A 115,343-nucleotide genomic window follows, 5' to 3' on the forward strand; every position below is an offset into this window, starting at 1 on the left:
GCTTGATGTCGCCGACCGCCTCCTCGTTCCGGTACGGCACGTCGAAGGCGTAACCCCAGGGGGCCCTGCGCCCGGTCTTCGGGTCGTACCACCAGTCCGGGTCGGCCAGGTCGTCGCGGCGGACCCCGAAGAACTCGGCGTGCCCGGCCATCAGCCGGTCCGCCTCGGCCACCAGGCGCTTCACCGCGTCCGGCGGCACCGAGGCGAGCGCCCCTCCGGGCAGGACCGCGGTGAACCGGGCGCCGGTCACCCGCGGGCAGACCGGCCGCGCCGACCGCCAGCGGCGCCTGCGCACCGTGTCGCCCACCCGGCCGCCGACCTCCCGCGGCCCCATCCGGGCGAGCCGCCGCAGGTACCAGCCCGCGCTCATGCTCATCGCGGCCCCGCCAAGGTCACCGGCGCCCCGCCGGCCAGGGCGGTCCGCACGGCGAGGGTGGCCGCCGTGGTCGCGACGAGGGACTCCAGCGGCACCGGCATCGGCCCGCCGGTCCGCACGGCCTTGACGAACGACGCCAGTTCGGCGGACTGCCCCTTGTCCCGGGCCTTCGGCAGCCGTGAGCTGACCCACCGCCTGCGCCCGCCGTCGTACACCGAGGCGCGGACGAAGTCGTCGAGCCGCAGGGCGTGGCCGTCCGCGACCATGTCCAGCGTCTCCTTGGGGAACCCGGCGGGGCCGGTGGTGACGTAGCTGAGGGCGGCCGTGGACCCGTCCGGGTAGCGCAGCAGGATCTGCAGGTCCTCGTTGCCGGGCGTGGCGGTCGCGTACACCGACACCGGGTCGGCGGCGAGCAGCCAGCTCACCGTGTCGATGAAGTGCCCGCCCTCACCGGCGAACCGCGAGCCCTCGGTGCCCTGCCTGAGGTACCAGCTGCCGTGTGCCAGCCGTCCCGCGTTGACCAGGTAGCGGACGCTCGCTGGACCGGTCCGGGCGCCGAACCGCGTCCTCGCCTCCCGAAGCAGCGGCGCGAACCTGCGGTTGAAGCCCACCTGCAACCGGTCGTTGCCGGACTCCTCGACCGCCGCGAGCACACCGGACAGCTCGTCCTCGGTGAGCGCCAGCGGCTTCTCCACGAACACGGCCTTGCCGGCGAGCAGCGCCTTGCGGGTCAGCTCGGCGTGCGAGCTGTGCCGGGTGACCACGAACACCGCGTCGACGGACTTGTCGCCGAGCACGGCGTCGAGATCGGTGGTCGCCCGGGCGAAGCCGAACTTCCGCCGGGCGTTGGCGGCGGACAGCGCCGTCGTGGTGACGACCGTGGACAGCTCGACGCCGTCGCGCTCCGCCAGGTGCGGCAGCAGCATCGACGTCGCGTAGTTCCCCGCGCCGACGAACGCGACCCGGACCGGCCCCCTCGCGGCCCGCGCCGGGGCGGCGGTCCCGCCCTCGCGGCGCACCGCGGGCACGGCCACCGCCGGGGCCTGCGCCCGCTCCTCCGCCGCGTGCTCGGGGTAGCGGAACAGCACGGCCACGGCCTTCAGCTCGCCGTCCTGAAGGCGCCGGTAGGTGTCGACGGCGTCGTCGAAGCCGGCGATGTGCGAGATCAGGGGCTCCACGTCGACGCTGCCGCGGGCGACGAGGTCGAGGAAGCACGCCAGATTGCGGCGCTCGGTCCAGCGCACGTACCCGATCGGGTAGTCCCGCCCCTGAAGCTCGTACTCCGGGTCGTAGCGCCCGGGGCCGTAACTGCGGGAGAACCGTACGTCCAGCTCCTTCTCGTAGTACGCGTTCCAGGGCAGGTCCAGGCTGCACTTGCCGATGTCGACGACCCGGCCGCGGTCCCTGCTCAGCCGGGCGGCCAGCTCGACGGGCTGGTTGCTGCCGCCGCCGGCGGCCAGGTACACCTGGTCGACGCCGTGGCCGCCGGTGAGTTCGGCGACGGCGCTCTCCACGGCCGCGGACCCGGGGTCGCCGCAGGCCGCGGCGCCGAGCCGCCCGGCAAGATCGCAGCGCGCAGGGTCGGGGTCGGCGCCGACGACGCGGACGCCCGCGGCCGCGAGGAGCTGCACCACCAGCTGCCCGATGAGCCCGAGTCCGATGACCAGCGCCACGTCGCCGAGCTGCGGCTCACCGCGGCGGACGCCCTGCATCGCGATCGACCCGACGGTGCCGAAGGCCGCGTGCCGGGGCGCGAGGCCGTCGGGCACCGGGGCGTACAGGTTCTTCGGCACCCAGTTCAGCTCGGCGTGCAGCGCGTGCTCGTTGCCGGCGCACGCCACGAGGTCGCCGACCGCCACGTCGTCGATGCCGGGGCCCACCTCCTCGACCACCCCGCAGAGCGAGTAGCCGAGCGGCGTGTAGGAGTCGAGCTTGCCCATCACCTTGCGGTAGGTGGCGGGCACCCCGTTGGTGGCCACGCTCTGCATGACCTTGGCGACCTGGTCGGGCCGGGAGCGGGCCTTGCCCACCATCGACATGCCGGCCTCGGACACCTTCATGAGCTCGGTCCCGGTGGAGATCAGCGAGTAGGCGCTGCGGACCAGCACACCGCCCTGCTTGCACCCCGGCACGGGCACGTCGAGCAGCGCGAGTTCGCCGCTCTTGTAGTTCTGCACAACCTGTTTCACCCGAGCTCCTCTTGTTTCTACGCTGTCAGGCCGCTTCGCCCCGGCCGGAGCCGGAGGTCGCGCCGCGGTACCAGTACTCAAGGGTCAGCACGTGCCAGAGGTGCTTGGAGAAGTCCCGCTGCCCGGCGGCGTCCTCGGCGACGAGCCGGGCCAGCGCCTCGCGGCGCAGCAGCCCGGAGCGCACCAGCTCGCCGTCGTTCACCACCTCGCGCACCAGCGGCGCGAGGTCCCGGCTCATCCAGGCCCGCAGCGGGGCGCTGAACAGGCCCTTGGGCCGGTACACGATCTCCCGCGGCAGGACCGAACCGGCCGCCTCCTTCAGGACGGCCTTGCCCTGCCGTCCGACGATCTTCCGGTCGCCGGGCACGGTGAACGCCGCCTTGACCACCTCGACGTCCACGTACGGCACCCGTACCTCGGTCGACGCGGCCATGCTGGAGCGGTCGGTGTAGGCGAGGTTGAGGCCCGGCAGGAACATCCGGGAGTCGCCCAGGCACATGCGGTTCACGAAGTCGTCGAGGTCGTTGTCCCGGTAGGTGTCCGCGTGCTCGGTCAGCACGTCGTCGACCGTCCCCGCCAGGTCGGGGTCGACCAGGTCCAGCAGCTCCCCCCGGTCGTACATGGTGTAGCTGCGCCGGAAGGCGGTCTCCTCCGGCAGGTCGGCGAAGGAGAGGAACCGCTTGGCGAAGCGCACCGACCGGTAGCCCCGGCGGGACGAGGCGACCGGCAGCCGGTCCACGGCCCGTGACAGGCCGTGCCGCAGGGGCCGCGGGACGCGCTGGTAGCGCAGCGCCAGCAGGTTGGCCAGGTGCTTGCGGTACCCGGCGAACAGCTCGTCGGCCCCCATCCCCGAGAGCATCACCTTGACCCCGGCCTCCCGGGCGGCCGAGCAGATCAGGAACGTGTTGATCGCGGCGGGGTCGCCGATCGGCTCGTCCAGGTGGTACGTCATCTTGGGCAGCAGGTCGAGCACGTTCGGCGCGATCTCGATCTCGTGCAGGTCGACGCCGAACCGCTCGGCCACCTGCCGGGCGTAGCGCAGGTCGTCCGGCATCGCCTCGAACCAGGCGTCCTCGGCACGGAACCCGATCGTGTACGCGGAGATCCCCGGCCGGTGGCGGGCCGCGAGCGCGGTCAGGTAGCTGGAGTCGAGACCGCCGGAGAGGAAGGTCGCCACGGGCACGTCGGAGAGCAGGTGCCGCCGGTTCGACTCCTCCACGACGGCCGCCAGGTCCGGCAGTTCACCGGCGCGGGCCCGCTCCCGGCCCTCGGCGGCGACGTCCCTGAGGTTCCAGTACCGGCCGCGCTCCACCCGGCCGTCCGGCCGGCACCGCAGCCAGCTCCCCGGCGGCAGCTTCTCCGCCTCGCGGAACGCGCAGCGCGAGTCCGGCACCCAGTAGTACAGCAGCGAGGCCACCATCGCCCCCTCGTCCACCGCGAGGGAACCCCCGTTCACGGCGGCGAGCGCCTTGAGCTCGGAGGCGAACATCAGGCCCGCGCCGCGCCGGAGCAGGAACAGCGGCTTGATGCCGAGCTGGTCGCGGGCGAGCACGAGGTCACCGGTCCGCTCGTCGAAGACGGCGAAGGCGAACATGCCGCGCAGCCGGGGCAGGCAGTCCGTGCCCCAGCGCCGCCACGCCTCAAGGACCACCTCGGTGTCGGAGGTGCCGCGGAAGCGCACCCCGCCCGCCGCCAGTTCGGCGCGCAGGTCGGGCGCGTTGTACAGCTCGCCGTTGTACGTGAGGGCGAGGCCGCCGGAGACCATCGGCTGGGCGCCGGTCTCCGACAGGTCGATGATGGCGAGGCGCCGGTGCCCGAGGTGCACCTCGCCGTCACCGGTGGAGTGGCTGTACCGCCCGGACCCGTCCGGGCCGCGGTGGGCCAGGACCTCGGTGAGCCGGTCGGTCACCGCCTTCCCGTCCGGCCATCGATACGTGCCCGCGATGCCACACATGTCTACCGCACCTCCTGGTCGCTGTCCGGGACCCGTGCGGCCGGCAGCAACGGCCGTTCCGTCCGGTGCCTGCCCTCTCCCACGGCCCCGACGGCGTGGGAGGTGCCTTCGTCGTTCTGCCGGGCCGGCCGTTCGTGGTGGCCGCGCAGCGCGGTGTGCAGCCCGTCCCACAGCGTGCCGTCGGTCCTGTCGCGCGGGTCGGGGTCGATCAGCACCACCCCGATCACCGGGACGCGCAGGTCGGCGAGTTGCCGTGCCACGGTGTGCAGCCACGCCGCGCTGCCGTGCCCGGCCCGTACGACGAGCACGGTCCGCGCACCGAGGTGGCGGAGATCGGTCCACGCCGTGCCGGGCGCGACCGAGCCCACGCCGATCCTGCGCACCTGACGCGCCAGGGCCGCGGCGCGCTCAACGCTGACCACGGACGGGTCCTCGGGCCGGCGCCGGCTGTCGGCGAGGCCCCCGCCCGGCAGGCCGTCGACGACGGCCACGGGGCCCTCCGCGGCCAGTGCCCCGGCGACGTCCAGGGCGAGCGCGCCCGTGTCGCGCGCGCAGCCCAGTTCGAGGAAGGACACCGGCTCCGCGGAGCCGCGCACGGCGCGGTACAGGGTGGTGGTGAGCCGTGCCCGTGCCGCCCGCGTCCGGCGGCCGCGCCACCGCCGGACCGACAGCCGGGGCGTGCGGCGCAGCTCCGCGACGACCGACGCGCCCAGGTTCGCCGCGATCTCCCGGCGCAGCACCGGGCGGTCCGCGACGACCGCGCCGACGGCGGCCAGCGCGAGCCCGGCGACGAGCCCGAGGACGAGCCCGATCGCCCCGTTGACCGCGGCGGTCCTCGGCAGTGAGTGCGGCACCACGCGCGGGGCGTCCACGATCTGGGTACCGGCGATGAGCTTGGGCGTGCCCGTACGCGCCTCGGCGGCCCGCTGGTCGAAGTCGGCGATCCGCGAGTTGAGCTCGGCACGGCGGGCGAACAGCGACTCGATGGCCGCCGACGCCTCCGGGTCGCTCTCCGGCGTGCGGTCGCCGATCGCCTCGTTGACCTCGGTGAGTTCGTCCCGCATCCGGTCACGCTGTTCGAGCAGCGCCTTGGCCTCGGCCTTCGCGGTCTCCCGCATCCGCCGCACGTGGTCGGCGACGAACGCGTCCGCCAGGGCCTCGGCGCGGGCCACCGCCTGCGCTTCGGTGTCACCCGTCACGTCGATCCGCAGCACGTTGTTGGTCAGCCCGGTGCCCCGGTAGTCCTGGATGAAGTCCTCCGGCTTCTCCGCGGAGTCCAGGGCGTCCAGGGCCTTGGCGGCGATGCGCGTGGTCCCCAGCAGCTCGATGTCGGTGCGGATCAGCGTGCCGGTGTCGTTGGGCTGGTCCTCCTGGTGGGTGACGAGGAGCTTCGTCATCGCGGTCGGCGGCGGCGGCAGCGCGACGGCCACCGCGGCGCCGAGCAGCATGCCGAGCAGCGCCAGGCAGCACCACAGGCGGCGGCGCCTGCGCACCGCCACCACCAGCGCCTGGAGGTTCAGCAGCGGAGCGGCTTCCGGCGACTCCGCGGTCGTACTCGTCGTCACCCCGAACCCCCCGTTCCGTGGCCGCGCGCCGCGAGCGCCGGAGCGGCGTTCTCCGGAGGGCGGGCGGCGTCCCGCGCGGGACGGACCCGGACCGCGTCGGCGATGACGACGCCGACGACCTCGTGCCTGCCGTCCGCGCACGCCTCGGCGATACCGGTCAGCTCGTCGGCGGTCCGGCTGCCCGCGCTGAGCACGACCAGGGCACCGGACTCGGTGCCGCGGTCCGGCACCACCGGCTGGGACACCGGAACCTCCACCACCCGCAGCACGGGACCCCCTCGGCCCGGGGTGCTCGCCGGCTGGTCGTTCTCGGCCTCGGTGACGAGCCGCCCGGCGGCCCTGCGGGCGATCTCGTCGTCCTCCGGTACGACGACCAGCAGCCGCCGGGAAGCGGGCAGCCGCTCCCGGAGGCGGGCGTGCACCCGCCGGTAGCGGATGCGCCTTCCGGCCTCGTCGCCGGACGCCCGCGGCGCGGGCATGTCCCACCGGGTGCCGAGCCCCAGGAACCGGCGGACGCGGGCGAGGACGCCGTTGCCCGCGGGGCGGTCCGTACGCGGTTCGGCGGGCACGTCGACGGTGCCGACGAGCGTCGAGCCGAGCGCCGCGGCGATCTCCGGTTCGCTGCGCAGCCTGCGGTTCATCCGCGCGGCGGTGAGGTGGCCGATGACGGCGAGCAGGAAGAACAGCAGCGCCCCGCCGGCGATGAGCTGCGTCCTCGTCGGCGGTGCCTCGCCGGTGGGCCGGGCCGCCGGGCCCATGACGACCATGCCGGCCTTGTCGGACGCCGGGTCGGCCTCCTCCAGCTTCTTCATGGCCTCCTCCAGCGAGGTACGGAGCTTCTCCAGCGAGGTGCGGGCCTGCACGCTCTCCACGGTCCGCCCCGGGTCCGCGGCGTCGGCCAGGTCGGTGATGCGGCGATCGGTCTCCCTGACCCGCTCCCGCAGCGTCTCGGGCCCCGTGGCGGCTTCGGGGTCGGTCTCGTCGCCGCCCGTGATCCGCGCGGCGAACGTGACGAACTCCCTGGCCATACGGTCGGAGAGGCGCTGTGCGCCCTCCGGGGTGCCGGCCGTGCCGGAGATCTTGATGATGTTGCCGTCGGCGGCCGCGGCGCTCACCCGGTCCCGCAGCCCGCCGCCGGCGTCCCGCTCGCCGAGCTTCGCGGCCGCGCGGTCGACCACCGCCGAACTGGTCGCGATGTCCACCTGGGTCAGCAGCTCGCGCTCCTCCCACTGCCCGGGCAGCAGGACGGACGCCGACGCCGTGTAGCGCGGCGGGAAGAGCACCGAGGCGCCGTAGCCGACGAGCGCGCCCAGCACGGCGACGGCGGCGAGCAGTCGCCACCGCCGGCGGAGGATTCGCCCGATCGTGACCAGGCGTATCGGGTCCTCGCTCAACGACGCGGCCTCTTCCTCGGGCGGAACGGGCCGCGCGCCGGGGCGCGACCGCGGCAGGCGGCGTCGTAGGCGGCGAGCAGCGACGCCTGCGAGTGCTGCCAGGAGAGCCGCCCGGTGATCCGCTCCTGGCCGATCTTGCCCATCCGGGCCCGCTGCTCCGGATCGTCCATGAGCCCGGCGATGAGCCCGGCGAACGCGGACTCGTCGTCGTCGGGCGCGTAGACGGCGGCGTCACCCGCGGAGACCCGCGCCTCCTTCAGGTCGAAGGAGACGATCGGCCGGCCCATCGCCATGTATTCCAGGACCTTGTTCATGGTCGACACGTCGTTGAGCGGATTGCGCGGGTCGGGGGAGAGGCACACGTCCGCGGTGGACAGGTGGCGCACCAGGTCGGCGTCCGGAACGCGCCCGGTGAACTCCACCTGCCCGTCGAGCCCGAGCCGCCGGGAGAGCTCCACCATCGCGTCGAAGGCGTCGCCGCCGCCGACGAACACCGCGTGCCAGTCGGTACGCCCGAACTCGTCGCGCAGCTTCGCCAGGGCCCGCAAGGCGTAGTCGACGCCGTCCTGGGGGCCCATGACGCCGAGGTAGCACAGCAGATGGGGCTTGCCCCTCTTCAGCCCGGGGTCGGGCGGCACCGGTCGGAACCGGTCGGTGGCGGGCGCGCTGCGCACCACGAACACGTCCTCCGGCCGCTTGCCGCCACGGCGCACCGCGACGTCCCGGTAGCTCTCGTTCGTGGCGAGGACGATGTCCGCGGCCCGGTAGGTCAGCCGTTCGAGGGCGCACACGCCGCGGTAGAGCAGGTCCTCGCCGCGGTCGAACCGGGAGAGGTACAGCTCCGGCACCAGGTCGTGCTGGTCGAAGACGAACCGCGCGCCGCGCCGCGTCAGCCACCGCGCCGGCAGGAACAGCAGGTCGGGCGGGTTGCAGGCGTGGACCACATGGACCGGGCCGACCTTGCGGGCCAGCCGGGCCGTGTGCCACAGCGCGGAGCCGTACTCCCGCAGGTAGCCGGCGGGGCCGCCGGTGGCCGCGCGCAACGGGTAGCGGTGTATTCGCACCCCGTCGATCACGGCCTCCGGCTCCGTGTCCCGCTTGGCGCCCCGCGGGCAGATGACGTGCACCTCCCAGCCCGCGTCGCGCAGGGTGGTGCACTCCTGCCACACCCGCCGGTCGAACGGCACCGACAGGTTCTCCACCAGGATCAGCGCGCGTCGGCCCCGCCGGGCGCCGCCGGTCCCGTCACTCGACGACATGTCACCAAGCAAGGCCCACGTACCCCGGTTCGGTCCGGCGCGCATCGGCGTCGGGAAGGTGGATGAGGTCGACGATGACCGGGCCCTCGCCATGGGGCAGCGCCGAAAGGACGGCCGGGTCCCTGGTCCCGACCAGGCACACCTCGGCGTGTTCCAGCACCTCCTCCACGGAGTCCGCGAGGAGGTGCGCGAGGTGCGGCAGCCGGGTCTCGATGTACTCCCGGTTGGCGCCGAGCAGCCGCGAGAGGCTGACGTTGGCATCGTAGATCCGCAGGTCGTAACCCTTGCCGTGGAGCCGCTCCGCCAGCTCGACGAGCGGGCTCTCGCGGAGGTCGTCGGTGCCGGGCTTGAACGAGAGGCCGAACAGGCCCGCCCGGCGCTTGCCGGTGCGCTCCACCAGCTCCACCGCGCGCTGCAGATGCGCGGAGTTGGAGGGCAGCACGTGCGAGAGGATCGGCACCGAGACGTCGGCCCGCTGCGCCGCGTGGACCAGGCTGCGCAGGTCCTTGGGCAGGCAGGAGCCGCCGAAGGCGAAGCCGGGACGCAGGTAGGCGGGGCTGATGTTGAGCTTGCGGTCGGCCAGGAACACGTCCATCACCTGGTGCGAGTCCACCCCGAGCGCCTGGCACACCGCGCCCAGCTCGTTCGCGAAGCCGATCTTGAGGCCGTGGAACGCGTTGTCCGCGTACTTGATCGCCTCGGCCGTCGGCACCGGCACCCGGAACACCTCGCCCGGCAGGTCGCCGTAGAGCGCGGCCACCACGTCGCCGCTGGCCGCGTCGAGTTCGCCGATGACGGTCTTGGGCGGGTCGAAGAAGTCCCGCACGCTCGTGCCCTCGCGCAGGAACTCCGGGTTGACCGCGACCCCGAAGTCCACCCCGGCCGTGCCGCCGACGGACTTCTCCAGGATCGGCACCAGCAGGTCCAGACAGGTGCCGGGGAGCATGGTGCTGCGGAACACGACGGTGTGCCGCCCGCCCCGCTCCGCGAGCGCGGCGCCGATCTCCTCGGTGACCCGCTCCAGATACGTGGTGCACAGGCTGCCGTTGGGCTCCGACGGCGTGCCCACGCAGACCAGCGACACCTCACTGTCCATGATCGCTTCGCGGACGTCGCCGGTGGCGCGCAACGCCCCGGTCCGCACGACGTCGGCGATCAGCTCACCGATCCGTTCCTCGACCACCGGGGCCTTGCCGTCGTTGACCAGGTCGACCTTCACCTGGTTCACGTCGACCCCGACGACCTCGTGCCCCATGCCGGCCAGGCACGCGGCCGACACGCAGCCCACGTAGCCGAGCCCGAAAACACTGACTCTCATGACCCGTCCCCCCAAGGCGGGCCCTGCGGGCCCGCGGTCCATGCGCCGGCCGGATGCCGGCCGCCGCACATCAGTAGGCCCCCTGCCCATGGATCACCGCACGCAGCGTCTTCCACAAGATCACTGTGTCCAGGGCGAGCGACCAGTCCTCCACGTACCGCAGGTCGAGCCGGACCGCCTCCTCCCACGGCAGGTCGCTGCGTCCGCTGATCTGCCACAGGCCGGTGAGGCCCGGCTTGACCAGGAGACGGCGCCGGATGTCCGGCCCGTACGCCGCCGACTCCTCCGGCAGCGGGGGCCGCGGGCCGACGAGTGACATCGACCCGGTGAGCACGTTGAACAGCTGCGGCAGCTCGTCGAGCGAGTAGCGGCGCAGCACCGCTCCCACCCGGGTCACCCGCGGGTCCCTGCGCAGCTTGAACAGCAGGCCCGCGCCCTCGTTGCGGTGGGCCAGTTCGGCCCGTGCCCCGTGGGCACCGGTGACCATGGTGCGGAACTTGTAGATGGTGAACTCGCGGCCGTCCTTGCCGACCCTGCGCTGGCGGTACAGCGCCCCGCCCCGGCTGTCCGCCAGCACGAGGAGCGCGACGAGCACCATCAGCGGTGCGAACAGGAGCAGCAGGACCGCCGCGCCGAGGCGGTCGACGACTCCCTTGACCGCGCGACGGCCGCCGGTGAAGGTCGGCATGCTGACCCGCAGCAGCGGAATCCCGAGCACCGCGTCGACGTGCAGCCGCGGTCCCGCGACCTCCATCAGGACGGGCGCCACGACCATCTCCGCGTCGCTGCCCTCCAGGTTCCAGGCGAGACGCTGCAACCGGTCCGGTGACCAGTGCGGGTCAGGGGTGATCGCGACGACGCGGTAGCCGTCGCGGCGGACGTGGTTGGCGACGTCCGACAGGCGGCCGACGACCGGCACCCCGTCCAGCTGGTCGCCCTCGGTGCCGAGACCGTCCGTGGTGCACACCGCGTCCACGCGCCAGCCGAGGTGCGGGAACTTGCGGGCCCTGGTGATCAGGTCCTGCACGGTGGCCAGGCTCCCCGCGGCGAGCACCGGTCTCAGGCACTGCCCCTCCTTGCGCTGCTTGTGCAGCCAGAGGCGGAGCAGATACCGCGCCGTCATGGTGACGAGCGCGATCGCGGGCACCGCGACGAAGATCCAGAGCTTGATGTTGCGCGAGGTGAGGGCGATCCCGCCGAGCGCCAGCACGACGACCGCCGTGAACAGTGAGCGCCCGAGCCGCCGGAACTCCTCGGCGCCCTGGCCGAGTACGGCCGGGGCCCACGCACGGCTCACCGCGAGCGCCCCCAGGACGAGCACCTCGGTCCCGAAGGCGAGGATGCCCCACTTCTCGTGCCAGTTGGCCGCGTCCCTCGCACCGAAGAAGATGCCGATCGACGCCACCACGAAGGCGGTGGTCACGGCATCGCTGGTGATCACGGTACGGCGGTACCGCTGCTCCCAGTCGATCGCGGGCCGGCTGCTGATGGTCCCGTCCGCCAGACGCCCGCGCGCCGACGATAACGGGCTGACTAATCCCCCCTGCCGCACAGAACCCCCCAGGTTCCCAGTGATTCGACGGGTACGCCTAACACTGCCCCTCCCCCCGGGAGGCCCCCGCCCCCCGTGTGCTGTTCCTCCCCCCGGGAAGGCTCCGCCTCCCGTGCCGCACCGTTCACTCGCGCGGCAGGCCCCCGCCTTCCGCGCATGACGTTCTGGTCGTGTGAGCGCTATGTGGACAACTCGCCCCGGCGGCAGCGGAATCGCATGCCCTGCCAGGCCCGCGAGGTACGCGGAGACCCGTCGGAACCCTGGGCGCCCCCGCACCCAAGACCCCCCTCGGGCTCCAAAACCGATCACCCCCACGTCTGGCGCGGGGACATGACTGCTGGCTGTCCGCAGCGCCGGACCTATAGATCAATGTTGGTCGCCTCGTGCTCGAACAGCTGAAGCACGGTCAATCTAGACCATCGGCGCCGGTATGGAGAGGGGATGTGTTGAATTTGTGCTCAACCTTTGGGGCCGGGTGGAAAGACCGGTGACCGTTGCCGTGCCAGGCACCGCCACGGGGGCCGCGCCCCCACCCAAAGACGAGGTGCGCCCCCGTGAACGGGGACGCACCTCGGTCTACGCGTCGAGGGGGCCGTATGCCCCCGGAAAGGGGGCCGGACCGCCCTGGAGAGGGGCCAAAGGCCCCTAGAAGTAGTGCTTGCGGCCACCCACCGCGCGCCCGGTCGCGCCGAGGATCCACAGCGCCGCGCCGACCACGACGAGCACTCCGCCGATGGTCGTCAGCAGGGAGATGCCGGCCAGCAGGCCGATGATGAGCAGGATGGCGCCAAGAACAATCATTACGGCTCCGATCGTCAAGTTCTTCCGGTCCGTTGCCCGGGGAGGGGCGGAGGTGTCAGGCCGGTCGCTCGAGCGGCGGCGCTGCATCGTGTCGTGCTCCCACCGTGTGCCCCGGGTCCAGACATCCATGCGGGCGCAATCCGGGCGCGACCAGGCGGCCGCGTACGTCCACCGGGGCACGGCCCGAACGCGGCGGTACCGGTGATCACCGGCCGGGGCCCCGGCCGGCCACGCCCTAGTCCAGACACTGGTCGTCGATGACGTCCTGGGCCGTGCGCAGCAGGGTCTGGTCGTGGCCGAAGGCGTGGGCCCGCAGCCGGGCCAGGGCGTCGTCAGGGGTGAGGTCGTACTTCGCGGCGATGACGCCCGCCGCTGTGTGGACCACCGGCGGGTAACCCTGCGGGCCGCGCGCGGTGGGCCGCGACCAGGCGGTCAGCAGATGCGGGTGCTCGTCCACCGCGAGGAGGGCGAGGATGCGCGCGTAGGCCTCGTTCCGGCTCTTCTGCTCCGGGGTGAACGGGCGGAGCTCGCAACGGTAGAGGTCCATCGCGCCGATCTGGGTGCCCCCGATGGCCAGCGGCCGGGCCAGCACGCAGCGGCCGCCCTGCTCAAGGACGATGGGCACGAAGACGGGCCACCGGGTGACCACGTCGTCCAGGTCGGGCACTTCCACGGAGCGGCGTTTCGTGTACGCGTCGGTGCACGGCCCCTCTCCGGCCACCAGCTGGGCGTCCTCCGCGAGGCGGGCGCGCTCGTCGGTGGCGCACGCCATCAGGCGCAGCTCTCCGGCGATCACCAGGGTGACGCCCGCGAAGTCGGCGTCCAGGTCGTCGGCGCAGGCCCGGAGGGCGGTCTCCAGCGTCGGGCCCCCGGCAGCGGCGGAGTCACTGACCCGCTGCCATGCCGCCGCGTACTGGTCGTCGTTCATCGCTCGTCCCTGTCGCGCGCGATCAGGGGTGCTCGATGACGGAGGTATCGAGGGAGCCGTCGATGACCTCCCGGCACAGGACGGTCAGCGGCAGCTGGTGGGCGCGCGCATGGCGGCGCAGGGCTTCGAACGCCGCGTCGGGTGTGGTCCGCCAGCGTTCGGCCAGGATGCCCTTGGCCTGCTCGATGACGACCCGGCTGGACAGCGCGGCCCGCAGCTGGGCCCGCTCGACGTTGCTGTGCGCGAGGGAGCGCTGCTGCAGGATGGCGATGGTCGCCACGTCGGCGAGCGCCTGCGCCACCTTCGCGTCGGAGTCGCCGAGTCGCTGCGCCTGGGTGTCGAAGAGGTTCAGGGCGCCCACGTTCTGCTGGCGCAGGCGCATGGGCAGGGCGTGTGTCGTGCGGAAGCCCGCCTCCCTGGCGTGTGCGGCGAAGCGCGGGAACCCGGCGGTCTCCTCGGGGGAGTCGAGGGCGATGTTCAGCTGGGCGGTGCCGGTGCGCCGGGTCTCCACACAGGGCCCCTCATCGACCTGCAGCGCGAAGAGTTCGAGAAGCCGGGCGTGTTCGTTCGACGCCGCGATCAGCTGGAGGCCGCCGTGCGGGTCGGTGAGCATGATGCCGACGGCGGACACGTCGAGGAGTTCGTCGCACCGGTCGCAGAGGTGGTGCAGGAAATCGATCAGGTCGAAGTCGTCGACCAGCGTGTCCACGGCATCGAGCATGGCCGCCAACAGTTTCTCCTCGCGCGTCATGGCCCGTCAGTCCCTTCACCGGCAACCGTTCCCGGTCCGGCCTCATCTTCTCGGAAGCGCAGTCGTCTGGCCACCACGTCGTCGGCGACCTCCACCACGGAACGTTCGTGACGGAAGGCATGGGCTCTCAGCAGCAGAAGCGCCTGCGCGAGGGACACGTCCGCCTGCACGCTGATCATGCCGGTGGCCTGGTGCACGGCTGCGCGGTAGAAGTCCGATCCCTCGTCCGCCTCGGCGAAGGCGTCCTGCGTCCGACCGCCTCCGAGGAGGGCCGCGGTCAGCGCGCCCGCCACGAGCCAGGCGTCGGTCACCGCGGCGTCCGCCAGTGGGCCGGGGACCGAGCACTGCAGGGTCAGGGAGCCCAGGCAGGCGGAGCCGACGTGCAGCGGGAAGCCGAAGACCGCGCCGACGCCGAGTGCCGTCATCTCCGGCAGCAGGGCGGGCCACCGGTCGTCGGGGACGCGGGCCACGTACGGTTCGAAGACCGGCGCGCAGGACACGGTCACCTCCGGTCCCGGTCCCTGACCCAGGGTGAACTGGAGGTCCTCCAGCCGGGCGCTGACCTCGCCGGAACACCACACCAGTTCGCTCATGCCGCTGCCCGTGGCCACCGATACGGCGACGCCGTCCACTCCCAGGACCTGGGCGCACAGACGCGGATCGGCACCGAGCAACGTCGCACTGCCCGGGGCGGGACGCAGACTCGCCAGGACGACGGCCAGGTCACTGTTGGCCGGCAACGTCGCACCTCCAACCCAGCCGCTTCGGAGAAGGCGCCCTGCGGCGCAGGTGCCGGTTCCGGATAGTGGCCAGTCTAGTCGGCCCGAGGGGTATGCGGCCGGTCGAGCGGCCGCGATTGCTCGCTCCCGTCCGCCTGTTGGCGGACGGGAGAGCGGCGTAAAATAGGAGCGCGCCGCGCGAGGCGACGCAGGCCGCCGGTCCCCGCGTCAGCGGGTCCGCTCGGGGCGGTACCGGCGGTGAGAGCCCACGAACGGACAGCAGCCATGGCCGCACACACACGGGCCGTCCCTCTGCCCGTCCCACGATCGGCGGGGCCATGACCGGGCACGGGCCCCGGGCCGCGGACCTCGCCGCCCGTTATGCGGGCAGGTCGCATCCGGCGCGCCTCATCGGCGAGGCGTGCCGTTCGGCGGTGCGCGGCGAGTACTCGGTGGGGCTCACGCTGGGAGCCGACGGCGGCCACGGGCAGCGGGTGTCGCTGTCCGCGGCGGGTGAGCTCGCGGGGCCGGGTGAATCGCTCCAGATCAGCCTGGGGGAGGGGCCGTGCGTCCAGGCCCTGTACCGGGGCGGGCCGGTCGCGGTCGACGACGTCGAGGTGGCGGACGAAGCGCGCCAGTGGCCGGTCTTCGCCCGTCGGGCCAGGGAGCACGGCATCCGGGCGCTCTACGCCCTGCTCGCGCGGACCGGCTTCACGTCCGACCGGTCGGCCGCCGTCGTCCTCACGCTCTACCGCGACAGGGCGGGCCCGGCGTCCACCGCGGACCTCGACGTCGCCCAGACCCATGCGGCCGCCGCCGACATCCTGCTGTTCTCCCCGCCCGCCGGGCCGTCCTCCGGCCAGGGTGGCGAGAACCCCGACGACGCCTGGCTCGTACCGAGCCACGCGGTGATCCACCAGGCCGTCGGCATGCTCAGCTACCGGAACTCCATCTCCCCGGGAAGGGCCCTGTCGCTCCTGCGCGCCCACGCCCTCGCGCGCGACACCGATCCCGTCCTGCTCGCCCATGCCGTCGTCCACGAGAACCTGGACCTCCCCGGTCCGCCGGGCCCGTCTGCCGATGGGCCCCCGCGGGGCTGACGGCGGTGCGCGCCGTTCCCCGGCCCGGTCCCGCGGTCTCAGGCCGCGACAAGGCCGTCGCCGGTGCGGGACGGCCGGGGGCGGGGCGCGGGGCGCCTCGCCGCGGCGAGGATGTCGTCGGCCGCCGCTATCGCCTCGGTGACCGTGCGGGTGCCCGTGGCCTCGCAGAGGGCCCGTACGACCTCCGCCAGCCGCCGGCGGCGCACGGGGTCGGGCTTCTCGGCGAGCGCGATGCGCGCGTCGGCGTAGCGGGCGAGCAGGGTTCTCACACAGCGGGCTTCCGGCTGCGACACGACAGGTCCCTCCCAGGTGTTCTTCCGTGTCGTACGTGTGCCCCGCGAACGCGGTTTCATGCGGGGCACACGGTCCGCGCGGAGCGGGATGTTTGCGGTGATACGTGACCGGATACCTGGGGCGGCGACGCGCCCCCGCAGGGAGCCCCAAGTGAGGGAGGACACCGCCATGGCGACGCACCCCCGCGGCCACGCACGGAGTGCCCGTACGCCCGGACGGCCGGTGGCGCCGCCCGCCCCCGGCAGGTGACCGCAGGTGCCCGAGGACCCCCCGGGGAGACCTGGCCCCGAGCAGCAGGCGCTCTTCGGCTGGGAGGACACCGCCCCGGCGGCGGCACCGCGCCGGACGTTCCGGGACAGCCCCGAGGCGCGGCGCATGCTCGACGTGCGCGAGGTCTACGCCGAGCCCGCCGCCCTCGACTCCCCGCGCGGCCGGCAGATCATGGCCCGGCTGCCCGACGTGCGCGTGATCGAGGTCCCCGGGCACTGGCGCATCCCGTCCCTGCACGGCAACGACGGGAACGTCGGCCGGTGGGTCCGCATCAAGACCGAGACGCTCGTCCTCGGGGTCAAGCACAAGCTCACCACCCGCGTGAACGGCAGATCCGCCGACTGGATCGCCCCCGGCACCTCCAACGGCTGCGCGATGTCCTGCGCCTACTGCTACGTCCCGCGCCGCAAGGGCTTCGCCAACCCCATCACGCTGTTCACCAACATCGAGGCGATCCTGGCCCACGTCCGGCGGCACGTGCGGGCGCAGGGGCCCAAGACCACGCCCAACCAGTGCGACCCGCACGCCTGGGTCTACGACTTCGGTGAGAACGGCGACTGCTCCGTCGACGACCTGGTCTGCGACAACACGGCGGACTTCATCGCCGCGTTCCGTTCCATGCCCACGGCCAAGGCGTCCTTCGCGACCAAGTTCGTCAACCCCGACCTGCTCGCGCTCGACCCGCGGGGGCGGACGCGCATCCGCTTCTCCGTGATGCCGCCCGACGACGCCAGGCTCCTGGACATCCGCACCAGCCCGGTCCCCGAGCGGATCGCCGCCGCCGCGGACTTCCTCGACGCCGGGTACGAGGTCCACTTCAACCTCTCGCCGGTCGTGCTGCGGCCCGGGTGGGAGCGGGACTGGGCCGGCCTCCTCGGCCGACTGGACGACGTCCTGCCCGCCCGCGTGAAGGACCAGGCGGCGGCCGAGATCATCATGCTGACCCACAACCAGGGTCTGCACGACGTCAATCTGGGCTGGCACCCCCGCGCCGAGGACCTGCTGTGGCAGCCGGACCTCCAGGAGACCAAGCGCTCGCAGAACGGCGCCCTCAACGTCCGGTACGCCCTCGACGTCAAGCAGCGCTCCCTGGCCCGCCTCCAGGACCTGATCGCCGAGCGCACGCCGTGGCTGCGGGTCAGGTACGCGTTCTGAGCGGGCCGGAGGAGACGTGGCGAGCGCCCGGCCGGAATCCGGCCGGGCGCTCGCCTCGCGTCAGCGCATCGTGATCGTGGTCAACCCTGAAGCCTCACCTCCCCCTGGTTGAGGACGCGCGGGAGGAAGTAGGCCGTCTGGATCTCCGCGTCGGTGTTGTTGCCGCGCAGCTGCTCCGACCAGATCATGAAGTACGACCAGTTCGGCTGGCTGTCCAGCAGCGACGCCGTGGGGACCTTGCCCATCTCCGCCAGCGCCATGGGCTTGCTGCCCGCGATGGCGCGGAGTCGGGCGTAGTCGGCGGAACTCGGGTGGTTCTTGTACCAGACGTCGAGCGAGGCCACGTCGACGTAGTGGTCACCCGGGTAGTAGTCCGCCCAGCCGCCGGCGGGGTTGTCCTGGACGTTCCAGACCCAGATGAGGTTGTCCAGGCCCTTGCTCACGAGGTGGTCGCGCGTGATCTGGTACAGCTTCCGGCTGCCGTTGGCGCCCGGACGGCTGCCCCACCAGTTCCACGACTCGTTCATCTCGTGCAGCGGACGGAACAGGACGGGCACCCCCGCGGACCTGAGCTGCTGGAGGTAGGGGACCGCCTCGTCGAGGCGGCGCTTCCAGGCGCTGTTGAGCGCCGTGCCCTCGGTGACGGTCTGCGTGAACTGCGCGTCGGTGATCCTGGACTTGACGCCGCCCTCGAACGGACACGAACTGCCCGTCGTGGGCGGACAGACGTGCCAGGTCAGCGTCACGAGCGAGCCGTTCCTCCACTCCGTCTTCGCCTGGTCGATCACCCGCTGCCGGTTGGCGACGTCCGCCGCGTCGAACATCAGGTCGCCGCCCCACAGCCCCGGGTACTGCCCGGTGACGTCCTTGACCTGCTGGGTGTACTGGCCGGGGGCGGACGCGGGCTCCTTGTTGTGCTGCCCGGACACGGTGTGCGAGCCCGTGAGGGAACGGAGGTAGTTCAGCACCTGCTGCTTGTCGCTCGCGGGGAAGGCCTGGGCCTCCGGCATGGCGGAGGGCACCGTCAGCAGCGCGGCCACCGCGGCCAGTGAGGTCAGGCCGAGCGCGGCGAGGCGTGTTCCGCGCCGGGGGCGTATGAGGCGCATGGGGCGCATGGGAGTCTCCTTGTCGGTGGAGAGTGGGGGATCGGGGGACCGGGAGCGCTCGTCCGTCTCCTTCCTGCCGGAGGTTCAGGGGGCGGAGGTCAGCGCGTGCCGCTCGAAGAAGGACCACATCGCGGTGTTGGCGCCGATCTCCCGGTTGGTGTGGCCGTTGCCCGCCGATTCCCGGGGCGAGCCGGGCCAGGTGTGACCGCCGTCGGTGAGGGCGTGCAGCACGACGTCCGCGCCGTCCCGGCAGCCGCCGTAGGTGATACGGCGTACGTGCGGGGTGAGCCGGCGAGTCCTCGGCATGGCCGCGCAGCCGTTCAGCTCCGCCCAGCGGCGCTGTGCGGTCGGCACCGAGTAGCGCCAGGCCGGGCCGCCGCCGCCCAGGTAGGGGTTGGTGTGGTCCAGCTCCCCGTGGAAGGCGGCCACCGGCACGGCGCGCGCCGGGCGGCAGGAGCCGGGGTCCGGCCGGGTGCCGTCCGCCGGGTCGGGGGAGCCGGCCCGCAGGCCCGCGACGGGGGCGACGGCGGCGATCCGGTGGGGGAGCGCGCAGGCCAGGGCGGAGGCCATCCGGCCGCCGCCGGAGTACCCGGTGACGTACACCCGTGCCGGGTCGGCGCACAGGCGCGTGCCGAGCGTGTCGATGACCCGGCCGAGGAAGCCCACGTCGTCCCGCGGTCCTGTGGTCACCCCCGGCACATTCCAGGAGGAGCCGTCGCCCGCCGGGACGACGCCGTCCGGCGCGGCCACGAGGAAGCCCTCGCGGCCGGCGGTGGCCCGCATGGCGGAGTAGTCGAGCTGCCGGCCGCCCCCGGACTGGCTGCCGTGCAGGTTCAGTACCAGGGGCAGCCGGCCGGGCCGGGTCCGCGGCACGTGCACGAGCACGTCGTACGAGCGTCCGCCGTGGGCCACCGGCACCGTCATGTCACCCACCGCGCCGGCGGAGCGCACGCAGTCGCGCCCCTTCGCCCGCTCGGAGACCGCCGGCCGTGGAGGAGCCGCCCACGACGGGCTCCCCGCGCCGCACAGCACCGCGAACGCCATCGCGGCGGCGAGGAGCGGCCGACGGGGGGCAGGGCATGGCACGGGACACGACATGAGACCTCCGAGGGCTCCGAAGCCGGATGGCCGCATACTCTGCACACTCCGGACAACGTTGTCTAGACGCCCGGCGAATTAAGCAATGGTTCAGTAAAGAGCGCTGGTCAGCTTGGTATATGCACACAGAAAGAACTGAACCGGTCTATGGACAGGGCGGGAAATCGGCCTCTACCTTGTCCGTCATGCACAGCGGGCCGCGTCAGGGCCGCCCGCAACTCCCATGGAGGCCACGGCAGATGAAGCGCAAGACCGCTACCGCCACAGCCCTAGCCGGCGCCCTCTCCCTGCTCGCGGTGGGGACGGGCTGCGGCAAGAGCGGCGACGCGGCGGCCGGCGACCCGAAGCACCTGACCGTCCTGTCGCAGTACGTGAAGGCGACGCCCGGCGGAAAGCTCTTCCACGACGAGGTCCAGGCGTTCTCGAAGAAGTCCGGCATCGAGGTGAAGGTCGTCGAGGCGGGCGAGGACCTGGACGAGACGTACGAGACGTCCCTGGCCGCACAGAAGGAAGCCGACGTCGTCTTCGTCAACCTCTACGACAAGACGCTCGCCTGGACGAAGAACAACGCCACGGTCGCGGTGAACGACCACATCGAGGAGTGGGGCCTCAAGGACAAGGCCGAGCCGCAGGCCCTGAAGGAGTGGACCAACCCCGAGGGGAAGGTGATGGGCTTCCCGTTCGCCGGGTTCTCCTGGCCGGTCTGGTACAACACCGCCCTGCTGGAGAAGGCCGGTGTCGACGGCGTGCCCACCACCACCGACGAGCTGCTCGCCGCCGCGGAGAAGCTGCGCGAGGCGGGCGTCCAGCCCATGGCGGTGGGCGGCAACGACTGGAGCGGGCAGAAGCTGTTCCTGCAGATAGCGCAGTCGTACGTGACGAAGGAGGAGGCGCGGAAGCTCGACGCCGAGGGCGGCTACTGCGACTCCGCGGGCGCCATGAAGGGCGTCGAGCTCTTCACGGAGCTGCGGGACGGCGGCGTCTTCGCCGACAAGGCGCAGGGGTTCACCTTCGACGCGATGCAGAACCAGTACTTCACCGGCAAGGCCGCGATGATGTCGCAAGGCTCCTGGGCGTTCAGCGAGGTCCCGGAGAAGCTGCGCGAGAGCACGGAGCTGGCCGGACTTCCGCTGCCCGACGGGGCCGCCTTCGACAAGCCGACCGTCTTCACCGGCTACACCAGCACCGGCTTCTGGATCAGCCCCAACGGCGAGAAGAAGAAGGACGCCGTGAAGCAGTTCGTCAGCCACTTCTACCAGCCGGAGGTCGCGGGGCGCTTCGTCGCCGACGCCAGCATCTACCCGGCCGTGAAGCTGGACGCCGAACACCGCAGGAGCGACGACCCGCTGCTCAACAGCGCCGTCAACGACATCGCGGGCACCACCACCGACGCCCAGCTCCCCGACCTGCACATCCCGGCCGCCGCCAACACGCCCCTGGTCCAGGCCACCTCCCTCGCCTTCGATCCTGACAACGATGCCAAGAAGATCTGCGGGGCCCTCGACCAGGCCTACGACGGGATCGAGTGATGGCCGCGGCCCTGACCGAGTCGGACACGGCGGCCGAGGCGCCGGCCACCTCCGCGCCCCGGTCCGCCCCGCCCCCCGTCCGCGCCGCCGACCGACGACGGCGGCGCGGCCGGGGCCCCGCGCTCTTCGCCCTGCCCGCCCTGGTCTGGTACGGCGTGTTCATGCTCGGCCCGATCGTGGCGATGTTCGTCATCAGCCTCAACAAGTGGGCCAGCCTCATCTCGCCGCACGAGTTCACCGGCACGGACAACTACCGCCGGATGTTCGACGACCCGGTCTTCTGGGACGCCCTGCGCAACACCGGCGTCCAGCTGGTCGTCGCGCTGCCGCTGATGATCCCGTGCGCGTTCATGCTGGGCTACTACCTCCAGCTCAAGCCGCCGGGCCACCGCACCCTGCGCGTGCTCTGCTTCACGCCGGGACTGCTCTCCGTATCCGCCAAGGCCATGATCTTCGTGGGGATGTTCGCGCCGGACGGCGGGGTCAACGGGCTCCTGGGGTCCATCGGCCTGGACTCCGCGACCACCCCCTGGCTCGCCGACCCCGCGACGGCCCTCGCCACCGTGATCGCCGTCGACGTGTGGGGCGGCATCGGCTACACCGCCGTCCTCTTCGCCGCCCGCCTCGCGAGCGTGCCCCAGGCGATGTACGAGGCCGCCGCCCTCGACGGGGCCGGGCACTGGCGCCGCATGTGGCAGGTGGCGTATCCGATCTGCAAGGGGTTCGTCGGCGTCGCCGCGATGCTCCAGTTCCTGTGGACGCTCTTCAGCTCCGCGGCGACCGTCCTCATGCTCACCAAGGGCGGCCCCGGATCGTCGTCGACGACGCTGTCCTACCTCATGTACCAGCGGGCCTTCCTCCAGCAGGACGTCGGCTACAGCCAGGCCGTCGGCGTCTTCCTCTTCGTCGCCGGGCTCATCGGCATGGTCGTCATCCGCCGCCTCATCCGCCAGAACCACTAGGGAGAGCTGACCATGGCACCCCGCCGCCCCAGCGGCCTGCTGGCCGGCCACTTCCTGGCCTGGCTCTACGCCGCGCTCCTCGTCCTGCCGCTCTACTACCTCCTCGCCACCTCCCTCAAGGACAACACCGAGGTCTTCGAGCACCCCTTCGCCCTGCCCGACCGCTGGCTCTTCGAGAACTTCTCCAGGGCCTGGGACCTGGCCCAGCTCGGCCCCGCCCTCGGCAACTCGGTGCTCATCACGGTCGGCGCCGAGGCGATCACCCTCGCCCTGGCCTTCCCCGCCGCCTACGGCCTGGCCCGCAGCGGCGGGCGCACCGCCGCCGTCGTGGAGAAGATCTTCGGGCTCGGCTTCCTCGTCCCCGCGTTCGCCGCGCTGGTGCCGACCGTGCTGCTCGCCATCGAGCTGGGCATGTTCCAGACGCAGGCGTTCCTCATCCTCTTCCTGCCCGCCACCGCGCTGCCGCTCTCGGTCATCCTGCTCACCCAGTTCATGCGGACGATCCCGCCGGAGCTGGAGGAGAGCGCCATGATGGACGGCGCGGGACGCTGGACGGTCCTGTGGCGGATCTACGTCCCGATGTCCGCGCCCGGTGTCATCACCGTGGTGATCCTCAACTTCCTCGGCTTCTGGAACGAGTACCTGTTCAGCCTCGTCATCCTCGGCTTCGACCCCGAGCTGCGCACCGTCCAGGTCGCGCTGCCCGCCCTCACCTCCGCGACGATGATCCAGTACGGCACGCTCGCCGCCGCCTGCCTGATCACGCTGGCCCCGGTGTACGCCGTGTACATCGCCCTCCAGCGCCGCATGGAGAACGCCCTCGTCGACGGGGCCGTCAAGTCGTGAGCCACCCCCCGGCAACGCCCGTACCGCACCTCCCCCCATCCGCACCGAATGGAGCACGGTTCATGAAGGACGTCACCGCCCTGACCGAAGGCTGGACCCTGCGGCACGAAGAGGCCGCGCTGCCCGCCCAGGTACCGGGCTGCGTCCACACCGACCTGCTGGCCGCGGGCCGCATCCCCGACCCCTTCATCGGCAGGAACGAGGAGGAGGTCGCCTGGATCGGCCGCGCCGACTGGACCTACGACACGGCCCTCGGCCCGCGCGGGAGCGCGCACGAGCGCACCGACCTGGTCTTCGAAGGGCTCGACACGGCCGCCGAGATCACCCTCGGCGGCGAGACGGTCGGCCGCACCCGCAACATGCACCGCACCTACCGCTTCGACGTCACCCGGCGGCTCGCGGCCGTGGCCGAGGGCGCCGAGATCCCGCTCTCGGTCCGCCTCACCTCCGCCTACACCGAGGCGGAGGCCGTCCGCGCAGCCCTCGGTGACCGGCCCAACTCCTATCCGGAGCCCTTCCAGTTCATCCGCAAGATGGCCTGCTCCTTCGGCTGGGACTGGGGCCCGACCCTCGTCACCGCCGGCATCTGGCGCCCCGTACGCCTGGAGCACTGGTCCACGGCACGCCTCGCCGAGGTGCGCCCCCTGGTCACCGTGGACGGCACGACGGGCCGCGCCGAGTTCCGCATCGACGTGGAGCGCACCGGTGGCGGCCCGCTCACCGCCCGCGCCCGCGTCGGCTCCCGCACCGCGACCGTCACCTTCCACGGCGACGGCACCGCCCTGGCCGTCGAGGTCCCGGACGCCGGCCTGTGGTGGCCGCGCGGCTACGGCGAACAGCCGCTGTACGACGCCGAGGTGGAGCTGATCGGGGAGTCGGGGGCCGTCCTCGACCGCTGGGAGCGCAGGCTCGGTTTCCGTACCGTCACCCTGGACACCACCCCCGACGAGCACGGCAGCGGCTTCACCCTGGTCGTCAACGGCGAGCGGATCTTCGCCCGCGGCGTCAACTGGATTCCCGACGACGTGTTCCCCTCCCGCATCACCCCCGAGCGCTACCGCACCCGGCTCACCCAGGCCGCGGACGCGGGCGTCGACCTCGTACGCGTCTGGGGCGGCGGCATCTATGAGGACCGGGCCTTCTACGAGGTCTGCGACGAGCTGGGCCTGATGGTGTGGCAGGACTTCCTCTTCGCCTGCGCCGCCTACCCCGAGGAGCAGCCGCTGCGCTCCGAGATCGAGGCCGAGGCCCGCGACAACGTCACCCGCCTCATGCCGCACCCCTCCCTGGTCCTGTGGAACGGCAACAACGAGAACCTGTGGGGTTTCCGCGACTGGGAGTGGGAGCAGCGGCTGGCCGGCGACTCCTGGGGTGAGGGCTACTACCTCGGGGTGCTGCCGCGCATCGTCGCCGAGACCGACCCGACGCGCCCCTACTGGGCGGGCAGCCCCTGGTCGGGCTCCTGGGACCACCACCCCAACGATCCCGCGCACGGCACCGCGCACTCCTGGGAGGTGTGGAACCGCGCCGACTACACCGACTACCTGGAGTCCGTGCCCCGCTTCGTCGCCGAGTTCGGCTGGCAGGCGCCGCCCGCCCACGCCACGTTCCGCCGCGCCCTGCCCGGCGAGGAGCTGCGGCCCGACTCGGCGGGCGTGCTGCACCACCAGAAGGCCGAGGACGGCAACGGCAAGCTGGAGCGTGGACTCGCGCACCACTTCGCCGTGCCCGACGACTACGACCGCTGGCACTACCTGACGCAGGTCAACCAGGCGCGTGCCGTCGCCACCGGCATCGAGCACTGGCGCTCGCACTGGCCGCGCTGCGCGGGCACCGTCGTCTGGCAGCTGAACGACTGCTGGCCGGTGACGTCGTGGGCCGCCGTCGACGGCGACGGCCGGCTCAAGCCGCTCCACCACGAGCTGCGCCGCGTCTACGCCGACCGGCTGCTCACCGTGCGGGAGCGCGATGGCCGCCTCGTCGTGGCCGCCGTCAACCAGTCCGGCGCGGCCTGGCGCACCGACGTCGCGCTGTGGCGGATGACTGCGGACGGCCGCACCCTCGCCGAGGCGACGGTCACCGTGTCGGCCGCCGCGCGCTCGGTCGCGTGCGCGGAGGTGCCGGAAGCGCTGCTGCCGGAGGCCGGGTCGGCCAAGGAGTTCCTGGTGGCCGACGCGGACGGGCTGCGGGCACTGCACTTCCCCGTACGGGACAAGGAGTTCGCGTACCCGGTGCCCGACTACGCGGTGGACGCGGTGCGGCGGGGGGATAGGGTCGACGTCGTGGTGACTGCTCGTACGCTCGTGCGTGACCTGCTTCTGCAGGCCGACCGTCTCGCGCCGACAGCGGCGGCCGACCGGGGTCTGGTGACCCTGCTGCCCGGCGAGAGCGTGGTGATCGGCGTGCGGGGCTGGGACGCGGCGGACCCCGCTTCCGCCGACGGCCTCGCCGAGGTGCGCTCCGCCCTGTTCGCCGTGGAGCCCGCGTGAGCGGCGAGCGGCTGACGATCAGGGACGTCGCGGCCCGCGCGGGAGTCTCGCGGGCCGCGGTGTCGCTGGCCTTCAACAACAAGCCGGGCGTCTCCGAGGCGACGCGGACCCGCATCCTGGAGGTCGCCCGCTCCATGGGCTGGGAGCCGAACCTCTCGGCGCGGGCGCTCAACAAGCACGGCACCGGCACGATCGGGCTCGCGGTCAGCAGGCCCGCGCGCCAACTGGGCCTCGAACCCTTCTACATGGAGTTCATCTCGGGTCTGGAGAGCGTCCTGTCCGACAGGTCGAGCGCGCTGCTCCTCCGCCTGGTGAAGAACCTGGACGAGGAGATCGAGCTGCAGCGCCACTGGTGGCGCTCGGGGCAGATCGCGGGCTCGGTCCTGGTCGACTTCCGTGAGCACGACCCGCGCGTGCCGGTGCTGGCCCAGCTCGGGCTGCCCGCGGTCGCCGTCGCCCACCCCTCGCTGACCGGCCACTTCCCCGCGCTGTGGACCGACGACACGACGGCCGTCACCGAAGCGGTGCGCTATCTCGCGGCGCTCGGGCACTGCTCCATCGCCCGGGTGGGCGGCACGGCCGAGCTGGGGCACAGCGCGATCAGGCGCGCCGCCTTCACCGCGGCCATGGCCGGTCTCGGCCTTCCCGAGGGGCGGCAGCTCGCCACCGACTTCTCCGGCGAGGCGGGGGCGCGGGCCACGCGTTCGCTGCTGACCGCCGCCGAGCGGCCCACGGCGATCATCTACGACAACGACCTGATGGCCGTCGCGGGGCTCTCGGTCGCCGCCGAGATGGGGCTGCGCGTCCCCGCCGACATCTCCCTGCTGGCCTGGGACGACTCACAGCTCTGCAAGCTGACCCACCCGACCCTCTCCGCGATGACGCACGACATCCACGCCTTCGGGGCCGATGTCGCCCGCGCGCTGTACGAGGTGCTCGCGGGCCGGCGGACCGTGACCCAGCAGGTCCCGACGCCGACGCTCACTCCGCGGGGGTCCACCGGCCCTCCGCCGCGGCGGGGCTGACGGCACTTCCGGCGCTGTCCCGCCCGAGCCGCGCGAGGCGCCGCAGGGCGGGCAGCGCCCCGCTGATCGCGCCGCGCTCCTCGGGGGTGAGCCGTGCGACGAGCGGGGTGAGCCGCTCGACGCGTTCCCGGTTCCGCGAGGCGCCGACGCCGCGGCCCTTCTCGGTGAGGTGCACGAGGACGGCGCGGCGGTCGCGCGGGTCGCTCCCGCGTTCCACGAGGCCGTCGCTCTCCAGCCGCTGGACGAGCTGGGTGAGCCCCGGCCTGCTGAGCTGTTCGCCGGCGATCAGGTCGGCCAGCCGCTTCGGGCCGCTCTCGCGGGCGAGGGCGTCGAGCACCGACAGCGTGCTGAAGCTGTGGTTACCCCGGCGTGGCAGCCGGATGTAGAAACGGTTGAACTCCTCGACGACGGCGATGAACTGAGCCACATTCAGATGGGTTCCGGAGGCACGCACCCGGGGAGCCTATAGCTTGCGGAGTGGCGATGTATTGATAACTTACACAAGTTGCTTATGGTGTTTTGGGTGGCCGCCACGGCCGGCGCGTCCCTGCGCGGTCACCCTCTCCCCGACTGTCGAGCTCTCAAACGCTGTGAGAGGAACGCATGACTGTTCGTGTAGGTATCAACGGATTCGGCCGCATCGGGAGGAACGTCTTCCGGGCGGTCGCCGCCAGGAACGCGGACCTGGAGATCGTCGCGGTCAACGACCTGGGCGACGTGCCGACCATGGCCCATCTCCTGACCTACGATTCGGTCCTCGGCCGGTTCCCCGAAGAGGTCACCGCCGAGTCCGGCGCGATCCGGGTCGGCGACCGCGAGGTCAAGGTCCTCGCCGAGCGCGACCCCGCGAAGCTCCCCTGGGGCGACCTGGGCGTGGACGTGGTCATCGAGTCCACGGGCATCTTCACCAAGGCCGAGAAGGCCCGCGCGCACATCGACGGCGGCGCCAAGAAGGTGATCATCGCCGCCCCCGCGAGCGACGAGGACGTCACGATCGTCCTGGGTGTCAACGACGACATCTACGACCCCGAGCGCCACACGATCATCTCCAACGCCTCCTGCACCACCAACTGCCTGGGCGTCCTCGCCAAGGTGCTGCACGACACGGTCGGCATCGAGTACGGGATGATGACCACGGTCCACGCCTACACGCAGGACCAGAACCTCCAGGACGCTCCGCACAAGGACCTGCGCCGCGCGCGCTCGGCCGCCGTCAACGTGGTCCCGACGTCCAGCGGGGCCGCCAAGGCCATCGGTCTCGTCCTGCCCGAACTCCAGGGCCGCCTCGACGCGTTCGCGCTGCGGGTCCCCGTGCCCACCGGCTCGGTCACCGACCTGACGGTCACCACGAGCCGCCGCACCACGGTCGAGGAGATCAACGAGGCGTACGCGAAGGCCGCCGAAGGCGCGTACAAGGGGCTACTCTCCTACACCGAGGCGCCCATCGTCAGCTCCGACATCGTCACGGACCCGGCCTCCTGCGTCTACGACGCCGGGCTCACCCGGGTGATGGGCCCGCAGGTCAAGGTCGTCGGCTGGTACGACAACGAGTGGGGCTACTCCAACCGCCTCATCGACCTCGCCCTGAAGGTCGGCACCTCGCTCTAGGGCCTCTCGCCGGCCCGGCTCTCCCGGCTCTCCCGGCCCTCGCGGTCGTCCTGGTTGCCGAGTTCCGCGAGGCGGGAGAGTGCGGGCAGCGCCTTGGTGATGGCCCGCTGGTCCGCCGGCGACAGCTGGGCGACGAGCGGGAGCAGGCGCCGGGTGCGGTCCTCCAGGCGCGCCGTGCCGACCCGGCGGCCGGCCTCGGTGATGTGGACGAGCACCGCGCGTCCGTCCGTCGGGTCGGGACGGCGTTCCACGAGCCCGTCCTGTTCGAGGCGCGTGACGAGCTGGGTCAGTCCCGGCTGGCTGATCTGCTCGGTCGTGGCCAGTCTGGTGAGCCGCGTCGGGCCGCGGGAGGTCAGGGTGTCGAGCACCGAGAGCGTCGTGAACGACAGGGTCTGCAGCGCGGGCAGACGGATGTAGAAGCGGTTGAAGTTCTCGATCGCGGTGATCAGGGCACCCACGTCCAAGTGGTCCCGCGGGCCGTTGGTCTGCGAAGTGGTCACCCTAGAAAAATAGCGCACACTTATATAGTCTCCTTGATGCATTCGGGGTCGGCGCCTCGCGGTGGTACGCGGGCCGCACCGGACCTCCATGGCGCAATGGCGCGTCGGCCCACGTCAGTAGCGCAGAGCGAGGAACGCATCCATGCCTACGCGTATCGGCACCGTACGGAGCACGGACCTCGGCATCGTGTCCTCTCCATGAACCGGCCCCGCCATGGCCGCGACCACGCGTCGCGGTAGAAGCAGACACTGACGCAGAATTTCCCGCCGCTGTCGATCCGGGGCGCTTTCAGAGGAATGCCGGAAAGCCTCGGGGAAATGAGCATGGACACGTGACGGAACTTCCGAGGTTACCCTTCGACAACCCGTCCATCATGGGCATCGCGCCCCAGATGCGGACCCTGCAGCGGGAAGCGCCGATCACCAGGGTGCGGACCGCCGGCGAGGACGCCTGGCTGGTCACCCGCTACGACGAGGTCAGGACGCTGCTCGCCGACCCCCGCCTCCGCCTCAGCAACCCCGACCCCGAGCAGTCGGCCAACAGCGCGGCCAGGGGCTTCATGGTCGCCCTCATGGCCGGGGACGACTGCGCGACCGAGCCCGCCCGGCACGCCCGGATGCGCGCCCTGCTCGTCCCCCTGTTCTCCACGCGCCGCATGCGCCGGATGCAGACCCGCATCGAGCACCATGTGGACGAACTGCTCGACCAGTTGGCCGTGAGCGCCCCGCCGGTCGACCTGCACCGCGCCCTGTCGTTCCCGCTGCCGACCATGGTGGTCTGCGATCTGCTCGGCGTGCCGCTGGACGACCGGGAGCGGTTCGGGCAGTACGCGAGAGGCACGTTCGACCACAGCGACGACCAGCACTCGGCGAACACCTTCAAGAAGGTCGTCGACTACATGATGGAACTGGTGGCCCGCAAGCGGACCGAGCCGGGCGACGACATCCTCTCCGAGCTGATCACCGCCGATGACGGCGCGCTCTCCGACGAGGAGATCGTCCAACTCGGGGCCGCCGTGCTCCTCTTCGGCTACGAGACCACCATCGTCCGCATCGACCTGGGCACCCTGCTGCTGTTCCGCAACCCGGTCCAGCGCGCGCAGCTCGTCGAGAACCCCGGCCTCGCGCCCGCCGCGGTCGAGGAGATCCTGCGCCTCGGCGTCGGCGGCAAGGGCTCCAACGCGCTGATACCCCGCTACGCCCACGGCGACATCACCGTCGGCGACACGGTGATCCGGGCCGGGGACGCGGTGAAACTGGCCATCGGCGCGGCCAACATCGACGGCAGGGCGTACCCCGACGCGGACGTGCTCGACCTGGCCCGTGACAGGCCCAAGTCCCACCTGGCCTTCGGGCACGGCGCCCGCCTCTGCATCGGCCGCACCCTGGCCCGCATCGAGCTGACGGCGGTGTTCGAGCGGCTGTTCCGCAGACTGCCCGGGCTGCGGCTCGCCGTACCCGAGGAGTCGCTGTGCTGGCAGGAACACCGGATCACCGGCGGGTTCGACGAGATCCCCGTGACGTTCTGAGCGGCGGCAGCCCGGCCGCCGCCCCGCCCCCGAGCAGGAACCTCCGCATCGAACCCCTCCTTCCCCCCGCGCGGACACCACGAGGACAAGGATCATGACGGACACTTTCAGCGACTACGCCGACTGCACGCCCCTCATCGACGACCGCGAGGCCCTCGACCGGTTCTACGACGAGCACGGCTACCTCTACCTGCGCGGCGTCCTCGACCGCGACCTCGTGCGGACCGCCGCCGAGCAGATGGTCGAGGGCCTGACCGCGCTCGGCCACGCCGCCCCCGGCACCACGCCGGAGACCCTCACCATCGACTCCTTCGAGGCGGTCGACGAGGTGGCGATGCACGACTACGTCAAGTACGACGACCTGTGGAACCACCCCTCCACCCACGAGGTCTGGGAGAAGGTCTTCGGCGAGCCCGTCTTCGTCTTCAAGTCGACGACGATCCGCTACTACCCCTCCGCCGCGGGGTCCGAGGAGCCGGACTTCCTGACGCCGCTGCACCAGGACGGCTTCTACATAGGCCCCAACAAGGACTTCCGCACCGCCTGGATACCCCTGCTCCCGACGGCTCATGACATCGGCGGTGTCGCCCTCGCCGACCGCAGCCACAAGAAGGGCCCGCGCGAGCACGTCGTCACCGAGAACTTCCGCCGCTTCGGCCACCCCGTACGCGGCATCCCCGCCGACGAGTTCGGCGCGGACGAGCAGCTGCTGCTCTCGCCCATGGAACCGGGCGACGTGCTGCTCTTCCACGCCTTCATGTGCCACAAGTCCGTCCCGAACGTCTCCGTGGACCCGGCGGGCATGCGGATGTCGATGGACACCCGCGTCCAGCCCGCCGCCTCGCACCGCGGCTTCAACTCCCTGACGCCCTGGCCGGAGTCCGCGAAGGACGCCACCAAGGGAATCCTGTCGAAGATCACCGGTACGCCCACCACCGTCGAATGACCTCCCCGCCCCGTACCGGCCCCCACCGTCCCCCACACACGCCCTGGTAGGCAGCGCATGACGAAACGCGAGGGTCTTCCCTCTCTGCAGGGACCCAACGCGGCACCAGAGCCCCCGGCCGGCCCGCGGCCGGCCGCCGCGGGGCTCAGCGGCATCGCCCTCGTGGTGGTGCTCACCGGCTACGCCCTGTCCATCGTGGACGCCTCCATCGTCAACGTGGCGCTGAACTCCATCAGTGACGACCTCCACGGCGGACCCGCCGCGCTGGAACTCGTGGTGTCCGGCTACGGCCTCACCTACGCCCTCGGCCTCGTGCTCGGCGGCCGGCTCGGCGACGCCTTCGGCCGGCAGCGCCTGTACGCCTACGGGCTCGCGGCGTTCACCCTCACCTCGGCGCTGTGCGGGCTCGCCCCGACCATCGAGTTCCTCGTCGCGGGCCGGCTGCTCCAGGGTGCCGCGGCCGCCATGCTCGTACCGCAGGTGCTGGCGACGATCCAGGCGGCCACCGAGGGCCAGGCGCGCGCCCGCGCGATCGGCATGTACGGCGCGACCGCGGCCCTCGGCATGGTCATCGGGCAGATCCTCGGCGGACTCCTCGTCTCGCTGGACATCGGCGGGATCGGCTGGCGGGCGGTCTTCGCGATCAACGTGCCGATCGGCGTGGCCGCGCTGCTCGCCGTCCGGCGCGTCCCCGCGACGAAGGCCGAGGCGAAGCCGTCCTTCGACCCCAAGGGCACCGCCCTGTTCGGCCTCACCATGGTCTGCGTCCTCGCCCTCGTCGTGGCGGGTCCCGAACTGGGGTGGCCGCCGTGGCTGTGGTCGCTGCTCGTGGTCGCCGCGGCGGGGGCGCTGGCCCTGGCGCGGGTGGAGCGCGGTCTTGAGGAGCGCGGCGGCTCACCGCTGCTGTCCCCGTCGGTCCTCTCCCACCAGGGGATGCGCCGAGGGCTCGCGGCGATGGTGCCGTTCTCGGCGGGCTTCGGCGCCTTCCTGTTCGTCTACGCGCTGGTCGCGCAGGGGCACTTCGGCCTCGACGGACTCGAATCCGGCGGCGGGCTCGCGCCGTTCGCCGTGGCGTTCTTCGCGGTGACGCTGTTCACCCCGAGGATCGCGGCGGCCCTGGGCGCCCGGATCGTCACCCTGGGCGCCTTCGTCCAGGGCATGGGCCTGCTGCTGCTCGCGCTGGTGATCCGGCTCGGCTGGCCGCACCCCTCCCTGACGCTCGTCCTCGTGGGGATCGGCCTCTACGGCGTGGGCGCGGCGCTGACCGGGCCGACGCTGTTCCGGATGATCCTCGCCGACGTGCCGCCCGCGCAGGCCGGCATGGGCAGCGGCGTGCTCGTGACCAGCCAGCAGATGGCGACCGCCCTCGGCGCCACCGTCGGCGGGACCGTCTACCTCTCCCTGGCCGACTGGCAGTCCACGGTGTCGGCGGCCGTGGGCGTCCTCGCGCTCCTCGCGTGCTGCTCGGTGACCGTCCTCGTGATCAGCCTGAAGCTTCCCGACCCCAGGTGACCCCCGCGCCCCGCGAACGGCGCGATCCGATCCAGACCTTCTCATGGGCAACGGCGCGCCGCCCGTCGGCGTGCCCCTGCGCAGAAGCGGAGACAGCCACGTGCACACGCGGACACAGACGGCCGTCGTGACCGGCGCGGCCGGCGGCATCGGCCTCGCCCTCAGCGCCCGCCTCGCACACGCCGGCGCCGGCGTGGTCATGGCGGACATCGAAGGTGACGCCCTGCGCCACCGGGCCGCCGAACTCACGGCTCAGGGTGCCCGGGTCACCGCGGTGACCGCCGACCTGACCGACCCGGACGCCGTCGAACGGCTCGCGGACACCGCGTTCGACGTGCTCGGCGACATCGACGTGGTGTGCAACAACGCCGGGGTCCTCGGCCCTGTGGGCCGGCCCCTGTGGGAGGTGCCGCTGGAGCGGATGCGGGAGGTCTTCGAGGTGAACCACTGGGCGCACGTGCTGGTGGCCCGCGCCTTCGTGCCGCGGCTCCTCGCCCGCGGCCGGCCCGCCCACCTGGTCCACACCGCCTCGATGTCCGCCTTCGTCGTCGGCGCGGGCAGCGCGGCCTACGCCGCCTCCAAACACGCCGACCTCGCGGTCGCGCGCAGCCTCCGCGCCGATCTCGCGGGCACCGGCATCCGGGTGTCGGTGCTGTGCCCCGGCCGGGTCGACACCCCCATGGTCCAGGGCCTGACGGCGCCGCGCGGCGCGGGCGGCGACACCACCGTGAGCGCCGAGGCCGTCGCCGCCGTCGTGGCGGACGCCCTCGGCTCCGACCGCTTCTACCTCTTCAGCAACGCCGACGCGCCGCAGCGGCTGCGCGATCAGTTCGACGACGTATGGCGTCATGTTTCCCTTTCGCCCCCTGCCCCCGAGGAGGAGCTGTGGCCCGCGCCGAAGGCGACGACCGGAGCGAAGAAGCACTGACCGAAGAAGTACTGACCGAAGAAGCACTGACCATCGATCTGGCAGCGGTACGGGAGAAGTACCGGCGGGAACGCGACAAGCGCGGCACCGGCCGCACCTACCAGTTCGCGCGCGGCGACTTCAGCCACTACGCGCGCGACCCCTACACCGAGCGGCGGGAGCGCGAACCGCTCACCGACGAGGTGGACGTCGCCGTCGTCGGCGCCGGCATCGGCGGCCTGCTGACCGGCGCCCACCTCCGCAGGGAGACCGGCCTCGACCGCATCCGGCTGATCGACGAGGCCGGCGACGTCGGCGGCACCTGGTACTGGAACCGCTTCCCCGGCGTCCGCTGCGACGTCGAGAGCTACATCTACATGCCGCTGCTCGAAGAGACCGGCACGATACCCACCGAGAAGTACTCCACAGGGCCCGAGATCTTCGCCCACCTCCAGAAGGTCGCCCGCACCTACGACCTCTACCGCGACGCCCTCTTCCAGACCACCGTCACGGAACTGCGCTGGGACGAGGCCGCCGAGAGGTGGCTGGTGAGCACCGACCGGGGCGATCTGATCCGGGCCCGCTACGTGGCCATGTCGATCGGCCTGATGCACCGCCCCAAGCTCCCCGGGCTGCCGGGTCTCACGACGTTCGCCGGGCACTCCTTCCACACCAGCCGCTGGGACTTCGACTACACCGGCGGTGACAGCACCGGCAACCTGACCGGGCTGAGGGACAAGAGGGTCGGCGTCATCGGCACCGGCTCGACGACCATCCAGCTCGCTCCGCACCTCGCCGAGTGGGCCGAGGAACTGGTCCTCTTCCAGCGCACCCCGGCCACGGTCGACGTCCGCGGCAACCGGCCCACCCCGCCCGACTGGGCGGCCGGCCTCGAACCGGGCTGGCAGCAGCGCCGCATGGAGAACTTCCACGCGCTGACCTCCGGCGTCCCGCAGGACGAGGACCTGGTCCAGGACCGCTGGACCCAGACCACGGCCAAGCTCGCCGCCGCGATCCTGCCCACCGGCGACACCGGGGGAGACCCCCGGGAGCGGGCGCTCGCCGCCGAGCGGGCGGACTTCCTCAAGATGGAGGAGCTGCGCGCCCGCATCGACGCCGTCGTCACCGACCCCGCGACCGCCGCCGCCCTCAAGCCCTACTACCGCGTGTACTGCAAGCGGCCCTGCTTCCACGACGGTTACCTCCAGACCTTCAACCGGCCCAACGTCACCCTGGTCGACACCCAGGGGCAGGGCGTGGAACGGCTCACCCCCGCCGGGGTCGTCGCGAACGGCCGCGAGTACCCGGTCGACTGCCTGATCTTCGCCACCGGGTACGAGCACGAGTTCGCCGTCCCGTACACCGACCGCGCCGGCTACGACATCGTCGGCCGCGACGGCCTCAGGCTGTCGCAGAAGTGGGCGGACGGGGCACGCACCCTGCACGGCCTCCAGGTCAACGGCTTCCCCAACTGCTTCATCCTGTCCAAGGTCCAGGCGGGCCGGCACGTCAACATCGCCTACATGCTGGGCGAGCAGACCCGGCACCTCGCGCACATCGTCAAGTGCGTCGAGGAGCGCGGCCACCGGGTCGTCGAAGCCTCCGAGGCCGGCGAGAAGGAATGGGTCGAGGAGATCCTCCGCCTCGCCAGCAACGACCTCGACTTCCTGGAGAACTGCACACCCGGCCTCTACAACAACGAGGGCGACCCGGGCGGACTGCCCCTGCTCAACTCCAGCTACGGCGGCGGTTCCGTGGAGTTCGTGAACATCCTCAGGCGCTGGCGTGCGGCGGGCGACCTCGCCGGGCTCGACCTGCGCTGACCACCCCACCCCCTCTGCGAAAGGCGGCAAGGACCATGGACGTCACGCCGATACCCGGCGCCCCTCTCGGCGCCGTCGTGGACGGCGCCCCCGTCAGGGGCGGCATGGACGAGGCACAGGCCGAGGAGATCTGGGCGGCGCTCGACGCGCACCTCGTCCTCGTCTTCCGCGGCCACGAACCCCCGGGCCACGAGGAGTTCCTGGCCTTCGGCCGCCGCTTCGGGCACATCCCGAAGACCGGCCTGACCAGCGGCGCCCACCCCGACCACAACGAGATCCTGATCGTCTCCAACCTGGTGGAGGACGGCCGCAAGATCGGCGTCGGCGACGCCGGGTGGATGGGCTGGCACACCGACTACTCCTTCCGCCCCCGCGTCTCCCAGGTCGGCTTCCTCGAAGCCCTTGAGGTACCGGCCTCCGGCGGCGGCGAGACCCTCTTCACCGACATGTACGCCCTGTACGAGTCGCTGTCCGCCGAAGAGCGCCGGCGCCTGCACTCCCACCGGGTCCGCCACGCCCTGCGCACCGGCTACGAGGAGACCATCGAGGAGGAGCTCCAGGGCGAGGTGTCCCTCGGCGAGAACACCCGGCAGATCAAGGCCGAGGACGGCACCTCCACCGTCCACCCGCTGATCGCCCGCAATCCGCGCACCGGCCGCAAGTCGGTCTACGTCAGCACCCTGAACACCGAGCGGATCGTGGACCTCGCCCCCGACGCCAGCCGCGAACTGCTCGCCGGGCTCCTCGCGCACGCGGGCACACCCCAGTACACCTACGCCCACACCTGGCGGCCGGGGGACATCGTCATGTGGGACCAGCTCGGCACCGTCCACGCCAAGCGGGCCTTCGACCCCGCCGAACGGCGCGTCATGCGCCAGGTCGTCAGCATCTTCGACGACCCGACCGCCCCCTGGCGAGCCGAGGCCGCCGCATGAGCACCGCTCCCGCCTCCCTCGGCCACAGCCGCGTCACGATCACTCCGGCCCTGCGTGCCGCCGTCGACCGCCTCGACCACCGCTCGCGCCACCAGGCGGCCTACCACTTCGGGTGGATCACCGCGGGCGGCGCGCCCACCAGCGCCGACGCGGGCAAGGCCGTACGCCCGGCGCTCGCCCTGCTCTCCGCCGAGGCGGTCGGCGCACCGCCCGAGGTCGCCCTGCCCGGCGCCGTCGCCGTGGAGCTCGTACACAACTTCTCCCTCGTCCACGACGACCTGATGGACGGTGACGAGGAGCGCCGCCACCGGCGCACGGTGTGGAAGCTGTGGGGCCCCTCCAGCGCCATCCTGACCGGTGACGCGCTGCTCGCCCTCGCCCAGGAGGTGCTGCTCGACACCGGGCTGCCGACGGCGGCGCCCGCCGCCCGGCTCCTCGCGCGCACCACCCGGCACCTGATCCGCGGCCAGGTCCAGGACCTCTCCTTCGAACAGCGCGGGCACGTCACCGTCGACGAGTGCCTCGACATGGCCGCGGGCAAGACCGGCGCGCTGCTGTCGGCGAGCGCGGCGATCGGCGCCGTCCTCGCCGGGGCGCCCGAGGCGACGGTGGACGCGCTCGCGCTCTACGGCGACCACGTCGGCATCGCCTTCCAGCTCGTCGACGACGTGCTCGGCATCTGGGGCGACCCCGCGGTCACCGGCAAGTCGGCCCACTCCGATCTGCGCTCCCGCAAGAAGACCCTGCCGGTGAGCCACGCCCTGAACCAGGACGGCCCGCTCAGCGCCGAGCTGGCCGCCTGGCTCACCGCCCGCGGCGAACCCGACGAGGAGGAGCTGCGCCGGGCGGCGGGGCTGGTCGAGGGCGCGGGCGGCCGGGACTGGGCGCTGGCCGAGGCCGCCCGGCGGATGGCACTGGCGGAGGCCGCGCTGCGCGGCGCCGAACTGGACGACGGCGCGCGGGACGAACTCCTCGCGCTCGGCCGGTTCGTCGTCGACCGCGAGGTCTGAGGCAGGACCGGCCCCCGGCACCCGCATGGCCCCGCGCGCCCCGCCCCCCCCGCCACGTGTCCCGCATCGCCCATCCCCCGCTCGGGCGCCAGCGCGCGCCCTGTTCCACTGCCCAGGGAGTCTCCCCATGCCCCAGGACGTCGACTTCTCCATCCCCCTGCCCGCCCGCCGCAGCCCCGACCACGCGAGAGCCGAGGCCGTACACATCGAGTGGCCCCGCTCCTTCGGCCTCATCACCACCGAGGCCGCCGCCGAACGCCACCGCAAGGGCGGCTACGCCGACCTCGCCTCCCGCTTCTACCCCTCCACCACCGGCGCCGACCTCGACCTCGGCGTCGACCTGATGTCGTGGTTCTTCCTCTTCGACGACCTCTTCGACGGTCCGCGCGGCGAGGACCCCGAGCGGGCCAGGCAGCTCACCGACGCCGTCGCCGCCGCACTCGACGGACCGCTGCCCGCCTCCGCGCCCCTGATCGCGCACGGCTTCGCCGACGTCTGGCGCCGCACCTGCCGGGGGATGTCGAAGGAGTGGTGCGCCCGCAGCGCCCGGCACTGGCGCCACTACCTCCAGGGCTACGTCGACGAGGCGCACGGCCGCCTCGACGAGACGCCCTGCGGTTCCGCCCGGGAGTACCTCGCCCTGCGCCGCCACACGATAGGCGTGCAGCCCACCGTCGACCTCGCCGAGGCCACCGGGCACTTCGAGGTGCCGCACCGGGTCTTCGACGGCGCCGTCATGTCGGCGATGCTGCGGATCGCCGTCGACGTCAACCTGATGCTCAACGACATCGCCTCCCTGGAGAAGGAGAAGGCGCGCGGAGAGCTGAACAACATGGTGCTCATCCTGATGCGCGAGCACGGCTGGTCCAGCGCCCGCAGCATCGCGCACATGCAGGACGAGGTCCGCGTACGCCTGGAGGAGTTCCTGCTGCTCGAAAGCATCCTGCCCAAGGTCTGCGACGCCTTCTCCCTCACCGCGGACGAGCGCGAGGCCGTCGAACGCTACCGCCTGGACGCGGTGCGCCCCGTCATCCGCGGCTCGTACGACTGGCACCGCTCGTCGGGGCGCTACGACGCGGAGTTCGCGCTGGCCGCCGGCCGCCAGGGGTTCCTCGAAGAGCTCGGCAGCACCCGCTGACGCACCCGACCACCCCGCACCGAACCCCGAGGGAAGCCGAGGAGACCCCATGGTCCAGCGAACCGCCCAGACCGCGCAGACCGAGCAGCAGACCTTCGTCGCGGGCACGGCGCCCGGAGCCGCGCCCCTCGTCGGGCACGCCTGGCAGATGATGCGCCGCCCGCTGCAATTCATGTCGTCGCTGTCCCGCCACGGCGATCTGGTGAAGATACGCCTCGGCCCCACCGAGGCCCACGTACCGACCCACCCCGCCCTGCTCCGCCAGGTCCTGACCAGCGACAACGAGTACGACAAGGGCGGCATCTTCTACGACCGGGCCCGGGACATCGCGGGCAACGGCCTGGTCACCTGCCCCTACGCCGACCACCGGCGCCAGCGCAGGCTCATGCAGTCGGCCTTCACCCGCCCCCAGCTCAAGCGGTACGCCTCCGCGATGCACGCCGAGATCGAGACCACCGCCGAACGCTGGAGCGACGGCGCGGTGGTCGACGCCTTCCCCGAGATGTACGGCATGGCCCTGCGCACCGTGGGCCGCACGCTGTACTCGACGCCGGTCAGCAAGGAGCTGGCCGACAGCGTGGAGCGCGCCTTCGACGCCGTGCTGAAGGGGCTGTTCCGGCAGATGTTCCTGCCCGCGGCGGTGCGCAGGATGCCCAGCCCCGGCAACCGGCGCTACCGCGCCAACCTCGACTACCTGCACCGCACCACCCAGACGCTGATCGACGACTACCGCCGCGACGGCGCCGACCACGACGACCTGCTCTCCGCCCTCCTCGACTCGCGGGACGAGGACGGCGGCAGGCTCGGCGACAAGGAGATCCACGACCAGGTCATCACGGTGATGGCGGCCGGCACGGAGACCGTCGCCGCCACCCTCACCTGGATCTTCTATCTGCTGTCCAGATACCCGCGGATCGAGCGGGCGCTGTACGCGGAGATCGACGAGGTCCTCGCGGGCAGGGCCCCGGAGTTCGACGACATCCCCCGGCTCGGGCTCACCGACCGCGTCATCACCGAGACCCTGCGGCTCTACCCGCCGGCCTGGCTCTTCACCCGGCTGACCGCCGCCGACCTCGACGTGGCGGGCCTGCGGCTGCCCGCGGGCAGCACGGTGGTGTTCAGCCCGGCGGCCGTGGCGCTCGACGCCGATTCCTTCCCCGGGGCGCGGCGGTTCGACCCCGACCGCTGGCTGCCCGACCGGGTGACACCGCAGGCCCGGCAGTCCTTCATGGCCTTCGGCACCGGGGCCCGCAAGTGCATCGGCGACCTCTACGCCCGCACCGAGGCCACCCTCGCGCTCGCCACCATCCTCAGCAAGTGGCGGGTCACCTGCGAACCGGGCGTCGACGTGCGCCCCGTCCCGCTGGCCACCGTCTACCAGCCGCGCCGCCTGCGGCTGCGGCTGACGGCCCGTACGCCCGGGGCGTAGGGGAGCGGGGCGGCGGTGCGGGTACCCGTCCCGCCGCCCCGCAGGCCGCCGCGCCGAGTGGTGTGGACACCCGGGGCCGGTTCGTCCGTACAGTGACCGGCACCGCAGCGAGACGACCGAGGAGCACGCCATGTCCGACGACCCCGCCCGCGAGCGCACCCCCGCGACCGCCGCCCTCGCCGGCCTCGGCGCCCTCACGGGAGACCTCGCCGACCTCTACCGAGATCTGCACGCCCACCCCGAGCTGTCCTTCGAGGAGCACCGCACCGCCGCCGAGGCCGCCCGGCGCGCCGCCTCGTACGGGTACGAGGTCACCACCGGCGTGGGCCGTACCGGTGTCGTGGCCGTGCTGGAGAACGGCGAGGGCCCGGCCGTGCTGCTCCGCGCCGACATGGACGCGCTCCCGGTGACCGAGGGCACCGGACTGCCGTACGCCTCCCGCACCGAGGGCGTCATGCACGCCTGCGGGCACGACATGCACGTCACCTGTCTGCTCGGCGCGCTGAAGCTGCTCGCGGACTCCCGCGCGGACTGGTCGGGGCGGATCGTCGCCGTGTTCCAGCCCGCCGAGGAGGCGGGGCAGGGGGCTCAGGCGGTGCTCGCCGACCGGTTCCACGAGCGGTTCGGGACGCCCGACGTCGTCCTCGGCCAGCACGTCGCCCCGCTGCCCGCCGGCATGGTGGGCGCCCACGCGGGCCCCGCCTTCGCGGCGACCGACGCCCTGCGGGTGCGGATGTTCGGCAAGGGCGGCCACGGCTCACGCCCGGAGGCGACCGTCGACCCGGTGGTGATGGCCGCGTCCACCGTGATGCGGCTCCAGACGGTGGTGTCCCGCGAGGTCGCGGGCGGCGAGACCGCCGTCGTCACCGTCGGCGCGCTGCGGGCGGGCACCCAGCACAACGTCATCCCCGACGAGGCCGAACTCCAGCTCAACATCCGCACCTACACCCCCGAGGTCCGTACCCGCGTCCTCGCCGCCGTCGAGCGGATCATCAAGGGCGAGGCGGCCACCGCCGGCGCGGAGCGGGAGCCCGAGATCACGGAGATCGACACGTTCCCCGTCGTCGTCAACGACGCGCACGCCGTCGGCAGGACGATGGCGGCGGTCGGCGCGGTCATCGGCGCGGAGCGGATCATGGACCCCGGCCAGGTGACCGGCAGCGAGGACGTCGGCCACTTCGCCACCTCGGCGGAGCCCGGGATCCCGCTCTGCTACTGGCTGTTGGGCGGCGCCGACCCCGCGAAGGTGATCGCCGCGCGGCGGGCGGGCACCTTCGAGCGGGACATCCCCTCCAACCACTCGCCGTTCTTCGCCCCGCTGGTCGAACCGACGGTCACCACCGGCGTCACGGCCCTGACGACGGCCGCCCTCGCCTGGCTGGACGGCCCCCGTCAGTGACCCCCAGGGAGGCCGGGCTCAGCCCTCGTCCTCCAGGTTCCCCTCGGTCTCCAGGTAGGCCTGCCGCAGCGCTTCGAGCACCGCCGGGTCCGGCTTGGCCCACATGCCGCGCGACTCCGCCTCCAGGAGGCGTTCGGCGATGCCGTGCAGCGCCCAGGGGTTGGCCTCCTGGAGGAACTGCCGGTTGGTGGGGTCGAGGACGTACGTCTCGGTGAGCTTGTCGTACATCCAGTCGGCCACGACACCGGTGGTGGCGTCGTAGCCGAACAGGTAGTCGACCGTCGCGGCGAGCTCGAAGGCGCCCTTGTAGCCGTGGCGGCGCATCGCCTCGATCCACTTCGGGTTGACGACGCGGGCGCGGAACACCCGCGAGGTCTCCTCCACCAGCGTGCGCGTGCGGACCGTCTCGGGGCGCGTGGAGTCCCCGATGTACGCCTCGGGGGCCGTGCCCCGCAGCGCGCGCACGGTCGCGACCATGCCGCCGTGGTACTGGAAGTAGTCGTCCGAGTCGGCGATGTCGTGCTCGCGCGTGTCCGTGTTCTTCGCGGCCACCGCGATGCGCTTGTACGCGGTCTCCATCTCGGCGCGCGCCGGGCGCCCTTCGAGCCCGCGGCCGTAGGCGTAGCCGCCCCACACCGTGTACACCTCGGCGAGGTCCGCGTCCGTGCGCCAGTCGCGGGAGTCGATGAGCTGGAGCAGCCCCGCGCCGTACGTGCCGGGGCGCGAGCCGAAGATGCGGGTGGTGGCCCGGCGCTCGTCCCCGTGCTCGGCCAGGTCGGCCTGGGCGTGGGCGCGCACGTAGTTGTGCTCGGCGGGCTCCTCCAGGGAGGCCGCGAGGCGCACCGCGTCGTCGAGCAGGCCGATCGTGTGCGGGAACGCGTCGCGGAAGAAGCCCGAGATGCGCAGCGTCACGTCGATGCGGGGCCGGCCCAGTTCCTCGTACGGGATGGCCTCCAGGCCGGTGACGCGGCGTGAGGCGTCGTCCCAGACGGGGCGGACGCCGAGCAGCGCCATGGCCTCGGCGACGTCGTCACCCGCCGTGCGCATGGCACTCGTACCCCACAGGGACAGGCCCACGGAGGTGGGGTAGTCGCCGTTGTCCGTGCGGTAGCGCTCCAGGAGCGAGTCGGCGAGGGCCTCGCCCGTCTCCCAGGCGAGCCGGGAGGGGACGGCCTTGGGGTCGACGGAGTAGAAGTTGCGGCCGGTCGGCAGGACGTTGACCAGGCCGCGCAGCGGGGAGCCCGAGGGGCCGGCGGGGACGAAGCCGCCGTTCAGGGCGTGTACGGCGTGGTCGAGTTCGGCGGTGGTGCCCGCGAGGCGCGGCACGACCTCGCGCGCCGCGAACTCCAGGATGGCCCTGACCTGCTCGCTCTGGTCGGCGGGGACGGCGGAGAGGTCCCAGTCGGCGTCGTCCATCGCCTGGACGAGCGCGCGGGCCTTCTCCTCCGCCTCGTCCGCGCTCACGCGCGTCGCCGCCGACTCGTCGAGGCCCAGCGCCTCGCGCAGACCCGGCAGGGCCGATGTGCCGCCCCAGATCTGGCGGGCGCGCAGGATCGCGAGGACGAGGTTGACGCGGGCGGGGCCTGCCGGGGCGGTGCCGAGGACGTGCAGGCCGTCGCGGATCTGCATGTCCTTGATCTCGCAGAGCCAGCCGTCGACGTGCAGCAGGAAGTCGTCGAAGCCGTCGTCGTCCGGGCGGTCCTCCAGACCCAGGTCGTGGTCGAGCTTCGCGGCCTGGATGAGCGTCCAGATCTGCGCGCGGATCGCGGGCAGCTTCGCCGGGTCCATGGAGCTGATCTGCGCGTACTCGTCGAGGAGCTGCTCCAGGCGCGCGATGTCGCCGTAGGAGTCGGCGCGGTCCATCGGCGGCACCAGGTGGTCGATGAGCGTGGCGTGCACGCGCCGCTTGGCCTGGGTGCCCTCGCCCGGGTCGTTGACCAGGAAGGGGTAGACGAGGGGGAGGTCGCCGAGCGCGGCGTCGGGGCCGCAGGCCGCGGAGAGGCCCGCGTTCTTGCCCGGCAGCCACTCCAGGTTGCCGTGCTTGCCGAGGTGGACCATCGCGTCGGCGCCGAATCCGCCGTCGTCGGCGGACGCGGCGATCCAGCGGTAGGCGGCCAGGTAGTGGTGCGAGGGCGGCAGATCCGGGTCGTGGTAGATCGCGATCGGGTTCTCGCCGAAGCCGCGCGGCGGCTGGATGAGGATCAGCAGGTTCCCGCGGCGCAGCGCGGCGAGCACGATGTCGCCCTCGGGGTCGCCGCCGTCGCCCACGCGGGAGCGGTCCAGGAACATCTCGCCGGGCGGCGGCCCCCAGTGCTCCTCGACGGAGTCCCGCAGCTCCTGCGGCAGCGTCGCGTACCAGCGCTTGTAGGCGGCGGCGGGGATGCGGACGGGGTTCGCGGCGAGCTGCTCCTCGGTGAGCCAGTCCTGGTCGTGGCCGCCCGCGTCGATGAGCGCCCGGATCAGCTCGTCGCCGTCGCCGGAGACGAGGCCCGGGATCTCCTCCGCGGGCCCGAAGTCGTAGCCCTCGGCGATGAGCCTGCGGAGCAGCGCGACGGCGGACGCGGGCGTGTCGAGGCCCACCGCGTTGCCGATGCGGGAGTGCTTGGTCGGGTACGCGGAGAGGACCAGCGCGAGGCGCTTGGCGGCGGCCGGGATGTGCCTCAGGCGGGCGTGCCGCACGGCGATCCCGGCGACGCGGGCCGCCCGCTCGGCGTCGGCGACGTAGGCGGGAAGCCCGTCCTCGTCGATCTCCTTGAACGAGAACGGCACCGTGATGAGGCGGCCGTCGAACTCCGGCACCGCGATCTGGCTGGCGGCGTCGAGCGGCGAGACGCCCTCGTCGTTCTCCTCCCACGCGGATCGCGACCCGGTCAGGCAGAGCGCCTGGAGGATCGGCACGTCGAGCCCGGTCAGCGCGCCCGCGTCCCACGACTCGTCGTCACCGCCCGCCGATGCCTGGGCGGGCTTGGTGCCGCCCGCAGCGAGGACCGTCGTCACGATGGCGTCCGCCGCGCGCAGCTCCTCGATCAGCTCCGGCTCGGGGGCGCGCAGCGAGGCCACGTACAGCGGCAGGGGGCGGGCCCCGGCGTCCTCGATCGCGCCGCACAGGGAGTCCACGAACGCGGTGTTGCCGCTCATGTGGTGGGCGCGGTAGTAGAGCACCGCCACGGTCGGGCCCTCGACGTCGCGGGCGGCGCGCTCCAGGGGGCCCCAGGACGGCGCGGGCGCGGGCGGCTCGAAGCCGTGGCCGGTGAGCAGCACCGTGTCGGAGAGGAAGCGGGCGAGCTGCTCCAGGTTGGCGGGGCCGCCGTGCGCCAGGTAGGCGTGCGCCTCGGCGGCGATGCCGACGGGCACGGTGGAGGAGGCCATGAGCTGGGCGTCGGGCGCCTGCTCACCGGTGAGCACGACCACCGGCAGACCGCTGGCGGTGAGCTGGTCGAGGCCGTCCTGCCAGGCGCGGACGCCGCCGAGGAGGCGTACGACGACGAGGTCGGCGCCGTCGAGCAGGGCGGGCAGCTCGGCGAGGTCGAGACGGGAGGGGTTGGCGAACCGGTAGTCGACGGGACCCCCCGCCGCGCGGGCGCTGAGCAGGTCGGTGTCGGAGGTCGACAGCAGCAGAAGCATGCGTGCGCAGGCCTTCCTCGGGGTGTCCGCGCCCCGGGTGGTCGTATGGACGGCAGGAGTTCCTGGCTCGCCCCACCTGGATGGGGCTCACAGTGGCGGGACCGCGCCGGAATCGCACCGGGCTTCCTCCCTCGGGCCCCTGTCGGGCCCACGCCGTCGCTGGCGTCGGCGGACCTGGCGGGCCGCCGACTGCATAGTAAGTCCTGCCCGCGCCGGAGCGGGCGGCCACCTGCCCCGGCGGTCCCCTCGGGGAGGCGACCGAGCCCGGGCGCGTGGGTATGCTCGCCGCCATGCCGCCCACCCGAGCAACCTCCACGAACAAGGGCGAATCCCTCATACGTGACCGGGGCGACGCCTGCCCCGGAGCCCTGCGCCTGCACCTCGCCGACGACGGCGCGCTGGCCCGACTCCGGCTGCCCGCAGGGGTGTTGACGGAGCGTCAGGCAACGGTCCTGGCCGACGCGGCGGAGCGGCTCGCCGACGGGAACCTCAGCGTCACCTCGCGCGGCAACGTCGAGCTGCGCGGCCTCCCCGACGACTGCGGCTCCACCCTCGCCGCGCTGCTCACGGACGCCGGACTGCTGCCCTCCGCACGCCATGAACGCGTACGGAACATCGTGGCGTCCCCGCTCGCCGGAGTCGACGGAATCGGCCGCGCCGACGTGCAGTTGTGGGCCCGTGAGCTGGACGGACTCCTCTGCGCCCGGGAGTGGACGACCGCGCTGTCCGGCCGCTTCCTGTTCGCCCTCGACGACGGCCGCGGGGACATGGCCGGGCTCGGCGGCGATGTGACCTTGATCGCAGAATCGGACGGGGCGGCGGTGGTGCGCGTCGGGGCCGCCGCCCTGCGCGTGGCCGCGTCGGACGCCCCGCGAGCCGCCCTCGCCGCGGCCGGGGCGTTCCTCGCGGCGGCCAGGGAGGCGGACAACGGGGCCTGGCGGGTGCGGGAGCTGCCCGCAGGCCACCGCGCCGACCTGGCCGCGGCGCTGGAGCGGGCCGGCGTCGAGGCCGCGCCCGCCGAGCCGTGGACCGCGCCCCGCGCCGCCCCGCACACCCCCGGCGTCACCGGCCGCGCGGTCGCCGTCGGCGCCCCGCTCGGCCGCGTCACCGCCGCCCAGTGGCGGGCCCTCCTCCCGCTGCCCGCCGACGAGCTGCGGGTCACCCCGTGGCGCGGCTTCGTGCTCCCCGGCTTCGCCGACGCGGGCACGGCGCGGGACCGCCTCGCCGCGCTGGACGCGGCCGGGTACCTCACCGACCCCGCCTCGCCCTGGCTCGGCGTCGGCGCCTGCACGGGACGGCCCGGCTGCGCCAAGTCCCTCGCCGACGTCCGCGCGGACGCCGTGCCCGGCCCCGGCGGCCTGCCCGTGCACTGGTCCGGCTGCGAGCGGCGCTGCGGGCACCCGCGCGGCGACTGGGTCGACGTCCTCGCCACCGGCGACGGGCGGTACGAGGTGACGGTGCGCGGCCCCGGCGGCCACGGGACGCCCGTGCCGGGCGCCACCCTCGCCGAGGCGGTCACCACGGCACGTACGACACAGGCACGTACGACATCGGCAACCACACCTACGGCCACGAAATGAGCGAGAGCACAGTGTTCGACTACGAGAAGGACGGCGCGGCGATCTACCGCGAGTCCTTTGCCACCATCCGCGCGGAGGCGGACCTCGCGGGGCTGCCCGCCGACGTCAGCCAGGTCGCGGTGCGGATGATCCACGCCTGCGGCATGGTCGACCTCGTCCGCGACCTCGCCTTCAGCCCCCGCGTGATCGCCGACGCCCGCAAGGCGCTGCGCGACGGCGCCCCGATCCTCTGCGACGCGAACATGGTCGCGAGCGGCGTCACGCGCAAGCGGCTGCCCGCCGACAACGAGGTGATCTGCACCCTCGCCGACCCGGCGGTGCCCGACCTCGCCGCTCAGCTCAGCACCACCCGCAGCGCCGCCGCCCTGGAACTCTGGCGCGACCGCCTCGAAGGCTCCGTCGTCGCCATCGGCAACGCGCCCACCGCCCTCTTCCGCCTCCTGGAGATGATCGAGGCGGGCGCGCCACGACCGGCCGCCGTGCTCGGCATACCGGTCGGCTTCGTCGGCGCCGCCGAGTCCAAGGACGCGCTCGCCGAGCACGCGTCGGGGCTCGAATACCTGGTCGTACGGGGACGTCGCGGCGGCAGCGCGATGGCCGCGGCGGCGATCAACGCGATTGCGAGCGAGGCGGAGTGAACACCGAGACCACTCAGGGGACCACCGCTCAGGGGACCACCGCTCGGGGGGCCACCGCTCAGGGGGCCATCGGCATCGCGCGGGGGAAGCTGTACGGGGTCGGGCTCGGCCCCGGCGACCCGTCCCTGATGACCGTACGGGCCGTCGAGGTCATCGCCGCGGCCGACGTCGTCGCGTACCACTCCGCGCGGCACGGCCGCTCCATCGCCCGCTCCATCGCGGCGAAGCACCTGCGGGACGACCACATCGAGGAGCCGCTGGTCTACCCCGTCACCACGGAGACCACCGACCACCCCGGCGGCTACCGCGGCGCCCTCGACGAGTTCTACGAGGAGGCGGCGGCCCGCCTCGCCGCGCACCTGGACGCCGGGCGCACGGTCGCCGTCCTCGCCGAGGGCGACCCGCTCTTCTACGGCTCCTACCAGCACATGCACAAGCGCCTGGCCCACCGCTACGACACCGAGGTCATCCCCGGCGTCACCTCGGTCAGCGCGGCGGCGGCCCGGCTCGGCGAACCCCTCGTGGAGGCCGAGGAGGTCCTCACGGTCCTGCCCGGCACCCTCCCCGAGGAGGAACTGGCCGCGCGCCTCGCGGCGACGGACTCGGCGGTCGTCATGAAGCTCGGCCGCACCTTCGGCAAGGTGCGCGGCGCCCTGGAGCGCGCGGGCCGCCTGGACGAGGCCCGCTACGTGGAGCGCGCCACCATGGAGGGCGAACGCACGGGGCGCCTCGCCGAGGTGGACCCCGAGTCGGTGCCGTACTTCTCCGTGGCCGTGCTCCCGAGCCGCGTGGCCCCGCTGACGGGCGGCCCCGCGCCGGAGCCGGCCCCCGGGACCCGCGGCGAGGTCGTCGTGGTCGGCACGGGCCCCGCGGGCCCGCTCTGGCTGACCCCCGAGACGCGCGGCGCGCTCGCCGCCGCCGACGACCTGGTCGGCTACACCACGTACGTGGACCGCGTACCGCACCGCCCCGGCCAGCGGCGCCACGGCTCCGACAACCGCGTGGAGTCCGAGCGCGCCGAGTTCGCCCTCGACCTCGCACGGCGCGGGCGGCGCGTCGCCGTCGTCTCGGGCGGCGACCCGGGCGTCTTCGCCATGGCCACGGCGGTCCTTGAGGCCGCCTCGCAGGACGAGTACGCGGACCTGCCGGTACGGGTGCTGCCGGGCGTCACCGCCGCCAACGCCGCCGCCGCCCGCGCGGGCGCCCCCCTCGGCCACGACTACGCCACCATCTCGCTCTCCGACCGCCTCAAGCCCTGGGAGGTCATCGCCTCGCGCCTGGCCTCGGCCGCCGCCGCCGACCTCGTCCTCGCGCTCTACAACCCCGGCTCCCGCAGCCGGACCTGGCAGGTCGGCAAGGCACGGGAGCTGCTGCTCGAACACCGGGCACCGGACACGCCGGTCGTCCTCGGACGGGACATCGGCGGCCCCGAGGAGAGCGTGCGGGTGGTGCGGCTCGGCGACCTCGACCCGGCCGAGGTCGACATGCGGACGCTGCTCATCGTGGGGTCGTCCCAGACGCGGTGGGTCCGGCGGGCCGGGGGCGATCAGATCGTCTGGACACCGCGGCGGTACCCGGAGACCGGGGTCTGACTGCCGCTGCGGGTGCCTTGTGGCTCGTCGCGCGGTTGCCCGCGCCCCTCAGGGGGCGCGGTCGGCGCGCAGCCAGGCTGCCGCCTCCTCGGGGGTGGAGGCCACCGGTACGCCCTCGGGCACCGGCGGGCGCTCCACGACCACCACGGGAATCCCCGCCTCGCGCGCGGCGGCCAGCTTCGGGGCGGTCGCCGCGCCGCCGCTGTCCTTCGTCACGACGACGTCGATCCGGTGGCGGCGCAGCAGCTCGCGCTCCCCGTCGAGCGTGAACGGGCCCCGCTCCAGGAGCACGTCCATGCGGGCGGGGAAGGGCGGCTCGGGCGCGTCCACGGACCGTACGAGGAACCAGAGCCGGTCGAGGGCCGCACCCCCGGTGAACGCGGCGAGCCCCATCCGTCCCGTGGTCAGGAAGACCCGCTCGCCCAGCGCGGGCAGCACGCGTGCCGCATGCTCCAGGGAGCCGACCGGGTGCCAGTCGTCGCCCGGGGACGCCACCCAGCCGGGCCTGCGCAGGGCGAGCAGGGGAACATGGGCCGAGGCGGCGGCCGCCGCCGCGTTGAACGAGATCGTCCCCGCGAAAGGATGGGTGGCGTCGATGAGCGCGTCCACGCGGTGCTCGCGCAGCCATGCCGCGAGCCCCCCGGCCCCGCCGAAGCCGCCGACGCGGACCTCGCCGGGCGGCAGCCGCGGCGACGCGACGCGCCCCGCGAGGGAGCTGGTCACCCGCGTCCCCGCCGCTCCCACCAGCAGTCCGGCGAGACGGCGCCCCTCAGTCGTTCCCCCAAGGATCAATACGTGCACGGAGTCCGGTTTCCTTCATGAGTGAGGCAGAGGGCGGTCGCAGCGCCCAACTCAAGCACACCGGTCTGCGGTCCGGCTGGACGACCGGCGCCTGCGCGACGGCGGCCACCACGGCCGCGTACACGGCGCTCCTGACCGGTGACTTCCCCGACCCGGTGACCATCACGCTGCCCAAGGGCCAGACGCCCGCCTTCGCGCTGGCCGCGGAGGAGCGCGGCGACGCGTACGCCATGGCGGGCATCGTCAAGGACGCGGGCGACGACCCCGACGTCACGCACGGGGCGCTGGTGCGGTCGACGGTACGGAGGCTGCCGCCCGGCTCGGGCGTGGTGTTCAGGGCGGGCCCCGGCGTCGGCACGGTCACCCGCCCCGGGCTGCCCCTCGACGTGGGCGAACCGGCGATCAACCCGGTGCCGCGGCAGCTGATGCGGGACCACGTGGCGCTGGTGGCGCGGAGCGTGGGCGCGGACCCGGACGCGGTGCCGGACGTGGAGATCACCGTCTCCGTCGACCACGGCGAGGAGATCGCCCGCTCCACGTGGAACCCCCGGCTCGGCATCCTCGGCGGCCTGTCGATCCTCGGCACGACCGGCGTCGTCGTGCCCTACTCCTGCTCGGCGTGGATCGACTCCATCCGGCGGGGCGTCGACGTGGCGCGGGCGGCCGGGCGCACGCACGTGGCGGGCTGCACCGGTTCGACGTCGGAGAAGACCGTCGTACGGGAGCACGGCCTCCCCGAGGACGCGCTCCTGGACATGGGCGACTTCGCGGGCGCGGTCCTGAAGTACGTGCGCCGCCACCCCGTCGACCGCCTCACCATCTGCGGCGGCTTCGCCAAACTCTCCAAACTGGCGGCGGGCCACCTGGACCTCCACTCGGCCCGCTCCCAGGTGGACAAGGGCTTCCTCGCCGAACTCGCGGTGCGCGGCGGGGCGTCGGAGCCCCTGGCCGCGCAGGTGGCGGCGGCCAACACGGGCCTGGAGGCGCTGCGCCTCTGCGAGGCGGCGGGCGTCCCCCTGGGCGACCTGGTGGCCGCCACGGCGCGGGACGAGGCCCTCGCGGTACTGCGGGGCGCCCCGGTCGCGGTGGACGTCATCTGCATCGACAGGGCGGGCGACGTGGTGGGCCGAAGCAGTCCGGCTCAGTGAAAGCGCCCCTCCAGGGGCGCGGGGAACCGCGCGACCGGCCACCCCGCACCTGCGGCCGAAGAGGTCAGCAGACGTGCCGCTCCCGCTCCGCCGAGTACAGATGGCTGTCACGGAACTGCGAGGCGCCCAGCGTGCGGCCCACCATGATCACGGCCGTGCGGACGATCCCCGCCGCCTTCACCTGGCCCGCGATGTCCCCGAGGGACCCCCGCAGGATCACCTCGTCGGGCCGGCTGGCGAGCGCGACCACCGCCGCCGGGCACTCGGCGCCGTAGTGGGGGAGCAGTTCCTCGACGACACGGTCCACGTAGCCCGCGGCGAGGTGCAGCACCAACAGCGCGCCACTGCGGCCCAGCGTGGCCAGGTCCTCGCCCTCGGGCATGGCCGTGGCGCGCTGGGCGACGCGCGTGAGGATCACCGTCTGCCCGACGGTCGGCACCGTCAGCTCCCGCTTGAGCGCGGCCGCCGCCGCGGCGAACGCCGGGACGCCGGGCACCACCTCGTACGGCACGCCCGCCGCGTCGAGGCGGCGCATCTGCTCGGCGACCGCGCTGAACACCGAGGGATCGCCCGAGTGCAGCCGCGCCACGTCGAGACCCGCCTCGTGCGCGCGCACCAGCTCGGCGGTGATCTGGTCCAGGTCGAGCTGCGCGGTGTCCACCAGGCGGGCGCCGTCGGGGCACTCGGCGAGGAGCTCGCGCGGCACGAGGCTGCCCGCGTACAGGCAGACCCGGCAGGCCGCGAGCGTCCGGGCGCCGCGCACCGTGATCAGGTCGGCGGCGCCGGGGCCCGCGCCGATGAAGTACACGGTCATCGTTGTTCTTCTCCAGACTCCCCGGACTCTCCGGGCTTGGTGACGGACCACTGGGTGACCGGCATGGCCTGGCGCCACCCGGTGAAGCCGCCGACGGGGACGGCCTGGGCGACGGCGAGCCGCACCAGTTCGCCCCCGTGCCGCCGGCAGCGGTCGGCGAGCAGGGCCTCCGACTCCAGCGTGACGGTGTTGGCGACGAGGCGTCCGCCGGCGGGCAGCGCCGCCCAGCAGGCGTCGAGCAGGCCGGGTGCGGTGAGGCCGCCGCCGATGAACACCGCGTCGGGGACGGGGAGTCCGGCCAGCGCCGCGGGGGCCGCGCCGGTGACGACGCGCAGCCCCGGGACGCCGAGCCGCTCGGCGTTGCGCCCGATCCGCTCGGCGCGCACGGCGTTCTTCTCGACCGTGACCGCGCGGCAGGAGGGGTGCGTCCGCATCCACTCCACCGCGATCGACCCGGCGCCGCCGCCCACGTCCCAGAGGAGTTCGCCGGGGGCGGGCGCGAGGGCAGCGAGGGTGGCGGCGCGGACGTACCGCTTGGTGAGCTGCCCGTCGCTCTCGTACGCCGCGTCGGGCAGCCCCGGCACGGCACCGAGCCGCAACGCCCCGGGGCTCCTGCGGCACTCGACCGCCAGGACGTTCAGCGGGGCGCCGGGCGGACGCGACCAGGCATCGGCGGCATCCTCGTACGACGTCTCCTGCTCGGAGCCCAGCCGTTCCAGTACGCGCAGCCTGCTCGGGCCGAAGCCGCGGTCGCGCAGCAGGGCGGCGACCTCGGCGGGCGTCCCGGCGTCCGCGCTGAGGACGAGGAGGCGCCGGCCCTCGTGCAGCGCGGCGGCCAGGCGCGCGGCCGGACGGCCGACCAGCGTGACGACCTCCGTGTCCTCGACCGGCCAGCCGAGGCGCGCGCAGGCGAGGGAGACGGAGGAGGGATGCGGCAGGACGCGCAGGGCCCCGGGGCCGAGTTCCTCGCTCAGGGCGCGGCCGATGCCGTAGAACATGGGGTCGCCGCTGGCGAGGACGGCGATCCTGCGTCCCGCGTGGGCGGCGAGCAGGGCGGGCACCGCGGGGCGCAGCGGCGAGGGCCAGGCGACGCGTTCGCCGGGGCAGTGGCCGGAGGGCAGCAGGCCGAGCTGGCGCGGGCCGCCGATCAGGACCTCGGCGCCGGACAGGGCCGCGCGCGACGCCGCGGCGAGGCCGTCCCAGCCGTCGGCCCCGATCCCGACGACGGTGACGGCCGGTATGCCTTCGGGGGAGGCGGGAGGTGCGGGGCTCAACTCGGATACCTCGGGGTTCGGGAGGGGACTGCGCGCCCCGCACTCTACTGCTGACCAGCACGCGTACCCTTATCGCACAGCACTCGCAACAAACCGTACGGGCCGTGTGCGCCCGGCGGCGCCCGGCCGGTAGGGCCACAGCGCCGTGAAATCCCCGGTGGTGCTCCGGCCTGAAGACGGCCGCCGCACGCCGGGCGGAGAGCCTGGCCGAGGAGCGCTGCCGCGCGGCCGGCGTCACGTTGCGGGTGCCGCCCCCGCGGCTCCGCACCGGCAACTGGAGTACGCGGCGCTCGTCCCGGCCGGCGGTTCCGGACGGGTGCGGGCCGCCTGACCTGGCACGGCTCGTCCGGGACGGCCCGGCGGCGGGTCGTTCGTGTCGGTGTTGGGCTGAACGGGTGACTTGGCGTAAGAATTGCCCGGTGCAGATTTCACGTGCGAGCCAGGACGGGGTGGGTCAGTGAGTAACAGTCAGCGCCACGACGTCACCGACGAACAGTGGGAAGGGCTCGCCCAGGTCGTACCTCTGCGCAGCCGCAACGAATGGCCCTCGTGGCCCGGACACCGCGCGATGCCCGAGGCGGAGACCGAGGCGCGGCGGCGCTTCGTGGTGATGCGGGTCAACGTCTTCTCCGACGCCCGCGAGGTGGCCGAGACGGTCATGGCGCAGATCCCGGTCCTCCTGGACCTGACCGGAGCCGAGACCGAAGTGGCCAAGCGCGTACTGGACTTCAGCAGCGGCGTGGTCCTCGGCCTCGGCTGCGGCATGCACCGGGTCGACAAGAACGTCTTCCTCCTCGCGCCACCCGGCACGGAGGTACAGGGACTGGTGGAAGCGGTCGCCCAGCCCTAAGAGCCTGTCTTTGAACCCTCGCCTGCGCCCCGACGCCCGGCACGCCGATCGCACGCACCGACCGCCGCTGCGCCCGCGCTCCGCGCGGACGACGGGGGTTCAAAGACAGGCTCCAAGGCGTGTGGCGGGAGTCCCGCCTGTCCGGCGACGCCTGGCACGCACACGCGCGGCGGTGTCGGGATCGCCCCGATACCACCAGTACCGGGGCGGCCCTCCGCCGTGCGGTCGCACGCACCGGACGCCGCCGGACCCGCCCTCCGGGCGGACGACGCCACTCTCGGAACAGGCCCTGGACGGGCCGTGCCCCGACGGCTGTCATCCGCGGCGCGGCTGGTTGAAGCGCAGCATGTTGCCCGCCGGGTCGCGGAAGGCGCAGTCACGGACGCCGTAGGGCTGGTCGACCGGCTCCTGGAGCACTTCGCCGCCCGCGGCCCGGACCCGTTCGAAGGTGGTGTCGACGTCGTCGGTGGAGAAGATCACACCGCGGAGCAGCCCCTTGGCGAGCAGCTCCGCCATCACCTGCCTGTCGGTGGACGAGGTGGCGGGGTCGGCGGCCGGCGGTTCGAGCACGATCTCCACACCCGGCTGCGTGGGCGAACCGACGGTCACCCACCGAAGCCCCTCGTACGACACGTCGTTGCGCACTTCGAGGCCGAGGGCGTCACGGTAGAAGGCGATCGCCTTGTCGTGGTCGTCGACGGCGATGAAACACTGCGAGAGCTTGATGTCCATGCCGTAGAAGCTACGGGCGGCCGGGGGCTTTCGCTTCTCCATTCCTGACCGGTCTCAGGAGGAACTTCGCCACGCACGCGGGGATCGGCTCACCCGGCCCGTGCGACCGGGCCCGGTAGGCGCTCGGGCTCTCGCCCACCAGTTCGGTGAAGCGCGAGCTGAACGACCCGAGCGACGTGCACCCCACCTCGAAGCAGACGTCCGTCACGCTGAGGTCGCCCCGTCGCAGCAGCGCCTTGGCGCGCTCGATGCGCCGGGTCATGAGATAGCTGTACGGGGTCTCTCCGTAGGCGGCCCTGAAGCTGCGCGAGAAGTGGCCCGGGGACATCAGGGCCACGCGAGCGAGGGCGGGGACGTCCAGCGGCTCGGCGTAGTCCCGGTCCATCACGTCGCGGGCCCGGCGCAGTTGTCTGAGGTCCTCCAGATTCACCCGCCCAGGATCGCACGGGGGTACGACAACGGGCCGCCTTAACCCCTGGCCGCCCCCACGCGCGGGATCTCGGCGGGGTAATGCCCCGATCGTAGGAAGGTCGGACAGGCGGAACGGTTCGCCGGACCGGCCCCCGCCTAGGTTCCGGACATGACGGGCTCATATGACGGTGTCCATACGGCGGGCTCACGTGGCGGGGCCCCGCCGGGTCCGCAGGGCGGACTCCCCCTGGGAGCGCCGGGCGGAGTACCCCCGGCCCCGCCCGGTGGGGGCCATGTGGCGGGCGACGGCTCTCCTTCGGCGACGGCCCCCTGGCCGCCGACGGGCAGAGACCGGCCGCACGTGGTCGAGCTGCGCCTCTCCGCCTTCGCCGGCCACCGGGGCGCGGTCCTGCCGCTCGGTCCGCTGACCTTCGTCACGGGACCCAGCGGCAGCGGCAAGTCCAGCGCCCTGCGCGCGTACGAGGCCCTCGCGCAGCTCGGCGCGGGAGCCGAACTGGCCGAGGTCTTCGACGACCCCGTGGCCTGCGTACCCGAGCGGGCCCGCGCCGACACCCAGCGGCGGCGCGGCTTCCGCATCGGCTGCTCGGTCGAAGGGCCCGCGGGCACCGTCCGCCTCGACCTCGCCGTCCAGGCCGAGCCCGAGCTGCGGGTCGTGGGCGAGCGGCTGACCCGCGGCGGCCTCGTCCTCCTGCAGACCGCGCTGCGCGATCCGGAGCGGCCGGTGGTCCAGGCGGCCTGGCACACCGCGGGCACGGCACCCGTGACGCGGGCCCCGATGCCGGACGACCGGCTCGGCACGGCGCTCGTACCGCTGCGCGTCGCCGGGTCGACCGACGGGCAGCGGCTGGTGCTCGCCGCCGCGGAACAGGTCGTGGTCGCCCTCCGCTCGGCGTTCGCCTGCGACCCGTGGCCCGGCCGGATGCGCGCCCCGGTGCCCGCGGGACTCATCGGCTCGGGCCGGCTCCTCGGCGGCTGCGACAACCTCGCGGAGGTGCTGTGGCGCACCAGGACCGAGTGCGCGGTACGGCACGCGGCGCTCGTCTCGGCGGTGCGCGACGGCTTCACGGGGCCCGTGGCCGACGTCGTCGCCGAGGAGGCGGAGGACGGGGCGGTCACCGCCCACGTGGACCGGGGAGGCGGCGTACGCACCCCGCTCGCGCGCCTCGGCGACGGCGAGCTGCGGTACCTGGCCCTGGCGCTGGTCCTGCTCACGGGCCCCGGGGTCCTCGCCGTCGACCCGGCGGCCGAGGTGCCGGCGGCCTGCCAGACCCTCACGGTCCTCGCCGACGGCCTCGACCACCGCCTGGACGTCCGCCAGTTCCGCGCGCTCGGCGAACTGGCGGCACGGACCTGCGCGCGCGGCCACATCCGCCTGGTCGGAGCGGTGCGGGACGACGCGGCCGCCGCCCGGGTCCCCGACGCCTCGGTGGTAGACCTTGAGCCGTGACAGAGGAACACGAGGGAGAGCGCGCGGCGGAGCGTGACGTCGCCGGGCTGCAGCGGAGGCTGGCCGAGTTCGCGGCGGCCCGGGACTGGGGGCGGTACCACACCCCGAAGAACCTGGCCGCCGCGCTGAGCGTGGAGGCCGCGGAACTGGTGGAGATCTTCCAGTGGTTGACGCCGGAGGAGTCGGAGCGCGTGATGGCGAGCCCGCAGTCGGCGCACCGGGTGACGGACGAGGTCGCCGACGTCCTCGCCTATCTGCTCCAGTTCTGCGAGGTCCTGGGGATCGACCCGCTGGCCGCGCTCGACGCGAAGATCGACAGGAACGAGCGGCGGTTCCCGGCGCCGGAAGCCTGAAAACTCGCGTCGCCCACCCCGACCCCCACACTTTCGTCACTCTCCGGAGTCAAGGACTTGTCCGAACTCGCGGGGTTGTCCACAGATTTCCGGTCGCCCCTGGCTTTTCGCCCGGATGAGTATCACTCTGGGTAGTGGATGCGGGAGTTCGGGCGGATCGTGCGGCGAATGCGCGCGGGATGGATGGGGGTGGCTCATGAACGCGATGCGGCTCATCGAGGCGAACCGGCGCGCCCTCGCGCGGTGCGAGGACCCGGCCGACGTGGTCGCGGAGGTCTGGCAGTCGCAGGCACTCGCGCAGGCGATCGGCAGCCGCCTCGCCGTCGCGGGACCCCCGGAGTTGCGGGGCGAGGCGCTGGGCCTGAGCGAGGTCGGCGGCAGAGCCTGCGCGGTGCTCGACGCCCCGGGCCTCGGCACCGAGGACATAAGGGCGGCGCGCCTGTCGCGGACCGGCGACGCGCATGAGGTCCTGGTCGCGCTCGACGGGCTCTTCGGAGAGGTCGGCATCGCGCTCGTCGGCGTCGCCATGAGCGCCGTCGACGAGGGGGACTACTGGCAGTGCATGGAGGCGATCGACGCCGCCGACGAGTCCAGGGACCGGGTCCTGGAGATGCTGCGCAGGCTGGCGGTGCGGGAGCAGCGCCTGCCCGAGGCCGACTCCGCGGCGGGGCCGTCGTGAGGGCGGCGCCGGGGCCGGGAGCGCGACCGGAGTCGAAACCGCGCCCGAAGCCGGAACCGAGGCCGGGCCCGAAGCCGGAACCGAGGCCGGAACCGCGGTCGTCCCGTGGTCCGGTTCACCCGACCGGGACGGCGGACGCCCGGCGGGACCGGCGGGGCCGATGGGCGCCCGAGCGGGCAGGATGGAGCCATGGATCTTCGCATTTTCACGGAACCCCAGCAAGGGGCGACCTACGACACCCTGCTCACCGTCGCCAAGGCCACCGAGGACCTGGGCTTCGACGCCTTCTTCCGCTCCGACCACTATCTCCGCATGGGGTCGTCGGACGGTCTGCCGGGCCCCACGGACGCGTGGATCACGCTGGCCGGGCTGGCCCGGGAGACCCGGCGGATCAGGCTGGGCACGCTGATGACGGCGGGCACGTTCCGGCTGCCGGGCGTCCTGGCGATCCAGGTGGCGCAGGTCGACCAGATGTCGGGCGGCCGGGTCGAACTGGGTCTCGGAGCGGGCTGGTTCGAGGAGGAGCACCGGGCGTACGGCATCCCCTTCCCCAAGGAGAAGTTCGCCCGCCTGGAGGAGCAGCTCGACATCGTCACCGGCCTGTGGGCGACGGAGGAGGGCAAGACCTTCACGTTCGAGGGCAAGCACTACCAGCTCACCGACTCCCCGGCCCTGCCCAAGCCCGCACAGGCGAAGGTGCCGGTCCTCATCGGCGGCCACGGGGCGCAGCGCACCCCGCGCCTCGCCGCTCGGTACGCGGACGAGTTCAACATCCCGTTCGCCTCGCTGGAGGACAGCGAGCGGCAGTTCGGGCGGGTCCGCGCGGCGGCGGAGGAGGCCGGCCGCAAGGGCGGCGACCTGGTGTACTCCAGCGCGCTGGTCGCCTGCGTCGGCAAGGACGACGCCGAGGTGGCCCGGCGGGCGGCGGCGATCGGCCGTGAGGTGGACGAGCTGAAGGCCAACGGCCTCGCGGGATCACCCGCGGAGGTCGTCGACAAGATCGGGCGGTACGAGGCGATCGGCGCGAGCCGCATCTACCTCCAGTGCCTCGACCTGGCGGACCTGGACCACCTGGAGCTCATCTCCTCACAGGTGCAGTCCCAGCTGTCCTGACGTCGGCCACGGGTCCTGGGCCCGGCCGCGGCTCCCGGCTCCGGTCGCGGCTCGGCTCCTGGGCCCGGCCGCAGCCCCTGGTTCCGGGCGCGGCCCGGCCGCCGGGCGGCTCCCGCCCGGCGGGGGACGGGGCGGCACCGGCCTCCGCCGCCCGGGACGCCGCCCGGGACGCCGCCCGTGCACGGGCGGTCACAGACGTGGCCGCCGGACGCGCCCCTCCGGCGCCCGGCGGCCACTTCCCGGGCCGTGCCGGGCGCGCGGCTTCGTGCCCGCGGCGGCGCCTGGCCTCGCCGCTACTGCGCCGGGGCCTGGTAGGGCGCGTCGCCGAGCAGGCGCGCCAGGTGCACGGTGTTGGCGGCCAGCGTCCGCGTGGTGGTGGCGACGGCCTCCGGGGTCTCGTCGAGGTCCTGGTAGTCGGTGCCCTGCATGGCCTCGCCCACCCAGTAGGTGACGGCCTGCGGGCCGAGGGAGAAGCCGAGGTCGTTCAGGCCCTGGAAGACGTCGGCGCTGACCTTGTGCGCCCCGTCCTCGTTGCCGACCACCGCCAGGGCCGCGACCTTGCCGTAGAAGAGGGGGCGGCCCTGGTCGTCGGTCTCGGACATGTCGGCGTTCAGGCGCTCCAGGACGCGCTGGCAGTTGCTCGCCGGGTGGCCGAGCCAGATCGGCGTGGCGATCAGCAGGATGTCGGCCGCGAGGACCTTCTCCCGCAGCGCGGGCCAGGCGTCGCCGTCACCCATGTCGGCGGCGATGCCCGGCTTCACGTCGTGGTCGGCGACGCGCACGCTCTCCACGGTCGCCCCTCGTTTCTCCAGCTCGGCCAGCACCTGCCCGGCCAGCACATCGCTGCTGGACGCGGCGGGCGAGGGGGACAGGGTGCAGACGAGGGCCAGGGCGCGCACAGGGACTCCTTCATGACGCTTCACGGGCTGCTTCGCGGAGGCGAAGCCGGACAGACCTCAGGTCCCCGTGATGAGCTCCCGCAAACCCGGCGCCGCCCCGCCCGGGAATCAGTGGGCGGCCACGCACTGCCGGACCGCCGGCGGGACGGCCGCCCTGGCGAGGACCTGTTCCGTCTCGGAGGGGAAGAAGCCCGTGATCCCCAGCATCAGGTGCAGGGCGGTGGTCACGCGCGGGGGCAGGGGCTGCGCGATGCCCGCGGGGACGAGCGCGGCGCCGGACGGCTCGGCGCGCGCCGTGTCCAGCTCGTCCCGCGCCCGCTGGGCCTCACCGTTGCGTATGTGCACCAGCGCCCTCCGTACGCTGCTCGACGCGTGCTCCGAGACGCGCAGGAGCGCGACGATGGCCGAGGCCGCCGGGTCGGCGGCGGCAGGAGGCGCGAGTGCCGGTGCGGGTGCGGGTGCAACGGGCGTGGCGGATGCGGTGGCGATGGCGGGTGCGGTGAGTGTGGCGGGCGCGGCACCTGGGAGCGCGCACTCCCCGGCCGCCAGACGGAGATGACTGCTCGCCTTGTCCAGGATCTTGACGATCGCGCACAACCGCCCCGTGTCGAACGACGCCATACGATCACTCCTCTGCTGTGCCGCGCGCGGGAACACGCGCGAGAGTAGGACTGCCAACAGGCGTATCACCGTCGTGCGTCCCGCCCGAACGTCTCAGGGGGAGCGCACACGGTGCGCAGAGAGGACCAGGGCCCACCACATGCCCCGCGCTTTCCGCCGGGGGGCGCACGCCCCCGGCCCATGACCGGCGTGGCCCCGGGACGGGCAGGGGAAAATTCCCGGGTGTGCCGGTGATGACCGCTGTACGTTGAAGAGGCGTGCTGCCGAGGTCATGGGCGGGCGCACTCCCATCGCCGCGGTGCAACGCCGCCCGGCCGTACGGCACTTGCCCGCACCGCGCCGGGGCGCCCGCCGCGCACCGCGGCTCAGACCCCGTTTCGAGGCCACTCACCGTGTTCCTTACCCTCACCACCACCGGTACCCCCGAACGCCCCGCGACCGACCTCGGGTTCCTGCTGCACAAGCATCCCGACAAGGCGCAGGCGTTCTCCACCTCCTACGGCACCGCGCACGTCCTCTACCCCGAGGCGACGGCCGAGCGGTGCACGGCCGCGCTGCTCCTGGAGGTCGACGCCGTCGCCCTCGTGCGGCGCGGCAAGGGGAAGGGCAAGGGACAGGGGCAGGGCGGGGCGCCCGACGCGGCTCTCGCGCAGTACGTGAACGACCGGCCCTACGCGGCCTCCTCGCTCCTGGCCGTGGCGCTCAGCGCGGTGTTCTCCAGCGCGATGCGCGACGTGTGCAAGGCGCGGCCCGAGCTGGCGGGGCGACCGCTGCCGCTGAGCGTGGAGGTGCCCGCGCTGCCCGCGCGAGGCGGCGCCCACCTGGTGCGGAGCCTCTTCGAGCCGCTCGGCTGGTCGGTGTCGGTGGAGCCCGTCCCACTGGACGAGCGGTTCCCCGAGTGGGGCGACTCGCGGTACGTCCGCCTCGTCCTCGACGTGCCGGACGGCAGACTGACCGTGGGCGAGGCCCTTCGGCACCTGTACGTGCTGCTGCCCGTCCTCGACGACGCCAAGCACTACTGGGTCTCGGCCGACGAGGTCGACAAGCTGCTCAGGGCCGGTGAGGGCTGGCTCGCGAACCACCCGGAGCAGGCCCTCATCACCAGCCGCTACCTCTCGCGGCGCTGGTCCCTGACCCGTGCGGCGAGGGAGCGGCTCGAACTGGTGCGGCTCGCCGAGGCCGACGACTCGGACGTCGAGGAGATCGACAACGCCGTCGACGAGGAGAGCGACACGGAGGAGGCCCCGGTGCCGCTCGCCGTGCGGCGCCGCGAGGCGATCCTCGCCGCGCTCACCGGGGCGGACGCCCGCCGCGTGCTCGACCTGGGCTGCGGACAGGGCCAGTTGGCGCAGGCGCTGTTCAAGGACGTCCGGTTCACCGAGATCGTCGGCGTCGACGTGTCGATGCGCGCGCTGACCGTCGCCTCGCGCCGGCTGAGGCTGGACCGCATGGGCGAGCGCGGTGCCGAGCGCGTCAAACTGCTCCAGGGTTCGCTCGTGTACACCGACAAGCGGCTCAAGGGGTATGACGCGGCGGTGCTCAGCGAGGTCATCGAGCACGTGGACGTGGAGCGCCTGCCGGCCCTGGAGTACGCGGTGTTCGGCTCCGCGCGTCCCCGCACCGTCCTGGTGACCACGCCGAACGTCGAGTACAACGTCCGCTGGGAGACCCTTCCCGCGGGCCGCACCCGCCACGGCGACCACCGCTTCGAGTGGACCCGCGAGGAGTTCCGCGGCTGGGCGGCCGAGGTCGCCGCACGGCACGGGTACGGGGTGGAGTTCGTCCCCGTGGGTGACGACGACCCCGAGGTGGGCCCGCCGACCCAGATGGCGGTCTTCACGCGCGCCGACGGCGTGCGCGGCGGCAAGGACGACAGTGCGAAGGGAGTGCGGGCGGCATGACGAACCATAGTGACGCGCGGGACCGCGCGAGCGAACCGGAGGCCGCGGTGGCCGCACGCCCCGGGCGGACGCTCCCCGTCACCGACCTCTCCCTCGTCGTGCTGGTCGGCGCCACGGGTTCCGGCAAGTCCAGCTTCGCGCGGCGGCACTTCAGGCCGACCGAGGTCATGTCCAGCGACTTCTGCCGCGGCCTCGTCGCCGACGACGAGAACGACCAGAGCGCGAGCGGTGACGCCTTCGACGTGCTGCACTACATCGCGGGCAAGCGCCTCGCCGCGGGGCGCCGCACGGTCGTGGACGCGACCAACGTGCAGAGCGAGAGCCGCAAGCAGCTCGTCCGGCTCGCCAGGGAGCACGACGTCCTGCCGATCGCGATCGTGCTCGACGTGCCCGAAGAGGTCTGCGCGGCGCGCAACGCCGCGCGCGAGGACCGGGCGGGGATGCCGCGCCGCGTCATCCAGCGCCACCGGCGCGAACTGCGCCGCTCCCTCAGGCACCTGGAGCGCGAGGGCTTCCGGAAGGTGCACGTCCTGCGCGGGGTCGAGGAGATCGACGGCGCCTCGGTCGTCACCGAGAAGCGGTTCAACGACCTCACCCACCTCACGGGGCCCTTCGACATCATCGGCGACATCCACGGCTGCGCCTCCGAGCTGGAGACCCTGCTCGGCAAGCTCGGCTACGTGGACGGCGCGCACCCCGACGGCCGCACGGCCGTGTTCGTCGGCGACCTCGTCGACCGGGGCCCGGACACCCCGGGCGTGCTGCGCCGTGTCATGGGCATGGTTGGCTCGGGCACCGCCCTGTGTGTGCCGGGGAACCACGAGAACAAGCTCGGCCGTTACCTCAAGGGCCGGGACGTCCAGCACACCCACGGCCTCGCCGAGACCGTCGAGCAGCTGGAGGGGGAGAGCGAGGAGTTCCGCACGCGGGTGCGGGAGTTCGTGGACGGCCTCGTCTCGCACTATGTCCTGGACGGCGGAAGGCTCGTCGTCTGCCACGCGGGCCTGCCCGAGAAGTACCACGGCCGCACCTCGGGCCGGGTGCGCTCGCACGCGCTGTACGGCGACACCACCGGCGAGACCGACGAGTTCGGCCTGCCCGTGCGCTATCCGTGGGCGGAGGACTACCGGGGCCGCGCCGCCGTGGTGTACGGCCACACCCCGGTGCCCACCGCCTCCTGGCTGAACAACACGATCTGCGTGGACACCGGCGCCGTCTTCGGCGGCAGGCTGACCGCGCTGCGCTGGCCGGAGCGCGAGCTGGTCGACGTCCCCGCGGAACGCGTCTGGTACGAACCGGCCAAGCCGCTGCGCACGGAGGCGCCGGGCGGCCACGACGGACGGCCGCTCGACCTCGCCGACGTGCACGGCCGCCGCGTGGTGGAGACTCTTCCCCGCGCCCCCGGTCCCGTCCGGGAGGGCGAGGCGGCGCCGGGGCTCCGCGTCAGCGTGCGCGAGGAGAACGCGGCGGCGGCCCTTGAGGTCATGAGCCGCTTCGCCGTCGATCCGCGCCTGCTGCCGTATCTGCCGCCGACCATGGCGCCCACCGCGACCTCGCGGCGCGAGGACTGTCTGGAGCACCCGGCGGAGGCCTTCGCCTCGTACGCACAGGACGGCGTCGGACGGGTCGTGTGCGAGGAGAAGCACATGGGTTCGCGTGCGGTGGTCCTGGTCTGCCGGGACGCGGACGTGGTCCGCGAGCGCTTCGGCCTCGGGGACGCCCCGGCCGCGCCGGGCGGTGGCCGGACCCCGACCGGTTCGCTCTACACCCGTACGGGCCGCCCCTTCTTCGGCGACTCCACCGTCACCGAGGAGGTCCTGGCCCGGCTGCGCGCCGCCGTCACCGAGGCGGGGCTCTGGGAGGAGCTCGATACCGACTGGCTGCTCCTCGACGCGGAGCTGATGCCGTGGTCGCTGAAGGCGTCGGGTCTGCTCCGCACGCAGTACGCGGCCGTGGGCGCCGCCTCGGGAGCCGTCTTCCCCGGCGCGGTGGCCGCCCTGGAGGCCGCGGTGGCGCGTGGCGTCGACGCGGGGGCGCTCCTGGCGAGGCAGCGGGAACGGGCGGCGGACGCCGCGGCGTTCACCGAGGCATACCGGCGCTACTGCTGGCCCACGGAGGGCCTGGACGGGGTGCGGCTCGCGCCGTTCCAGATCCTCGCCGCGCGGGGCCGCAGCCTCGCCGCGCTCCCGCACGACGAACAGCTCGCGCTGATCGACCGCATGGTCGAGCACGACGGCACCGGCCTGCTGCGGACGACCCGCCGCCTCTACGTCGACACCGGCGACGAGGCGTCGGTCGAGGCCGGCGTGGACTGGTGGCTGGAGATGACGAGCCGCGGCGGCGAGGGCATGGTCGTCAAGCCGGTCGCGCCGCTGGCCAGGAACGGCCAGGGGCATCTGGTGCAGCCCGGCGTCAAGTGCCGGGGCCGGGAGTACCTGCGGATCGTCTACGGACCGGAGTACACGCGTCCGGAGAACCTGGCGAAGCTGCGCGACCGCTCCCTGGGCCACAAGCGCTCGCTCGCCCTCAGGGAGTACGCGCTGGGCCTCGAAGCCCTGGACCGCCTGGCCGACGGCGAGCCGCTGTGGCGGGTCCACGAGGCGGTGTTCGCGGTCCTGGCACTGGAGTCGGAGCCGGTCGACCCACGGCTCTGAGCCGTTCGCGGCTCCGGACCATCGATTCGGTGGTCCGGAGCCGCCACGAGGTAGCGCATTGACTGCGCGAAGGCCGCCCCGCCGGGGAAGGATGGCCCCATGGGATTCCATGTCGACTCCGAGGCCGGGCGGCTGCGCCGCGTCATACTGCACCGCCCCGATCTGGAGCTCAAGCGGCTGACGCCGAGCAACAAGGACACGCTCCTCTTCGACGACGTCCTGTGGGTGCGCAGGGCCCGCCAGGAGCACGACGGGTTCGCGGACGTCCTGCGCGACCGCGGCGTCGCCGTGCACCTCTTCGGCGATCTGCTCAGCGAGACGCTGAACGTGCCCGCGGCGCGCCTCCTCGTCCTCGACCGGGTCTTCGACGAGAAGGAGTACGGGCCGCTGGCGACGGACCACCTGCGGGCCGCGTTCGAGACGATGCCGTCGGTCGACCTCGCGGAGGCGCTGGTCGGCGGGATGACGAAGCGCGAGTTCCTCGAACGCCACGCCGAGCCGACGTCCGTGCGCTTCCACTGCATGGACCTCGACGACTTCCTGCTGGGCCCGCTGCCCAACCACCTCTTCACGCGCGACACCTCCGCCTGGATCTACGACGGCGTCTCCATCAACGCGATGCGGTGGCCCGCGCGGCAGCGCGAGACCGTGCACTTCGAGGCCATCTACCGGCACCACCCGCTCTTCCGCGACGAGGACTTCAACGTCTGGTCGCGCGGGCAGGCCGACTACCCCTCGACGATCGAGGGCGGCGACGTCCTGGTGATCGGCAAGGGCGCGGTCCTGATCGGCATGAGCGAGCGCACCACCCCGCAGGCGGTCGAGATGCTGGCGCACGAGCTCTTCGCGGCGGGCTCGGCCCAGACGATCGTGGCCCTCGACATGCCGAAGCGGCGCGCGTTCATGCACCTCGACACGGTCATGACGATGGTCGACGGCGACACCTTCACGCAGTACGCGGGCCTCGGCATGCTCCGCTCCTACACCATCGAGCCGGGCGTCGGCGACCGGGAGCTGAAGGTCACCGACCATCCGCCGGAGCACATGCACCGGGCCATCGCGGCGGCGCTCGGCCTGGACTCCATCCGGGTGCTCACGGCCACCCAGGACGTGCACGCCGCCGAGCGCGAGCAGTGGGACGACGGCTGCAACGTCCTCGCGGTGGAACCGGGGGTCGTGGTGGCGTACGAGAGGAACGCGACGACCAACACGTATCTGCGCAAGCAGGGCATCGAGGTCATCGAGATCCTGGGCAGTGAGCTGGGGCGCGGCAGGGGCGGACCGCGGTGCATGAGCTGTCCCGTCGAGCGGGACGCGGTGCCGGGAACCTGATCCACCCATCCGCCCATCCACCCTTCCCAACATGGCCATGCATAGAATTGCTGTTGATCGTATATAGTTCCAAGGGTTCCGATGGTTTCCACCGTCCATCCATCCGCACCCCAGGAGCATCACCATGGCCACCCACCTCACCGGCCGCCACTTCCTCAAGGAGCTGGACTTCACCGCCGACGAGTTCCGTGGCCTGGTCGCTCTCGCCGCCGAGCTGAAGGCGGCGAAGCGGGCGGGCACGGAGGTGCGGCGGCTGACCGGCAAGAACATCGCGCTGATCTTCGAGAAGAGCTCCACGAGGACGCGCTGCGCCTTCGAGGTCGCCGCCGCCGACCAGGGCGCGTCGACCACGTACATCGACCAGTCCGGCTCGCACATAGGGAACAAGGAGTCCGCCAAGGACACCGCCCGGGTGCTCGGCCGGATGTTCGACGCGATCGAGTTCCGCGGGGACGCCCAGGAGACCGTCGAGACGCTCGCCGCCCACGCGGGCGTCCCCGTCTACAACGGTCTGACCGACACCTGGCACCCCACCCAGATGCTCGCCGACGTCCTGACGGTGACCGAGCACACGGCCAAGCCCCTCACCGAGGTCGCCCTCGCCTATCTGGGCGACGCCCGGATGAACATGGGCAACTCCTACCTGATCACCGGCGCCCTGCTCGGCATGGACATCCGCATCGTGGCGCCCCGCGCCTACTGGCCCTCCGAGGACACCGTCACCCGGGCCCGCGCGCTCGCCGAGACCAGCGGCGCCCGCATCACCCTCACCGAGGCGGTCGACGAGGGGGTCAGGGGCGCCGACTTCGTCGCCACCGACGTCTGGGTCTCCATGGGGGAGCCCAAGGAGGTCTGGGGGGAGCGCATCACCGCCCTCGCGCCCTACGCGGTGACGATGGACGTCCTGCGCGCCACCGGCAACGCCGACGTGCGGTTCCTGCACTGCCTGCCGGCCTTCCACGACCTGGGGACCGAGGTCAGCCGCGAGATGCACGAGAGGTTCGGCACCACATCCCTTGAGGTCACCGACGAGGTCTTCGAGTCGCCGTACTCGGTCGTCTTCGACGAGGCCGAGAACCGCCTGCACACGATCAAGGCGGTACTGGTCGCGACGCTCTCCTGAGCACCGGCCGCCCGGACCCGACGGCCGTCAACCGCACGGCCTTTGCCTCCGATCGCCTGCTGTGGGACGGCATGTCCCAGTACGCTGGGACGACGGAGTGCTGAGCGAGGGGGGCGGCCGTGATCGAACTGTCGGAGGTGATCGGCGAGCTGCGCCGGGAGCTGGACGAGGCGATGGCGGCAGGCGCAGGCGAGCGGCTCCGCTTCGAACTCGGCCCGGTGGAGGTGGAGGCCACCTTCACCATGGAGCGCTCGGCGGGCGCGGGTGCCAAGGTCAGATTCTGGGTCATCGACGCGAACGCCGGGGGCAAGGCGGTCCGGAGCGACGCCCACAAGATCACACTGACCCTCCATCCGAGGGTCGAAGGGCACCCCGGCCGGCCCGAGATAGCGGGCCGCTCGGCGGACGGCGAGCGCTGACCGGGGCGGGGGAGCCGTGCGAGCGCGGGGCCTGGAGCCGGGATGGGCCGCCGAAATCATCGTGACACCGCACGGGGGTGGGACCCGCCGCGGCTCCGGCTACCTCGTCCGTGACGGCTTGGTGCTCACGGCCGAGCACGTCGTCCATGGTGCCGCGCGCGTGGAGGTCCGCTTCGACGCGGACCGCCCGAGAGAGCGTACGCATCGGGCGGAGACCGTCTGGTCCCGGGCCGGGATCGACGCGGCGCTGCTCTCGGTGCCACAGGAGAAGCCGGACGGCGCGATCCCCGTCGGCCGTGTCGGCGAGCGCGACGCCGTCCTGCGCTGCTCGACGCTGGGGTTCCCCCGCTTCAAGCTCCGTGCCGACCGCGGCAGCAACACGGCCTACCGCGACATCCGTCACGCGGAGGGATCGGCCCCCGTACTCTCCAACCGCCGCGAGGGCACCCTTGAGCTGCATGTACAACCGCCCGAGCGTGACCCGGACCCGCACCGCTCGCCCTGGGAAGGCATGTCGGGAGCGCCCGTCCTGAGCGGCGGACGGCTGATCGGCATCGTCGGCAGGCATCACCGTTCGGACGGCCTCGGCACCCTCGCGGTGCTGCGGATGGACCGCTGGCACGAGCGGCTGCCGCCGGCCGAGCTCGACACCGTCCAGGCACTCCTCGGCCTGCGGATCGGCCCCGGTGATCTGCCCGAGGTCCTCCCGGCCGACCCCGGCGAGCTGGTCCACGGTGCCCAGCTGCGTCAGGTGCGGGACATCGCACCGCCCGAACTGGTCGGCCGCGAACAGGAGACCGCGGAACTCATCGCCTTCTGCGCGGGCGGCGAGAGCTACCAATGGTGGCAGGCGCCGCCCTGGAGCGGTAAGACGGCGCTGGCCTCGACGTTCGTCCTCAACCCGCCGGCCGGGGTGCGCCCGGTCTCCTTCTTCGTGACGGCGCGCTGGGCGGAACAGGCTGACAGTGACGCGTTCACCGACGCCATGATCGCGCAGCTCGCTCCCCTCGCGGGCGTCGAGGCCACGCCGACGGGCCGCGACGGCCTGCGAAGACTCCTGCTCGACCGCGCCGCCGAGCGCCTCGCCGAGCAGGACGAGACGCTGCTTCTCGTCGTCGACGGCCTGGACGAGGACCGTGCCGCGGGGCCCGGGAGCGCCCGCCCGAGCATCGCGGCCCTGCTCCCGCCCCGACCGCCCGCCAACGTACGCGTGCTCGTCACCAGCAGACCGCACCCCGGAGTGCCGCTCGACGTCCCGGACGACCACCCGCTGCGCCGCTGCGCCCGCCGTCACCTGAGCACAAACGACTACGCGCGGCACACACGAGACGAGGCGAAGCGCGAACTGCACGAGGCACTCCGCGGCGACCAGGCCCAACTGGACCTGCTGGGGCTGCTCACCGCGGCCCAGGGCGGGCTGACCGCCAAGGACCTCGTGGAACTGACGGGGCTGCTGCCCTTCCAGATGGAGTCACGGCTCGCCAGTGTCCTCGGCCGGAGCCTGCGCACCGGCACCCGCTGGGACCTCACCGAGGAGCAGGGGTATCTCTTCGCCCACGAGACGCTGCACGAACAGGCCGCCCAGGCGCTCGGTACCGCCGTGGAGGGCTACCGCGACCGTATCCACGCCTGGGCCGACGGCTTCCGTGCGCAGGGCTGGCCCGAGGGTACCCCCGGCTACCTCCTGCACACCTACGGGCGGCTGCTCGCCGGCGCGGGCGACCTGGACAGATACCTGAGCACCATCACCGACCGGCGCCGTCAGGCGCGACTGCTCGCCGTCACGGGAAGCGACGCCGTGGCCCAGGCCGAGGTGGCGGCGGCACGCAGGAGACTCGCCGGGGCGCCTGAGGGCGACCTGGGCACCGTCGTCGAACTGGCGCTCGTAGCCGACGAACTGACGCACCGCAACGCGGGCCTGCCGGTCGGCCTGCCCGCGGTATGGGGGGCGCTCGGGCTGACCTCCCAGGCCGAGGGGATCGCCAGGACGCTGCTCGACGAGTGGGACACCGCGCGGGCGCTCGCCCGGGTGGTGGTGGGCGCCGCGGTGCCCGCCCCCCGACTCACCAAGCGGGTGATCGCGGAGACGACGGCATGGGTGAGTGCGGGCTTCGCGGCGCCGGCGCACGCCGCGGAGCCCGCCCACTCGGTGGAGGCGTACCACCATGCCCGTTTCTGCGCGGACCGCGCGGTCGCGCTCGTACGGGCGGGCGACGCGCGGGCCGCCCTGGCGGAGGCGCTGCGAGCCCCCCACCCCTGGGAGCGCGCCTTCGTCCTGCGGGACGTGGCTGAGCGGACGCTCGCGGGCGTCGCCGGCGGTACCGTTGAGCCGACCGCGGCGGAGGCGCTGGCCGCGGCGGCGGAGGCGCTGGCGGCCGACCGCTGCGGCCAGCCGGCCCGGACCCTGCTCCTCGCCTGCGCGGGCCTGCTCGTCCGTGGCGATGACACGGCCCGCGCCGCCGAGCTCATGGGCCTCGCCGAGCGCATTCCGCCGCGCCGCTCGGCCCTGACCCTGGCCTGCCTCGCCGTCCTGACCCGGACGGTGTGCCCGGAGTCCGCGGCACGCCTCGCGGTGCGCGCGAAGCTGCGGGCGGAGCGGCGGCGCATCAGAACCCGGCGGGCGCCGCCGGTGCTCGGGCCGTTCGGGACGGTGGGCCGGGCCTCGGAGGGGGGTCCCCGCGGTGCCCTCGCCCCGGAAATGCGGGAGGCCCTGAGCCACGCGCGGCCCGTGGAAGACGAGGTCGGCCACGGCGTGTTCGAGCTGTGTGCCGCGGCCGAACGCGGCGAGGAACTCCGGCTCCCCCCGTCCCGCACCGCGGAGGGGGAAGCCGTCCGGGTCTGCGTGGCCGAACGGCTCGTGGCTCTCGGCAAGCCCGACGAGGCGCGCCGGGTCACCACGCGCGTCTCCGCCAGGGGGCAGGCGGAGGTCGCGGCCGCCATTGCCCTGAGCCGTGCCGCCGATGCGCCCTCGGAGGCGGCGGAGTCGGCGCGGGACATCGCGAGAGCTGTCCGGGAGAGCCTTGAGGGCAGTTACTCGGCACTGGCACCCGTGCTCGGCGTCCTCTCCGACGCCTTGGCGGACCTCGGCGACACCGAACAGGCCGGGCACCTGTCCCGGCAGGCACCGGAACCCACGGACACCTGGGCGCGGGCGGCCCTGAGCCGTGCCCGGTCGGGTACCGAGGCCAAGCGCGTCTTCCGGCAGATCAGAGCCCGGCCCGCCTGGGTGCCGGGCGCGGTGCCGCACGCGCACGACGTGGAGGTGGTCGCCCGGTTGAGAGGGTTCGACCACGCGATCGCCGACGCGCGCGACACCTTGCACCTTCTGCCCTACGCTCCGGCGTCACTCGCCACCCTGATCCGGCTGCTGCCCGAGGACGACGCCCGCAGGGCGGAGTGCGCGGCCATGGCTCGCGCCTTGGCCTACGAGGGGATGAAGCAGCTCGACCCGGCGCATCCTCAGGCGTCGGACGCGTGGTGGTCCGCGCTCGCAGCGACGCTCTGGGGGCAGCCCGACGCGGTGCGCGGCTGGATCACCGGGCGCGCCCGCGACCTCGCGGGACGGCGGACCAGCAGCGGACCGCTCTTCTCCGTGGCGCCGCGCCTGCGCTGGCTGCTCGACCCCTTCGAGCGGGCGTCCGCGGTCCTCGCGCTCTCCCGGGTCGACAGTGGTGAGGCCGCATCGCTGTTCGTCGAATGGAGCCGGTCGGACAGCAGGGGCGGCCAACCACTGGGCCGGGGGCCGGCCGCGCTGTGGGCGATGACCGCGCTGCTGATGGGATTGCCCCCGGCCGGGGGGAGCCCGGCGGCGCAGTCCTTGGGGGCGTATCTCGGTACGGCCGCGCTCGCGGCGGCGGGCGGCGGCCGCTCCTGCTGGTCTCCGCCCGCCGAGCGCCTCGACGACGCCACCGACCTGCGCCGGCTGCTGCTCCTGGATGCCTATGCCGGGCCCGCGCGGATGAGGGATTCCGCGGCGGCGGAGCATATGGTGCGCGCTCTCCTGGTGAGGGACGACTGGTGGCGGGCCGTGCCCGCGCTCGCCCTGCTGGACCCCGACGCCGTGCGGCGCGTCGGCGGGGTGGTGACCCGGCGCCTCAACCGCGTTCTGCGCACTTCGTGACACCCCGGACCGGCAGCCTGAACCACACCGCCTTGCCGGAGTCCGTGGCGCGGTGGCCGCAGGAGGAGCTGAGGGCGCGGATCAGGACGAGGCCGCGGCCGTGCTCCTGCCACGGGTCCGGCGGCCCAGGGGGGCAGGGGGAGGTGAGGTCGCCGGGCGGCAGCGGGTTCGAGTCGTGCACCTCGACCTGGCAGCAGGTCGGCAGGAGCTCGATGACCAGCGCTATCGGGTCCTCGCCCGCGGTGTGCTCGACGGCGTTGGCCACCAGCTCCGCGGTGAGCAGTTCGGCGGTGTCCGTGTCGGCGGACGGCTCGATCTCGGTCAGCGCGGTACGGACCAGGGCGCGCGCGACCGGCACGGCCGCCGGGGTGTGCGGCAGGTCGACGCGCCAGGAGGCGGGGGAGGGGGGTTCGTACAAGGTGGGTCCGTTCAGGGCGGCAGGCGGTCCCGCGTTCAACCGAACGCATCCTAAGCGCTATGTCGACAGGGGCCGCGGTCGGGAGTCCACGGGCCGGGGCCCGGCCCGAGTCCTTGGGCGAAGGGACCCCGCCCGAGTCGTCGGGTGAGGGGACCTGAGCTATCGCGTGCTCGTGACGACGGTCACGGATCGGTGATAACTTCGTGAGGCAGCGAACTCCAGCCCCCAGGCCGAGGAGGCCGCCCCATGAGTCCCTTCACCGGCTCCGCGAACCGCACCTCCGACTGGCGCCATCTGCGCCTCGCCGTCGACGACGGGGTCGCCACGGTCACCCTCGTCCGCCCCGACCGGCTGAACGCGCTCACCTTCGGCGCCTACGCCGACCTGCGGGACCTGCTCGCCGAGCTCTCCCGCGAGCGGTCCGTCCGCGCGCTCGTACTCGGCGGCGAGGGGCGCGGCTTCTGCTCGGGCGGCGACGTCGACGAGATCATCGGCGCCACCCTCGCCATGGACACGGCGCAGCTCCTGGACTTCAACCGGATGACCGGCCAGGTGGTGCGGGCGATCAGGGAGTGCCCCTTCCCGGTCGTCGCCGGTGTGCACGGCGTGGCCGCCGGGGCGGGCGCCGTGCTCGCGCTCGCCGCCGACTTCCGCGTCGCCGACCCCTCCGCGAAGTTCTCCTTCCTGTTCACCCGGGTCGGCCTCTCCGGCGGCGACATGGGCGCCGCCTACCTGCTGCCCCGCGTCGTCGGCCTCGGCCACGCCACGCGCCTGCTCATGCTCGGCGAGCCGGTGCGCGCCCCCGAGGCCGAGCGGATCGGCCTGATCAGCGAACTGACCGAGGAGGGCAGGGCCGCCGAGGCCGCACAGGCCCTCGCGCGCCGCCTCGCCGGTGGCCCCGCCCTCGCCCACGCCCAGACCAAGGCCCTGCTCACCGCGGAACTGGACATGCCGCTCGCCGCCTCCGTGGAGCTGGACGCGGCCACCCAGGCGCTGCTCATGAACGGCGAGGACTACGCCGAGTTCCACGCCGCGTTCACCGAGAAGCGCCCGCCGAAGTGGCAGGGCCGATGAGCACCGCAGGGCCGATGAGCACCGCAGGGCCGATGACCGCCCCGCGCGGAGCGCACCGCGTCGCGGTGATCGGCGGCGGCCCCGGCGGTCTCTACGCCGCCGCGCTGCTCAAGCGCCTGGACCCCGCCCGCGAGGTCACCGTCTGGGAGCGCAACGCCCCCGACGACACCTTCGGCTTCGGCGTCGTCCTCTCCGACGAGACGCTCGGCGGCATCGAGCACGCCGACCCGGCCGTCCACGCGGCGCTCCAGGCCGAGTTCGTGCGCTGGGACGACATCGACATCGTGCACCGCGACCGGCGGCACACCTCCGGGGGCCACGGCTTCGCGGCGCTCGGCCGCCGCAGGCTCCTGGAGATCCTGCACGAGCGCTGCCGGAGCCTCGGCGTGGAGCTGCGCTTCCGCACCGAGGCACCGCCCGCCGCCGAGCTGTCCGCGGCGTACGACCTGGTCGTCGCGGCGGACGGCGTGCACAGCCTCACCCGCGAGGCGCATGCCGAGGCCTTCGGCCCCGCGATCACGACGCACCGCTGCCGGTACATCTGGCTGGCCGCCGACTTCGCCTTCGACGCGTTCCGCTTCGAGATCGCCGAGACCGAGCACGGCGTGATGCAGCTCCACGGCTATCCCTACGCGCGCGACGCCTCCACCGTCATCGTCGAGATGCGCGAGGAGGTCTGGGAGGCGGCCGGCTTCGCCGGGCTCGACGAACGCGAGTCCACCGAACGCTGCGCCAAGGTCTTCGCGGACGCGCTCGGCGGCCGCCCCCTGCGCGGCAACAACTCCTCCTGGACCACCTTCCGCACGGTCGTCAACTCCCACTGGTCGCACGGGAACACGGTCCTGCTCGGCGACGCCGCGCACACCGCGCACTTCTCCATCGGCTCCGGCACCAAGCTGGCCGTCGAGGACGCCCTCGCACTCGCCGCCTGCCTCCAGGAACAGCCGGACCTGCCCACCGCGCTCCGGGCCTACGAGGCCGAGCGCCGCCCGGTGGTCGCCTCCACGCAGCGCGCGGCCCGCGCGAGCCTGGAGTGGTTCGAGCGGATCGCCGGCCACCTCGACCAGCCGCCGCACCAGTTCGCCTTCAACCTGCTGACCCGCAGCCGCCGCGTCACCCACGACAACCTCCGGCTGCGCGACGCGGAGTTCACCCGTGCCGTCGAGCGCGAGTTCGGCTGCCCGGCGGACACACCTCCGATGTTCACGCCCTTCCGGCTGCGCGGCCTGACCCTGCGCAACCGCGTGGTCGTCTCGCCCATGGACATGTACTCCGCCGTCGACGGCGTCCCCGGCGACTTCCACCTCGTCCACCTGGGCGCCAGGGCGCTCGGCGGCGCGGGCCTCGTCATGACCGAGATGGTGTGCGTCAGCGAGCACGGCCGCATCACGCCGGGCTGCGCCGGGCTCTACACCGCCGAGCAGACCGAGGCATGGCGGCGGATCACCGACTTCGCGCACGCCCGCGCCCCCGGCACCGCCATCGGCGTGCAGCTCGGCCACTCGGGCCGCAAGGGCTCGACGAAGCTGATGTGGGAGGGCATCGACGACCCGCTGCCCGACGGCAACTGGCCGCTCCGGGCCGCCTCCCCGCTCCCGTACAAGCCGGGCAGCCAGACCCCGCACGAGCTGTCGAGGGCCGGGCTGGCGGAGATCCGCGAGGAGTTCGCCGCGTCGGCCGCCCGCGCCGAGCAGGCCGGCTTCGACCTGCTCGAACTGCACTGCGCGCACGGCTATCTGCTCTCCGGCTTCCTCTCCCCGCTGACCAACCACCGCACGGACGCCTACGGCGGCTCACTGGAGGCGAGGCTCCGCTTCCCGCTCGACGTGTTCGACGCGGTCCGCGACACCTGGCCCGCCGACAAGCCGATGACGGTCCGGATCTCCGCCACCGACTGGGCCGACGGCGGCACGACCGCCGAGGACGCCGTGGAGATCGCCCGCGCCTTCGCCGCCCACGGCGCCGACGCGATCGACGTCTCCACCGGCCAGGTCGTCGCCGACGAACGCCCCGCCTACGGCCGCTCCTACCAGACCCCGTACGCCGACCGCATCCGCAACGAGACGGGCATCCCGGTCCTCGCGGTCGGCGCCATCTCCTCCTGGGACGACGTCAACTCCCTGCTCCTCGCGGGCCGCGCCGACCTGTGCGCCCTGGCCCGCCCGCACCTCTACGACCCCCACTGGACGCTGCACGCCGCCGCCGAACAGGGTTACGAGGGTCCCGGCGCCCCCTGGCCCGTCCAGTACCGCGCGGGCAGCCGCCGCCCGCAGACCGGCCGCACGGACGCCCCGAAGCCGCGGCTGACGCTCAAGAGCCGGCATCCGGCGTGACGAAGCGCGCGCCGGCCTCCCTGAGCCTGTCGTCCAGGGCCGTGAACACCGCGGCCGAGCGGGCGCCCGGCCAGTCGGCGGGGAGCAGCTCGGCGGGGAGGCCGGGGTCGGCGTAGGGCAGCTGCCGCCAGGAGTCGAGGGCGAGGAGGTGGTCGCGGTACGCCTCCTCGGGCTCGGGGCCGGTGCCGCCGCGGGCCTCCCAGGAGCGGAGCACCGGCTCGTGGCGGTCCAGGAACGCCTCGTGCTGCTTGGCCAGCGAGGAGAGGTCCCACCAGCGGGACACCGCCTCGGCGGTCGGGGCGTAGCCCAGGTGCTCACCGCGGAACAGGTCGACGTAGGACGCCAGTTGCAGGCGCTCCAGGGTGTGCCTGGTCTCCTCGTAGAGGTGCGCGGGGGCGATCCAGACGCCCGGTGCCGCCGTGCCGAACCCCAGGCCCGCGAGGCGTGAGCGCAGCACGTGCCGCTTGTGCCGCTCGGCCTCGGGCACGGAGAACACGGCGAGGACCCAGCCGCCCTCGCGTCCGGCGGCGGCCGTGCCGTAGATGCGGCGGTCGCCGTCCTCCAGGAGCTGCCGGGCGTCCGGCGAGAGCGCGTACCCCGCCGCGCCCGCCTCCGTGCGCGCGGGCACGAGCAGGCCGCGCCGCTTCAGCCGCGAGATGGACGAGCGCACCGACGGCGCGTCGACGCCGACGGGCGCGAGGAGGCGCACCAGGTCGGCGACCGGGACGGGGCCCGGCGCGGCCCGGCCGTGGGCGCCGTAGAAGGTGACGATCAGGGACCGTGGAGTGTGCTGCTCGGACACGTGATCACTCTACGGGTCCCGCTCCGGCCGCCGGCCGGCCCCGTAGCCGGAAGCGCTGCAGCTTGCCGGTGGCGGTCCGGGGCAGCGCGTCGAGGAAGACGATCTCCCGCGGGCACTTGTAGGGGACGAGCTCCGCCTTCACGAAGTCCCGCAGCCGGTCCGCGTCGGGTTCGGCCCCCGCGCGCGGGACCACGTACGCCACGGCCACCTGTCCGCGCAGCTCGTCGGGGCGGCCGACCACCGCGGTCTCCGCCACGTCGGGGTGGCGCAGCAGGGCCTCCTCGACCTCGGGACCCGCGATGTTGTACCCGGCCGAGATGATCATGTCGTCCGCGCGCGCGACGTAGCGGAAGTAGCCGTCGTCGTCGCGTATGTAGGTGTCGCCGGTGATGTTCCAGCCGTGCCGTACGTACTGGAGCTGGCGCTCGTCGGCGAGGTAGCGGCAGCCGACGGGACCGCGCACCGCGAGCAGTCCGGGCTCGCCGTTCGGCAGCGGGGCGCCGGAATCGTCGACCACGCGCGCGTGCCAGCCGGGCACGGGGCGTCCCGTGGTGCCCGGCCGTATCGCCTCGTCGGCGGCGGAGATGAAGATGTGGAGCAGTTCGGTCGCGCCGATGCCGTTGATGATGCGGTGCCCGGTGCGCTGGTTCCAGGCCTGCCAGGTGGCGGCGGGCAGGTTCTCGCCCGCCGACACGCACCGCCGCAGCGACGTGACATCGTGGGCGTCGAGTTCGTCGAGCATCGTGCGGTACGCGGTCGGGGCGGTGAACAGCACCGATATCCCGTGCCGTCCGATGGCGGGCAGGAGCTGCTTGGGGCCCGCCTGTTCGAGCAGGACGGACGAGGCGCCGAAGCGCAGCGGGAAGACGACGAGTCCGCCGAGACCGAAGGTGAAGCCGAGCGGGGGACTGCCGGCGAACACGTCGTCGGGGGTCGGCTTCAGTACGTGCCGCGCGAAGGTGTCGGCGATGCCGAGCACGTCCCGGTGGAAGTGCATGCAGCCCTTGGGGCGGCCCGTGGTCCCCGACGTGAACGCGATGAGCGCGACGTCGTCGGCCGCGGTGCCGACGGCGTCGTACGGCTCGGGATGCGCGGCGGCGCGCACGAGCAGATCCTCGGGCCCGTCACCCCCGTACGTGGTGATGCTCAGGCCGGGCACCCCGGCCTTGATCAGGTCGTCGACCGACCGTACGTCGCACAGCGCGTGCCGCACCTCGGCGATCTCGCACATGGTGGCCAGCTCCTGCGCGCGCTGCTGCGCGAGGACGGTCACGGCGACCGCGCCCGCCTTCATCACCGCGAGCCAGCAGGCGGCGAGCCACGGCGTGGTGGGACCGCGCAGCAGCACGCGCCGGCCGGGCAGGACGCCGAGATCGTCGGTGAGCACGTGGGCGATCCGGTCGACGTGGCCGCGGAGTTCGCCGTACGTCCACGTCTCGCCGGAGGCGGCGCGGAAGGCGGGGCGGTCCGGGCCGTGCCGCTCCACGGTCCGGTCGAGCAGCTCGGCCCCGCAGTTGAGGCGGTCCGGGTAGTGCAGCTCGGGGCGGTCGTGGACGAGGGCGGGCCACTGCTCGCGCGGCGGAAGGTGGTCCCGGGCGAAGCTGTCCACGTGGCCGGATGGTGTCAGCCCTGGGATGCCGTTCGTTGCCATGGCGGCTCTGCCCCCTTGCCTGCCGGACGGGCGCTGTGGTGGGCTCGCCCCACGAGCGTATCGTGATGGTGACGACAGTCAACGGTGCGCGATAGAGAAGGGGTCCGGGATGCCGGCATTCTCCCTCGATCCATCACAGAACGACTGGTGCACGGAGCTGCGCGCCCTGGCCGCCGACCGGTTCCGCCCCCTGGCGGAGAAGGGCGAACCCGGCCGTGTGAACCGGCCGCTGGTGGCGGCGCTGGGGGAGACGGGCCTGTTGGGCCGGCTGTTCTCCGCACCCGCGGAGCCTTTGGAGAGGGACGGGACCGGCACCGGCGGCGCCCTCGGCCTCTGCCTGATGCGCGAATCCCTCGCCTACGCCTGCACCGAGGCCGAGACCGCGCTCGCCCTGCAAGGGCTTGGCGCGCACCCCGTGCACGCGTACGGCACCGCCGCCCAGCGCGAGCGGTGGCTGTCCGAGGCGGCGGCGGGCCGTGCGATCGCCGCGTTCGCGCTCTCCGAGCCCGGCGCGGGCTCGGACGCGGCGGCGCTGTCCCTGGCGGCGGACCGGGACGGCCCCGATGGCTGGCGCCTGAGCGGCGAGAAGTGCTGGATCTCCAACGCCCCCGAAGCCGACTTCTACACCGTCTTCGCCCGTACGACGCGAGGCGCGGGGTCCCGCGGCGTCACCGCCTTCCTGGTCCCCGCCGACCGCGAGGGCCTGACCGGCACCGCCCTCGACATGCTCTCCCCGCACCCGATCGGCGCCCTCGCCTTCGACGGCGTACGGGTCGGCCCCGAGGACGTCATCGGCGAGGTGGACCGCGGCTTCCGGGTGGCGATGACCACTTTGAACCGCTTCCGGCCCAGCGTCGGCGCGTTCGCGGTGGGCATGGCGTCCGCGGCGCTCGACGCGAGCATCGCGCACACCGCCCGCCGGGACGCGTTCGGCGGCACGCTCGCGGATCTCCAGTCGGTGGCCCACCGGGTCGCCGAGATGGCCACGCGCACGGAGGCGGCCCGCCTGATGGTCTACGCGGCGGCGTCGGCCTACGACCACGAGGGCCCGCGCGCCCCCGGCATCGCACGCCGCGCGGCGATGGCGAAGCTGCTGGCCACGGAGACGGCGCAGTACGTGGTGGACGCCGCGGTCCAACTGCATGGCGCCCGCGCGCTGCAGCGGGGCCACCTCCTGGAGCACCTGTACCGGGAGGTGCGGGCGCCGCGCGTCTATGAGGGGGCGAGTGAGGTGCAGCGGGGGATCATCGCGAAGGAGCTGTATGCGTAGGGCCGCCGGCGGTGCCGGCTTTTCAGCCCGCGGGGGCGTCGTGGTCGGTGGCACCGAGGTGGGGCCGCCGTCCGCGGGCGCGCCGTGGCTGGTCGCGCCGGGGCGGGAGCGCCGCCTGCGGGTCGCCGTCCGCGGGCGCGCCGTGGCTGGTCGCGCGGCTCCCCGTGCCCCTGCCGGGGCGCACATCCGTCTGCCTCTCCAGACCTCGACCGAGGAGCCGTAGCCCCATGCCCCTGAACCGAGTCAACCCCGCCGAACTCTCCCCGCCCACAGGCTTCTCGCACGCCGTCACGGCGACCGGCTCACGCCTCGTCTTCCTCGCGGGCCAGACCGCCCTGGACAGCGAGGGCGAGGTCACCGGGACCACCCTGCCCGAGCAGTTCGAACGCGCCCTCACCAACCTCCTCACCGCCCTCCGCCACGCGGGCGGCACCCCCGCCGACCTCGCCCGCGTCACGGTCTACGCCACGGACGTCGCCGACTACCGCGCCAACGCCCGCGAACTGGGCGCCATCTGGAAGCGCCTGGCGGGCCGCGACTATCCCGCGATGGCGGTGATCGGCACGGTGCGTCTCTGGGACGAGCAGGCGATGGTGGAGGTGGACGGGGTGGCGGTGCTGGACTGACAGGCGGCGCCCTCCCGGACTGAACCCCGGCCCGATCTCGCCGAAGGGAAAAGTTCCGGCCTCTTTGTCGTCCGGCGGCCGCGAGATACGGAATTCCGTACTTCCTTGCCGGGCGGCTCCCTTAGCGTGATCGCATGAGCGAAGATCACCACCTCTCGGTGCCCCCTCTCCGTGCTCTCGTGTCGTGCGAGGAGTGGGCGGGGTTGACGCGTTATCGGATCCAGACCTATCTGCCGGGTCGGGCGCTGTTGCGTCAGGGGGAGCGGGCAACTCATGTGCTAGTGCTGGTCAGTGGGCTGGTGAAGGTCGTCAGGGTCGACCGTGACGGACGGCAGCGACTGCTCGCTTTCCGCGGGCCGGGTGAGATCCTGGGCGAGATGGCGCTCCAGTGCGGAGGGGTGCGACTGGCGTATGTGTGGGCCATGAACGAGTGCAAAGCGTCTGTCGTCCCGGCAGTAGAGTTCCAGCACTTCGTGCACGAACATCGGCTCGCTTATCCGCTCGCCGTGATGGCCTCCAGCCGTCTGCGGGAGCAGACCGAGGTCCACGACGGAGCCGTGCACGAACGCCTTGCCGTGGCCCTGCTGCGTCTGGTCGAGGTGTCCGGAGGGCTGCGCTCCTTCTCTCTCACCAGGGAGGACCTCGCCCAGCACATCGACGTGGGTCGCAAGGCCGTCAGCAAGGCGCTGGACCAGCTCGGTCCGGGCCGGGTGCGGGCCGGGAAGAGCCGGATCGAGGTGATCAGCGTGGAAGGGCTGCGCGAGACGATCAGCGCCTGTGTCGGCACGTAGGCGCGGTGTGGCCCCCGTCACTCCCCGTCTGGGCCTGCGGCACAGAACACTCCCGCTCCCGCTGTGAGGCTTGGAACGCGTGACACCGCACGTACGGAGCACTCCGTCCGGCCCAAGGAGTCGGACGGGCTTCACAGAGGAGCGACATGCGCGAGTCCCACAGCGACCTGCCTCAGCAGTTCACCGGCCCATACACGCACAGCCGTCCGCTGCCGCCCCACCGGGGCATCCTGGCCGTGGACGCCAAGGACTTCACGGGTCGACCGGCGATCGAGCACGAAGCCGTCAGCCGCGTCGTACCGGAACTTCTCCAGACTGCACTGGCCAAGGCGGAGCTGCGGGACCTCTGGTACGACCGCAAATTCCCCGCGTCGACCGGCGACGGTTACGTCTTCGGGTTCGACCCCGTACGCATGCCCTTCGTGATCCACCCACTGCTGCTCACCCTCCAGGAAGTACTGACCGACTACAACGTCCTGTCCCACGGGGTGATGCCTCTCAGGTTCCGCGTCAGCCTGCATGTCGGTCCGCTGCCCGACACCGGCGACGAGTTCGGCGGCAACGGAACGGCCCGCAACGACACGCACCGCCTGCTCGACTCACGCCCCGTCAAGGCCGTGCTCGCGGCCCACAAGGAGAACATCACACACGTCGCGGCCATCCTCTCCGACCGCTGCTACGAGGACGCGGTCGCCAGCGGGTACACCGGGCGCCACCCCGACCACTTCGTGGAGGTGGCCGCGACCGTCGAGGGCAAGCCGTTCTCCCAGCGGGCCTGGATCTACGTGCCCCAGCCGTCGTCCGGGCCTCTGCACGAAGAGCCTGCGGACGCCGCTGCCGACCCCCGGGAGCCCGCACAGGAAGTCGTCCATCCGCCCGGACACGACGAGGCGCGCAGTCCTCGTGTACGCAACAGCGCCCCTAACGGCAACATCAACACCGGCACCGTCCACGGCGGGCAGAGCGTGGGCAACTACCGCGTCGCGGGCGACCACATTGAGGGAAACAAGGCCGGCCGGGTCCGTGGCTTCCAGGGCGACCAGGTCCGCGGCGACAAGCACCAGGGGCGGCAGTGACCCCCGGGGAAGAGGCGCGGCCGGCGGAGCTTTCCGGTCCCGTATCCGCCGATCTTCCGCCCGACGATGAGCCGATCGGCGGGGAGGACGAGCACGACGTCACCGAGCTGTTCCAAGCCATTGGCGGTGACGCGAGGGCCGGGGGGTCGTTCGTGTACGCCCCGCACGGCAACATCAACGCCGGCTCGGTCCACGGTGGTCAACGCGTGCACAACCAATCCGAGCGCGACGGGCGCCGGCAGCGTGAAGGCAGGGTGCGCGAGGGGCCTGTCCCGGAGGCCGAAGTTCAGGCCGCCGCCTTCGGGTTCGCGCCACCGGAGTGGTTCGACGCCGCCCTCGGCACGTTGGATCAAGGGCTGCTCTTCCTGGCCGGGCGGCCGGGATCAGGTCGCCGCACCGCGGCGCTCAACCTGCTGCGGGCGAGCTGTGGGGAAGGAGCCCCGCTGAGGGCCCTGGACAGCGTCACCGAACTGGACCGGTGGCAGCCCACCGACACGTCGGCGCGCGGCTATCTGATGGACGGCCTCTTCCCGTCCCGGCCGCTGGGCCCCGGCGTCCTGGGGCACGTGCGCTCGCTGCTGGAGAAGGCCAAGGCGCGCATGGTGATCGTGCTGCCCGATGACGCGTCCCTGTTGCACCGCCTCGAACAGGACCTGCACGTCAATCCCACCGTGTGCGTACCGCCGCCGCCCGTACTCGTCTTCGGCGAGTACTTCGAAGCGGTGGTGCCGGAGCAGCGAGAAAGGGAGCGTCTGCTGTCGGCGCTGAACCGGACCCATGAGCTGGGTGACCTGTTGGTCCCGGAGCTGGTCCCGGCGGAAGTGGTGGAGTTGGTGACGGCCGTCGTGGCGGCTGACGGCGACCCCGAGACGCTCAGCGATCTGCATGCGCGCCTGAGTCACCGCGTCGAGCGGGAGGTCCCTGATCTCCTCAAGGGAGCGAGCGGCGATCCGGACACGCTGGCCTTTCTGCTCGCCGCCTGCGTCTACGAGGGCTTGGACCACCGACTCGTCAGAGAGGAAGCCGACCGGCTGCTGAAGTTGTCCGAAGGGCGTCTGACCGCAGTGCTGTCGGGGGCGGACACCCAGGGGGGCGAAAGGGCGGAGCGGCCCAACCCGGGCTTCGTCTTCCGGCGCTCCCTGACGGAGTTGCTGCACGCCGTCCACGCTGTCCGGAAGGAACGGGAGATCCGTACCGGGGGAGCCTATGCGCACAGCGTGGAAGCGGTCGTGTTCGTCAGGCACCGGCAGGCCGAGGCGGTGCTCAGACACGTGTGGTGTGAGTACGGACAACTGTCGGAACTCCTGGTCGAGTGGCTCAGGGACGTGGACCGTTCCAGCGATCTCACGCGCCCCGTAGGAGAGTTCATGGGCAAGGCGGCGAGGTGGGGAGGCGGACGGCGCGCCCTTCGGCACATCCAGGCCCTTGCCGAGTCACGGCGTACGACCAGCCGGCTCATCGCGGCGACCGCGCTCGGCATCGCGGCCGAGGACCCCGTACTGGTCGCGGAGGTGCGCTACCGCCTCCAGCAGTGGAGTGGGGCCGTGAGTCCGCGTCTGAGGACGACGGTGGCCTACGCCTGCGGGGCGGAGTTCGGGCTCGCCCGCCCGGACCTGGCGCTGCGGCTCCTCCACGCTCTCCTCGTCGGTGTGCGGAGCCGTCACGGCGAGGAGGCACGGGGGGACGACGACAAGATCCTGCTCGCCGTGCGGGTGGCGGTCCTGAGCCTGTTTCAGGCGGGCAACGAGGCGAAGGTATTCGGCCGCCTCCTCGACTGGCTGGGCGCGGAGCAATGCGATACGGAGCAGGTGCTCTCACTGCTCGGGCAGTTGTTGCAGACCCCGCGGTGGTTCCTGCGAGAACTCGCCGCTAATTACCCGCAATCGGGACTGGTGGTCGACGTGATCCGCCGCGCGCTCAACACGGAAAGCTCATTCGACGCGACCTGTACCGCATTGCTGCGCTGGGCGGAGTGGGGGAGCTGGGACGAAACACCGTTCCGGGCGGTGGAAAACCTGTTCGCCGCCTTGGCCCGCTTCATGTGTTTCGGCGAGTTCCGGTTGTTCGTGGAAATGGAAGAGAAAGGCGCGAAAGGCTGGGCCGGGCTGGAAACGGCACGGGCCTCGCTCGACAGGTGGCGCGCCGGTGAGCGGCGGGAGACAGCATGAGTGACGAGGCGACCGAACGGCTCTACCATCGGACCGCCAAGCCGCCCTGGCGGGAAATCCTGCGGCACCGCTGGTCCGCGACGAGTGACTGGTCACTGGTGCTCAGGGACGCCGCCGGGAACTACTCCTTCCTCGGCCGTCGCGGAGACCCGGACGCCACCGACGCCCACGTGCCCGTGCCGGACGAAGGCGCGGCGCCAGGCCTTGGCGGAGGCTACACCGACGCCTTCCGGGTGGACACGACCGAGCACGTGGACACGCGCGCGGTCGGCCTTCCCACGGTGTACGGCACGGAATCAGTGGACCTTTGGGTCTCGTGGTGGGTCCACGACCCCGTACGCGTCGTACACACCCGAACCCTGTACGGCTGGCACGCGGTGCGCACCCATCTCACAGGAGTCCTGCACCACTTGGCCGAGGCGCAGGCGGCGGCCGGCGGCGGGCTGGGGGCCCCGGAGATCATGCAGCACCTCGGCATGCCGCAGCGGCTGGAGGAAACGGGCCTGAGCTACCGGGTGTTCGACGTCCGGCTCCGGGAATCGGGCGAGGAACTGCGCCTCGGCCACGAGGAAGGGGAGGCGGTCCGCTACTCCTGGACGACCAGCCGTCGCGGCGAGTACGAGTTCTGTCTGCAGGCCCTCCATGCCGGGCCGGTGTCACTGGCGGCGCTCTGGCTGCTTCGGCATCCCGACCAGGTGCGCCAAGTGCTTGATTGGGCGGTCGACCACCAGAGCCTGCTGAGCCCTCCGCGTACCGACTGGCAGGAGGAATTGGCCGGCCTGCTGGGCACACTGACCGAGCAGGAGCGGAAGGAGATTTCCTGGCTTCTGCGCGATCGGCTGTCCGCGCTCGGGCGTCCGGTTCCCGGCGGGGCCCTCTGACCTCAGCGACTATATTCAGTAATCGAAAAATTGGGCGAGTGCGTTGCTTTCGGGCTGCGCACTCGCTCTGTTTTTGCATTTCTCGACGACCTATCGCATGTGACTCAGGTCACCCATTTTATGGGCCTCGGGCACAAAGCCACCCAAAGAAATGCGGGACTCTCGGTGCGTCCAGAGAGCGGGCGCCTGATCGACCCCGGGCGTTCCGAGCACGGAAGGGTGACATGCGAGCAGAAGAGAATGGTACGGACAAGGTCGTCGCGTTCCCTCGACCGCGGGAGACCGCCGAGACAGCGGTCGCCGACCGCGCGGTGCCGGACACCGGCCGTGCCGCGGAGGCTTCCTCCCCACTCGTCCTGAACGCCGAACGCGGGATCATCAACACCGGCATCGTCCACGGCGGCCAGCACGTCACCGCCATTGAGTTCTCCGGGCACGCCGACGGTGGAGACCGCGGTGACTTCTGAAACCCCTCGGATCGGAGACCTCGACGCTCTCGTAGCGACCCTGAACGACCGGAAGATGGTGGTCGTCGCCCCACACGGCACCGTCAACACCGGCCTGGTCACAGGGGACCAACGGCAGTTCGTGTCCACCTCGGCGGAAGGCGGCACGGCCACAGCGTCGATGCGGCAAGGCCCCGTGAGGGCCAAGTACCTCAAGACGGTGAGACGGCGCTTCGTGCCGCCGCCCGGCTTCCCGGACGCGCTCGCCGCGCTCGAATCGGGTATCGCGGTGATTCTCGGAGAGCCGGGAACGGGGCGTGAGACCCACGCCCTCAACTTGCTGGCTCACAACGAGGAGGAACCCGTAGTTGTCCAGGTGGACGGTGACATCAACCTCTCCCGGTGGGGGCCGCGCGCCCAAGGCGTGCACGGATACCTGGTGATGGAGCCCCTGGACCCGTTCGCGCTCCGAGCCTGGGACCTGTCCCGCCTGGAAACACGCCTGGCCGAGGCGGGTGCGCGTCTCATCATCGTGCTGGCGGACGCCCCTGGTCTGGCCGGCACTTTGGAGGACCACCTGGGCATCCCGGTCATACGCCACCACACCCCGGACCCACGGAAGGTCTTCACCGCCCACCTCGCGGACGACTGCCGCAAAGAGGCGTGCGAGCAGTGGCTGCGGGCCCTGGAACCGGGTCGGCTCGACGAGCTGCTGCCCGAAGGGCTCCCGCCCCGCCACGCCGCACAAGCTGCGGAAGCCGTCCTACGGCTGGGCGTCACCGGCGGTGTCTCCGGAGCTGAGGTCCTGCGCCACCTGACCCGGGTCGAGGGCGCCGAAGTCGTCGCCAGGGCCCAGAAAGACCCCGCCCTCCTAGCCCAACTGCTCTCCATCAGCGTCTACGGGGGACTGGGCCGCGATGTGGTGTCGGAGCGGGCCGGGAAACTGCTGCAACTGGCGGGGTCGGAGGCGAACCAGGGCTCCGCCGCGCAGGGTGCACACGGCCCCTCGTCCGGCGACACTCGGCGGCGGCCCCTGACCGAGACCTTGCGGCTGCTTGGTGCGCACCGCGTGCAAGGTGCCGCGGAACGGGCCACGGACACGGTGTCCTTCTACTGGCCCGCCATGAGCGGGGCCGTGTGGGAGGCCCTCTGTGGTGACGACACGGACCTCGTGCCCCTGCTGCACACCTGGCTCGCCGGTCCCGGCCATGAGACGGACCAGATCGAACGGGCCGGCCAGGCGCTCGCCGCCGTGGCCGTGGTGACAGGCGGCCGCTCCCTGGAGCTCCTGAGCGACCTGGCGTCGGCCCCCACCTCGCAGGCCTCCGAGGTGGCCGCATGGTGCCTGGGAACGGCCGTCCAGGATCCGGCAGCGGCTGGGGCGGCGGCCCATCTGCTCGAACAGTGGAGCGTCGCGACCGAGGCGCCGCTGCGCAAGGCAGTGGCGTACGCCTGCCGCTCCGACCGCGGCCAAGTCACTGACGAGCAGGCCCTGCGGTTGCTGCAACGGCTGATGGAGACACCGGCCGACGACACAGGCGACCTGTCGGTCATCACCAGCATCGTGGAAGCGCTTGTGCAGCGCTTCGAAACCGGTGACTCAGGGGCCAGGGTCACCGTCCTTTGTCGCATGCGCGACTGGACGGAGACCGACGACGTGCCCGGCCTGCTGGCAGCCCTCACCTTTCCGGCTTTGGCGGCCACGGATCCCGCGTGGTGGAGCGACCGGATCCGTGCCGACACCGAGGTGGCGGCGAGCACGGTCCGGCTGGCGGGGCACGCCCTGAACGAGGCGGTCACCTTCATGGACATGCGGGACGCCCTCCTCCTGTGGTGCTCCGAGGCCGAGGGTGTCGAGCACAGGGCTCAGGTACTGAGCGGACTCCTCGACGCCCTGGTGGATGCCCGGCAGCCCGGATTCCTGCGCTGGCTGCTGGCCGTCGAAAGAGGCCCGGACGAGATGCCGGGCAAGGAGCCGGCAGCCCTGGCTCTGAATGCGTGGCGAGCCAACACCCCGGCCCCGGAAACCGCTGACCAGGAGGACTGATGTCACTTCCCCCGCACCCCGGCATCTTCGCCGCAGTCGAGCGCCAGTGCGCCGACACCGATCCGACGCCCCGGTTGCTCCGCTTCGACGGTGCGACGCGGGACGGTGTGCCCCTGTCCCTGGTCCGAGCCCGTCAACTGCTGTACGACCCTTCCGCGTGCGCCGCGGCACGTGCGGCCCTGTGGCACCAGATCGCGGAGCGCGTCCAGGGGGCGGCCGAGTGGCCGACCGCGGTGGTGTGGCTGGGGCTCCCGGGCCTCCGCAAGACCGCTTTCAAAATCACCTGGCGTCTCCGCGCCGACAGGGGAGACGTCGAGGCCGAGCTCGTGACCTGCTATCTCGAAGCGCTGGCGGAACTCGGGGCGCACGATCCTGAGCCGGGCGCGACGGTACTGCGTTCCGCCTGCTCGCGTGCGTGGGACGTATGGCGCAGGACGCGCCCGGAGGCGGCCGTGGGTGACGTGGAGACCGTTGGCGGCGTCCCCTTCGACATGAACGCGGACGGACCCTGGCAGGCCGACTACGACCCGGTCCCGAGCCGCCCGGGGCTCTCGGCCACGGTCCGGATCACGGTTCCCGCCCAGCGCGTCGAAGGGGTGCGGCTCGGTGCGCTGGCCCGTTCCTGGGGCCTGGGCGGCACGGCGGCGAGTGTCGGATATTCGGGCCGGGGCCGCCAGGTCGCCAAGATCTCCCTACGGCGCGTGGGGAGGAGCGGATGACCGGCCGCGTCGAGACCCCCCTCACCTTTCGCGAGATCTTCGACCTTCCGGTCAGCGTCGACCTGCGCACGGCGGCCAGGGCATTCGGAATGTGCATGGACACCGCCTACCGACTGGTGGCTCAGGACACCTTCCCGTGCTCCACGGTCCGCGTCGGCCGGCGCCACCGAGTGCTCACCGTGGAGCTCCTGAACGCCCTCGGCATCGAAGAACGTCCCATCTTCGCCGACGAGGTCGCCGACGGAGTCGCGCTCACTCTCTTCGACTGACGTCAACCCTCGCCCTGCCGGCCGCACGTCCGCTGTCAGGGCCTCCCCGCACCACCCGTGAAGGAGTCTTGCCATGCCCACCTGCTTCGCCGTCTGCGGGACGACGACCGCCCGACTTCCGGTTCAGGGCCTTACGGAGGAGCGGCACCGGTCCACCATTCTCTACGAGGACGTCGTGCGGCCCGCGTGTGAACGACTCGGCCTCGACTTGCTGCGTGCCGACAGGCTCACGGAGGCCGGCCTGCCCATGGACCAGATGCTGCGCATGCTCACCGAAGCGGACGTCGTCGTCGCGGACCTCGACGGATCCGGCGCGGAGCTGTCCTTCGGGCTCGGAGTGCGACACGCCCTCGGCCGGTGCACCGTCCACGTCACCGGGGGGATCGGCGATCTCCCGAACCTGGGAACGGTGACGTCCCGCATTCCGTTCCCCTCTCCCGCTGCTGACACCACCGTCGCCCGGCAGCAGTTGACGAGCGTGCTGGCGGAGGCCCTGGGCAGGAGCGGTGCCCCGTCGCTGCCCGAGGGCCCGGTTCGCGGGGCCGACGCGGGGGGCGTCACCGGGGACGAAGAGGACGTCCCCGGCCTGTTCGACTTGGTCGTCGAAGCCGAAGCCCAACTGGAGGCCCTCACCGGGGACATGGCCGACGTGGAGTCCGCCATGACGGACCTCGGGGAAATGATGCAGCTGATCGCGGAGGACATGGCCCGCGTCAGTCATCCCGGAGCCTCGATGAGCATGAAGGCGGCAGTGGTGAATCGCCTGGCCAAGGCCATCGAGGGACCGGCCGAGGACTTGGAGGCGGCGGCAGAGCGCTTCGCGGAGCGCATGGGAGCCAGCTTCGGCGCATTCCGGGCGTTCCTGGAATGGGCGGGCGGTACGCCGCGCTCCGAATGGCCGGAGGGCGCGGAGGGCGTGCTGGAGCAGTTCGCCTCGGCCCCTTGGGAGGTGCAGGCCGCGGCGGGCTCCTTCCAAGAGGTGATGGCACTAATCGACATGTTCGGTGCCTCCAGCCGCCAACTGCGCCGCCCCGCCCGGCGGATCACCACGTCCCTCCAGGCCCTCCTCCGGAGCATCTCCGTGCTGGAGGAACTGCAGGTGCTGGCGGTGGCGCTGAAGGAGTCCTGAGACGAACCCCGGCGAATCGGAGAGATGACTCGGCCGCCGCCGGCCCGCGTCGTCGCGGGTTCGACGGCGGCAGGCGCGACGGGCACGGGGCACAGGCGCGTCAGATATCCCGGAACGTCTCGATCTGCGCCCCCACCGAGTTCAACCGCTCCGCCAGATCCTCGTAACCCCGGTTGATGACGTACACGTTGCGCAGCACCGACGTGCCCTCCGCGGCCATCATCGCCAGGAGGACGACCACGGCCGGGCGCAGGGCCGGGGGGCACATCATCTCTGCGGCTCGCCAGCGTGTGGGGCCCTCGACCAGGACCCGGTGGGGGTCCAGGAGCTGGAGGTGGCCGCCGAGGCGGTTGAGGTCGGTGAGGTAGATCGCGCGGTTGTCGTAGACCCAGTCGTGGATCAGCGTCTTGCCCTGCGCCGCCGCCGCGATGGCCGCGAAGAAGGGGACGTTGTCGATGTTCAGGCCCGGGAACGGCATCGGGTGGATCTTGTCGATCGGCGCCTCCAGCTTGGAGGGGCGGACCGTGAGGTCGATCAGGCGCGTACGGCCGTTGTCCGCGAAGTACTCGGGTGTGCGGTCGTGGTCGAGGCCCATCTCCTCAAGGACCGCCAGCTCGATCTCCAGGAACTCGATCGGCACCCGGCGGACCGTCAGCTTGGACTCCGTGACGACGGCCGCGGCCAGCAGGCTCATCGCCTCGACCGGGTCCTCGGAAGGGGAGTAGTCCACGTCGACGTCGATCGTCGGGACGCCGTGCACGGTCAGGGTGGTGGTGCCGATGCCCTCGACGCGCACGCCCAGCGCCTCAAGGAAGAAGCACAGGTCCTGGACCATGTAGTTCGACGAGGCGTTGCGGATCACGGTGGTGCCGTTGGCGCGGGCGGCGGCGAGCAGCGCGTTCTCCGTGACGGTGTCGCCGCGTTCGGTGAGGACGATGGGCCGGTCGGGGGCGACGTTGCGCGCGACCTCGGCGTGATACAGACCCTCGGTCGCCGCGATCTCCAGGCCGAACCGGCGCAGCGCGATCATGTGCGGCTCGACCGTGCGCGTGCCCAGGTCGCAGCCGCCCGCGTACGGGAGCTTGAAGCGGTCCATGCGGTGCAGCAGCGGGCCGAGGAACATGATGATCGAGCGGGTGCGGCGCGCGGCCTCCGCGTCGATGGCGTCCATCTCCAGCTTCGCGGGCGGCACGATCTCCAGGTCGACGCCGTCGTTGATCCAGCGGGTGCGCACCCCGATGGAGTTGAGCACCTCCAGGAGGCGGTACACCTCCTCGATGCGGGCGACGCGGCGCAGCACGGTGCGGCCCTTGTTGAGCAGGGAGGCGCAGAGCAGCGCCACGCACGCGTTCTTGCTCGTCTTGACGTCGATGGAGCCGGAGAGCCGGCGTCCGCCGACCACGCGCAGGTGCATCGGCCCGGCGTAGCCGAGCGACACGATCTCGCTGTCGAGCGCCTCGCCGATGCGGGCGATCATCTCAAGGCTGATGTTCTGGTTGCCGCGCTCGATGCGGTTCACCGCGCTCTGGCTGGTGGAGAGCGCGTCGGCGAGCTGGGTCTGCGTCCAGCCCCGGTGCTGGCGGGCGTCGCGGATGAGCTTGCCGATGCGTACGAGGTAGTCGTCTGCCATGTGCGGCAGGTTATCTCAGATATGAGATGAAGCGCGCGCTGGGGTGAGCCATTCGGGGCGAGTCGCCCGAGAGCCGTGCCCCGGTTGGCGCCGGGGCCGTGCCGGGGGTCGTGCGGCGGTCGTGCCGGGGGGTCGTGCGCCGGCCGTGCCGGGGGTCGTGCGGCGGTCGTGCTGGAGGGCGTGCGGTGCTCGTACGGCGGCGCCGTACAGAAGGCCTACCCACATCGGCCGCCGGCCGCCGCCCGCGTCACCCGGGTGGCGGCCGCGCGTCCTGCCGACGACCGCGCGTCGTGCCGCCCACTGTGCATCCACCGGACCGCCGGACGCATCCCGACGAGCTGAATATCGGCCAGGGGGGACCGAGGTCGGGGGACGAGGTCAGAGATGCCCGCTGCCGGGGATGACCGAGGCCAGAGACGTCCGCGGCCAGGGGGGACCGAGGCCAGCGGTGACCGAGGCCAGCGGTGACCGAGGCCAGCGGTGACCGAGGTCAGAGGCCACCGCGGCCAAGGAGTCGCCTCCTCGCCGCTCCCGCGGAGCTCGTCGCGCCGGCCGCGGCCAGCCCGCCTCCGCATCCCGCGCCGACGTCTGCCGGTACCTCCATGAGGGGCAGGGGCCGCGGCAAAGGATTCGGCCGCGACGGACGGCCGGGCCCGGGGCGCTTGAGAGGTCTCGCCGTCGGGGAACGGCCGGGCGTGCCTCGTCGTGCGGACGGGTCATGTACTAGAGTTATCTCGACATCGAGATATCTGCCGAGGCGCACCAGAAGCCGCCACCTGGTAAGGGTTACCTAACTAAGCCTTACCTTAGCGGATCGACGAGGAGTCGTGGCGGCAGGATGTGACGGAACGCGCAAAATAATGAAGGAGACTGTCGTGTCGGCGAACAGCTTCGACGCCCGCAGCACGCTGCGCGTGGGCGACGAGTCGTACGAGATCTTCAAGCTGGACAAGGTCGAGGGCTCCGCACGCCTTCCCTACAGCCTGAAGGTGCTGCTTGAGAACCTGCTCCGTACCGAGGACGGCGCGAACATCACCGCCGACCACATCCGCGCGCTCGGCAACTGGGACTCGCAGGCCCAGCCGTCGCAGGAGATCCAGTTCACGCCGGCCCGCGTGATCATGCAGGACTTCACCGGTGTGCCCTGCGTGGTGGACCTCGCCACCATGCGTGAGGCCGTCAAGGAGCTCGGCGGCGACCCGGCGAAGATCAACCCGCTGGCCCCGGCCGAGCTGGTCATCGACCACTCCGTCATCGCCGACAAGTTCGGCACCGCCGACGCCTTCGGCCAGAACGTGGAGCTGGAGTACGGCCGCAACAAGGAGCGCTACCAGTTCCTGCGCTGGGGCCAGACCGCCTTCGACGAGTTCAAGGTCGTCCCCCCGGGCACCGGCATCGTGCACCAGGTCAACATCGAGCACCTGGCCCGCACCGTCATGGTCCGAGGCGGCCAGGCGTACCCCGACACCCTCGTCGGCACCGACTCGCACACCACGATGGTCAACGGCCTGGGCGTCCTGGGCTGGGGCGTCGGCGGCATCGAGGCCGAGGCCGCGATGCTGGGCCAGCCGGTCTCCATGCTCATCCCGCGCGTCGTCGGCTTCAAGCTGACCGGTGAGCTGAAGCCGGGCACCACCGCCACGGACCTCGTCCTCACCATCACCGAGATGCTGCGCAAGCACGGCGTCGTCGGCAAGTTCGTCGAGTTCTACGGTGAGGGCGTCGCCGCCACCTCCCTCGCGAACCGCGCCACCATCGGCAACATGTCGCCCGAGTTCGGCTCCACCGCCGCGATCTTCCCGATCGACGACGAGACGCTGAAGTACCTGCGCCTGACCGGCCGCGACGAGCAGCAGGTCGCGCTCGTCGAGGCGTACGCCAAGGAGCAGGGCCTCTGGCTGGACCCGGCCGCCGAGCCCGACTTCTCCGAGAAGCTGGAGCTGGACCTCTCCACGGTCGTCCCGTCGATCGCCGGTCCCAAGCGCCCGCAGGACCGCATCGTCCTCGCCAACGCCGCCGAGCAGTTCAAGAGCGACGTCCGCAACTACGTCGACAGCGTGGACGAGGCGGGCAAGGAGTCCTTCCCGGCCTCCGACGCCCCGGCCACCACCAACGGCGTCCCGTCGAACCCGGTCCTCGTGACCGCCCCCGACGGCTCGACGTACGAGCTGGACCACGGCGCGGTGACGGTCGCGGCCATCACCTCCTGCACCAACACCTCGAACCCGTACGTGATGGTCGCCGCCGCGCTCGTCGCGAAGAAGGCCGTCGAGAAGGGCCTGACCCGCAAGCCGTGGGTCAAGACCACCCTCGCCCCGGGCTCCAAGGTCGTCACCGACTACTTCGACAAGGCGGGGCTCACCCCCTACCTCGACAAGGTCGGCTTCAACCTCGTCGGCTACGGCTGCACCACCTGCATCGGCAACTCGGGCCCGCTGCCCGAGGAGGTCTCGAAGGCCGTCAACGACCACGACCTGGCCGTGACGTCCGTCCTCTCCGGCAACCGGAACTTCGAGGGCCGCATCAACCCCGACGTCAAGATGAACTACCTGGCGTCCCCGCCGCTGGTCGTCGCGTACGCCCTGGCCGGCTCGATGAAGATCGACATCACCACCGAGGCCCTGGGCGTCGACCAGGACGGCAACCCGGTCCACCTCAAGGACATCTGGCCCTCCGAGGCCGAGGTCAACGACGTCGTGGCGAACGCCATCGGCGAGGACATGTTCAACAAGTCCTACCAGGACGTCTTCGCGGGCGACGCCCAGTGGCAGGCGCTCTCGATCCCGACCGGCGACACCTTCGAGTGGGACGCCGAGTCGACCTACGTCCGCAAGCCCCCGTACTTCGAGGGCATGGCGCAGGAGCCGTCCCCCGTCGAGGACATCCAGGGCGCCCGCGTCCTCGCCAAGCTCGGCGACTCGGTGACGACGGACCACATCTCGCCCGCCGGCGCGATCAAGGCCGACACCCCGGCCGGCAAGTACCTCACGGAGCACGGCGTGCAGCGCCGCGACTTCAACTCCTACGGCTCGCGCCGCGGCAACCACGAGGTGATGATCCGCGGCACGTTCGCCAACATCCGCCTGCGCAACCAGATCGCGCCGGGCACCGAGGGCGGCTTCACGCGTGACTTCACGCAGGAGGACGCGCCGGTCTCGTTCATCTACGACGCCTCGCGCAACTACATCGACCAGGGCATCCCGCTGGTCGTCCTCGCGGGCAAGGAGTACGGCTCCGGCTCGTCCCGCGACTGGGCCGCCAAGGGCACCGCCCTCCTCGGCGTCAAGGCCGTCATCGCCGAGTCGTACGAGCGCATCCACCGCTCGAACCTCATCGGCATGGGCGTCCTGCCGCTCCAGTACCCGGAGGGCATGACCGCCTCGTCCCTCGGCCTCACGGGCGAGGAGACCTTCTCCTTCTCCGGCGTGACCGAGCTGAACAACGGCTCGACCCCCCGCACGGTGAAGGTCACCACCGACACGGGTGTCGAGTTCGACGCGGTCGTCCGCATCGACACGCCCGGTGAGGCGGACTACTACCGCAACGGTGGCATCATGCAGTACGTGCTGCGCAGCCTGATCCGCAAGTAGGGCTCTCCGCACAGCGGTTGAGGGCCGCACCCGTCTCGTACGGGGTGCGGCCCTCGTCGTTTCTTCGGCCGCGGGCCGTGGGGGCTTGTCGCGCAGTTCCCCGCGCCCCTGAAAGCGCCCCTGCGGGCGCTCCCTAGGGCTGCGGCCAGCCCCCGTACGGAACCGTGATCAGTTCCATGGCGTGCCGCGACGGGTCGAGGAAATAGACCCCCTTGCCGCCGTCGTTGCGGTTGATCTCGCCCGGCTGCTTCTGGTGCGGGTCGGCCCAGTGCTCGATGCCGCGCGCCGTGATCTTCTCGTACGCGGCGTCGAACTCCGCCTCCGAGACCAGGAAGGCGTAGTGCTGCGGCGTGATGTCTTCCGCGGGGACGGTGGCGAAGTCCAGGGTGACTCCGTTGGTCAGGGCCACCGCGACGAACGGGCCCCATTCGCCCGTGATCTCCAGGCCCAGCAGGTCCGTGAAGAACTCCGCGGACTCCCGGTTGTCCCGGGCGTGGACGATCGTGTGGTTCAGCTCGACTGACAAGGAATGCCTCCAACAGGCATCTCCCGACACCTCCATGCCTCACCCAGCCGGTGACCGACACGCGATGTCGCCGGGATCTTAGGCACGGCGCCGCCGCGCTGTCGAGCCGTTTCCGGCGGCTACCTCCGCCGCCGCCCGCTCACCGCCACGCCCACCGCCGTGCCGAGCACACCGAGGGCCGCCCACCCGAACGCCGCCCGGAAGCCCGCGCCTTGGGGGTCGCCGCCGCCGAGCGCCATGCCGACGAGCACCGCGAGCCCCAGCGAGCCGCCGAGCTGGTCGACGCAGCGCTGTACGCCCGCCGCGGTGCCCGCGTCGTCCTCGGTGACCCCGGTGAGCGCCGCGTTCTGCAGCGCCACCAGGCCGATGCCCATCCCGGCCGCCACCCCCAGCATGCCGGGCACCACATCCGTCCAGAGGTCGCCGTGGGCGGGCAGCCGGGCGAGCCAGCCGAGGCCCGCCGCCGTCAGGAGCAGGCCGAGCAGGGCGGTGTTCGTGGTGCCGAGCGCGGCGATCAGCCGGGCCACCACCGCGATCGCGGCGAGGAGCGCCCCGCAGAACGGCAGATAGGCCAGGCCCGCCTGGAGCGGCGTGAGGCCGATGACGTCCTGCATGTACAGCGTGGCCAGGAAGAACGTGCCGGACAGGCCCGCGCTGAGCGGCACCGTCGCCGCGTTCGCCACGGCACGGGCGCGGTGCGTGAAGAAGGAGAGCGGGACCAGCGGGCGCGGAGTCCGTGCCTCGACGAGCACGAAGGCGGCGAGCAGGGCCGCGCCGACGAGCACCACGGCCACGGACCCGCGCAGCACGCCGTGGACCAGGGTCAGGGGCCCCGCCACCAGGAGCGCGGCGCCGGGCAGGTCGAGGCGTCCTGACGGCAGGGAGCGCGGCGCGTCGGAGCGTACGAGCAGCGGTGTCAGCGCGAGGACCGCCGCCGTGAGCGGCACGTTGACACCGAAGATCCAGCGCCAGTCGAGGAACTGGACGATCGCGCCCGACATCAGGACGCCGACCACGAGACCGCTCGCGGAGATGGCCCCCCAGACGCCGAGGGCCTTGGCCCGCTCGGCGGGCTCCGGGTAGAGGAGCGCGATCAGGGACATGGCGGCCGGCGAGGCGAGCGCTTCGCCCGCGCCCTGGACGAAGCGGGCGGCCACCAGCGTCTCCAGGTTCGGCGCGAGACCGGCGGTGAGTGAGGCGAGGGCGAACAGCGCGGCCCCGAGCAGGAACATCCGCCGCCGCCCGAGCAGATCGGTGAGCCGCCCGCCGAGCAGCAGGAGCCCGCCGCCGACGAGGGTGTATCCGGTGACGACCCAGGACAGCGCCGCCGGCCCCGCGTCGAAGCGGGCGCCGATGGCCGGCAGCGCGACGTTGACCACGGTCACGTCGACGGCGATGAGGAACTGGAGGAGGGACAGCAGCGCGAGGCTGAGGGCGCGGCGGTGGTCGCGCACGTGGGTGTTCATGGGGTTGGGCACTCCAGGTGGGCCCCTGGCCGGCGTCGTGTTCTCACGCGGCGGGGGCTGGAAGGAAGACGGACGCTTCCGTGCCACGGACCCGCGCGAGGGCGGGTGGCGGCACCTGGAGTCACTTGGTCACGGACACGTGGGGCACGATAACGGACGTGCCGGGCCACGCAGAAGCCCCGGTGACACGCCGACCTCATCGGCGTGTCACCGGGGCTGTCTCGCAACGGCCCGGGGAGGGCGGCCGTCAGCTCAGGAGTTCCACCTCCGACAGGGTCGCCGGGCCCTTCGGGACCAGGCGGTAGCGGTCGTACGTGCCCGGGTGGTCGACCGTGAACGCCCTGGTCTGCTGGGGCCACGCGAACGAGGCGTCAGCGCCCGTGCGGCGGTCCAGCGTCTTCCACGTGCCGCCGTCGCCCTTCGAGCCCTGGAGCACCCAGCCCTTGGACGCCTTGGTCTTGTCCGTCGACGAGGTCAGCGTGTACTGCACCGCCTTCGTCTTCCCGGTCACCGGCAGCTCGACGGCGCCGTCCGACGTGGTCTCCGTCGCCGACGAGTCGTCGAAGAGCGCGCCCTCGCCCTTGAGGGCGTCCTTCCTCGGGGACGGCACCTTGTCGTCCTTCGTGATCGACGCCGGCTGCGCGCCCTTGCCGGTGCCCCACGCGGACGGCTTCGGGCCCATGTCGAACTCCAGGACGCCGCCGCGGGCGATCGCCTCGTGCGGGAGCGCCGTCGAGTTCCACTTCTTGCCGTTGACCTTCAGGCCCTGCACGTAGATGTTCTTCGCGCTGTTCTTCGGGGCCTTCACCACCAGGTCGCGGCCGTTGTCCAGGTGCACGGTCATCCTGGTGAACTGGGGCGAGCCGATGGCGTACTCGCCGCTGCCCATGACCAGCGGGTAGAAGCCGAGCGAGGAGAAGAGGTACCAGCCGGACTGCTCGCCGTTGTCCTCGTCGCCGTGGTAGCCCTGGCCGATCTCACTGCCGGTGTACAGGCGGGAGAGGACCTCGCGGACCTTCTCCTGCGTCTTGGCCGGCTTGCCCGCCGCGTTGTACATGTACGCGGCGTGGTGGGCGACCTGGTTGGAGTGGCCGTACATGCCCATGCGGACGTCGCGCGCCTCCGTCATCTCGTGGATGACGCCTCCGTAGGAGCCCGCGAACTCGGCGGAGCCGGTCTCGGGGGTCGCGAAGTACGTGTCGAGCTTGTCGGCCAGGCCCTTGCGGCCGCCGTAGAGGTTGGCGAGGCCGCGCGAGTCCTGCGGGGCCGTGAAGGCGTAGCCCCAGGCGTTGGTCTCGGTGTAGTCGTGGCCCCATACGCGCGGGTCGAACTTCTCCGAGTCCACGCGCCAGACGCCCTTGGTGTCCTTGCCCTGGAAGAAGCCGGGCGAGGTGCCCGCTCCCGCGGCCTTCTCGTCGAAGAGGTTCACGTAGTCGCGGGCGCGGTCGAGGAAGTACTCCGACTCCTCCTTGTAGCGCTTCTTGCCCGTCTTCTTGTGGAGGGCGGCGCCCATCTTCGCGATGCCGTAGTCGTTGAGGTAGCCCTCAAGGGCCCAGGAGAGGCCCTCGTGGGTCTCGCTCGGCGTGTAGCCGAGGAAGGGCGAGGTCTTCATGCCCTTGCGGCCGACGCCGGACGTGGGCGGCACCACCGTCGCGTTCTTCAGCGCGGCGTCGTACGCGGCCTCCGCGTCGAACTTCACGCCCTTGGTGTACGCGTCGGCGAACGCCACGTCGGACGAGGTGCCCGTCATCAGGTCCGCGGCGCCCGGCGACGACCAGCGCGAGGTCCAGCCGCCGTCCTTGTAGTGCTGCACGAAGCCGTCGACCAGCTCGCCCGCCTTCTCCGGGGTGAGCAGGCTGTACGCGGGCCAGGTCGTCCGGTAGGTGTCCCAGAAGCCGTTGTTCACGTACGGCTTGCCGTCGACGATCTTCGCGCCGGTGCGGGTCGGGGTGTTCTCGCCGGTCGCGGGGGAGAACGGCGAGGCGTACCGGTACTTCGCCTTGCCCTTGGCGCCCCTGACCTTCTCGAAGCCGGAGTTGGGGTAGAGGTAGAGGCGGTAGAGGGACGAGTAGAGCGTCGTGCGCCGGTCCTCGCTCGCGCCCTCGACCTCCACCTTGCCGAGGATGTCGTCCCACGCCTTCTGCGCGCGGTCCTTGACCCGCTCGAAGGAGGTGCCCGCGGGTATCTCCTGGGCCAGGTTGTCCTTCGCCTGGTCCACGCTGATCAGGGACGTGGCGAGGCGCAGGGTGACCGTGCGGTCCTTGCCGGGCGCGAAGCGGAGGTAGCCGGTGACGTCGCCGCCACCGCCGCCCTCCAGCTTGCCGCCCGCCGTGGCGGGGGTGTCGAAGGTGCCGTAGACGAAGAGGCGGGTGGCGCCCGCCGACAGGCCGGACTTCACGTCCGAGAAGCCCGTGACGATGCCCTTCTCCTTGTCGAGGGTCAGGCCGCCCTTGTCGTTGACGTTGTCGAAGATCACGCTCGCGTCGTCACCGGGGTAGGTGAACTTCATCATCGCCGCGTGGTCGGTCGGCGCCATCTCGGCCTTCAGGCCGTTCTCGAACGTCACGCCGTAGTAGTGCGGGCGCGCCGTCTCCTTCTCGTGGCGGAAGGGCAGCGCCCGCTTGGTGCGTGACGCGCTCGGCGTCTCCTCGGCGACCGAGGGCATCAGCTGGAACGTCTGCCGGTCGCCCATCCAGGGGCTCGGCTCGTGGCTCGCGCCGAACGCCTGCATCGTCGGCAGGTTGTCGTCGTTGTTGCCGCGCGCGTAGTCGTACAGCCAGCTCAGGGAGCCCGCGTTGGTGACCGGTGTCCAGAAGTTGAAGCCGTGCGGGACCGCCGTGGCGGGGAAGTTGTTGCCGCGCGAGAAGCCGCCGCTGGAGTTGGTGCCGCGCCGGGTGTCGGCGTAGTCGGACGGGTGCGCCTTCGGCCTGGCGGGCGCCACCTGCTTGAGCGACACGTCGTCCAGCCAGCCGCGGAACTTGGCGGGTCCCTTCGGGGCGTCGTACGCGATCAGGACGCGGTCGACCGTCTTGCCGCGCGCGACGTCGCCGATGCGGGAGGCGACGTTGTTCCACTGGTTGACGTAGAGCACCTTGGCGGCGCCCTGGCCCCGCGGGGTCAGCGCGAAGCCGTGCTGGTCGACGGCCTTGAGGTCGCTCAGGTAGGTGCCGTCGGTGAAGGCCAGGTCCACGGCCACGTTCGTGGCCGCGTAGTCCAGGTCGCCCTCGGCCATCGAGGGGAAGACGCGGTAGCCCAGCTCGGTGTCCCGCTTCACCGGGACGTTCACGTCGAAGACCTTGTTGTACGAGTAGCCGCGGCCGTCCGCCGTGTGGCTGCCCGCGTAGCGCAGCGCGTGCTTCCCGGTGAAGCCGGCGCGCGCCTTGGCGGTGGGGGAGCCGCTGGGGCCCCGGTCCACCACGCTCAGCATGTCCTCGGGCGCGGGGGCCTCGGTGCCGCCCACGGAGAGCTGGACGTCGGCGAGCTGGAGGGCGTCGGACGCGCCGTTGTTCCGGGTCACCTCCAGCCGGAAGCGGGAGTAGGCCGTCGCGTTGTCGAAGTCGTACTTCTTCGTCTTGTGGCGGCCCGCGAACGTCTCGCCCTCGCGCTCGTCGAGGACCTTCCAGTCCTCGCCGTCGGTGGAGCCCTTCAGGGTCCAGTCCCTGGGGTCGCGCTCGGCGTGGTCGTTGGCCGACGTCATCGCGTACGTCACGGCCTTGGCGGGCTCGTCCAGGTCGAACTCGACCCAGCCGGCCTTGTCGAACGTCAGCCACTTGCTCGTCGCCTCACCGTCGACGAGGTTCTCCGCCACCTCGCCGGAGCCCGCGTTCTCGCCGCTGGCCCGGACCTCGGTGACGTGGTCCATGACGCTGCCGGGCAGCCCCGCGCTGAACCCGCCGTCGACCCCCGCGGCCTTCTTCTTGCCGTCGGCGCCGGTCTCCACGGTGTTCAGCCAGTCCGGCGCGGCCTCGCCCTCCTCGAAGGAGGAGGCGAACCCGGCTTCCGTGCGCGGTGGTTTCTCGGGCCCGGCGACGGCGGCTCCCTGTGCCGCCACGACGAGCGCCAGCGCCACCGTCCCGACGGCGGCTGCCGAGCGCGCCCCGGGAATCCCCGGACGCTGGTGTCTGTATCGAGGTCTGCGAGCCTGATGCGGCATCCCCGAGCCCCTCCTTGCGGGTTGGACAACGTTGTCACGATCGCTACGCAAGGTCTAGTAGGGAGTGAAGTGGGGAAAGGTGTCAAGGCTGTTGCCGCGATTCGCGGGGCGGGAGTTCCTGGCGGTGGGTCAACTGCCCGCCGGGTGCGGGGCGACGGTACCCTCACCCGCGGAACGGGGGAGGTGCACGGGGTCATGGATGCGCTCGGCAGCGGCGATCCGGAGTCGCTCGGCGCGTACGCGCTCTTCGGCAGGCTCGGCAGCGGCGGCATGGGCGAGGTGTTCCTCGGCAGGGCGCCGGACGGGAGCCTCGCGGCGGTCAAGGCGGCGCGGCCCGAGCTCTCCCACGACGTGGAGTTCCGCCGCCGGTTCGCGCGCGAGGTGGACGCGGCGCGCAAGGTCGACGGGCGGTTCACCGCGGCGGTGCTCGACGCCGACCCGCACGCGCGGCGGCCCTGGCTCGCCACGGCGTACATCCCGGGGGTGTCGGTCACCGAGGCCGTGGCCGCGGGCGGGCCGCTGCCGGAGACATCGCTGCGGGCGCTGATGGCGGGGACGGCGGCGGCGCTCGCCGCGATCCACGGGGCGGGGCTGACGCACCGCGACCTGAAGCCCTCCAACATCCTCCTCGCCGAGGACGGGCCGCGCGTCATCGACTTCGGCATCGCCCGCTCCGTCGCCCACTCCCGGATCACCCGCACAGGTCAAGTGCCGGGCACGCCGGGCTACATGGCCCCGGAGCAGCTGCGCGGCTCGGACATCGGGCCCCACACGGACGTGTACGCGCTCGGCGCCACCCTCGTCTTCGCGGCCACGGGGGAGGGGCCCTTCGGGCACGGTGACGTCTTCGCGATGATCTACCGCACGATGGAGCAGGAGCCGCGCCTCGACGAGGTCCCCGGCGGCTCGCTCCGGACCGCGCTGGCGCGCTGCCTCGCCAAGGACCCGGCCGAGCGGCCCACGGTGCCCTCCCTGCTGGCGGAGTTCTCGGTGCCGGCGACCCTGCCCGAGGGCCGCACGGGGCACTGGCTGCCGGACGAGGTCACGACGCTGGTGCGGGGTCGGGTACGGGGGCTTCCGGTGTCTGCCGCCGTGACCGGGCGGGCGGCGCCGGTGGCCGGGCGGACGGCGCCGGTGGCCGGGCGGACGGTGCCGGTTGCCGGACGGACGGCGCCGGTGGCCGGGCGGGGAGCGGCTCCGGGCGGGTCGGCGGCGCCTCGGGGCGGACCGGCGGCGGCTCCCGCCGCGCGCACCGCGGCCCCGCCGCCAGGGCCCGCGTCCGCCCCTCCCCGCGCCGCGGGACCCGCGCCCCGCACGGGCCCCTCTCGGCGGTCGTTGCTCACCGTCTCCGCCGCGGGCGTCGTCACGGCCGCGGCCGGCGGGGTCTTCCTCGCGGTGCGGGGGCGGGGCGATGACGGTTCCGAGGGGGCGGGCGGCACGGCGGAGGCGAAGAATCCGCTCCGCGTGCCCGGCAGCGGTGACCTGTCGCTGCTCCTCTTCGACGGCGCCTACGGCAAGGACGCCCTCGACGACGCGGTACGGCGCCTGACCGCGGCCCACCCGGGGACCGAGGTGGCGCGGAAGTACGCGGGGTCGGCCGCCGACAGCGAGGCGGCGCTCGTCGGCGGATCACCGCCGGACCTGGTGCAGTACGCGGGCGCCACCCCCGGCGCTCTGCGCAAGATGGCCGAGGGCGGGGTGCTGTGCGACCTCGCCCCGCTGCTCGACGCCCCGGCGGCCGGCAGCCCCGGCAAGAAGGTCGGGGACACGCTGCTGCCGGGCGCCGCCGAGGCCGGACGCCCCGTCAAGGGCGGGCCGGTGGTCGCCCTTCCGTACGTGCTCTCGGTCTACGGCCTCTGGTACTCCCGCGCGGCCCTGCGCGACCTCGGCAAGCGCTACCCCCGCACCTTCGACGAACTCCTCGCGGTCTGCGGGGCCGCGGAGCGCCGGGGCACGGCCGGTCTCGTCTACCCGGGCAAGTACCCGTACTACCTGTGGTTCGCCGTGGCCGCCTCCGTGGCCAAGCGGGGTGGTGGGCAGGTGCTCGACGCCCTGGTGGCCAACGAGCCGGGGGCGTGGCGGTCCCGGGCCGTGCGGGACGTCTTCGAGGCGTACGCCGAACTGGGGAAGCGGGGGTACGTACTGCGGGCGTCCGCCGGGTACGACCACCTCACGGCGCAGAAGCGGTGGACCGAGGGCAAGGCCCTGTTCGTGCCGAACGGCTCGTGGGTGCGGGAGGAGTCGAAGCCGCCGGAGGGGTTCGAGCCGGCCGTGGGTCCGCCGCCCGGTGTCTCCGGGGGCGACCGCCTGCCCTTCGGGACGCTCGCGGTCAACTTCGGCGAGCCCTTCGTCGTACCCGAGCGGGCGAAGAACCCCCGTGCCGCCATGGAACTGCTGCGCGTCATGCTGGGCCGCCCGGCGGCCGAGGGGTTCGCCGTGCGCAGCGGCGCCCTGCCGGCCGTCCGGGGCGCCGGAGAGTGGCGGGGGCTCAGCGCCGGCGCCGCGTCGGCGAGCGCCGCGTACGAGGGGGCCGAGGGTAACGCCTTCCACTGGAACGGCTTCGGGGCGGCCGAGGTCGAGGACGTGAGCGGCGCGGCCCTGAGCGACATGCTGCTGGGCCGCGCCACCCCGGCCGAGGCCATCGACCGCATCCAGGACGCCGCCGACTCCGTCTGAGGGACCGATAGGTCCGACCGGTGGAAAGTCCATGGGGACCGGCGCGAAAGTCCACGCGTCACGGGGGTCGGGTGCGAGAGGTTCGACCAGGGCAACGTCGCAGGTCTCAACTCGGAAAACCTGCGGAGCAAACGTGTATTCGATCTTGCTCAGTCGAGCGGGAGTGGACTATACCTGTCGGCGTCCCACACCACCGCGGTGCCGGGGAGGGTCCGGTGCACCGCCTGAGTCCTGGAGAAGGCGAGGGCTTGAGCATGGGATCCACCAGCGTCAACCGTCGTGATGTCATGAAGCGGGCGGCGGCCGCAGGTCTGCTCGCGGTGCCGGCCGTGGGGGCGCTCAGCTCCTGCGCCAGCGGCGGCGGCTCGGAGAACAAGGCCGAGAAGGGCGAGAAGACCAAGAAGAACCCGCTCGGCGTGAAGGAGGACGCGGGGCTCACGGTCTACATCTTCAACGGCGGCTACGGCGACAAGTACGCGCAGTACGTCACCGACATGTACGCCGACAAGTACCCCAAGGCGAAGCCGGACCAGAAGGCGACGGAGAAGATCGCCACCCAGGTGCAGCCGAAGATCGTGCGCGGCAAGCCCACCGCGGACGTGGTGAACAACTCCGGCGCCGAGCAGATGAACATCGGCAAGCTGGTCCACAACAAGCAGGTCGCCGACCTCGGCGAGGTCCTCGACGCCCCCTCCTGGGACGACCCGGACGTCACGGTGCGCGAGACGCTGGTGCCGGTCGTCGAGCAGATGGGCCGCTTCGGCGGCAAGGAGTGCTACCAGCTCAACATCGCCCTGACGGTGTACGGCAACTGGTACTCCAAAAAGCTCCTGGAGGACGGCCTCGACTCCGCGTACCCCAAGACCTGGGACGAGATGCTCGCGGTCTGCAAGAAGGCCAAGGCCAAGGGCATCCACGGCTGGAGCTACCCCGGCGGCCACCCCCGCTACATGTTCTTCAGCATGTACGCGATGTTCGCCCAGCGCGGTGGCCGCGACGTCACCGAGGCCATGGACTACCTGGAGCCGAACGCCTGGAAGCACGACGCCGTCAAGGACGTCTTCGAGGCCTGGGAGGAACTGGTCGCGAAGAAGTACGTCCTGACCGGCTTCGACGGCAACCAGGCGCACACCGAGATGCAGACCGCCTGGACGAAGGAGGGCAGCTGCGTCTTCGTGCCGAACGGCTCCTGGGTGGAGAACGAGGCCAAGGACACCACGCCCGAGGACTTCGCCATGACCGTGGGGGCGACCCCCTCGCTCGACTCCGGCGACAAGATGCCCTTCGGCACGCTCTACGCCCCGGCCGGCGAGCCCTTCATCGTCCCCGCCAAGGCCCGGAACCGCCAGGGCGGCCTGGAGTGGCTGCGGATGATGTACAGCAAGAAGGCCGCCGTCAACCTCTTCAAGGAGGTCGGCTCGATGCCCGTCGTGAAGGGCGCCATCGACGGCGAGGACCTGCCGTCGGGCACGGCGAGCGCGCAGGCGGCCATCAAGGCGGCCGGTGACAACATCGTCATCCCGCACTTCATGGACTGGTACAACGAGCTGTTCCGCGAGGACTTCAACAACATGGTCCACAAGTTCATGCTGGGCCAGATCGGGCCCAAGCAGGCGATGGACACCATGCGGAAGGCGTCCGAGCGGATTCTGAAGGACCCCGACATCACCAAGATCAAGAAGGCCTGACGGACGAGGTGGCAGAGCGGGCGGGGCTGAGCAGCATGAAGACCGACACCCCGGTGGGCAAGATCCCACCTCCGAAGAAGCGGGCGGACCGAGGACCCGCGCCGGGCGCACCCGGCCGGCTGCTGTTCCTCGTCGCGATCCTGCTGCCGCCCCGCTTCACCCCCGAACGGGTCCGCTACGACCGGCGCTACCGCACGCTCGACAAGTACCGCTTCATCGTGGGCTTCCTCGCCGTGCCGCTCGCGTTCTACGCGCTGTTCGTCGTCTCGCCCTTCCTCCAGGCGATCTACTACTCGTTCACCGACTGGTCCGGCGGCCCCGTCGCGAACTTCGTCGGGTTCGACAACTACCGGAAGATGTGGAACGACGACCGGTTCTGGGACTCCCTCCGGGTCAGCGCCCTGCTGCTCGTCATCGCCCCGGTCATCACCCTCGTACTCGGCATGTTCTTCGCCTACATGATCACCTCGGGCGGGCGGCACCGCAGGGGACAGGCCATCGCGGGCGTCGCGGGCTCGTCCTTCTACAAGGTCGTCTACTTCTTCCCGCAGGTGCTCTCCGTCGCCATCATCGCCGTGGTGTGGGGGCGCGTCTTCAACACCAACAGCGGCCTGATCAACGGCGGCCTCGACAAGGTGGGCGTCGCGGGCCCCGCCTGGCTCGGCGGTGACAGCACCCTCGGCCTGGTCTCGCTGCTCACCGTCATCAGCTGGAGCTTCATCGGCTTCTACGTGGTGCTGTTCTCCGCGGCGATGGGGGCGATCCCGCGGGACATCTACGAAGCCGCGCTGCTCGACGGGGCGGGCCGCGCCCGCACCTTCTTCGGCGTCACGCTCCCGCTGATCTGGGACACCGTGCGCACCGGCTGGATCTACATGGGCATCCAGGCCCTCGACACCTTCGCGATCTGCCTGGTGATGGTGCCCCCGCACGTCCTGAAGGTGACTCCGGTCTTCCTCTACGAACGGTTCCGCGACGGCCAGTACGGCTACGCCACGTCCATCGGTGTCGTCCTCCTCGTCCTGAGCATGGCGTTCTCGCTGATCGTCATGCGGGCCGGGAACCGCGACCGGATCGAATACTGAGACCGCGGGAGCCACTGACCATGACCACCACCACCGCCGCCGCGCCCCGCCCCGAGGCCACCGAGAAGCCCCGCGGGCAGCTGAAGGAGACGGGCGGCACGCTCAACGTCTTCTCGCACGCCTTCCTCGTCCTGTGGGTCGTCCTCGCCGCCGGGCCGCTGATCTGGGTCGCGCTCACCGCGTTCCGCCCCTCGGCGGACATCCTCAGCGATCCGATGGGCTGGCCCGCCTCCTTCCACTGGGAGAACTTCGGCAATGCCTGGAACAAGGCGAGCATCGGCCGGTACACCGTCAACTCCCTGATCGTCCTGGCGGGTTCGCTGACCGGGACGATGCTGCTCGGCTCGATGGCGGCCTACGTCATCGCCCGCTTCACCTTCCCCGGCAACCGCCTCGTCTTCATGCTCTTCGCGGGCGGCATGATGTTCCCCGTCATCCTCGCCCTGGTGCCGCTCTTCGCCGTCATGGAGAACTTCGGCCTGCTCGACACCCGGCCGGGCCTGATGATCGCGTACATCGCGTACTCGCTGCCCTTCACCACCTTCTTCCTGACCTCCTTCTTCCGCACGCTGCCGACCGGCGTGCAGGAGGCGGCGATGGTCGACGGGGCCTCGCACACCCGCACGTTCTTCCAGATCATGCTTCCGATGGCCAAGCCCGGCCTGGTCAGCATCGGCATCTTCAACTTCCTCGGCCAGTGGAACCAGTACCTGCTTCCGCTGCTGCTCAACAACGAGGAGGAGGAGAACTACGTGCTGCCCCAGGGACTCGCCTCGCTGGCGGTCTCGCAGGGCTACCGGGGCGACTGGGGCGCGCTCTTCGCGGGCCTGACGATCGCCATGCTTCCGGTGCTCGTGGTCTATGCGGTCTTCCAGCGCCAGGTGCAGGCCGGTCTCACGGCCGGTGCCCTCAAGTGAGCGTGTCAGCAGGTGATTTCAGGTTGGCCACGAAAGTGGTCTAGGCCTGTGAGGCGAAACATGATCTGAGTAGTGTCGGCGCGACGGCGCCGCACGGTGCGACTGTACGCGCTCAAGTCGACACTGATGTCGAAGGGTTGAACAGCATGAGGAATCGAATAATCGCCACCGGTGCGGCAACGCTCTGCATGGCCCTCGGTCTCACCGCCTGCGGCGGCGACGGTGGCGATGGCGACGGCAAGACGATCAAGCTCGTCGCGGCCGACTACGGCGACAAGGCCTCCAACGCCTCCAAGGTGTACTGGAACCAGGTCAAGAAGGAATTCGAGAACACCCACGAGGGCTACAAGGTCGACGTCCAGGTCATCAACTGGAACGACATCGACAAGTCCGTCAAGAACATGATCCAGGCCGGCGACGAGCCGGACCTCCTCCAGACCGGCGGCTACGCCGACAAGGTCGCCGACGACCTGCTCTACAAGGCCGACGAGGTGCTCTCCGCCAAGACGCGCGACAACCTCATCCCGTCCTTCGCCAAGGCCGGCGAGGTCGACGGCACCCAGTACGGCATCCCGTGGGTCTCCTCCAGCCGCGTGATGTTCTACAACAAGAGCGTGCTCAAGAAGGCCGGCGTGAAGACCCCGCCGAAGAACTGGGACGAGCTGGCCGCGGCCGCGAAGAAGATCAAGGCCAAGAAGGCCGCCGACACCCCCTACGCCCTCCCCCTCGGCCCCGAGGAGACCCAGGGCGAGACCCTGATGTGGGAGCTCGGCAACGGCGGCGGCTACACCGACGCGAGCGGCAAGTACACCCTCGACAGCGCCGAGAACGTCGAGACCTTCGAGTGGCTCAAGAAGAACCTGGTCGAGCCCGGCCTCACCTACGCCAACCCCGCGTCCACCGACCGCAAGACCGCCTTCGCGGACTTCGCGGCGGGCAAGGTCGGCATGCTCAACGGCCACCCGAGCCTGATCCAGATGGCCAAGGACGGCAAGGTCGACTACGGCGTCGCGCCCATCCCCGGCAAGACGGGCCCCCTCGACAGCACCCTCGGCGTCGCCGACTGGATGATGGCGTTCAAGGACGGCGGCGCCGAGAAGGACGCCGTGAAGAAGTTCCTGGACTTCACGTACTCCAAGAAGATGCTGGCGTTCGACGAGATGTACAACCTCATGCCCGTCACGCAGGACGCCCTGAAGCAGATGCAGAGCAGCGGCAAGCACAAGGACCTGGAGCCGTTCTTCGCGGTGCTGCCGAACGCCAAGTTCTACCCCCTGGGCGACACCTCCTGGGACGTCGTCTCCGCCGAGATGAAGAAGACCGGCGGCAAGGCCGTCTCCGACGACCCCAAGCAGGTACTCGGCGACCTCCAGAAGAAGGCGGAGACCGCGGCGGCCGACGCCAAGTAGCGGTCACCCCCACCCAGTTCGCAAGGAGTCCTTGTGTCCGTGAAGGCCCCTCCGTCCCCGGCCGCCCCCGGCCGGGGACGGGGCGGGCGCGCACCCGGCCCCGTGAGCCGCCGCAGCGGGATCGCCCGGCTCGGCCCGCTGCCCTGGATCGCGCCCGTCATCCTGCTGATCCTCGCCGTGGTCGTCTGGCCCGTCGTCGAGCTGATCCGCACCTCGTTCCTCGACATCTCGATCTCCGGCAAGGTGCGCGGCAGCGCCGGGACCGACAAGTACAAGAAGCTCTTCGAGGAGAGCGACCTCGGCGCCGTCCTGCTCTGGACCGTGCTGTGGACGCTCGTCGTCGTCGGCTTCACGATGCTGCTCTCGCTCGCCCTCGCACAACTCTTCAACCAGCGGTTCCCCGGGCGCCGCATCGCCCGCTGGGCGCTCATCGCGCCCTGGGCGGCCTCCGTCCTGATGACCGCCATCGGCTTCAAGTGGTTGCTCAACCAGACCGCGGGCGTCCTCAACACCGTGATGCTCGACCTCGGTCTCATCGACAGCTCCAAGGACTGGCTCGGCAAGCCGGAGACGGCCTGGCCCTGGATGATGGCCGTCGCCGTGTTCGTCTCGCTGCCCTTCACCACGTACACCCTGCTCGCCGGGCTCCAGACGATCCCGCACGAGGTCTACGAGGCGTCCCGGATCGACGGGGCGGGGCCCTGGCACACCTACCGGCACATCACGCTGCCGATGCTGCGGCCCGCGTTCCTCGTCGGCGTGGTGATCAACCTGATCAACGTCTTCAACTCCTTCCCGATCATCTGGGCCATGACGCAGGGCGGCCCGGGCTACGACACCTCCACGTCGATGGTGTTCATGTACAAGCTGAAGGAGACCGACATCGGTGAGTCCGCGGCCATGTCGGTCGTGAACTTCCTGATGGTCGTGGTGCTCGTGCTGATCTTCCTGAAGGTCAGCCGGTGGAACGAGGAGGACTGATGGCCACCGCCACGGCGGCGAGCAAGGCGCCGCAGAAGAGCCCGGGGGCCAGGCAGAAGCGCTCGTTCCGGCCGCGCACCCTGGTCTGCACGGCCGTCGCGTGGCTGCTCGCGGCGCTCTTCCTCGCGCCCTACCTGGAGATGATCGTCACCGCGCTGCGGCCCAAGGACGAACTCCGGGACCGCACCTACCTGCCCCAGGACCTGGAGTGGGCCAACTTCATCGACGTATGGAAGGAGAGCGAACTCGGGCAGAACCTCCAGGTGACCCTGCTCGTCGCGGGCGGCGCCACGCTGCTCGTGCTGCTCGTCTCGCTGCCCGCCGCGTACTACACGGCACGCATGCGCTACCGGGGCCGCAAGCTCTTCCTCCTCCTCGTCCTCGTCACCCAGATGTTCCAGCCCACCGCCCTGCTGGTCGGCCTCTACCGCGAGTTCCACCAGCTGGACATGCTCAACTCGGTCTGGACGCTGATCCTCACCAACGCCGCGTTCAACCTCGCCTTCGCGGTGTGGATCCTGACCGCCTACATCAGCTCCATCCCGCCGGAGCTCGAAGAGGCCGCCATGGTGGACGGCACCAGCCGCTTCGGGGCGATGATCAAGGTGACGCTGCCGCTCGCGCTGCCCGGCGTGGTCACCGCGGTGATCTTCACCTTCATCACCGCCTGGAACGAGTTCGTGATGGGGCTCACGCTCACCACCGAACCGGCCAAGCAGCCGCTCACGGTGGGCATCAACAACTTCATCGGCAACTACACGGTGCAGTGGAACTACCTCTTCGCCGCGTCCGTGGTCGCGATCGTGCCGGTCATCGTGCTGTTCGCCTTCATCGAGCGGCATGTGGTGAGCGGACTCACCGCGGGGTCGGTGAAGTAGGCCACGAACCGCCGCTCCGCCCGACAGAATTGGCTTTATGTCGAGCCGAGTTCAGCTGGAGCAAGAGGTAGGGGCGCTCTCCGAGGAGAGCGCCGTCCGGGCCCTCGCCCTCGTGGTGGAGGAGCGGGGTCTCCTGGCGGAGGCGAGCCGGTGCGCCTGGGACGGTGCCGAGCCGGCCGGGGCGGTGGCCGCGGGGGACCTCGCGGCGTATCTGCCGCCGGACCGGCCGCGGGCCACCGACGGGGAGCTGGCGCGCGCCACCCTGGAGTACGCGGCGTCCCTGGACGAGGACATGGCGCGCACGGTCGCCGAGGCCGTGGAGTACGTGCGCTCACCCATGGAGCGCGTCGACCCCGTCTCGCTCTCCGTCACCGTCCTGGTCGTGGTGCTCCTGCAGACCGAGGTCGCCGTCAAGCGGGACACCCGCGGCAGGTGGAGCTTCACCATCCACAAGCGGGCCATGCGGGACGCCGCCCTGGGGCGGGTCTTCACGGCCCTGCTCTCGCGGCTCACCGGCGGCAAGTGACCGGCGGGGCGGCCGGGGGAGCGGGGGCACCGTGGCGGTATCGGCGAGGGCGTCGTACGCGTGGCGCTGCGAGAAGTGCGGCCGCCGGTGCGCGGCCCCGGTGTGGCGCGTCGTCGACGCCCGCGAGCGGGGCGACGTCCTGACCCCGCCGGCCAGGAGCCTCGCGTGGGTGCGGTGCCCCGGCTGCGGGGAGGGCACGGACATCGGCGCCCCGCTGCTCGTCCTGCGCCCCGGCGAGGCGGCGCCGCTGCTGCTCGGCCTCTCCGTCGAGGAGCTGCGGGGCGATCCGTCCCGGGCGGCGCTGCCCGTCCTCGAAGAGGCGGAGCGGGCCGGGGCCTTCCGGGAGAACGTCTTCACCGGGCAGGTGATCCCGCTGCCCCGCAGACTGCTGCCGGTCGTCCTGGCCCGCGACCTCGAACGCGACCTGGCGGACACCGCGTCCGCGTGCGCGGAGCTGGCCCCCGAAGGACAGCCGACGGTCGACAACTACGGGACGTTCCTCCACTACCTCGCGGCCGACCGTGAGGACGCCCGCGTGAACCGGCTGCTGTACGCCGTCCTGTCGAGCCCGCCCGACGCGTTCGACGAACTCCTGCGCACGGAGCCCGACCTGACCCGCGGCACCAAGGTGCGCGACGCCGGCCGTGCGGAGCTGCGCGCCGCCGCGGGCACGCCCCTCGAACCGGTCCTGCGCGGACGCCAGCGGCTCCTGGACGAGCTGTGCGACGGCCACACGCCGCCGCACGAGGCGACACGCCGCTACTTCGCGTCCCTGAGCCGGTTCGGCGGCGATCTGCGCACCCGCCTCGACGAGCTGTACGAGCGCGCCTTCCGCACCGAGGGCCCCGAGGGCATCGCCGTGGCCCGCGAGGCCCTGGCGCTCGCGGCCGACCTCGGCCAGGAGGACAGGGAGACCGAGCTGGCCGCCCTGCTCGGCGAACGCCTCGTGCGCGCCGTCCACTCCGGGGCCGACACCGACCTCGCCGAGGCGTACCGGCTCCTCGAACACGCCCTGTCCCGGTCGCCCGAGGGCTCCCTGGAGTGGGTGCGGACGGCCAACAACCTCGCCAGCGCGCACTACGCCCGCGACGACGGCGACCGCCTGGAGGTGTGGGAGACCGCCCGCGGCCTCCTGGCGCGCGCGAGCGGGCTCGACCGGAGCGAACACCCCGAGTTCTGGGCCCGTATCCAGACCAACTACGGACTGCTGCTCTCGGAGCGCCCCGGCGGCGGGGCCGCGGACCTCACCCTCGGCATCGACCGCATCAGGGCGGGCCTGGCGGAGCGCTCCCCCGAGCGCTCCGCGGTCAACTGGTCCTACTCCATGGTCAACCTCGGACTGCTGCTCCACCGCCGCGCCGAACCCGGCGACCTCCGGGAGGCGGAGCAGTGCTACCGCGACACGCTGCACCACCTCGCGCCCGGCGACGACCCCGCCCTGTGGTCACAGGCGCAGATCAACCTCGCCGACCTCCTGCTGCGACGCGAGCCGCCGGACGCCCACGGCGCGCGGGCGGCGGCGACCGCCGCGCTCCACCTGTCCACCGTCCGCCCCGGCCTGCTCAACACCGGCCGCATCACCTGGCTCCTCGCCCGCGCCTGCGACCTCATCGACGGCCACGACAACCCCGAGAGCGTCCGGCTGCGGCAGGCGGCCCTCGCCGCCGCGCCGCCCACGGTCGCGCCCTCCCTGCACCTGAGCGTCGCCCGGGAGCTGATCGACTCCCTCGCCGGCGCCGAGCGCTGGACGGAGGCGGCCGACGTCGCGGCGGACATGCTCACCGCCGCGAGCGCGCTCTACGACGCCCAGGTCACCGTCGAGAGCCGCCGCGGCGTCCTCGTGCAGGTGGACCGGCTCGCCCGCTGGACCGCCTACCTGCTGGCGCGCGCGGGCCGCCCCGAGCGCGCGGTGGAGGCCCTGGAGCGCGGCCTCGCCTGCGAGCTCTCGGCCGTGGCCGGACGCGGGGCGGCGGAGCTGACGGAACTCGAAGGCGTCGACCCCGTCCTGGCCCGCCGCTACACCCGGGCCCGGGCCCGGTACCGCTCATCGGTCACCGAGCCGTCCGCGATGGCGCACGGCCCGATCGGCCCGGGGGCCCGCGAGCAGGCGGCCGCCGAACGCGCCCTGCGCACGGTGGTCGAGGAGATCCGGGCGATCCCGGGCTTCGAGGACTTCCTGCGCACGACGGAGGTGCGCGACATCGTCAGGGCCGCGGGCGGGGTGCCGCTCGCGTATCTGGTGAACGCGCCCTGGGGGAGCTACGTCCTCGTCGTCCCCGGCGACGACGGGGGCGACGGGGGCGACGGTGGCGGCGACGGCGACGGGCCGACCGTACGGGCCGTGCACGTCCCCGAGGTCAGCAGCGTCACCCTCCTCCACCTCCTCGTCGTGGACCCGGAGGACGAGAGCGCGGGCCTGTGGCTCGTGCAGCAGGCCACCAGGCTCCGGCGCCGCCGGCAGCTTCCGGCCACCCTGGAGCGCCTGGACGCCCTCGAACCGCTGGTGCGCCCGCTCGCCGACCTCCTCGCGGCAGACGCACGGCACGAGGCGGTCGCCGTGCCGACCGGGCTGCTCGGCCTGGTGCCCCTGCACGCCGTGCCGCTTGGCCCCGGACCGGGCGGGGCACGGCGCGTGCTCGACGACGCGGGCACCCTCACCCTCGCCCCCTCCGCGGCCGTCCACGCCGCGTCCCGCGCGCGGGCCGGGCGCCCCCCGACGGCGCCGTGCCTGGTGACCGTCACCGACCCGGACGGCTCGCTGCCCGGCAGCCGCAGCGAACGCGCCGAGATCGCCGCGCTGTTCGCGGGGCGGGGCGAGATCCGCGGTGCCGTGGGGGCGGAGGCGACGGTCGGCTGGCTGCTCGGGCACCTCGCCGATGCGTCGTACCTGCACCTGAGCTGCCACGGCAGCGCGGGCTCCGAGGGGCGGGGGGCCTCCCTGGCGCTCGCCGACGGCCACCTGGACATGGACACCCTCGTACGGCACCAGCTCCCCGCGTGCCGCCTCGCGGTGGCCAGCGCCTGCCAGTCGGGTCACTACGGCATCATCGAGGCCCCCGACCAGTTCCTCGGACTCCCCGCCGGGTTCCTCCAGGCGGGGGCGGCGTGCGCGGTGACCAGCCTGTGGCAGGTGGACGACCTGGCGACCGCCTTCCTGATGACCCGCTTCCACGAACTCCTCTCCCACGCCCACGCCCCCGTACCGGCGTTGCGCCGGTCGCGCCGCTGGCTGCGCGGGCTCACCCGGGACGAGCTGACCCGGTACACCCGGGCCCACCCGCACCTCGCGGAGCTGTGCGGGCGGTACGCGGGGCAGGGGAGGGCGGGGGACGAGCGGCCCTTCGCGTCGGCCGTGCACTGGGGCGCGTTCACGGCGTGGGGGACCTGAGAGCCGTCCGGCCGGGGCCGGGGCGCAGGCTCTGAGCGGCTCGTCCCGCGGCGTCACCCCCGTCGCGTCGGCCCGTACGCGTCGAGCGTGTAAGCGGCCGAGCCGCCCGGGGCCTGTGGGGCGTCGACCCGCATGACCGTGTAGCGGCCCGCCGCGAGGCCGGAGACCGTCACCGTCACCGGGTACCGGGCCGCACGGCCCTCGGCGCAGCTCGGGGTGCAGACCCGCTCCCAGCCCCGGCCGGTGGCGCGGGCGGTGGGCGTGCCCCAGCCGGACCACGTCAGGGAGTCGAGCCCGGCCCCGCCGTCGCCGCAGGCCACGAGGAGCGAGGCGGGCCTGTCGAGGGCCTGCCCGCCGCAGTCGGCGATGGCCGCGGGCCGGGTGCTCGGCCGCGCCCTTGCCGCCGTCGGGACCCGCCGGGTGGGCTCGGGGGCCGGGGTGGGTTCGGCGCGGGGCGTGGTCGGCGCGGGGGTCGGCTCCCGCGTCCCGACGGCCGAGGGGCGCGCGGCCTTCGTGGCCGGTGCGGTGGGCGACCGGACGGCCGTCGGGGTGACCCGCGGGCGGGTGTCGGTGGTACGGGAGCCGCCCTCAGGTCCCGTGTTCAGGGTGTGAACGGCCGTCGCGGTCAGCGCGCCGACCGCGACGGCGGCCACCGCGGCGACGGCGAGGGCGCGCGGCGATGTCCGCCGCGCGGGCGGCGTCTCGGTGGTCTCGGTGGGCGGCGTCTCGACGGGCGGCGTCTGGGCGGGCGGGCCCTCGATGACGACGGCCGCCCCGGCGCCGCGGTCGTCCGTGCGGCCCGCCAACTCCGCGCGCAGGCGCACGATTTCCTCCTGCTGGGCCGCGATCAGCTCGTGCACCTCGGCCGGCCAGGGGCGCGCCGACGGCGTAAGGCGGCCGATCTCCGCGAGGAGCCGGGCGGGCGTCGGCCGCTCCTCGGGGTCCTTGGCCAGGCAGCGCGCCACGAGGGGGCGGACCGTCGCGGGCAGGCCGGAGAGGTCGGGTTCGGTGTGCACGACGTTGTAGAGGGTCTGCGGCACGCCGGGGCCCGCGAACGGGCTCCTGCCCGTACACGCCATGACCAGCACCGCGCCCAGGGAGAACACATCGCCGGCCGGGCCGGACGGCAGGCCCTCGGCCTGTTCGGGGGACATGAAGCCGGGGGAGC

The 115,343-nt window shown here is 72.5% G+C and carries 89 protein-coding genes and 1 riboswitch (2 of these 90 running past the window's edge); of the genes, 56 read left to right on the forward strand and 33 right to left on the reverse strand.

The window, feature by feature from the left end; all coding sequences use genetic code 11:
* From AB0I16_RS02640 to AB0I16_RS02695, 12 genes are all read right to left on the reverse strand, one after another.
* Positions 1-376: the start of an alginate lyase family protein gene (locus AB0I16_RS02640; protein WP_363247460.1), read on the reverse strand. It extends 1,583 nt beyond the left edge of the window; 376 of the gene's 1,959 nt are visible here — the first part of the coding sequence; its start codon is at positions 374-376; the stop codon falls past the left edge of the window.
* On the reverse strand, positions 373-2,565 hold the full coding sequence (locus AB0I16_RS02645) for a bi-domain-containing oxidoreductase (RefSeq protein WP_363247461.1): 2,193 nt from the start codon (positions 2,563-2,565) through the stop codon (positions 373-375). Before AB0I16_RS02645 ends, AB0I16_RS02640 begins: the two co-directional genes overlap by 4 nt.
* 25 nt (positions 2,566-2,590) lie before the next feature.
* Positions 2,591-4,519 (reverse strand): asparagine synthase (glutamine-hydrolyzing), encoded by a 1,929-nt coding sequence (asnB, locus tag AB0I16_RS02650; RefSeq protein WP_363247462.1) that lies wholly within the window; start codon positions 4,517-4,519, stop codon positions 2,591-2,593.
* Positions 4,520-4,521: 2 nt separating this feature from the next.
* Positions 4,522-6,084 (reverse strand): Wzz/FepE/Etk N-terminal domain-containing protein, encoded by a 1,563-nt coding sequence (locus AB0I16_RS02655; RefSeq protein ID WP_363247463.1) that lies wholly within the window; start codon positions 6,082-6,084, stop codon positions 4,522-4,524.
* Positions 6,081-7,478, reverse strand: a complete 1,398-nt coding sequence (locus AB0I16_RS02660) for a Wzz/FepE/Etk N-terminal domain-containing protein (protein ID WP_363247464.1) — start codon at positions 7,476-7,478, stop codon at positions 6,081-6,083. The genes AB0I16_RS02655 and AB0I16_RS02660 overlap by 4 nt, the downstream gene beginning before the upstream one ends.
* Positions 7,475-8,737 (reverse strand): glycosyltransferase family 4 protein, encoded by a 1,263-nt coding sequence (locus AB0I16_RS02665; RefSeq protein WP_363247465.1) that lies wholly within the window; start codon positions 8,735-8,737, stop codon positions 7,475-7,477. The genes AB0I16_RS02660 and AB0I16_RS02665 overlap by 4 nt, the downstream gene beginning before the upstream one ends.
* Before the next feature lies 1 nt (position 8,738).
* Positions 8,739-10,055, reverse strand: a complete 1,317-nt coding sequence (locus AB0I16_RS02670; protein WP_363247466.1) for a nucleotide sugar dehydrogenase — start codon at positions 10,053-10,055, stop codon at positions 8,739-8,741.
* A 70-nt stretch (positions 10,056-10,125) separates the two neighbouring features.
* Entirely contained in the window at positions 10,126-11,607 is a 1,482-nt protein-coding gene (locus tag AB0I16_RS02675) for a sugar transferase (RefSeq protein ID WP_363247467.1), read from the reverse strand.
* A 645-nt stretch (positions 11,608-12,252) separates the two neighbouring features.
* Positions 12,253-12,408: a hypothetical protein gene (locus tag AB0I16_RS02680; RefSeq protein WP_363247468.1), complete on the reverse strand. Its 156-nt coding sequence runs from the start codon at positions 12,406-12,408 to the stop codon at positions 12,253-12,255.
* Positions 12,409-12,643: 235 nt separating this feature from the next.
* Positions 12,644-13,336 (reverse strand): GAF and ANTAR domain-containing protein, encoded by a 693-nt coding sequence (locus AB0I16_RS02685; RefSeq protein ID WP_363247469.1) that lies wholly within the window; start codon positions 13,334-13,336, stop codon positions 12,644-12,646.
* Positions 13,337-13,358: 22 nt separating this feature from the next.
* Positions 13,359-14,087, reverse strand: a complete 729-nt coding sequence (locus AB0I16_RS02690; RefSeq protein WP_363247470.1) for a GAF and ANTAR domain-containing protein — start codon at positions 14,085-14,087, stop codon at positions 13,359-13,361.
* Positions 14,084-14,827 (reverse strand): hypothetical protein, encoded by a 744-nt coding sequence (locus tag AB0I16_RS02695; RefSeq protein ID WP_363247471.1) that lies wholly within the window; start codon positions 14,825-14,827, stop codon positions 14,084-14,086. The genes AB0I16_RS02690 and AB0I16_RS02695 overlap by 4 nt, the downstream gene beginning before the upstream one ends.
* Positions 14,828-15,144: 317 nt before the next feature.
* Between AB0I16_RS02695 and AB0I16_RS02700 the strand changes: the two genes are divergently transcribed.
* The gene (locus AB0I16_RS02700) at positions 15,145-15,906 is read left to right on the forward strand and encodes an ANTAR domain-containing protein (protein WP_363247472.1); all 762 of its coding nucleotides are present in this window, start codon (positions 15,145-15,147) and stop codon (positions 15,904-15,906) included.
* Between the two features lie 38 nt (positions 15,907-15,944).
* On the opposite strand, the gene AB0I16_RS02705 is transcribed toward AB0I16_RS02700, so the two are convergent.
* Positions 15,945-16,199: a DUF5133 domain-containing protein gene (locus tag AB0I16_RS02705; protein WP_363247473.1), complete on the reverse strand. Its 255-nt coding sequence runs from the start codon at positions 16,197-16,199 to the stop codon at positions 15,945-15,947.
* 256 nt (positions 16,200-16,455) lie between these two features.
* Between AB0I16_RS02705 and AB0I16_RS02710 the strand changes: the two genes are divergently transcribed.
* Positions 16,456-17,625: a spore photoproduct lyase family protein gene (locus tag AB0I16_RS02710; protein ID WP_363247474.1), complete on the forward strand. Its 1,170-nt coding sequence runs from the start codon at positions 16,456-16,458 to the stop codon at positions 17,623-17,625.
* An 80-nt stretch (positions 17,626-17,705) separates the two neighbouring features.
* Here the strand turns inward: AB0I16_RS02710 and AB0I16_RS02715 are convergent, their stop codons facing one another.
* Together AB0I16_RS02715 and AB0I16_RS02720 are read right to left on the reverse strand one after the other, a co-directional pair.
* Positions 17,706-18,740 (reverse strand): glycosyl hydrolase, encoded by a 1,035-nt coding sequence (locus AB0I16_RS02715; RefSeq protein ID WP_363247475.1) that lies wholly within the window; start codon positions 18,738-18,740, stop codon positions 17,706-17,708.
* 75 nt (positions 18,741-18,815) lie between these two features.
* A complete protein-coding gene (locus AB0I16_RS02720; RefSeq protein WP_363247476.1) occupies positions 18,816-19,682 on the reverse strand; it encodes a PHB depolymerase family esterase in 867 nt (288 codons plus the stop codon).
* A 386-nt stretch (positions 19,683-20,068) separates the two neighbouring features.
* Here AB0I16_RS02720 and AB0I16_RS02725 point away from each other — a divergent pair, with 386 nt between their 5' ends.
* The 5 genes from AB0I16_RS02725 to AB0I16_RS02745 all read left to right on the forward strand — a co-directional run bounded on the left by AB0I16_RS02725 (position 20,069) and on the right by AB0I16_RS02745 (position 26,680).
* Entirely contained in the window at positions 20,069-21,358 is a 1,290-nt protein-coding gene (locus tag AB0I16_RS02725) for an ABC transporter substrate-binding protein (protein WP_363247477.1), read from the forward strand.
* Positions 21,358-22,320, forward strand: coding sequence for a sugar ABC transporter permease (locus AB0I16_RS02730; protein WP_363247478.1), 963 nt, complete (start codon positions 21,358-21,360; stop codon positions 22,318-22,320). Before AB0I16_RS02725 ends, AB0I16_RS02730 begins: the two co-directional genes overlap by 1 nt.
* 12 nt (positions 22,321-22,332) lie before the next feature.
* The gene (locus AB0I16_RS02735) at positions 22,333-23,166 is read left to right on the forward strand and encodes a carbohydrate ABC transporter permease (protein ID WP_363247479.1); all 834 of its coding nucleotides are present in this window, start codon (positions 22,333-22,335) and stop codon (positions 23,164-23,166) included.
* A 62-nt stretch (positions 23,167-23,228) separates the two neighbouring features.
* Positions 23,229-25,655 (forward strand): glycoside hydrolase family 2 protein, encoded by a 2,427-nt coding sequence (locus AB0I16_RS02740; protein ID WP_363247480.1) that lies wholly within the window; start codon positions 23,229-23,231, stop codon positions 25,653-25,655.
* Positions 25,652-26,680: a LacI family DNA-binding transcriptional regulator gene (locus tag AB0I16_RS02745; protein WP_363247481.1), complete on the forward strand. Its 1,029-nt coding sequence runs from the start codon at positions 25,652-25,654 to the stop codon at positions 26,678-26,680. The genes AB0I16_RS02740 and AB0I16_RS02745 overlap by 4 nt, the downstream gene beginning before the upstream one ends.
* Here the strand turns inward: AB0I16_RS02745 and AB0I16_RS02750 are convergent.
* On the reverse strand, positions 26,637-27,107 hold the full coding sequence (locus AB0I16_RS02750; RefSeq protein ID WP_363247482.1) for a MarR family transcriptional regulator: 471 nt from the start codon (positions 27,105-27,107) through the stop codon (positions 26,637-26,639). The genes AB0I16_RS02745 and AB0I16_RS02750 overlap by 44 nt on opposite strands.
* A gap of 176 nt (positions 27,108-27,283) precedes the next feature.
* Here AB0I16_RS02750 and gap point away from each other — a divergent pair, with 176 nt between their 5' ends.
* Complete coding sequence (gap, locus tag AB0I16_RS02755; protein ID WP_363247483.1) at positions 27,284-28,288, forward strand: type I glyceraldehyde-3-phosphate dehydrogenase; 1,005 nt, start codon at positions 27,284-27,286, stop codon at positions 28,286-28,288.
* Here gap and AB0I16_RS02760 read toward each other — a convergent pair.
* Positions 28,285-28,788 carry a MarR family transcriptional regulator gene (locus tag AB0I16_RS02760; RefSeq protein ID WP_363247484.1) on the reverse strand — a complete coding sequence of 168 codons (504 nt, stop codon included), beginning with the start codon at positions 28,786-28,788 and terminating at the stop codon, positions 28,285-28,287. The two genes, gap and AB0I16_RS02760, sit on opposite strands and share 4 nt — an antisense overlap.
* Positions 28,789-29,120: 332 nt before the next feature.
* On the opposite strand from AB0I16_RS02760, the gene penM reads away from it, so the two are divergent.
* The 10 genes from penM to AB0I16_RS02810 all read left to right on the forward strand — a co-directional run bounded on the left by penM (position 29,121) and on the right by AB0I16_RS02810 (position 41,416).
* A complete protein-coding gene (gene penM / locus AB0I16_RS02765) occupies positions 29,121-30,317 on the forward strand; it encodes a pentalenolactone synthase (protein WP_363247485.1) in 1,197 nt (398 codons plus the stop codon).
* Positions 30,318-30,411: 94 nt separating this feature from the next.
* Positions 30,412-31,263, forward strand: coding sequence for a 1-deoxypentalenic acid 11-beta-hydroxylase (gene ptlH / locus AB0I16_RS02770; RefSeq protein WP_363247486.1), 852 nt, complete (start codon positions 30,412-30,414; stop codon positions 31,261-31,263).
* A 57-nt stretch (positions 31,264-31,320) separates the two neighbouring features.
* On the forward strand, positions 31,321-32,775 hold the full coding sequence (locus AB0I16_RS02775; RefSeq protein ID WP_363247487.1) for an MFS transporter: 1,455 nt from the start codon (positions 31,321-31,323) through the stop codon (positions 32,773-32,775).
* Between the two features lie 100 nt (positions 32,776-32,875).
* Entirely contained in the window at positions 32,876-33,703 is an 828-nt protein-coding gene (gene ptlF / locus AB0I16_RS02780; protein ID WP_363247488.1) for a 1-deoxy-11-beta-hydroxypentalenate dehydrogenase, read from the forward strand.
* A 32-nt stretch (positions 33,704-33,735) separates the two neighbouring features.
* On the forward strand, positions 33,736-35,505 hold the full coding sequence (gene ptlE, locus AB0I16_RS02785) for a neopentalenolactone/pentalenolactone D synthase (protein ID WP_363247570.1): 1,770 nt from the start codon (positions 33,736-33,738) through the stop codon (positions 35,503-35,505).
* Positions 35,506-35,540: 35 nt separating this feature from the next.
* Complete coding sequence (ptlD, locus tag AB0I16_RS02790) at positions 35,541-36,440, forward strand: neopentalenolactone/pentalenolactone F synthase (RefSeq protein WP_363247490.1); 900 nt, start codon at positions 35,541-35,543, stop codon at positions 36,438-36,440.
* Positions 36,437-37,450 (forward strand): polyprenyl synthetase family protein, encoded by a 1,014-nt coding sequence (locus tag AB0I16_RS02795; protein WP_363247491.1) that lies wholly within the window; start codon positions 36,437-36,439, stop codon positions 37,448-37,450. The genes ptlD and AB0I16_RS02795 overlap by 4 nt, the downstream gene beginning before the upstream one ends.
* Positions 37,451-37,577: 127 nt before the next feature.
* Positions 37,578-38,588, forward strand: a complete 1,011-nt coding sequence (ptlA, locus tag AB0I16_RS02800) for a pentalenene synthase (RefSeq protein WP_363247493.1) — start codon at positions 37,578-37,580, stop codon at positions 38,586-38,588.
* A gap of 49 nt (positions 38,589-38,637) precedes the next feature.
* Complete coding sequence (gene ptlI, locus AB0I16_RS02805) at positions 38,638-40,017, forward strand: pentalenene oxygenase (RefSeq protein ID WP_363247494.1); 1,380 nt, start codon at positions 38,638-38,640, stop codon at positions 40,015-40,017.
* Positions 40,018-40,147: 130 nt separating this feature from the next.
* A complete protein-coding gene (locus AB0I16_RS02810; protein WP_363247495.1) occupies positions 40,148-41,416 on the forward strand; it encodes an amidohydrolase in 1,269 nt (422 codons plus the stop codon).
* Between the two features lie 18 nt (positions 41,417-41,434).
* On the opposite strand, the gene cobN is transcribed toward AB0I16_RS02810, so the two are convergent.
* On the reverse strand, positions 41,435-45,040 hold the full coding sequence (cobN, locus tag AB0I16_RS02815; protein WP_363247496.1) for a cobaltochelatase subunit CobN: 3,606 nt from the start codon (positions 45,038-45,040) through the stop codon (positions 41,435-41,437).
* Positions 45,041-45,096: 56 nt separating this feature from the next.
* A riboswitch (cobalamin riboswitch) is annotated at positions 45,097-45,169 on the reverse strand.
* A gap of 149 nt (positions 45,170-45,318) precedes the next feature.
* Here cobN and AB0I16_RS02820 point away from each other — a divergent pair.
* From AB0I16_RS02820 to AB0I16_RS02830, 3 genes are all read left to right on the forward strand, one after another.
* Positions 45,319-46,620: a cobalamin biosynthesis protein CobG gene (locus AB0I16_RS02820; RefSeq protein WP_363247571.1), complete on the forward strand. Its 1,302-nt coding sequence runs from the start codon at positions 45,319-45,321 to the stop codon at positions 46,618-46,620.
* Between the two features lie 11 nt (positions 46,621-46,631).
* Positions 46,632-47,258 (forward strand): precorrin-8X methylmutase, encoded by a 627-nt coding sequence (locus AB0I16_RS02825; protein ID WP_363247572.1) that lies wholly within the window; start codon positions 46,632-46,634, stop codon positions 47,256-47,258.
* A gap of 68 nt (positions 47,259-47,326) precedes the next feature.
* Positions 47,327-48,850, forward strand: coding sequence for a precorrin-2 C(20)-methyltransferase (locus AB0I16_RS02830; protein WP_363247573.1), 1,524 nt, complete (start codon positions 47,327-47,329; stop codon positions 48,848-48,850).
* Positions 48,851-48,898: 48 nt separating this feature from the next.
* Here AB0I16_RS02830 and AB0I16_RS02835 read toward each other — a convergent pair whose 3' ends face one another.
* Positions 48,899-49,651 (reverse strand): cobalt-precorrin-6A reductase, encoded by a 753-nt coding sequence (locus AB0I16_RS02835; RefSeq protein WP_363247497.1) that lies wholly within the window; start codon positions 49,649-49,651, stop codon positions 48,899-48,901.
* A 17-nt stretch (positions 49,652-49,668) separates the two neighbouring features.
* Between AB0I16_RS02835 and AB0I16_RS02840 the strand changes: the two genes are divergently transcribed.
* Positions 49,669-50,799: a cobalt-precorrin-5B (C(1))-methyltransferase gene (locus tag AB0I16_RS02840; protein WP_363247498.1), complete on the forward strand. Its 1,131-nt coding sequence runs from the start codon at positions 49,669-49,671 to the stop codon at positions 50,797-50,799.
* A gap of 64 nt (positions 50,800-50,863) precedes the next feature.
* Here the strand turns inward: AB0I16_RS02840 and cobM are convergent, their stop codons facing one another.
* Together cobM and cbiE are read right to left on the reverse strand one after the other, a co-directional pair.
* On the reverse strand, positions 50,864-51,613 hold the full coding sequence (cobM, locus tag AB0I16_RS02845) for a precorrin-4 C(11)-methyltransferase (protein WP_363247499.1): 750 nt from the start codon (positions 51,611-51,613) through the stop codon (positions 50,864-50,866).
* The gene (gene cbiE, locus AB0I16_RS02850; RefSeq protein ID WP_363247500.1) at positions 51,610-52,887 is read right to left on the reverse strand and encodes a precorrin-6y C5,15-methyltransferase (decarboxylating) subunit CbiE; all 1,278 of its coding nucleotides are present in this window, start codon (positions 52,885-52,887) and stop codon (positions 51,610-51,612) included. The genes cobM and cbiE overlap by 4 nt, the downstream gene beginning before the upstream one ends.
* A 457-nt stretch (positions 52,888-53,344) precedes the next feature.
* Between cbiE and AB0I16_RS02855 the strand changes: the two genes are divergently transcribed.
* Complete coding sequence (locus tag AB0I16_RS02855) at positions 53,345-53,737, forward strand: cell division protein SepF (RefSeq protein WP_062770801.1); 393 nt, start codon at positions 53,345-53,347, stop codon at positions 53,735-53,737.
* A gap of 315 nt (positions 53,738-54,052) precedes the next feature.
* Here AB0I16_RS02855 and AB0I16_RS02860 read toward each other — a convergent pair whose 3' ends face one another.
* Together AB0I16_RS02860 and AB0I16_RS02865 are read right to left on the reverse strand one after the other, a co-directional pair.
* Complete coding sequence (locus AB0I16_RS02860; protein WP_363247501.1) at positions 54,053-54,469, reverse strand: VOC family protein; 417 nt, start codon at positions 54,467-54,469, stop codon at positions 54,053-54,055.
* A gap of 10 nt (positions 54,470-54,479) precedes the next feature.
* Positions 54,480-54,899 (reverse strand): helix-turn-helix transcriptional regulator, encoded by a 420-nt coding sequence (locus AB0I16_RS02865; protein ID WP_363247502.1) that lies wholly within the window; start codon positions 54,897-54,899, stop codon positions 54,480-54,482.
* A 276-nt stretch (positions 54,900-55,175) separates the two neighbouring features.
* Here AB0I16_RS02865 and AB0I16_RS02870 point away from each other — a divergent pair, with 276 nt between their 5' ends.
* The 4 genes from AB0I16_RS02870 to AB0I16_RS02885 all read left to right on the forward strand — a co-directional run bounded on the left by AB0I16_RS02870 (position 55,176) and on the right by AB0I16_RS02885 (position 58,493).
* Positions 55,176-56,348 carry an ATP-binding protein gene (locus tag AB0I16_RS02870; RefSeq protein WP_363247503.1) on the forward strand — a complete coding sequence of 391 codons (1,173 nt, stop codon included), beginning with the start codon at positions 55,176-55,178 and terminating at the stop codon, positions 56,346-56,348.
* Positions 56,345-56,701 carry a nucleotide pyrophosphohydrolase gene (locus AB0I16_RS02875; protein ID WP_363247504.1) on the forward strand — a complete coding sequence of 119 codons (357 nt, stop codon included), beginning with the start codon at positions 56,345-56,347 and terminating at the stop codon, positions 56,699-56,701. The genes AB0I16_RS02870 and AB0I16_RS02875 overlap by 4 nt, the downstream gene beginning before the upstream one ends.
* Before the next feature lie 196 nt (positions 56,702-56,897).
* Complete coding sequence (locus AB0I16_RS02880) at positions 56,898-57,380, forward strand: DUF6099 family protein (protein WP_363247505.1); 483 nt, start codon at positions 56,898-56,900, stop codon at positions 57,378-57,380.
* 189 nt (positions 57,381-57,569) lie between these two features.
* On the forward strand, positions 57,570-58,493 hold the full coding sequence (locus AB0I16_RS02885) for an LLM class F420-dependent oxidoreductase (RefSeq protein WP_363247506.1): 924 nt from the start codon (positions 57,570-57,572) through the stop codon (positions 58,491-58,493).
* A gap of 293 nt (positions 58,494-58,786) precedes the next feature.
* On the opposite strand, the gene AB0I16_RS02890 is transcribed toward AB0I16_RS02885, so the two are convergent.
* On the reverse strand, positions 58,787-59,392 hold the full coding sequence (locus tag AB0I16_RS02890; RefSeq protein WP_363247507.1) for a flavodoxin family protein: 606 nt from the start codon (positions 59,390-59,392) through the stop codon (positions 58,787-58,789).
* A gap of 108 nt (positions 59,393-59,500) precedes the next feature.
* A complete protein-coding gene (locus tag AB0I16_RS02895) occupies positions 59,501-60,013 on the reverse strand; it encodes a hypothetical protein (protein ID WP_363247508.1) in 513 nt (170 codons plus the stop codon).
* Positions 60,014-60,405: 392 nt separating this feature from the next.
* Here AB0I16_RS02895 and AB0I16_RS02900 point away from each other — a divergent pair, with 392 nt between their 5' ends.
* The 6 genes from AB0I16_RS02900 (at position 60,406) to AB0I16_RS02925 (ending at position 71,562) form a co-directional block, all read left to right on the forward strand.
* A complete protein-coding gene (locus tag AB0I16_RS02900) occupies positions 60,406-61,914 on the forward strand; it encodes a 3' terminal RNA ribose 2'-O-methyltransferase Hen1 (protein ID WP_363247509.1) in 1,509 nt (502 codons plus the stop codon).
* A complete protein-coding gene (locus AB0I16_RS02905) occupies positions 61,911-64,568 on the forward strand; it encodes a polynucleotide kinase-phosphatase (RefSeq protein WP_363247510.1) in 2,658 nt (885 codons plus the stop codon). Before AB0I16_RS02900 ends, AB0I16_RS02905 begins: the two co-directional genes overlap by 4 nt.
* Positions 64,569-64,667: 99 nt before the next feature.
* Positions 64,668-65,900, forward strand: coding sequence for an arginine deiminase (locus tag AB0I16_RS02910; protein WP_363247511.1), 1,233 nt, complete (start codon positions 64,668-64,670; stop codon positions 65,898-65,900).
* Between the two features lie 124 nt (positions 65,901-66,024).
* On the forward strand, positions 66,025-67,023 hold the full coding sequence (gene argF, locus AB0I16_RS02915) for an ornithine carbamoyltransferase (protein WP_363247512.1): 999 nt from the start codon (positions 66,025-66,027) through the stop codon (positions 67,021-67,023).
* Positions 67,024-67,142: 119 nt separating this feature from the next.
* The gene (locus AB0I16_RS02920) at positions 67,143-67,442 is read left to right on the forward strand and encodes a trypco2 family protein (protein ID WP_363247513.1); all 300 of its coding nucleotides are present in this window, start codon (positions 67,143-67,145) and stop codon (positions 67,440-67,442) included.
* A gap of 16 nt (positions 67,443-67,458) precedes the next feature.
* Complete coding sequence (locus AB0I16_RS02925) at positions 67,459-71,562, forward strand: trypsin-like peptidase domain-containing protein (protein WP_363247514.1); 4,104 nt, start codon at positions 67,459-67,461, stop codon at positions 71,560-71,562.
* On the opposite strand, the gene AB0I16_RS02930 is transcribed toward AB0I16_RS02925, so the two are convergent.
* Positions 71,537-71,995 (reverse strand): ATP-binding protein, encoded by a 459-nt coding sequence (locus tag AB0I16_RS02930; protein WP_363247574.1) that lies wholly within the window; start codon positions 71,993-71,995, stop codon positions 71,537-71,539. The two genes, AB0I16_RS02925 and AB0I16_RS02930, sit on opposite strands and share 26 nt — an antisense overlap.
* A gap of 231 nt (positions 71,996-72,226) precedes the next feature.
* On the opposite strand from AB0I16_RS02930, the gene AB0I16_RS02935 reads away from it, so the two are divergent.
* Together AB0I16_RS02935 and AB0I16_RS02940 are read left to right on the forward strand one after the other, a co-directional pair.
* Positions 72,227-73,054, forward strand: coding sequence for an enoyl-CoA hydratase family protein (locus tag AB0I16_RS02935; RefSeq protein WP_363247515.1), 828 nt, complete (start codon positions 72,227-72,229; stop codon positions 73,052-73,054).
* Between the two features lie 14 nt (positions 73,055-73,068).
* The gene (locus tag AB0I16_RS02940; protein ID WP_363247516.1) at positions 73,069-75,387 is read left to right on the forward strand and encodes a bifunctional salicylyl-CoA 5-hydroxylase/oxidoreductase; all 2,319 of its coding nucleotides are present in this window, start codon (positions 73,069-73,071) and stop codon (positions 75,385-75,387) included.
* Here AB0I16_RS02940 and AB0I16_RS02945 read toward each other — a convergent pair.
* Both AB0I16_RS02945 and AB0I16_RS02950 read right to left on the reverse strand, forming a co-directional pair.
* Entirely contained in the window at positions 75,365-76,189 is an 825-nt protein-coding gene (locus tag AB0I16_RS02945) for a PaaX family transcriptional regulator C-terminal domain-containing protein (protein ID WP_363247517.1), read from the reverse strand. The two genes, AB0I16_RS02940 and AB0I16_RS02945, sit on opposite strands and share 23 nt — an antisense overlap.
* Positions 76,190-76,193: 4 nt before the next feature.
* Positions 76,194-77,840 carry an AMP-binding protein gene (locus tag AB0I16_RS02950; protein ID WP_363247518.1) on the reverse strand — a complete coding sequence of 549 codons (1,647 nt, stop codon included), beginning with the start codon at positions 77,838-77,840 and terminating at the stop codon, positions 76,194-76,196.
* A 109-nt stretch (positions 77,841-77,949) separates the two neighbouring features.
* On the opposite strand from AB0I16_RS02950, the gene AB0I16_RS02955 reads away from it, so the two are divergent.
* From AB0I16_RS02955 to AB0I16_RS03005, 11 genes are all read left to right on the forward strand, one after another.
* Positions 77,950-79,110 carry an acyl-CoA dehydrogenase family protein gene (locus AB0I16_RS02955; RefSeq protein ID WP_363247519.1) on the forward strand — a complete coding sequence of 387 codons (1,161 nt, stop codon included), beginning with the start codon at positions 77,950-77,952 and terminating at the stop codon, positions 79,108-79,110.
* A gap of 227 nt (positions 79,111-79,337) precedes the next feature.
* Positions 79,338-79,736: a RidA family protein gene (locus AB0I16_RS02960; protein WP_363247520.1), complete on the forward strand. Its 399-nt coding sequence runs from the start codon at positions 79,338-79,340 to the stop codon at positions 79,734-79,736.
* Positions 79,737-79,870: 134 nt separating this feature from the next.
* Positions 79,871-80,527 (forward strand): Crp/Fnr family transcriptional regulator, encoded by a 657-nt coding sequence (locus AB0I16_RS02965; protein ID WP_363247521.1) that lies wholly within the window; start codon positions 79,871-79,873, stop codon positions 80,525-80,527.
* Positions 80,528-80,673: 146 nt separating this feature from the next.
* Positions 80,674-81,603 (forward strand): hypothetical protein, encoded by a 930-nt coding sequence (locus tag AB0I16_RS02970; RefSeq protein ID WP_363247522.1) that lies wholly within the window; start codon positions 80,674-80,676, stop codon positions 81,601-81,603.
* Complete coding sequence (locus AB0I16_RS02975) at positions 81,600-83,771, forward strand: hypothetical protein (RefSeq protein ID WP_363247523.1); 2,172 nt, start codon at positions 81,600-81,602, stop codon at positions 83,769-83,771. Before AB0I16_RS02970 ends, AB0I16_RS02975 begins: the two co-directional genes overlap by 4 nt.
* On the forward strand, positions 83,768-84,652 hold the full coding sequence (locus AB0I16_RS02980; RefSeq protein ID WP_363247524.1) for a hypothetical protein: 885 nt from the start codon (positions 83,768-83,770) through the stop codon (positions 84,650-84,652). Before AB0I16_RS02975 ends, AB0I16_RS02980 begins: the two co-directional genes overlap by 4 nt.
* A 224-nt stretch (positions 84,653-84,876) precedes the next feature.
* Positions 84,877-85,119: an S-type pyocin domain-containing protein gene (locus tag AB0I16_RS02985; RefSeq protein ID WP_363247525.1), complete on the forward strand. Its 243-nt coding sequence runs from the start codon at positions 84,877-84,879 to the stop codon at positions 85,117-85,119.
* The gene (locus AB0I16_RS02990) at positions 85,109-87,145 is read left to right on the forward strand and encodes a hypothetical protein (protein ID WP_363247526.1); all 2,037 of its coding nucleotides are present in this window, start codon (positions 85,109-85,111) and stop codon (positions 87,143-87,145) included. The genes AB0I16_RS02985 and AB0I16_RS02990 overlap by 11 nt, the downstream gene beginning before the upstream one ends.
* Complete coding sequence (locus AB0I16_RS02995; protein WP_363247527.1) at positions 87,145-87,864, forward strand: hypothetical protein; 720 nt, start codon at positions 87,145-87,147, stop codon at positions 87,862-87,864. The genes AB0I16_RS02990 and AB0I16_RS02995 overlap by 1 nt, the downstream gene beginning before the upstream one ends.
* Positions 87,861-88,133, forward strand: coding sequence for a DNA-binding protein (locus tag AB0I16_RS03000; RefSeq protein ID WP_363247528.1), 273 nt, complete (start codon positions 87,861-87,863; stop codon positions 88,131-88,133). Before AB0I16_RS02995 ends, AB0I16_RS03000 begins: the two co-directional genes overlap by 4 nt.
* A gap of 73 nt (positions 88,134-88,206) precedes the next feature.
* Entirely contained in the window at positions 88,207-89,262 is a 1,056-nt protein-coding gene (locus AB0I16_RS03005) for a hypothetical protein (RefSeq protein ID WP_363247530.1), read from the forward strand.
* A 100-nt stretch (positions 89,263-89,362) separates the two neighbouring features.
* Here the strand turns inward: AB0I16_RS03005 and AB0I16_RS03010 are convergent, their stop codons facing one another.
* Positions 89,363-90,892, reverse strand: a complete 1,530-nt coding sequence (locus AB0I16_RS03010; RefSeq protein ID WP_363247531.1) for a UDP-N-acetylglucosamine 1-carboxyvinyltransferase — start codon at positions 90,890-90,892, stop codon at positions 89,363-89,365.
* Between the two features lie 875 nt (positions 90,893-91,767).
* Here AB0I16_RS03010 and acnA point away from each other — a divergent pair.
* A complete protein-coding gene (gene acnA, locus AB0I16_RS03015; RefSeq protein ID WP_363247532.1) occupies positions 91,768-94,482 on the forward strand; it encodes an aconitate hydratase AcnA in 2,715 nt (904 codons plus the stop codon).
* A 133-nt stretch (positions 94,483-94,615) separates the two neighbouring features.
* On the opposite strand, the gene AB0I16_RS03020 is transcribed toward acnA, so the two are convergent.
* The 3 genes from AB0I16_RS03020 to AB0I16_RS03030 form a co-directional block, all read right to left on the reverse strand.
* Positions 94,616-95,008, reverse strand: coding sequence for a VOC family protein (locus AB0I16_RS03020; protein WP_363247533.1), 393 nt, complete (start codon positions 95,006-95,008; stop codon positions 94,616-94,618).
* A gap of 119 nt (positions 95,009-95,127) precedes the next feature.
* On the reverse strand, positions 95,128-96,474 hold the full coding sequence (locus tag AB0I16_RS03025) for an MFS transporter (RefSeq protein ID WP_363247534.1): 1,347 nt from the start codon (positions 96,472-96,474) through the stop codon (positions 95,128-95,130).
* 247 nt (positions 96,475-96,721) lie between these two features.
* Positions 96,722-100,627, reverse strand: a complete 3,906-nt coding sequence (locus AB0I16_RS03030; RefSeq protein WP_363247535.1) for a GH92 family glycosyl hydrolase — start codon at positions 100,625-100,627, stop codon at positions 96,722-96,724.
* A 195-nt stretch (positions 100,628-100,822) separates the two neighbouring features.
* Between AB0I16_RS03030 and AB0I16_RS03035 the strand changes: the two genes are divergently transcribed.
* The 9 genes from AB0I16_RS03035 (at position 100,823) to AB0I16_RS03075 (ending at position 114,175) form a co-directional block, all read left to right on the forward strand.
* Positions 100,823-103,303 carry a serine/threonine-protein kinase gene (locus AB0I16_RS03035; RefSeq protein WP_363247536.1) on the forward strand — a complete coding sequence of 827 codons (2,481 nt, stop codon included), beginning with the start codon at positions 100,823-100,825 and terminating at the stop codon, positions 103,301-103,303.
* A gap of 254 nt (positions 103,304-103,557) precedes the next feature.
* Positions 103,558-104,991, forward strand: a complete 1,434-nt coding sequence (gene ngcE / locus AB0I16_RS03040) for an N-acetylglucosamine/diacetylchitobiose ABC transporter substrate-binding protein (RefSeq protein WP_363247537.1) — start codon at positions 103,558-103,560, stop codon at positions 104,989-104,991.
* A gap of 35 nt (positions 104,992-105,026) precedes the next feature.
* Positions 105,027-106,076, forward strand: coding sequence for a sugar ABC transporter permease (locus AB0I16_RS03045; protein WP_363247538.1), 1,050 nt, complete (start codon positions 105,027-105,029; stop codon positions 106,074-106,076).
* A gap of 20 nt (positions 106,077-106,096) precedes the next feature.
* Positions 106,097-106,993, forward strand: coding sequence for a carbohydrate ABC transporter permease (locus AB0I16_RS03050; RefSeq protein WP_363247539.1), 897 nt, complete (start codon positions 106,097-106,099; stop codon positions 106,991-106,993).
* Between the two features lie 146 nt (positions 106,994-107,139).
* Positions 107,140-108,402 carry an extracellular solute-binding protein gene (locus AB0I16_RS03055; protein ID WP_363247540.1) on the forward strand — a complete coding sequence of 421 codons (1,263 nt, stop codon included), beginning with the start codon at positions 107,140-107,142 and terminating at the stop codon, positions 108,400-108,402.
* Between the two features lie 39 nt (positions 108,403-108,441).
* Positions 108,442-109,383 carry a sugar ABC transporter permease gene (locus AB0I16_RS03060; RefSeq protein WP_363247541.1) on the forward strand — a complete coding sequence of 314 codons (942 nt, stop codon included), beginning with the start codon at positions 108,442-108,444 and terminating at the stop codon, positions 109,381-109,383.
* Positions 109,383-110,261 (forward strand): carbohydrate ABC transporter permease, encoded by an 879-nt coding sequence (locus AB0I16_RS03065; protein WP_363247542.1) that lies wholly within the window; start codon positions 109,383-109,385, stop codon positions 110,259-110,261. Before AB0I16_RS03060 ends, AB0I16_RS03065 begins: the two co-directional genes overlap by 1 nt.
* A gap of 37 nt (positions 110,262-110,298) precedes the next feature.
* Positions 110,299-110,787 (forward strand): hypothetical protein, encoded by a 489-nt coding sequence (locus AB0I16_RS03070; protein ID WP_363247543.1) that lies wholly within the window; start codon positions 110,299-110,301, stop codon positions 110,785-110,787.
* Positions 110,788-110,818: 31 nt separating this feature from the next.
* Positions 110,819-114,175, forward strand: a complete 3,357-nt coding sequence (locus AB0I16_RS03075; RefSeq protein ID WP_363247544.1) for a CHAT domain-containing protein — start codon at positions 110,819-110,821, stop codon at positions 114,173-114,175.
* Between the two features lie 53 nt (positions 114,176-114,228).
* Here the strand turns inward: AB0I16_RS03075 and AB0I16_RS03080 are convergent, their stop codons facing one another.
* On the reverse strand, positions 114,229-115,343 hold the 3' portion of the coding sequence (locus AB0I16_RS03080; RefSeq protein WP_363247545.1) for a protein kinase. The gene runs 529 nt beyond the window's last position; only the last 1,115 of its 1,644 coding nucleotides appear in the window; the start codon falls outside the window, past its right edge; the stop codon is at positions 114,229-114,231.

It is taken from the genome of Streptomyces sp. NPDC050703 (assembly GCF_040654435.1).
Lineage (GTDB): Bacteria > Actinomycetota > Actinomycetes > Streptomycetales > Streptomycetaceae > Streptomyces.

What these genes read in the sequence shown, in the direction of transcription:
- asnB (WP_363247462.1), bottom strand. Translation starts at nt 4,519, where the DNA reads ATGTGTGGCATCGCGGGCACGTATCGATGGCCGGACGGGAAGGCGGTG.
- AB0I16_RS02665 (WP_363247465.1), bottom strand. Translation starts at nt 8,737, where the DNA reads ATGTCGTCGAGTGACGGGACCGGCGGCGCCCGGCGGGGCCGACGCGCG.
- AB0I16_RS02670 (WP_363247466.1), bottom strand. Translation starts at nt 10,055, where the DNA reads ATGAGAGTCAGTGTTTTCGGGCTCGGCTACGTGGGCTGCGTGTCGGCC.
- AB0I16_RS02680 (WP_363247468.1), bottom strand. Translation starts at nt 12,408, where the DNA reads ATGATTGTTCTTGGCGCCATCCTGCTCATCATCGGCCTGCTGGCCGGC.
- AB0I16_RS02685 (WP_363247469.1), bottom strand. Translation starts at nt 13,336, where the DNA reads ATGAACGACGACCAGTACGCGGCGGCATGGCAGCGGGTCAGTGACTCC.
- AB0I16_RS02690 (WP_363247470.1), bottom strand. Translation starts at nt 14,087, where the DNA reads ATGACGCGCGAGGAGAAACTGTTGGCGGCCATGCTCGATGCCGTGGAC.
- AB0I16_RS02700 (WP_363247472.1), top strand. Translation starts at nt 15,145, where the DNA reads ATGACCGGGCACGGGCCCCGGGCCGCGGACCTCGCCGCCCGTTATGCG.
- AB0I16_RS02715 (WP_363247475.1), bottom strand. Translation starts at nt 18,740, where the DNA reads ATGCGCCCCATGCGCCTCATACGCCCCCGGCGCGGAACACGCCTCGCC.
- AB0I16_RS02725 (WP_363247477.1), top strand. Translation starts at nt 20,069, where the DNA reads ATGAAGCGCAAGACCGCTACCGCCACAGCCCTAGCCGGCGCCCTCTCC.
- AB0I16_RS02730 (WP_363247478.1), top strand. Translation starts at nt 21,358, where the DNA reads ATGGCCGCGGCCCTGACCGAGTCGGACACGGCGGCCGAGGCGCCGGCC.
- AB0I16_RS02735 (WP_363247479.1), top strand. Translation starts at nt 22,333, where the DNA reads ATGGCACCCCGCCGCCCCAGCGGCCTGCTGGCCGGCCACTTCCTGGCC.
- AB0I16_RS02740 (WP_363247480.1), top strand. Translation starts at nt 23,229, where the DNA reads ATGAAGGACGTCACCGCCCTGACCGAAGGCTGGACCCTGCGGCACGAA.
- gap (WP_363247483.1), top strand. Translation starts at nt 27,284, where the DNA reads ATGACTGTTCGTGTAGGTATCAACGGATTCGGCCGCATCGGGAGGAAC.
- ptlH (WP_363247486.1), top strand. Translation starts at nt 30,412, where the DNA reads ATGACGGACACTTTCAGCGACTACGCCGACTGCACGCCCCTCATCGAC.
- AB0I16_RS02775 (WP_363247487.1), top strand. Translation starts at nt 31,321, where the DNA reads ATGACGAAACGCGAGGGTCTTCCCTCTCTGCAGGGACCCAACGCGGCA.
- ptlD (WP_363247490.1), top strand. Translation starts at nt 35,541, where the DNA reads ATGGACGTCACGCCGATACCCGGCGCCCCTCTCGGCGCCGTCGTGGAC.
- AB0I16_RS02795 (WP_363247491.1), top strand. Translation starts at nt 36,437, where the DNA reads ATGAGCACCGCTCCCGCCTCCCTCGGCCACAGCCGCGTCACGATCACT.
- ptlA (WP_363247493.1), top strand. Translation starts at nt 37,578, where the DNA reads ATGCCCCAGGACGTCGACTTCTCCATCCCCCTGCCCGCCCGCCGCAGC.
- ptlI (WP_363247494.1), top strand. Translation starts at nt 38,638, where the DNA reads ATGGTCCAGCGAACCGCCCAGACCGCGCAGACCGAGCAGCAGACCTTC.
- AB0I16_RS02810 (WP_363247495.1), top strand. Translation starts at nt 40,148, where the DNA reads ATGTCCGACGACCCCGCCCGCGAGCGCACCCCCGCGACCGCCGCCCTC.
- cobN (WP_363247496.1), bottom strand. Translation starts at nt 45,040, where the DNA reads ATGCTTCTGCTGCTGTCGACCTCCGACACCGACCTGCTCAGCGCCCGC.
- AB0I16_RS02820 (WP_363247571.1), top strand. Translation starts at nt 45,319, where the DNA reads ATGCTCGCCGCCATGCCGCCCACCCGAGCAACCTCCACGAACAAGGGC.
- AB0I16_RS02840 (WP_363247498.1), top strand. Translation starts at nt 49,669, where the DNA reads ATGAGTGAGGCAGAGGGCGGTCGCAGCGCCCAACTCAAGCACACCGGT.
- cobM (WP_363247499.1), bottom strand. Translation starts at nt 51,613, where the DNA reads ATGACCGTGTACTTCATCGGCGCGGGCCCCGGCGCCGCCGACCTGATC.
- AB0I16_RS02860 (WP_363247501.1), bottom strand. Translation starts at nt 54,469, where the DNA reads ATGGACATCAAGCTCTCGCAGTGTTTCATCGCCGTCGACGACCACGAC.
- AB0I16_RS02880 (WP_363247505.1), top strand. Translation starts at nt 56,898, where the DNA reads ATGAACGCGATGCGGCTCATCGAGGCGAACCGGCGCGCCCTCGCGCGG.
- AB0I16_RS02885 (WP_363247506.1), top strand. Translation starts at nt 57,570, where the DNA reads ATGGATCTTCGCATTTTCACGGAACCCCAGCAAGGGGCGACCTACGAC.
- AB0I16_RS02895 (WP_363247508.1), bottom strand. Translation starts at nt 60,013, where the DNA reads ATGGCGTCGTTCGACACGGGGCGGTTGTGCGCGATCGTCAAGATCCTG.
- AB0I16_RS02905 (WP_363247510.1), top strand. Translation starts at nt 61,911, where the DNA reads ATGACGAACCATAGTGACGCGCGGGACCGCGCGAGCGAACCGGAGGCC.
- AB0I16_RS02910 (WP_363247511.1), top strand. Translation starts at nt 64,668, where the DNA reads ATGGGATTCCATGTCGACTCCGAGGCCGGGCGGCTGCGCCGCGTCATA.
- argF (WP_363247512.1), top strand. Translation starts at nt 66,025, where the DNA reads ATGGCCACCCACCTCACCGGCCGCCACTTCCTCAAGGAGCTGGACTTC.
- AB0I16_RS02935 (WP_363247515.1), top strand. Translation starts at nt 72,227, where the DNA reads ATGAGTCCCTTCACCGGCTCCGCGAACCGCACCTCCGACTGGCGCCAT.
- AB0I16_RS02940 (WP_363247516.1), top strand. Translation starts at nt 73,069, where the DNA reads ATGAGCACCGCAGGGCCGATGACCGCCCCGCGCGGAGCGCACCGCGTC.
- AB0I16_RS02950 (WP_363247518.1), bottom strand. Translation starts at nt 77,840, where the DNA reads ATGGCAACGAACGGCATCCCAGGGCTGACACCATCCGGCCACGTGGAC.
- AB0I16_RS02955 (WP_363247519.1), top strand. Translation starts at nt 77,950, where the DNA reads ATGCCGGCATTCTCCCTCGATCCATCACAGAACGACTGGTGCACGGAG.
- AB0I16_RS02960 (WP_363247520.1), top strand. Translation starts at nt 79,338, where the DNA reads ATGCCCCTGAACCGAGTCAACCCCGCCGAACTCTCCCCGCCCACAGGC.
- AB0I16_RS02965 (WP_363247521.1), top strand. Translation starts at nt 79,871, where the DNA reads ATGAGCGAAGATCACCACCTCTCGGTGCCCCCTCTCCGTGCTCTCGTG.
- AB0I16_RS02970 (WP_363247522.1), top strand. Translation starts at nt 80,674, where the DNA reads ATGCGCGAGTCCCACAGCGACCTGCCTCAGCAGTTCACCGGCCCATAC.
- AB0I16_RS02980 (WP_363247524.1), top strand. Translation starts at nt 83,768, where the DNA reads ATGAGTGACGAGGCGACCGAACGGCTCTACCATCGGACCGCCAAGCCG.
- AB0I16_RS02985 (WP_363247525.1), top strand. Translation starts at nt 84,877, where the DNA reads ATGCGAGCAGAAGAGAATGGTACGGACAAGGTCGTCGCGTTCCCTCGA.
- AB0I16_RS02995 (WP_363247527.1), top strand. Translation starts at nt 87,145, where the DNA reads ATGTCACTTCCCCCGCACCCCGGCATCTTCGCCGCAGTCGAGCGCCAG.
- AB0I16_RS03000 (WP_363247528.1), top strand. Translation starts at nt 87,861, where the DNA reads ATGACCGGCCGCGTCGAGACCCCCCTCACCTTTCGCGAGATCTTCGAC.
- AB0I16_RS03005 (WP_363247530.1), top strand. Translation starts at nt 88,207, where the DNA reads ATGCCCACCTGCTTCGCCGTCTGCGGGACGACGACCGCCCGACTTCCG.
- AB0I16_RS03010 (WP_363247531.1), bottom strand. Translation starts at nt 90,892, where the DNA reads ATGGCAGACGACTACCTCGTACGCATCGGCAAGCTCATCCGCGACGCC.
- AB0I16_RS03025 (WP_363247534.1), bottom strand. Translation starts at nt 96,474, where the DNA reads ATGAACACCCACGTGCGCGACCACCGCCGCGCCCTCAGCCTCGCGCTG.
- AB0I16_RS03030 (WP_363247535.1), bottom strand. Translation starts at nt 100,627, where the DNA reads ATGCCGCATCAGGCTCGCAGACCTCGATACAGACACCAGCGTCCGGGG.
- AB0I16_RS03035 (WP_363247536.1), top strand. Translation starts at nt 100,823, where the DNA reads ATGGATGCGCTCGGCAGCGGCGATCCGGAGTCGCTCGGCGCGTACGCG.
- ngcE (WP_363247537.1), top strand. Translation starts at nt 103,558, where the DNA reads ATGGGATCCACCAGCGTCAACCGTCGTGATGTCATGAAGCGGGCGGCG.
- AB0I16_RS03045 (WP_363247538.1), top strand. Translation starts at nt 105,027, where the DNA reads ATGAAGACCGACACCCCGGTGGGCAAGATCCCACCTCCGAAGAAGCGG.
- AB0I16_RS03050 (WP_363247539.1), top strand. Translation starts at nt 106,097, where the DNA reads ATGACCACCACCACCGCCGCCGCGCCCCGCCCCGAGGCCACCGAGAAG.
- AB0I16_RS03055 (WP_363247540.1), top strand. Translation starts at nt 107,140, where the DNA reads ATGAGGAATCGAATAATCGCCACCGGTGCGGCAACGCTCTGCATGGCC.
- AB0I16_RS03065 (WP_363247542.1), top strand. Translation starts at nt 109,383, where the DNA reads ATGGCCACCGCCACGGCGGCGAGCAAGGCGCCGCAGAAGAGCCCGGGG.
- AB0I16_RS03070 (WP_363247543.1), top strand. Translation starts at nt 110,299, where the DNA reads ATGTCGAGCCGAGTTCAGCTGGAGCAAGAGGTAGGGGCGCTCTCCGAG.